Origin of the sequence: Janthinobacterium algoris (genome assembly GCF_051380935.1) — a bacterium.
Classification (GTDB): Bacteria; Pseudomonadota; Gammaproteobacteria; order Burkholderiales; family Burkholderiaceae_D; genus Janthinobacterium.
Genome location: NZ_JBNYXZ010000016.1, coordinates 57,672 through 166,673, shown reverse-complemented (window position 1 = coordinate 166,673; position 109,002 = coordinate 57,672). Strand labels below are relative to the sequence as shown.

The following is a 109,002-nucleotide window of genomic DNA, read 5'->3' as shown; positions in this document are numbered from 1 at the left end:
CCAGCTTTACTGCTTCTTCTCGAAGCTCTGGCGTGTATGTTGTTGAGCGTTTCATATGTTCTCCAGTTGGTGAAGTTTGCCAAACAAGAGTGTCCGAAAAAGTCAGGGTACCTCAATCGACGATGGAACCTTAATCACCGCAACTGAGCTTTGCCTTCGGACCGGCACCGCTGAAGCTCACTTACTCAAGTTGGTACGTGAACGAAAAATCTTCACGATGCCGCACTGGGTTGAGGGTGTCTTTGGCGAGGACTATTACCCTGCTTTTTTCGCTGAATCGCACTATGACTGGGCTTCTCTTACCACTGTCTCAGAAGCGTTGCTTGGCATTGATGGAATTCGTAAATTTCGCTTTTTTACGACCGGACACCCAGACTTGGACAACCAGACGCCGTTAAAAATTCTAGCGACTACAGCGCGACACGGTGGCGCCGTAACGCGCGAACAGGTGCTTGAACGTGTGCTACTGGCTGTAAAGGAATTCCGAAGGCGGACACCTAAACTGAGGTTAAAGCTATGACACTGCATGACGAAGCTCACTCTAATTACACGTTCGTTATGCGAGCCTGGCGGCATCTGCTGCTATTAGTTGCCACCCTCTTGCCGCCGGTCAGTCATGCTTACACCGCCATTGCGCAGGTTGACGGGACACCACACGGTACGCTTTACGCGGCGTGGGGTTACCAAACTCAAACAGAAGCGGACCTGGCCGCCGTAAAAGGATGTAGAGCCGCAGCAAAACAACGCGGCCTCACTAAAAAGGCGGCAGCGTGCGCCGTAATGCATAGGCAAAAAGGGTTCGGGGGCGGAGCGATAGTATGCGGCGCGGCGGGCTGTAATCTCAGCACAGGCCTCGATACGCAACAAGATGCCGTGGACCGGGCATTTCGCCAATGCGAGCAACAAAAAATGGGGAATTGTCAGACCACGGACATCATTAGTTGGTGGGACGAGGCTGGATATAGCCAGCGCAATGAGGCAAAACGGGAGCCGAAACCGCAGTGCGGTCCGCCACCAGGGCGAACAGTTCGGTCTACCTACCAGTGCAATAACGGCGACTGCGTTCGTACGTTTGAAAACGGCTGCACGCAGAGGTTTCAAGCGCCGTATTGTCACGACCCCAGCAGTGGCAGATGGGACTGGAAACCAGAGGGGTGCTAGCCCTGTGTGCACAGCAGTCACCCCATTTGAATCAGGCTTTCACCTGTGAATCCAGATACAACCTTTATACCTGCCCGCAAGGGGCTTCGCTCGTCCACACTTAGGGAAAGAATGAAAACTCTACAAAAAATTTCAGTAACAGCCGCTATGCTTATTATTGGCGGATGCGGCGGTGGAGGTTCCAATAGCAATGCGGGCCCGTCCACGCCACCGGCAACGGTGGCGCCGCCAGTAACGGCGACGCCTACGACCATAACCAATATTTTGACCGGCACCGCTGCACCGGGCGTGGCTACCCAGACTATTCTAGGCACCGCGTATGTAGGCGCTTCCGTGACCGCGTATAGCGTGCAGGCTGATGGCAGCTCTGGTGCGGCGTTAGGTGCCCCGGCCACTGCGGATGTCAACGGCCAGTTCGTTATCACAGCAACTGCCGCACCGCTGGGTCCGGTACGCCTCGTGGCAGTCGGCGGAACAGTAGCCCGCGCTGCAGACAACACTATTCAACCCGGTGGTTCGCTGGAGCTGATAACGCCGTTCGTGACAACTGAGTACAACAACTTCAAAATTAGCCCGCTAACCGATATCGCGGCTAACGCGATGACATCGAGCGCACGGGGCGGCGCGACATTGGCCAACGCATTCGTCGAGGGTATGCAGCGCCTGCTCGAACTAGATGTTGCAAACGTCGTTTTCCTGCAGGACAAGTCGGTATACCTGAATGTGTTGAAAGGGGCGGTCAAGAGCGACACGACATATTACGGTGCCCAATCATTGCAAGGCCAAGAACTGTTGAATGGGCTGGAGTACCTCGGCGTGATGCTGGACTTGCCTGCCCTGGCGGTGGTCAAGGCTGTCGGCGCCGCAGCTCAGAGTAGCTACGCGTTGGCCAATGTAGATGGTACGGGCATGCCCATCAGTGTCGGGACATGGGCGAACAGCACATTTAGCCCCGGCGCGACAGCGACCCTGAAGTCGCTACGGGACGCGAAAACGCCTGATGCGCAAAAAGTAGCGGGGCCTGCAGGCACTAGCGTCGCCCCTCGCCTTAACGAGTACGTGAGTCGCTACCTGGTTATGGACTTCACTATGGATACTGCGTGCCGTAGCAATGCATCGCTGTATTTCACTAGCCGCTATCCCTTCTACCAGGTTGATGCTCAAGGCAAAATGTTCGCGGCTGATTGCAGCGCGGCAGCGCAGCGCATTGCTGAACTCAAGGCGCGGGTCGCAACGAACAATAGCACTCGAATGAAGTAACAGGTCAGGCACGATGCGGCTGCCATCCCGGCGGAGCGATATTTAGAAGCGGCTCTGGCGCCGACGCACAGTAAAAACCGAATCAAAGGAGAGCTGTGAAGCCGCTGGTATTTCTCGATTTCGACGATGTCATTGCTATCCACCCTGACTACACGTCAGCAGTGGTCCTGGCAGCGCTCAGGTCCGGCAAACCGCATCTGGCCACAGAGCTTTGGGAAAACGTATTTCATCGAGAACTGAGGGCTAACCTAGCGCGGCTGCACCACGAGTTCGAACCTCGTTACGTAATCAGTTCATCGTGGTCGACCTATATGTCACGCGACGAAATTCAGGACGTACTCATTCGCGGGGGCCTAGGTTTCGTTGCTGCTTCTTTACATTCACGCTGGCGGAGCGCAACCGAAGTGGGCTCATTTCGTGTTACAGATATCGTGGCTTGGTTGAGGGCAAACGGCTCCCCGAGACCTTTCGCGTACGTCATCCTCGACGATTTTTCGAGTGGCCGCACTCTGGTCGGCTCGGTCCTGGAGCAGCACACCGTGCTCTGCGATGAATGGGTTGGGTTCGTAGGAGTTCAATTGGACCGCGCCAGAGCAATTCTCCTAGCACAACGGACGTCGTAACCGATAGAGGTTTAGGCTAGCTTTTGACTGCAAATCCTCCCTATATCTGCGAGCACCCCGGACGCCAGCGCGTCCTTACTGTGTCATCAATGCCCATATCTTTGGCAGTCATGAACCCTGTACTCTATCTCGATTTTGACGGCATTTTACATCCAGCAGATGTCCGCGTTACGCCTGAAGAACCTCTGCACCCGAGGGTGTATGTGCGTGGCAAGCCAACCGATGAACCTCTTTTTCGGTACGTTTCGCTGCTCGAGCTCCTTTTGTACCCACACCCTGATTTGCGGATTGTGCTAGCGACATCCTGGGTACGTGCATTCGGGTATGAGAACGCGTTAAAGCGGTTATCGCCCGCACTTCAAGAGCGCGTCATTGGTGCCGCTACATTTCCAGCGCCAACTCGATTTGGCACCATATCTTTCGATGCGGAGGAACGGGGACTCAATCGCTGGATAGCATTAGATGACGACCAGCGCGGATGGCCAGAAGACCGCCGGCACCAATTGGTTGCGCCAACCAACCCATACCTGGCGCTCGTTGAACCTGGTGTCACCGCAACGCTGGCGATAATGCTCGAGGCCCTGTGCGCCGGAGTTCCCCTTGATGCGGTAACAAACGTCGCGAGGTCAACTTCGACGGTAGCCCATCTTTTTGCTCTGCCCAATTTCACAGAGGCGGAGGTCCTCCGCGCACTTGAAGAAGATGCCAGAGTCGAGGAGATACTCCGACAGGCGCGAGTGAGGCGTGACAAGGTTATCTAGCCGTCCGGTAGCGCGGCCTTGTTCTCCTGCCACAGCAGTTCGAGCTGTTCGCCGGGCGGCAACAGCCGCAGCTCCAAGTGAATTCCGAAAAATGCAGGACGCGTTTATGAATTGAAAGCGAGAAATAAAATGACAACGTTGGAACAGAAGAGCAAGTTGCTATCCCGCTGGCTGCGGCACCGCCCAGACGCTATTGGCCTAGAAATTGATAAACGGGGATGGGTTGACGTTGCTGAGTTGCTCTTGAAATCAGCGGGTGCCGGCGTCGCGCTCACTCATGACGAGCTGATGCAAATAGTGGTCGAAAACGATAAGCAGCGATTTTCGTTGAGTGAGGACCGGACGCGTATCCGCGCGGCACAAGGGCACTCTGTCGATGTTGACCTGAAGCTTCCGGTGAAAACCCCGCCTCCGGTGCTATTTCACGGTACTGTGCAAAAGTTTATCGCATCGATTCGCCGGCAAGGTCTGCTGCCAGGAACGCGGCGAGACGTACATCTGTCTGCGACGAAACAAACCGCAGCGGAGGTGGGTGCGCGACGGGGTACCGCTGTTGTACTCACTGTCGAGACATACCCATTGCTCCACGATGGCTATCAATTCAGATGTGCTGAGAACGGCGTGTGGTTGATTCCGAACGTCCCTCCTAAGTACCTTAGGTTTCCAGATAAATGAATTCACGGGCGACTCTCAAAGCCTCCGTCGCGCCGTGATGCTCTTACACACCGACGGGCGAGTGGCTTTCGTCTCGTGACGCAATAGGGCCGCGAACGACGGACGTAGGTGGCGGGCTGGACCCAGCGGTGGAATAGCTTGCAAAGCTCGCACGGCACGTGCGATGCCTCCGCTAATCTGGCGGGAAAGCATCATATTAAAAAAGTAACTGGCGTCGAAGAGCGTTGCCGGTATGGGCTTATTCAATAAAGCAATATAAAATCAATCCGTTATAAGGCTGAAAACAATGTCGCCCGGCAATCGAACAACACCTTGAGACCAATATGCGACAAACCAACCGCAATTATCTTTTCCATGACGGCGACCTCAGTTCCACGCTTGACGACGCTCGGGCCGCAGCTACCGAGGCGGTATCGCTGCTCCCTCGCGACCAATTCCTGTCGACATCGATTGATACCCTGGTCGAACACCTAACTGCTCAGCACCACATCGAGCCATTGCAGCTCCTCGAAGAACACACGACAATGGACCAGCAGGAGGCGCGCGTTGACGTTACGGGTCGTTTCGACTACGCGACCAGGGACTCTGGGCGAACATTTGCAGCAGGTCATGAGCTCACGTTCTACATCCCGTACACGGGTGATGTGAGACTGTGGCACCTGAAAGCAAATATGTTTTTCAGCGTTGTATCCGTCGGCACCATTGACCCACGAAGCTCCTCGCTTATCATTCAGCTCGCGAACACGAGCAACACTGATGCGGCGCGGTATAAGCAAGCGTTCGACTCTGAGATAACTCGAATTCGGCAAATAATCCAAGCGCAAGGTGGCATGCTCTCGGCATACCACAACGAGCTTCCAACGCTAGTTCGTGGAGCTATCGACCGGCGCAGAGCCGAGTTGGAAAAACTTAACGTTCTCGCATCGGTTTTCAATATACCGATGGTGAAGAAATCGGGGATGCCTGAATTTCGCCCAATCGAGGTAGCTCGAAGGATTGCGCGCCCGCTGCCGCGGCCTGCCGCAACTGGTTTCAAACCGGAACCGGCCATTAATACCGAAATGTTCGAGGACGTTCTCAGCATCATCCGCCATGCCGGCGCATCGTTTGAGGGCGCGCCGCAGACGTACAAGTCCTTGGGCGAAGAGGGACTTCGAGACAATGTGCTCTCCCATCTAAATGCACTGTTTGAGGGGCGAGCGACTGGCGAAACATTCCGGAAGTACGGAAAAACCGATATCCGTATCGAGGAAGAGTCCAGAGCAGCGTTCGTCGGCGAGTGCAAGCTTTGGGGCGGAGAGAAGATTCTCCTGGAGGCCCTGAACCAGCTACTCGATTATGTTACTTGGCGGGATTGCAAGTCAGCTCTGGTAATTTTCAATAAAGATGTTGCAGGTTTCTCGGAAATTCAGGGCACGGTAGCGCGCGCTTTACCGACACACCCTAATTTCCTTCGAGCGAAGGAGACCGGCCGCATCGGCGAGTGGCGCTACGTATTCAAATCCGCGGAAGACCCGGTGCGCGAGGTTACCGTACATGTTTTCATGTTCAATCTCTACCTCAAACCAGAGCGGTCGGCAAAAAAGCGTTAAAAAATTTTCATCGTGTCTGGTACTTGAGGTAGTAGATAATTTCCCGTCGTGGCCCGCATGTGTATTGGCACGTGACAACGTGACAAAATTTTGATTGGAAATAAATGAATGCAATTGGTATTCGTGTGTCGCCGCGCGCGGTAACGTACGTAATCTATGACGGGGCGACACGCGAAATCGTCTCCGTCGACGCTATCGGAGTGCCGAAGGCGCTCACGGCTCCGGAAGCTCTGAAGTACATCCGCAACACAATCCTCGACGTTATTCGTGAATACGACGTCGAGAAGGCGGGCATCCGTATTACAGAGAGCAACGCGCAGCGGCCATCGCACGAGCGAATTCAGTTGGAAGGAGTAATTCAAGAGGCGTTCGCAAGTAGCACGGTATCCGACTACTACTGCGGGCAAATCGCGGCAATCTCCTCCCGTCTCGGCATCCCACGAACCGATTTCAAAAAGTACATAAGCAACGAGATGGAGTTCAAAGCGGTGGCCAACTGGGCGACCCACGGACCAGAAGAGAAAGAGGCGATATTGACTGCAATTGGAGCGTTGAATGCTTAAGCCATACAACAGAGCAGAACTTGCATTCGAGACCATCCGAGAGATTGGCGCGGAGGGGAAGAACTCTACGGTGTTTCTTGCAAAAGACCACCAACTCAACGCCGAATTGGTCATCAAGCGAATCGCCAAGTTAACAATGCCTGACCAAGCGTTGTACTTCCAGGAGGCGAGCATCCTTTACCAAAGTGAACACGCCAACGTCGTGCCTGTCCACTACGCTTGCGAGGACAAAGACTACATCTATATCGCAATGCCGTATTTCGAGAAAGGCTCCCTCAAGGCTCTATTGAACAATCGCTTCCTCACGGTTCGAGAAATTGTGCGCCTTTCGGTTCAGTTCCTGAGCGGACTGCACAACATCCACACCAAAGGGCTGATTCACTTTGATATCAAGCCGGATAACATACTTCTGTCAAAACGTGGCGAGGCGTTGGTATCTGACTTCGGTCTGGCGCAACAAATGACGCCAGAGGGCGTCGCAAGACAAGACATCTCGTACCAGAAAATTACGCCGCCGGAGCGACTCGCACGCAAGGCCGATTTCACCGTCGCTCATGACATCTACCAAGTGGGTGCTACACTCTATCGAATGTGTGTCGGAGAAAAGGCTTTCCATGAGCAATGGGACGCGTTCTTCCCAGGCGGCGTGCCTCGGGGTGACTTGTTCGTCGCAGCCGTTACAAACGGTACTTTCCCCGACCGAAAAAGGTTTCCAGAACAGATTCCGCAACGTCTACGGACTATCGTCGTAAAGTGCCTGGCGCCGGCCGAGGACGACCGGTACGGCTCAGTGCTTGAGATTACCAACGCTCTTTCGGAAATCGACGGCCCCGAACTAGACTGGAGATATGACGTTCAGCCTGATGGAACCAGAACCTGGCTCAAGGTGTCTGACGGCCTGGAATGCATACTGACTGTTGACCCCAAGGGTGATTCGATTGCAGAAAAACAAAACAAAAATGGCGTGTACAATAATATTAGGGCTAATTGTGTGAAAAACGCCACTTCCAAGTCAATTTGAGACTTCATAAAAAGCAATTAAATGGACGCAATCAAAAATTCCCGCGGCGAATACCGCACTCGCGAGACGCTAGCAGCTGCCCCGAAGCAGAAGCCGGTGGCCCCTAGTGCTGCCCGCAGCGTTGAGGATGCTGTTCAGTGCTTCAACTTTGGCACGTCCAACGGTTACACCAACTGGAATTGGCCGCATCCTGCTAACGGACCGGTCAAACCCTAGACTCTTATGTTGTCGAAATTCCTAAACGGCCCCGCTTCTTGTGGGGCCGTTTGCATCCTAGAGTCATTGGCGTCGTTGCTCGGCAGTGGCTCCCCAACGGCATATCGGAGCGACGACGGAGGCACTGCGGACCGAAGGGAATCAAGCTTTCGGCGAAGCTTTGGCCCTGACTAAAGCGCACTGATGTCACAAACCCGAAAACATGACGATGTCGAACGAACCGTACCGTAGAGAGAGAACCTTGCACACTGCGATTCATGATGAGGTCGCAGCAACGGCAGCGGCCGACGGAAAAGTCGACGAGATACTACGGGCCGCGCGCCAGGAGACCTGTCCTCTCTATCGCAACAGAGCAGTCTATCTACGACGGTGATGATTTCATGGAGCAAATGCGACGAGCCGCAGTGATGACCATTGCGGAGCACCGTCGTGGTAACCTGAACAAGTATACTAGGGGGTGACAGCAATTCTGACCAAATATTCTGAAGGTTCGGGCGCACCCAGGAACGCACCGCAAGCCAGAGCGCGTAAAACGGCGTGCTATGCGAAAGCGAGAAGCTTTGGGAGCTAGCACATCTGGCCGTGCACACTGAATAAGTACATTTGACGTAGAAACACCAACCGGCTTACCCACTTACATGTTTAGACTGAAAATGTACACCGCCAAGAACGGCGATGCCTTCCTTGTTGACGCCGGCGGTACATACCTCCTCATTGATGCTGGCTTCGCGAGTACTTACCAAAACTTCATTGCTACGGACTTGGCGCAGCTTGCAAAGGGTGGAGGTCGGCTTGCCCTTGTCGTCTGCACGCACATCGACGCCGACCACATCGGCGGCCTTCTGGAGTTCTTCTCGCACAACGGCACTCCCGCCAAACGAGGCATTGAGGTCGACGCCGTCTGGCACAACAGCCTACGGTCGTTGCCTGCCCCGGCCGCAGAGCCTGACGGCTTTCATGACCGCATGGTTCTCGAAGCCATTCGGCGCCGTGGCTTTCAGAGGGCCCCGACATCTTCGCCCAACCCCATAAGCGCTCGACAAGGTAGTTCACTCGCCAAGCTCCTTCGAGAGCATGGCTACACCTGGAACTCGGGGAACGGCTCGACCTGCATCAGTGAAGGTGACGTACTTTCTTTGCCAAATGATGTGACTATCTGCGTTATCGGGCCCACGACCGCCCGTCTCGAAGAACTGCGCAACCTGTGGCTGAAAGAGCTCCGAAAACTTGATTACAAGGGTTCATCTCAGCCCAGCGACCTCACTGACGATGCCTATGAGATGTGGTGCGCCAGCGTGCCGCCCCCTTCCTTTCCTCAGGCCACGCCCATAGCAACCAACGCAAGTCGACGACTCGCAGAAGTCTACACGCCAGACACCTCCGCCTCTAACGGCAGCTCCATCACGTGCATCATCTCCACGAAAAACAAGCAAGTTCTCTTCCTTGGAGATGCTTGGGCTGAAGACGTCGTAGCAAAGCTGCGGTCGCTTCACGCGCCGACCAAGCCCATCATCTTCGACGCCATTAAGGTCTCACACCATGGGAGCTTCCACAACACAAGCGTGGACCTTCTATCGGTTGCAGACTCGCCCTGCTTCCTTATCTCATCCGATGGGACCCGCCATGGCCATCCAGACTTTGAGGTACTAGCCGAAATCGTGGACCGACCAGCGCCATTCAAGAGGCACCTTTTTTTCAATTACGAAACTGCTGCGTCGAGGCAGCTTAAATCACATACATCGAAGACCGGCGCAGCCTTCAGCGTCCATGTAGCTGAGAACGACTGGATTCAACTGGGGGAGAGCAACTATGACTGAAGAGGAAATCAAGCAGGCCACGTGCCAAGTGGTTGGCAAGGACTCGGGAACCGGGTGGCTTATCACGGCGGACCTCATCCTCACGGCATACCACTGCGTCGAAACCGCAATACATGCTGGCGAACCCGTCATTGTTCGGTTTGGAATTGGCTCTTCCGCATTTGAGCATACGGTAGCCGTTGGGCCACATGACAAAGACCTCGATATTTGCCTGCTGCAACTATCTACCCCGCTCAGTGTCGAACCCATACCCATTGACACCGATGGCCTACGTCCCGGCGAGAAGTGGTTCGCATTCGGCTACCCGGCAGCAAAACTTCAGCTGGGCCACGTCGTCGGAGGTGTGATTCAGCAAGTGTTGCCCGAGCGGGTGCATGGAGTAGACCTGGACCTGTCTGTAGAGCCAGGAATGCATCTTTCGGACTACCACGGGCTCTCCGGCTCCGCGTTCATGGTCGGTGCCGCCTGCAAAGGTCTGCTGCGACTCAACATAGACAGTGCCATCGGAGCCTTGAGCTTCTCGAAGCTGAAGCCATTCTTGCAGGCGAATGGCGTGTTACCCGAGGAGCTAACTGACAACGAAGACCTGGGACCAATCGGAACGCGGCCAGCCTTTGATGCACTCTTCGAATCTATCATCGTCAACAAGCGCGGTGGATATGTCTTTATCGATGGCTCGCACGGTGTCGGCAAGTCTATGTATTGCCAACAGTTCAAGCCCGAGTTACCAGAGCTGGATAGGCTCGGCGTGTACCATTTTACTGAGCGCGCCCGTGGCTCAACTCCAGCGCACCAGGCCCAACCAGAGGTTTTCTTCGATTGGGCAAACTCACTGCTCTCCATTAGGGCAACGGGTAAGCCAGCCAGACTGATGGAGCTTTCGTACAGCGAGCTCATTGGGAAAACCGACGAGGTATTCCAATCTTTGGCGAAGCGCAGTGTGAAGGCGGGAAAGGTGGGCGTGCTCTTTATCGACGGCATAAATGAGGCAGCAGCTGCAAGCGAAGAGACCCTAAAACGATTCGTTAATCTGCTGCCGCAAAAGGTGCCTGACGGCCTGGTGGTGGTCATCACCGGCGTCGGGATAGATTCGATTGCCAGCAGCCTAGGGACAATTCTCCAAGGTGCGGAGCGCTTGACCCTCCCCAACCTGGACCGCGACACTCAATACGGGATTTGTGTCGAGTTTCTTGACAAGGACAAGGCCACTACGGAAATCGTGGGAGCCCTTTGCGACCGAGCGTTGGGACACCCGCTCTACCTTATGTACCTGGCTGATTTAGTTAACAGCGGAGCCACCCAGGGTGACATTGCTGAGCTACCTGTGTTCAGCGGCTCCATTCAGGACTATTACGAGACCATCTGGGTCAAGTTACTGCCCAACGCAGAAGTCATTAATTTACTTGGCATTATTGCGCGTCTGCGTTGGGGCATCCCGGCCAATAATTTGACAGGCATACTGACCTCTGCCGAATCGGGAGTGTTCCCTTCCACGCTCGTGCGCGTTCGGCATTTGCTTGCCAATCCCGAGAACACTGCGATTTATCATCCGTCATTCTCAGAGTTCATCGTTCACAAGACGGCAACCATCAGCGAATGGGTGCACGCGCGTCTCGAAGGCTTCTGCGGCGTAAGAGAAAGCGGCGACTATGGAACTCTAAACAAGGTCTACCACGGGCTGAGGGGCGGCCGAGAGTCTCTTTTGCGGGCCATCCAAGGCTGTCAGCAGGCGTGGGTTGACGACTCTGTGTTACTCGGCGCAGAGCCAGAGGTCCTGCTCGCGGATATTGAAGAGACCCTTGCTGCGACTGCCAGTGTAGGGACAGCAACCGACATCATTCGCCTGCTTCTTCTCTCCCAGCGGCTCACCTTTCGGTACAACACACTCTTCGTGCAGTCAGCCGAGCTCGTGGCTCTGGCGCTCATCTCACTCGGAAAAACTGATAGCGCCCTTCGGCACGTCGTCCGCAACGGTCGCCTCGTCGTCTCGGCGGATGAAGCTTTCGCCGTGGCAAATGCCTTGACGCAGCAGGGCAGCCCTGAGCATGCTATAGAAGTGTTGGGCCTCGTCCAACGTGAGCTAAATACAGTTTTTGAGAAGATTTTCTCGGATGGTAGCAGTATCCAAGAATTCCTCGGGACAGTTAACTCTCGACTGCACGCTTACTCGCTTGAGCATGCCGCAGGTGGCAGTCCACCGTTTAGCAGATTTGTTCGAACTATCGTTGAAGGCTTCTTGCGCCGCGAGGATGGTAATTTCTCGCCTGACGAGGGCGACGATGTACTTCGCGCGCTGAACGGCGAGATGATGGGAGCGATGCTTTGTCTTAAAGGCACATACCGACCTTTCCTAGATTTCGATTTGCCGGCCGACGTAGATTTACGCCACCAACTGCTTATCTTTCTGCAGACCCTTGGACACGCCGTAATGCATTCAGAGCAGTATGGAATCCCGCTCAAGCGCACAATGGTTGACCTCGTACTCTCGGACGTTGAACGAGCTATCGGAGCGCCGCTGCTCCAGGAGGACCGACGGTTCGTATTCATAGATGCCCTGATTGAAGCGGGCGCGGCTCCAGGCCTCGTCGAGACGTACTCCCTAGGTGTAGATATAGGCGACGGAACACTGCACTTCTACGAGAAGAATCGAGCCGAGCCTGACGGAGACCTCTTCGAACGTGCGATGCTAAGCCTTCGAGCATCCTGGTTCCTTGAGAACGGATATACCGCGCCTTCCGTGCAAATTCCGACTACCGGTGATTGGGCAGCGTCGCTTGAGGTCATCGCACGAGCCGTAGCATGGTGCGACGGAAAGGGCAGGAGGGCCAATGCGGCAAAAGACCCAGCTGGTTTGCAAGCCGTATGGTCATTCTTGGCCGATGCACTTCTGCCTTGTTTCGCGTTCAAGCTTGAATCGCGTATCCACTGGGAGTCAAGTTACCTCATTCCCGAAACCCTGGTTCCTCAGCTGTACCGACGTCTCACCAAGCTGGTGCTTGACTGTTTCCCGACGAAAGCAGTGGTCTTGCTCGACGCAATGGAGAGCGGATTCGGCGTACAGCTTGGTCTGTACAACGAAGGATTTCGGAAGGCGCTCCAGGAAGTGCTGCGTCTCTTCATCGAACACGACTCCGAAGGACCGAACGCAAATCAGGTCTTCTCGCTAGTATTGCTCTGGCGGGACTACGTCGCGGCGAACGTGGAGAACAGGTTTGAGCTCGTCCCAGAGCTTCTGCAGATTGTCCCATTGTTGGCCAGGCTGAAAGCGCCAGAGGAAGCGCTTAGAACCTATAAATCAGTGCTATCGTTCTCGATGGGGCCAAGCTGGTACAAAGAAGACCAGTTGTCCATGATGACCGGCACATTGGAGACGCTACCCGCAACGTCGCCCGTTCAAGCTTCATCGCTTGCCCAAATCGCGGGCCTATTGGAACGTGCCACGGGCGAGATGACGTTTCAACGATTTATCCGTGCCGACAAGGGCAATTTCATAGGACAACTCTGCCGTCGCTCGCTTTTCTTGGATGCGGTTAGATACTTCCAACATCAGAGTTGTGGCACCCTCGATGAGTTGTTCGCGCAGGCGACGAGTGGGAACCTCGACCGGGTTTCAACCCTTGTTGGTATGCGGTTTCCGGGAGCAGCGCTCGAGGAGCAGGGCGCTCTACTCTCGCTACTACACCACACTCGTGAACAGGCGAACTGGCAGTTGCGTTGGGCACTACTCGAAGTGTACCAACATGGCGACGAACGACACCTGACCGACTGGGGACGGGAGTACGCAGCCATCATCTCAGAGCTGGTCAATAATCCTGGCGACCTGGTGCAGGTAAAGGCTCGGGTCCATTCAATTGCCAACTCGCTGAACACTGAACGAGCTTGGTTGCTGTTAAGGACCCTCGTCTCAAGCTTGCCGCCCGACCTTCGCCCTGACTTCGCTCGTCTCTTGGGTGAGGTGAGGTCCAAACTCGATGAGAACCAAATTAAACAGTTGACATCGAGTTTCGGTCTCCGCTATGAGCAAGATGACGGCGACAAGACGCAAAGACTTGGCGCTGACAACAAGAAGCCGACCGATGGCATGACCGAGGAGGATGCCGAGGATGACCGCTTCTTCCTCCCTGGGACGTTTGGCAAAAGGTCAGCAGTAAGTGACGCCCAGAATAAAATTGAGAGCGCGCGCCAACAGCTGAGCCGACGTAACTTCTCGGCGGCAACTCAAAAGTGCATCGAGGCACTACAGACGCTGCAAGCGGCAGGATGGCCGGTTTGGTCAGACAATCATTCCGGCAGCGACGCCGACCGGCTCATCAACGCCCAAGTCGAGGACGCCGATGAACTCGCCAGGCTGTATGGCCCACTGGCTCTCGAGGAGCGCCATACGCAACGCTGGGCGATTGCATCTCACCTTATATCTCTGGTTGGAAAAAAGGTTTCTGCGGCCAAGCAGGCGGAACTGCTAGCGGTAGCCATTGACCACGTCAGGCAAATAGTTGGTGACGCCTCACCGGCGCCGTTCGCATACATCGGTAATTCTGCGGCTAGTGATGCGTCTGAGGCCCTACTTGAACTCTTGCTTTGGACACTAGACCATCCGGCTTGGGAACGCCGTGACGGCGGCGCGGCTATGGTCTTGTGGGTTGCCCGTACGAACGGAGATTCGCTATCAAAGCTCGCCCGTCTTGCTGTCTCGATGGACAGGCGTAACAGGGCAGATATCGCTTCTGCAACGCTGGACATTCTCTCCCGTGAAGACCCGGTGCAGTTATGGCAATCCATTGAGCCGCACCTTGAGAGTGCTCAAGTTCTCGAGCGGTGTCGGCATGTAGGCCGGTTTGCGACGTTCATGCGAATCGCTGAGCGCGCGAGCAAGCGTGGTGTCGATTCGGCAGTGATTGCCTTCAAGACGCTACAAGAACGCTTCCCAGAGGACTGTCCCATCTCCACTCCTGCTGCTGACAAAGAGCCGCCAAGTTTTGTACCGCCGTCGCTGCGCAACCTTTGGCGAGATTTATCCCAACTAAATGTTTTTACAGACGACTGCCTTCAAGCGTTCGCCGCTCAGATGGCCGACTCCTGTTTGCCGCTGACAGTTGAGATGGCCTGCTCGTTGGAATCGCTTGTCGCAAAGGGTGGGCGAGAAGACCCGAATCTTCCAACCGGCCGTTGGGCATCAACCGTTCGCCATGCGCTCAACACCGCGCTATTTCAGCCCATGCCTGGCAGCAAACTCAGAAGGGCCGAAGCCGCGCTCAGGGCCTACAACCCAGAGAGTCTTCTGGAACCCGAGAACGGAAGGAACCTGCTGACAAGCCTCGTGGCGTGCATTGAAAGCGGCAAAGAACGAAACTACCTCCCGTCATATGAAGGCTTGGTCTTCCTGGATTTTCAATGCCTCCTTGAAATTGAACAACGTACCGTTCGCGTAGAACTCACATCGCACCTCGCGCCTCCTGGGCAGCCACAACCAGTACGCCCCACTCCACCTACCTTCAAGGCTACCGCGCTACCCCATCCAGGACCCGATGAGCCCATCGCTGTCTGTGGCAGAGTTCTGCCAACCATTGCCTACTTCGGTTCCCTAAGTCCGGCTATTCCAACGCCGCGATTTCTTCAGCTCGTGGGGGCCCAGGCGTCGAACACCGTGCGGTATCATTGGAGGGATGGGAGTACGCTTACCGGTTCAGCTTCAAGTCGCCGACATGAGAGTACTTTACTCGCGATTGAGCGGGAGGCACTTGCACTGCCCGAAGGCTGGCAAATGCGATGGATTCTGCGGGTCAATGGTGAACCCCGAGCAATACTTCACAATTTTTAGAGAACACCTACATGATATTTACACGTATGGATACACCCTCTACTAGGGCCGAGTTTGAGGAGCGCCTGAACTATGCGCGCGAGCACCTGAACAACGGAATTATGCAATTTGCCAAGGGCCTGCGAGGCCCAGATAGTCTGCTCAAGGTGCGATACCTTCCAAACGGTCGAATTGACTTTCTCAGTGTCGACGAGATGGCACGGCTGACCGCAAACCAGACCTATCAGATGCGCAATATGGACTTCGGCGAAATGCTCTTGGACGACAAGGGGCGATAAGCAGCTGACGTTACCATCTGCTTGCTATGCCGCAGCACACAAACGGCAGCTACGGCTAAACAGCTATGCGGTAAATGCCTGGAAATGTTGCTCAGAGAGTGGTTGCCCATTTGCCCTCATCCACCTCTCGTTAACTTCAACTTCGTAAGGTCGGTCCGCTCCCGGTCCACCTTCGGCATCGGCGTGTCCAGAAACTCCTTGGTAAGGTTCCTGGAATTGGCGTTGTAGGCCCATCGTGCAAACTGCTCAAGCAAGCGGTGTTGCTCAGCCTTCAGGCGCTGGTTCTCGCCCGTCAACCGTTCGACCTGTTCCAACGCCATCTTCAGCTCAGGGGCCATGTTGACATCAGCATTTTCGGCAGGGCCGCCGCCAACCGCCCTTTTTCGAGTAACGAATGCGAGGTGGATACGCTCGTAGCGGTGCAGGGCCTGGCGGGTGTATCGCCGGCGAGTACGCTTCTCAATGGCGTCAATGAACATCTCCCAAGTCAGCTTGCCACTCCAGCCATCTAGTACGCCCACTATGGCTTCTATAGCTTCCTCATCGATGTTCTTCTCTCGGGTTCGTGTCATCGGCTAACCTCCTGTATGCCAAGAATTGTATGCTTGGGCTGTTCTTCATAACCGAGACGAGCCGCCACCGCATGGTCAAGCCGGGAAGGGACGTTTGCAGGACTCAGCCGGATGACAGCGCCGCTTGGCACTGATGGATTCTCGAGAATCTCCATGAGCGAGGACAGTCGTTCCATCTGTGCGCGATGGTGTTCGACCCACTCCGACGCCCCGAAATCGCCTTCCTCTTCAGCCTTTTCTGCCATTTGAAGAAGTCGAGTGGCCTCTGCGAACGCCAAGCGAGTCCTTCCTTCTTTCTCAACCTCTCCTTTGATGCAAACTTGTTCGCCGCAATTGATGCAATCGCGATGCATCTGGCACGGCGCCATGACATAGTCGTGGATGCAGTAGCCGAACTCAGTAGTGTGGGCGGTCGGTACCTTGAGGCGTGCGAATTGGTCCCGCGGAATCAAGTTCTTGCGTGACGCTGCCGCTAAGGGACCGAACATGCGCGTATCGTCACCAACGGCTTCCCGGACTCGTGCAAGCAAGGAATCATTTGATTCATGGTCGTAGACCTCGTTCTGCCGAATGTCCTTACGTCCGGACCATTTTGCGATGTCGAGCTGGCTTAGTCCGCCAGCTTGCGCCAAAGTGTTCAGGTAGTGCCTGAATTGGTGAGTAGTGACGTGAATAGAGCTGCCGTCATCTTCGGTGAACCCGGCTCGGTCAAAAATAGACTTTTGGTCGTCCCGAGCACCCAATCGATTCCAGATTAGGCCTTGCCCGACCGGCTCGATGATGCACCTGAACGACGACTTCTGAACCTCAATGCCATTTCGAAGAATTACAAAGAGAGCCTCGCTATATCGAAGGCCAATTCCGTCGACCATCACAGGAAATCCCCTTGGAAGCCATTTCAGAACAGCAGCTTCAAGGTCTGCGAATCGCACAGCCACGTTTTTTCGGAAAGGGCCAGCCACGGCAATGTTTTTCTTACACCATTCGCGAGCTACCTTAATGTCGACTGCCTCACCGTAAAGAATATCGGCTACTTCACGTAAAGTGAGCCACTCCTTAGCTCGCAGGTGATGCAGTTCGGCAGAAAGATAGATTCTTGTAGGATTTTGCTCGTACCACCGCGCCACCGTGCGGGCCTCATCGGTCAAGCGTCGAATGCGTTCTATTGCTTCCTGAACAATTCCCGACATCGAAGAAACGACCCATTTCACCATCGGGTCAGCCCCCTTGGCAGGCCACCAGCGAAGTCCAAAGTGCTCTCCATTTTCTCCGTTCGGCTGCCGAACCTCACATTTTTCCGGCAGCAGAAGAAGCTCATTGATACGGTCAGGTGCCGAACACAGGATGGCACAGGCAGACGAAACCAAGATATCGCCAGGTTCCGTGGCGAGGCGATAGACTTTAGGTAAAGCACCCAAAGCGGCCTCGCTGGGGAGTTTCGCTGTCCGCCGGTCGTCAAACACCTTCCCGACCCGAACACCTTCAACTGGCCGTGGAATGGGGTTGTGCCAGATTGTGCGAATACTTGTCAAATGGTTCACACAAAGAAACTCCGAAACAAGTTCCAGCTGTCCGCCAGCCCGATATGCCGTTGCAGGAGCAAGTCGGTCCTTAAGCATCTGTGCCGCTCGGTTAAGTATGTGAGAGTCAACTCTAACAGGGTCCGCCGTACCGGCTTCAAGCAAGGCAGCTTCCAGTACTCGTAATGCGACCAGGCGCCCTGAGACATTGTCAGTCGGTCGAAAAGCATGCTGGTTCCGCATGTAGCCTTTGGCGAATGATAGGTACGGTTCCTGCATTGGCACAAAGTTCTTCTTTGTCGAAGTTTCGAGATTGCTGAACACCATTCGAATCGCGTGGTACTTGGCTTTAAGCTCGATGGTCTCGCTAACGTCCCACTTGTTTGCATCGAAATCCAAGTCTTTGCCGAACACCGTAAGACGGCACCGGCAAAACTCGATGAACCCCTCCAGATTTGCCTGCGCATTGAGCTCGGCCCTAGGGACAAATACGACAATCTCACTCATAGGGATGGCCCTTGTTCGGCTCGCACTTCGTTACAAAGCTGAACTACCTGTGCCACAGCATAGATAGTGCGGTCGTTGACCTTTGCTATTCGGGCGTCCGTTGTCGAAAGAAGGCGCTCACGGTCTACGAGCAAATACTCCAAAACTTGCTCATGCGGACCGTCCAGCCACGGCTCAAAACTGCTGCAGGTATAGCAGGCAACTGGTTTCATAAACCCGCAAAAACCATGTTTCCCACAGCTGGACATGCCGTCAAATGACTTAATGATGGATGGCGCGCGAATGATGCTGGACGGGTCCTCGGCCCGGGTTGCCTCGGAAATGCCGGCAATGAGCTTCCCCGCAAAAGCTTGTGCAAGAGGCGCCAAGGACATCGCGAGGGTCTTGTTGATGCGCTCGACGATGGCCGGAGTCGAACTGACATAGACGCCGACGTTCTGGGTGTCCGAGTGGTCAAGGAGTTCGGCAATCACTAGCTCACCGTGGCCTTCCTCGGCTGCACGTGTCCCGATAGTCTGCCTGAAGCGCTTAGGGGTAATATTCATGAAGTCACCCGTCCGTTCGGATACGACGTGAAGGCGATTCAAGGTCTTGCCAAGAATGTAGCCAATGTGCTGAGCAGTGGGGTGGTAGGCATACCCTTCAACATTTTTTTCGGCTTGTTCCTTGGGGAACAGTGGCGCTTTCTCGACGTCTGGGAGCACCCCGCGGAATCGCTCGCGCACAGTGGCGGCGTATTCGATAATCAGCCGGCCGATTTCCGGCACGAGCACCCGCTCTTTGAACGCCCCTCGGGCGTCACTATCTCTAGTCTTTGCGCGCGGCATCCGGACAACAAAAGACTCCAAGCCCTCGGAATCTATCATTTTACTAACATCGGAAACTTTCAAGGCGGCATATTGGGTGGCCCGTTGGCCTAATGTCATAACCAGCCAAGCCAACACATACTCTGAAAGTTCTACCTCTTTACGAGCGAAGGCCTCATTTAGCGCGTGCTGAAGCGCTTCAAGTTCAATATCGGTGAACGGCCCGGTGTACGGGTCCCTGGTAGCAGTTGCCACACCCTTGCGATTTCCCTTCAATGTAAGCTGCTTCAAAAGGATGACCGCATCGGCCGAGACTCCTCCGTAGCCTAATGCGCCCCATTTTCGGACAAGACCCGACAGTACACCGACATACCATTCCTTCTCTTTTCCGAGGGACGCCTTGTAGTTCAGTATATCTGCAGCTGTAACCTCGAAAACAAGCACACCCGTCTGGTCAAATTTGAAATGAAAGAATTCCCGACTTTGATAGTAAAGATTTTTCAGGTGCGACAGGGACGAGTTTTCTGCATACCAAACGAGAGTCGCCTTCAGGGCAGTCTTGATGTCATGGACGACAGCGAAGGGCGCGAAATCAGCATAGAATTTGCGCGTCGCTTCGCGCAGTTCCCAGAAATCGGAAGTCGGCTCGAAAACGGCATGGCCACGTGTTTTGGCGGTAAGCGGTAAGGTGCCAAAGTAGTTCGCCTGCGGCGACCTAAGTACCATAAGTTGACTCATTTTGTTCTTTTCACCATTTTTTCTTGCATTTCAAGCGATGCTTTGCGTGCCCTATGTTCAGTCGCACGGCGGTTATAAGTCTCGGCTGTTTTAGATGTTGGCTTCCACCCCATCAAGCGTGACCGCATTTTCTGTTCGTTCTCAGGGGCGGTACCGGAATCGTCCATGGCTATGGAGAAGTTATCATTCCAAGTGTGGCGTAGCACATGCGGCATCACGTCGTCCGGGAGGTCCGGACAGCGCTCTCGTAGTGCTTCGAAAATCTTGTTCAACGCTCGAATGCCCAAGGGGCGCCCACCGTTGGCGACAAAGAGAAACGGATGCTTCTTGGCAAGCGGAAATTTTCGGCGGAAATTGATGATGTAGTCCTGAGTCCGCTTAGCCAGGTCGCCATTGAAGGGCAGTACGCGGTCCAACGTCTTGGCGTTAGGCTGAATCACCCTAGGGTCGTGCTTATCGTCAGCACGACGGACGACCACAACCTCGTTGCTTCGAAAATTGATGAGCCGGATATCGACGCCAAGCAACTCACCGCGACGCAAGCCTAAGCCAAGAAGCCACCGGACTATTAACTCATTTCGGGCCCTCGCATGAGCCCCCTTCCACGGATTCTCCGGCGATTCCGGGCCAATTACTTGCCAAACCCGCTCTTGCGCTTCTTGGGTGAGAGACGTTCGCTTACCTAGACCATTTCGCCCCTTGTCGCCCGGGACGCGAGCCAGGATGGCGTCAATCACGAGACTCTTCACTTCTGTCAATGCAGCAAACATTGGATGTTGTGGTGAAAGGTTGAGCAATCTCCTCTCTGTAAGCCACTTGAGGTACTGAGCGATATAGCGGAGCCGCATACCTGCACTACCAACCTCAGTCTCCGAGGCCGAAACTGAACGAGTTCGATAACCCAGTAAGGAGACTGTAGTGGAGGAACTGGATTTATATGGGATAGTCGCGCGAAGGACTTGGGCTTCGAGGTCGTCGAGAGAGGACCGACAACGCCGCGCCAAATCCTCCACCTCGCCCAATTGCAGAAGCCTCCCTTGGGAAAGCCGCTCGTCGAGCGAGATGCCTTGCAGCTCACAAAACAGAAACAGGACCTTCAGTGCGCGAAGGACTTGCTCGATTGTTGAACTAGCCAGGTTTCGTGACCGTAGCTCGCAGAGCGTGAAGACCGTAGCATCAAACAGCGGCTGACCGGAATCAGTATCGAGCAGCATCGGCAAACGTTCGCCGTCCTGGCAGACGACAGTCTTTACAGCGTACTTTGCACACATTTTTATTTACACTTCCGAAAGTTCTCCCCTTTCGAAATATTACACTATGGCAATTAAAGTGGAAATAAGAAAAAAGGCCCGCAGTCTCTCGGCTGCAGGCCTTTTGTTTACGAATTAAGAAAAGTGCCCATTAAAATGGAATATCGTCGTCCATATCCGAGAAGTTCGGTGCTGGCTTCGGTGCCGGGCGTGGCGCCGGTGCCGGGGCTGGACGCGGGGCTGGCGCTTGGCGCGGGGCCGGGGCGTCGTAACCACCACCGCCGCCGACACTGTAGCTGTCATCGCCACCGCCGACGTCGCCGCCCATGCCGGAGCGACCGCCCAGCATTTGCATCTGTTCCGCGATGATGTCGGTTGCGTACTTCTCGACGCCGTCCTTGTCCGTGTATTTACGGGTTTGCAAACGGCCTTCGACGTAGACGGATGAGCCTTTTTTCAGGTATTGGCCGACGATTTCCGCCAGACGGCCGAAGAACGAGATACGGTGCCACTCTGTCAATTCTTTTTGTTCGCCCGTGTTGCGGTCCTTCGATTTGTACGAAGTGGCCACGGCGATGTTGGCGATCGCGTCGCCGCTAGGCATGTAGCGGATTTCCGGGTCACGGCCCAGATTGCCGACGATGATGACTTTGTTGACTGATGCCATGAATAACTCCTGATGAACTGCAGCGGGAGTCGGTGTCCCGCGCGTTAGTTTAGTGTACTAAACGAGGATTATAAGCGACCACGCGGCGCAAAGCACCCGCTTTCTAACGGACGCCAGCAGCCGTGCGGCAGCACGTTTTTTTCACGGCAAGGGAAAACAAGAAACTTGAATACTGGTATTATATACAGTGTTTAAACTTCTGCACGCATCTGTATCAAACTTTGTCGGGGCACGTTCGCCTGGCGGCGCAATCCGCCCATGGACGCCTCAGGCATGCAGAACAAAACCCGGCTATAGTAACAGGTTGACCCGTTGTGGCTCCTCATCTGCCCCCAGGCACAATGCGCCAGCCGCACCACTCACTGAAAGCAAGGCAATCACATGGAACAGATCCGCATTCGCGGTGCTCGCACGCATAACCTCAAGAATATCAATCTCGATTTGCCGCGCAATAAGCTGATCGTGATTACCGGCTTGTCCGGCTCCGGCAAGTCTTCGCTGGCCTTCGACACCTTGTACGCGGAAGGCCAGCGCCGCTATGTCGAGTCGCTGTCGGCCTATGCGCGCCAGTTCCTGCAATTGATGGAAAAGCCGGACGTCGACCTGATCGAGGGCCTATCCCCCGCCATCTCCATCGAACAGAAGGCAACGTCGCACAACCCACGTTCGACAGTGGGTACCGTGACGGAAATCCACGATTATTTGCGCCTGCTGTACGCGCGCGTGGGCACGCCCTACTGCCCCGACCACCCGGAAAATGCGCTGGCCGCCCAGTCCGTCTCGCAAATGGTTGACGCCGTGCTGGCCATGCCGGAAGACACCAAGCTGATGATACTCGCGCCCGTCGTCGCGAACCGCAAGGGCGAACATGTCGACCTGTTCGAGCAAATGCAAGCACAGGGCTTCGTGCGTTTTCGCGTACAGAGCGGCACGCATGCGGCCAAAATCTATGAAGTCGATGACCTGCCGAAATTAAAAAAGACGGAAAAACACACAATCGACGTCGTCATCGACCGCGTCAAGGTGAACCAGGAAATCAAGCAGCGCCTGGCGGAAAGTTTCGAGACAGCCCTGCGCCTGGCCGACGGCCGCGCCATTGCCTACGAAATGGATACCGCCCAGGAACACGTGTATTCGAATAAATTCGCCTGCAATGTGTGTGGCTACTCCCTGCAGGAACTGGAACCGCGTTTGTTCTCGTTCAACAACCCCATGGGCGCCTGTCCGGAATGCGACGGCCTGGGACACATCGAATTCTTTGACCCGAAACGCATCGTCGCGTTCCCGAATCTGTCGCTCGCGTCGGGCGCCGTCAAGGGCTGGGACCGCCGCAACCAGTTTTACTTCCAGATGCTGTCGAACCTGGCCGCCTACTATGAGTTCGACCTGGACATGCCGTTCGAGCAGCTGGACTTGAATTCGCAGCAGGCCGTGCTGTACGGTTCCGGCAAACAAGTGATTCCGTTTAGCTATGTGAACGAACGGGGCCGTACCGTCATCAAGGAACACACGTTCGAAGGCGTGGTCAACAATCTGCAGCGCCGCTACCGCGAAACGGATTCGATGGCCGTCAAGGAAGAACTGGCCAAGTTCATCAATGAAAAATGCTGCCCGTCATGCAATGGCGCACGCCTGCGCGTGGAAGCGCGCTTCGTCAAGGTCGGCACCGGCAAGCAGCAGCGCGCCATCTATGAAGTAGCAGGAAAACCGCTGCGCGAGACCCTGGAATTCTTTGAAAAACTGAAACTGACGGGCGCCAAGAAAGAGATCGCCGACCGCGTCGTCAAAGAAATTATTTCGCGCCTGAAATTCCTCAACAACGTGGGCCTCGATTACCTGTCGCTGGACCGCAGCGCCGACACGCTCTCCGGCGGCGAAGCTCAACGCATCCGCCTGGCATCGCAAATCGGCTCCGGTTTGACGGGCGTCATGTATGTGCTCGATGAACCGTCGATCGGCTTGCATCAGCGCGATAATGACCGTTTGATCGAAACGTTGAAACACTTGCGCGACATCGGCAACAGCGTGCTGGTAGTCGAGCATGACGAAGACGCCATCCGCACGGCCGACTACATCGTCGACATGGGCATCGGCGCGGGCGTGCACGGCGGCGAAATCATCGCCGAAGGCACCCTGCAAGACATTCTCAAGAACAAGAAATCGCTGACGGCGCAGTATCTGAACGGCAAGCTGAAAATCGCCGTGCCAGCCAAGCGTCACGCCAGTAATCCGGAAAAACAGCTGGTCATTACTGGCGCGACGGGCAACAACCTGAAAAAAGTCTCGCTGAGCTTGCCGGTGGGCTTGATGACGTGCGTCACGGGCGTGTCCGGCTCGGGCAAATCGTCGCTGGTCAACGATACCTTATATCCTGCCCTGTCGCGCCATTTGTACGGTTCGCAGACGGAACCGGCGCCGCACGAATCGATCAGCGGGCTGGAACATTTCGACAAGGTCATTTCCGTCGACCAGGCCCCCATCGGCCGCACGCCACGTTCCAATCCGGCCACCTATACGGGCTTGTTTACGCCGATCCGCGATTTGTTCTCCACCGTGCCAACAGCCAAGGAACGGGGCTACAGCGCCGGGCGCTTCTCGTTCAACGTGAAGGGTGGGCGCTGCGAAGCGTGCCAGGGCGATGGCGTGATCAAGGTCGAAATGCATTTCTTGCCCGACGTCTACGTGCCATGTGATGTGTGCCACGGCAAGCGTTACAACCGCGAAACCCTGGAAGTGCACTACAAGGGCAAGAACATCACGGAAGTGCTGGGCATGACGGTAGAAGAGGCGCATGAATTCTTCAAGCCCGTGCCCTTGATCGCGCGCAAGCTGCAAACCCTGCTCGACGTGGGCCTGGGCTACATCAAGCTGGGCCAGAGCGCCACCACCTTGTCCGGCGGCGAGGCGCAGCGCGTCAAATTGTCGCTGGAACTGTCCAAGCGCGACACGGGCCGCACCCTGTACATCCTCGACGAACCGACGACAGGCTTGCACTTCCACGACATCGATTTGCTGATGAAAGTGATCCACCGCCTGCGCGACCAGGGCAACACCCTCGTCATCATCGAGCACAACCTGGACGTCATCAAGACCGCCGACTGGATCGTCGACCTGGGCCCCGAAGGGGGCGCCGGCGGCGGTCAGATCATCGCCACAGGCACGCCAGAAGACGTGGCCCTGAATCCGGCCAGCGTGACAGGTAAATACCTGGGGCCGCTGCTGAAGCAATAACGACGGTAGCGCAATAAAAAACGGCGCGGATTGCTCATGCAATCCGCGCCGTTTCTCTTTTTGCTAGCACCCCAGTCATTGCCGGCGTGTCATTTATCGCACGCCAGTCTTCGCCGACGTGTTTCTCCCCCACTACTAAACTTTACGCACTCAGCCGCTTTTCCAGCGCAGCCTTGTTATCTGCCAATTCTTGCGGCAGATGATACGCGAGTTTTTCAAACAACTCCGTATGCAATTTCAATTCTTCCAGCCACGCGGCCTTGTCGATCGAGGTGATGGTATTGAACTGTTCTTGCGTGAATGGCAAGCCATCCCAGTTCAGGTCACCATACTCCGGCGTCGTGCCAAACAGGTTTTCCACGCCGCCCGCCTTGCCTTCGATACGCTCCAGCATCCATTTGAGCACGCGCATATTGTCGCCAAAGCCAGGCCAGACGAACTTGCCAGCCTCGTCCGTGCGGAACCAGTTGACGCAATAGATCTTTGGCAGAGCAGCCGGGTTGACTTTGCCCACCTTGACGCCCATGTACAGCCAATGCTGGAAGTAATCGCTCATGTTATAGCCGATAAACGGCAACATGGCAAATGGATCGCGGCGCACGACGCCCATCTGGCCCACGGCCGCAGCCGTCGTTTCCGAGCCCATGGTGGCGGCCATGTAGACGCCTTCGACCCAGTTGCGCGCTTCCGTTACCAGCGGCACGGTGGTCGAACGGCGGCCACCGAAGATGAAGGCCGAAATCGGTACGCCTGCCGGATCGTCCCAGGCGGCGTCGATCACCGGGTTTTGCGTAGCAGCAACAGTGAAGCGCGCATTCGGGTGCGCCGCCTTGGTGCCGGACGCCGGCGTCCAGTCCTTGCCCTGCCAGTCGATCAGGTGGCTTGGTGCTTCTTTCGTCAAACCTTCCCACCAGACATCGCCATCGTCCGTCAGCGCCACGTTGGTGAAGATCGTGTTGTCGCGCATGGACGCCATGCAGTTGTAGTTGGTTTTTTCGTTGGTGCCCGGCGCCACGCCAAAATAACCCGCTTCCGGGTTGATGGCATACAAACGGCCATCGGCACCCGGCTTGATCCAGGCGATATCGTCGCCGATGGTGGTCACTTTCCAGCCGTTGAAACTTGCCGGCGGGATCAGCATGGCGAAGTTGGTCTTACCGCAAGCCGATGGGAACGCTGCCGCCACGTAATGCTTCTTGCCTTCCGGCGATTCCACACCGAGGATCAGCATGTGTTCGGCCAGCCAGCCCGGGTTGTTGTCGGATGCTTGCGCTTCCTGGTAGCCCATGTTCGAAGCGATGCGCAGGGCGAAACATTTCTTGCCCAGCAAGGCGTTGCCGCCGTAGCCCGAACCGAAAGACCAGATTTCGCGCGTTTCCGGGAAATGCACGATGTACTTGGTGCTGTTGCACGGCCATTTCACGTCTTGCTGACCCGTCGCCAGCGGTGCGCCGACGCTGTGCACGCACGGCACGAAGGCGCCATCGGTGCCCAGCACGTCATACACGGCACGGCCCATGCGGGTCATGATCTTCATGTTAACGGCGACATACGGCGAATCAGACAGTTCCACGCCGATGTGCGCGATGGGCGAACCCAGCGGACCCATCGAGAATGGCACGACGTACATGGTGCGGCCGCGCATGCAGCCATCGAACAGGCCGTTCAGGGTGTGGCGCATCTCGCCGGGCTCGGTCCAGTTATTCGTCGGGCCAGCCGCTTCTTTCGTTGCCGAGCAGATATACGTACGGTCTTCGACGCGGGCCACGTCGCTCGGGTCGGAGCAGGCCAGGTAGGAATTCGGGCGCTTTTCCGCGTTCAGCTTTTTCATGGTGCCGCTGGCAACCATCGCGGCACACAGGCGCTCGTACTCTTCTTGCGAGCCATCGCACCAGTAGATGCGGTCCGGCTTGGTCAGCGCGGCAATGTCGGCCACCCAGTTGATCAGTTTCTGTTGTTTAATATAAGCTGGGACGTTGAGTGCGGCGACGCCACCCATGACGGGCTGATTCATATTACCTCCAATACCAATAAAAGAAATTCTGGTCGTTCCGGCAAGACAGGCAGCATCGTTGAGAGGTGGCTGCGGCTCACTGCGGGCGGCGTGCTCACGCGGGCAGGGCTCTGGTGTCGTTTACCTGGATCATGCACCCAGGTAGCGGGAACAGTTTGCGCTATAGCTATAATCAGGAAGCTTCAAAAGTGCCGGCGATTGTACACCCGAGTAACGGCTATTCTCGCAAAAATGTAGGAGAATAGCTTGACTAATGTAGTAGGCTATTCAGCATTGTCCGTATCCTGTTATTTCCCTACCAAATCCTTACTCAAATCGGCCATCCACCATGAAAATTGCCATACTCGATGACTATCAGGATGCCGTGCGCGGCCTCGATTGTTTCCCATTGCTCGATGGCCACGAGGTCAAGGTGTTCAGCAATACGGCGCGGGGCCTGGGCCAGCTGGCGATTCGCCTGGCGCCGTTCGACGCGCTGGTGCTGATCCGCGAACGCAGCAGTTTCAACCGCGCCTTGCTGTCGAAACTGCCGAATCTGAAACTGATTTCGCAAACGGGCAAGGTCAGCGGACACATCGACGTGCCGGCCGCAACCGAGTTGGGTATCGCCATAGCGGAAGGCATCGGCTCGCCCACGGCGCCGGCCGAACTGACGTGGGCGCTGATCATGGCGGCGCAGCGCAAGATCGTGCCGTACGCGCAACATTTGCAGGAAGGGCTATGGCAGACGTCGTCGCTGGAAGCGGCGCGCAATACGCTGGGCACGGTGCTCAAGGGACGCACCCTGGCGATCTGGGGCTACGGCAAGATCGGCCAGCTGGTCGCCAGCTATGGCCGCGCCTTCGGCATGACCATTCTCGTGTGGGGCAGCGAAGCGAGCCGCGCCGCGGCCGTGGCGGCCGGCGATACGGCGGCGGCATCGCGTGCAGCCTTCTTTGAACAGGCCGACGTATTGACCTTGCACCTGCGCCTATCCGACGCCACGCGCGGCCTGGTAACAAACGAAGACCTGGCGAGCATGAAACCGACCAGCCTGTTCGTCAACACCAGCCGCGCCGAACTGGTGGCCGATGGCGCGCTGGAAGCGGCGCTGCCGCTGGGATGCCCGGGTGCCGCCGCGCTGGACGTGTTTACGGACGAGCCGCTGCCTCCAGGCACGCCATTGCTGCTGCTGCCGAACGTGCTGGCCACGCCACACCTGGGCTACGTCGAGCGTGACAGCTATGAACTGTATTTCCGCTACGCCTTGCAAAACATCGTCGATTTTGCGCAGAATCAATGCACGCGCCTGCTCAATCCCGCAGTGCTGACGCATGCGCGGCAAATGCCTCAGGAGCGCTGAAAGCCCTTGATGAGGTCCGGCTCACCCGTGATGCGTATGGCGGGCGCTGGCAGCACGTGCCGGCCGCGCCACAGGCCGGCCCAGCCAGGCGGCCAGGCGATGTCCGGCCCCTCGTACGGCGCCACGCCGGCGCGCACGGCGACCACCGGCACGGGCGGCATGTCAGCCAAGGGCTCGCCTGGGGTGCGCGGCATGTCCAGGCTGTACATGTAATTAGGTAATAGAGCGTCGCATACGCGGCCAAACCAATCGCTATGGTCGTCGTCGCGCCCCAGCGCCTGCGCCAGGCCCTGCGGGTCGAAACGGGCCAGAGCATCGATCAGTTCGCCGGTAGCGGCGCCGGGCTTATCGCCCCAGCCCATCACGGGGTTGACGTTGTAATCGGCGCCCGAGCCGTACCAGCCTTCGCGCCAGGGCCGCTGCATCCAGTCGCGCGGCCCCGTAAACAAATGCCAACGCCAGTGCAGGCCCGACGGTTTCGGCCAGGAATACAGATACAGTTTTTGATAACCGGCCTGGTGCAGCTCACGCACCATGGACATCAGGCGCGCGTGCGGCATGCGGTCGGGCGGCGCGCGGCGAAACAGGATCGCTTCGCCATCGGCAAACTGCACATCGTCGGTCGACAGGTTCAGGTCCAGGGTCCGCGCTTCGCTGCCGAAACGGGCGGCGATCCAGCCCGTCAGCAGATTCACGGACGTGATCACGCCATAGCCGCGGTGGCGGTGAAAAATGACAGTGCCGGGAGCGAGCGCTTTCATACGGAGTGGGGGCGGTAGGCAAACAAAGAAACCAGTGTACTCACAGATGGGCAAATTTTCCAGATGCGGCGCAAACGCAGGCGGCAAGCACGCTGCCCCATCTGCAGCGCCCATTCACGCAACGCTGCCAATCCACGCTATCATGCGCGTCATTCTCCACTGACATCGTGACCACATCATGACTTTGCGCATACTCGCCACTGGCGGCACTTTCGACAAACACTACAACGAATTGAACGGTACTCTGGGCTTTTCCGACAGTCATTTGCCGGCAGCGATAGCCCGCGCGCGCATGACGGCACCCGTGGCCCTGGAGCAACTGCCACTGCTGGACTCGCTCGACATGCAGGATGCGGACCGCCAGCGCGTGCTGGCCTCGTGCCGCGCGGCACAGGAAAAAGCCATCGTCATCATCCACGGCACCGACACCATGCGCGAAACGGCGCAAGTGCTGGGCGCGGCGAACCTGCAGCAAACGGTCATCCTGACAGGCGCCATGATTCCCTACGAAATCGACAATTCCGATGCCCTGTTCAACCTGGGCTTTGCCTGCGGCGTGGCGCAAACCTTGCCAGCCGGCGTGTATGTGGCCATGAATGGCCAGATCTTCGCCTGGGACAATGTGCAAAAGAACCGCGCCGCCGGCGTGTTCCAGCCCTTGTAAGCCGATGGCAGGACAGGACACAAAAGCAGACCGGCAAACGCTCTGACTGACACTCTGTCACAATTCGACAAGCCCGTTTCAACGGGCTTTTTTTACGTTTTTTCACCTTACATAAATTCAGCAATACAACAGTTTTCATCGAATTATTGTAGGTAAAACATCAAATTGCCAATACAATAATTTTATGTTGTAAAAAAACACCATCTATCATTTTTAAAAACATCGATATTATTAAATATAAAACTTCAATTTAACAATTGAGTTAAATATTCTTCTGTATCCATAATTTATTGCCAAATCCGACACGGTTGGTATGCATTTTTTCTTGCTGAGACGACATAATGTTTGCCTCGACAAGTCATAAGTGCATTTATAACAATATTGCGCTAAGTAGTCTTCCACTTCCTATTGACGTGGTTTCGCCTACCGTACACGAGCATCCTGGTCATCTATCCGATGGCTTGATACGTGCTCGTCTACCGCTTGTCGTTATTAAAACTACTACGGAGTAATTGTTACAATGGCATTTAAAGAAAAAATTGGCGTGCGCAGCGTACGCCTGGCCCTGACCGTCCTGGCAGGTAGCGTGTTGTTCTCTGGCCAATCCATGGCGGACGAAGCAATTCAAAAAGTTGAAATTACCGGTTCGAGTATCAAGCGTATCGCCGTCGAAGGCGCACTGCCTGTGCAGCGCCTGACGCAAGAAGCGATCGCCAAGACGGGTGCCACCACGGTCGCCGACCTGCTCCAGGCACTGCCTGCCATGCAAGGCTTTACCGTCGGTGCCGCCGCAGCTGGCACCAATTCGGGCGGCCGCACCAGCGCGTCGATCCACGATATCGGCGAAGAATACACCCTGGTCCTGTTGAATGGCCGCCGCATCGCGCCACAAGGCTCGGGTACTTCCGTCAACCTGAACGCCATTCCGATGAGCGCCGTTGAACGCGTTGAAGTGCTGACGGACGGCGCCTCGGCCCTGTACGGTTCGGACGCCATCGCCGGCGTGATTAACTTCATTCTGAAGAAGAACCAGCAAGGCGGCTCCCTGGAAGCCACTTACGGCGGTCCGGAAGACAAGGGCGGCAATGCCTGGAACACCAACGTGACCTATGGCTTCGGCGACATTGACGAAGACCGTTTCAACGTACTGGTATCGTACCGCCATGACGAGCAATCGAATTTGCGCGCTACCGACCGCACATTCGCCCGTTCGTCGCGTATTCCAGTCAGCTATAACGGCAAACAATACGTCTACGACAAGACCGCCACAGGCACGGCACCGGCCAACGCCACCGTGTCCGTCAAAGGCAAAGACGATTACCTCTTCAATCCATACTTGGCGAAGAATAAGAATTGTGGCGCCGTGACCAATGCCCCACTGGCAGCCAATCAGCTGGCTTGCGGCTTCGATGGCGGTTCGACGGTTGAAATCGTGCCTGAATCGAAGCGCGACAGCCTGTTCACCCGCGCCAGCTACAAACTCAACGATTCGCTGAATGCATTTGCCGAAGTCGCCTATTCGCGCTATGACCTGACCGCGCGCATCTCGGCCAATCCGGTGCAAATCCCGATCGCTGTTAACGGTGCGCAGTACAACGAGTTTGTCTTGCCTTACCTGACACCAGAGCAAGTCAAGGACATCACCTCCGTGACGGCCAACTATCGCATGAGCGACTGGGGTAACCGCACCACCAACACCATCACCGAGACCAAGCACTTCGTCGTCGGCGTCGAAGGCGAAATTGGCGCGTGGAACATCGATGCGGGCCTGACCTGGTCGCAAAACGCGATTGAAGAGCGCTACGTCGGCGGCTATGCAAAAACGGCCGATATGAAGGCCCTGCTGAAAAATCCGGCATTCAACCCGTTCCTGCAGGCCGGCACACCAACGCCGCAAATGCAAGCGCTGATCAACAATTCGCAATTCAACGGCTCGATCCGCACGGCATCGACCACCATGCGCGGCATTGATGCGCACGGTTCCCGTGAACTGTTCACCTTGCCAGGCGGCAAAGCCAACATCGGTGTCGGCGCCGACTACCGCGAGTACAACTACGGCCAGACGCCAGACGCAGGCGCAAACACCAGCACCATCTACGGCTTCAATACCTCGCCACGTTACGACTTGAGCCGTTCAACCTACGGCGTCTTCGCCGAATTGCTGGCGCCGATCACCAAAACGGTGGAAGTCAGCCTAGCTGGCCGCTATGACTCCGTATCGGCAATCGACAATGGCGTCATCAACAAGACCATCGGCAAAGACGCCAATGCCAATACCTACAAGGTCACGGCACGCTGGCAGCCGATACAGCAAGTACTGCTGCGCGGCTCCTACGGCACGGGCTTCAAGGCTCCGGACATGCTGAGCATTGGTCAGCCGCTGGTCAACAACGGCTTTACCGGCGCTAACTGGAATTGCCCATTCCCAGGCGATGCGCTGTGCCGTGCGCCTAACAGCCAGTACAATAAAATGGCTGGCGGTAACGAAAACCTGAAGCCGGAAAAATCGAAACAGTTCACCGTCGGTTTCCGTATCGAACCTAGCTCGGCCTTCTCGTTCGGCGCCGATCTGTGGGATGTGAAAATCACTGACGCGGTTTCGGCCGTGAGCGAAGCGCAAGCGTTCAACAACCCAGGCATGTACCGCGACCTGTTCGGCATTTACATCGAACCGACGACAACCAAGCCCTATTATGCGTTCAAGTCGCTGTCGATGAACATCGGCCAGACGCACAACCGCGGTATCGACTGGGACATGACGGCACGTAAGAAGTTTGATATTGGTAACTTCACGGCTAACCTGAGCGGCACCCATATGCTCAAGGCCGACTACACCGTACCAGGCACCAAGGATCAGTGGACCAACAACATGAACTACTACGGCATTTCCGATGCCGTGACGTTCCGTAACCTGATGAAGCTCAACATGAGCCTGGAATCGGGCAAGCTGACCAACACGGTCGTCGTGAGCTACCGTAATGGCTACACCGATGCTTCGGCCGAAGTGGTCAACCTGGCCACCAGCAAAAAGGAAAATATCCGTCTGCACGTGCCTTCGTACACGACGGTTGACTTCCAGGGCCGCTATGCGTACAGCAAAGCGGTGACCTTGCGCGCAGGTATCAAAAACCTGTTCGACCGTGAACCGCCGCTGTCGCTGCGCAGCTCGCGTGGTCACCAAGTTGGTTACGATCCACGCTATGCAGATCCAATGATGCGTTCGTTCTACTTCACGGCCCAGTACAAGTTCTAAGTTGACCTCGTCAACTTAGGCTGAGCCGACCAGGGGCCTTGTAAACGCAAGGCCCTTTTTTTCGTCCAAAGTTCGCCATGCCAAGCGAGGAACGAAAAAAAAGGAGCCGCAGCTCCTTTTCCGTACCTGTACGACTGCTTTTATGCAGTCGCTTCGCCGCCCAAGGCTTCGACCACATCGGCCATCAGCTTGCTCAGCTCGCCCGTCATCAGCATCACGTCGCCGTCGAAACGTTCGTCGTCGTTCTTCGTGCTCGATTCCGTTTCCTTGATCACGTCCAGCGGCTTGACGCTCTTGATGGCCAGGGACTCCGTCAGCACGAACGATATCTTGTCATTCCACGTCATGGCCAGGCGCGTGCACTGCTTGCCGGCCGCGATGTGGCGGCGCACATCGTCCGCTTCCAGGGTATGGCGCACGTAGCGCACGGTGGCCTTGCTTTCGCCCGTGGCGCGCAATTCCGTATCCATGTCGACCGTGAAGCCGGCAGGCGCATCGTCCGCTTGCAGCCATTCCGTCATCACCGCCACCGGCGAGCGCTGCACGCGCAGACTTTCCAGCGGCAGTTTATCGACGGCCTTCAACAGCAGCTTGATGACTTCATCGGCTTTTGCCGGGCTGGCGGCATCGACCACCAGCCAGCCATTGACGGGGTCGATCCACGTCCAGACGTTGCTGCGGATGCTGAAGGCGCGCGGCAGCAGCTCGTCGGCTACGCGCTCTTTCAATTCTTTCATGGCTTTCTTGCCAGGCGCAAAGCCTTGCGCTTCTTCCATCTCGGCAGCGCGGGCCTTGGCCACCTGGTTGATGACGGTCGCTGGCAACAGTTTCTTTTCCGTGCCCAGCAAGATCAGCATTTGCTTGTTGACCACGTGGACCAGACCGCCATTCGGGCGTGGCGTATCCCAGCCCTGGCGCATCAGATCCATGCTGGTCGCCGGCGTAAATTTGTTCGAGGACAAGGCCTCTTCCAGTTGTTCTGGCGTATAAGCCCATGGTGCGGGCAGGCGGTAAATCTGAAGATTCTTGAACCACATAATTTTTGTCTTCCGTTTGTTTCAGTAGTGCCAGGGGAACGCCATTCTACACTTTCGACACGGGAATGCCGTCAAAAGCGCGGACTGGCGCGATGCTTGTTATGCATGGGGAATGCCGCTACAGGGCGGGGAACAGCTCCGCCTGGGCTGGCGCCTGCCGCGTCACGCCGGCCGGATCGGACAAGGTCGAGATGCGCACGCCCAGCAGGCGGATTTTCTTTTCAAACGGCACGCGCCGCAGGCAATCGCGGCTGGCGCGCAGGATGGCGGCGGCGTCCGCCGTGGCGCTGGGCAGGGTGATGTCGCGCGTGACGGTGCTGAAATCCTCGAAGCGCAGCTTGATGCCCACCGTGCGCCCCGCCAGCGACTGTTTATCCAGGTCGCCCGCCACGCGCGTGCACAGGCTTTCCAGCTTTTCCGACAGGGTGGCGCGGTCACGCACCACCTGCAAGTCGCGCTCGAACGTCGTTTCGCGGCTGACGGACTTGGTTTCCCTGCTCGTCTGCACGGGCCGCTCATCGATGCCCAGCGCCGCCTGGCGCAGCCAGCCCGTGTACAGGTCGCCGAACTGCGTGCGCAACATGGCCAGGTCGGCTTGCGCCAGCTCGCCAATGCTGACAATGCCCAAGGCTTCCAGCTTGGCCGTGGCTTTCGGGCCGATGCCGTTGATCTTTTTTGCCGGCAAGGGCCACACGCGCGTTTCAATATCCTCGGGCGACAAAATGGTCAATCCGTCGGGTTTTTCCAGATCAGAACAGATTTTCGCCAGCAATTTGTTGGGCGCCAGGCCGATCGAGCACGACAGGCCCGTCGCTTCGAACACGGCCGCCTTCAGGCGCGCCGCCATGGCCGGCGCCTGCTCGCCGTATTCGGTCAGGTCGACATAAATTTCATCGATGCCCACGTTCTGGATGATGGGGCACAACTGGGCCACGGCTTGCTTGAAGCGGGCCGAATACTCGCGGTAAGCCTCGAAATCGGCCGGCAGCAGGATGCTGTCCGGCGCCAGCTTGGCCGCCTTCATGATGCCCATGGCGGAAAACACGCCAAACTTACGCGCCGCATAGGTCGACGTGGTGACGACGCCGCGCCCCACGTAGTCGCGCATGCGCGCAAATTGCCGGGTGCCATCTTCCTGCAGCACGGGCTGCTGCAGCCGGCCGCCGCCAATGACGACGGCTTCGCCGCGCAATTGCGGATATTTCAACAGTTCCACGGAGGCGAAGAAGGCGTCCATGTCCAGGTGGGCAATCCAGCGGCGCGCTTCAGGCAATATTGGGGCAGATAGGGTCAAAGGGGCACCTCGCGGCGGATTGGCTTGCCTTTATTGCGGCAAGATACTGTGCATGCATACAGTATTACCCGAAATGGCCCCGGATGCAAGATGAAACGAACGCGGCGCGACGGCGGCGATCAGCGGTTGCTTTTCTCAATGGCAAGATTACAATCTTGGCACAACTATTAAAAGGAGTCGTCTTGTCTATCACCCATCACGCTTCGCGCCGCCGGTCCGTCTGGTCATCCATCCTGCCGGCCCTGCTGCTATCCACGCTGGCGCCATCTGCGCTGGCCGACACTACCACCACCGTTGCCGCCACCGTCGCCACGTCCACCGCGCCGGTTGCCGGCAAGACAGCCTGGCAGGAAACGCGCCACGGCACGGTCGTCACGGACGACTACCGCTGGCTGCAAAAGAAAACCGATCCTGCCGTGATCGATTACCTGAATGCGGAAAACGCCTACACGGCCGCCGTCACGGCCCCGATCCAGCCGCTGGCCGACAAGGTGACTGCGGAAGTCAAGGGCCGCATGCAGGAAGTGGACCTGTCCGTGCCTGCGCGCCAAGGTAATTTTTACTATTACACGCGCACGGAAGCGGGCAAGCAATACCCGCTTCATTGCCGCCGTCCTGTCGGCGCCAGCGGTGCCTACGATGCGCAAGCGGTCGAAGAAATCCTGCTGGACCAGAATCAATTGGCCGAAGGCCACAAATTCTTTGCCGTGCGCGCGTTTTCCATCAGCCCGAATGAACAATTGCTGGCCTACACCACCGACACGACGGGTTTCCGCCAGTACGAGCTGCATGTCAAGGATTTGAAGACGGGCAAGTTGCTGGGCGACAGCATGCCACGCGTGACCTCGCTGGCCTGGGCGGCGGACAATGCCACCCTGATGCTGGCCCAGGAAGATGCCACCACCAAGCGCTCGGACCGCTTGTTCCGCCTGGCCCTGGGCGGCGCGCCGCAACAGGTCTACCACGAGCCGGTGGAACAGTTCGCCATCCATGTGGACCGCACGCATGACAAGCAGTTCTTCGTGCTGACCTCGGGCAGCACGGATACCACCGAAGTGCTGCTGTTGCCAACGAACAAGCCGCAAGGCAGTTTCCAGAGCGTGCTGAAACGCGAAAAAGGCCACCGCTACGTCGTCGAACACCGCGACGGCCAGCTGTATATTCTCACCAACAAGGAGGCGAAGAATTTCCGCGTCGTCAGCGCGCCGCTGTCTGCGCCGCAGCTGAAACACTGGAAGCCCGTCGTGCCGCACAACAAGGACGCCGTGATCCAGTCCATCGACGTCTTCCAGGGCTACCTGGTGGTGATGGAAAAGGCACGCGCCCTGAACCGCGCGCGCATCTACGATTTCGCGCATAAAAACTGGAAGACGGTGCAATTCGACGACCCCGTCTACCTGGCCACGTCGGTCGGCACGCCGGAGTTTTCCGCCACACAATTTCGCATGTCATACCAGTCGCCTGTCACGCCGCCCACGGTGATTGACGTCAGCATGGAGGATGGCAAGCGCACGGTGCTGAAACAGCAGGAAATCGTCGGCGGCTTTGACGGCAGCCGCTACACCACGCAGCGCTTGTGGGTGAAGGCGCGCGATGGCGTGCAAGTGCCGCTGTGGGTCGTATACAAGAAGGGCGTCAAGCTCGACGGTTCCGCACCGCTGCTGCTGTACTCGTATGGCTCGTATGGCATTTCCACGGAAGCCACTTTTTCCATCAGCCGCATCAGCCTGCTGGAGCGGGGCGTCATCTATGCGCAAGCGCATATCCGCGGCGGGACGGACATGGGCGAAGCCTGGCATGAAGACGGCATGCTGATGAAGAAGAAAAACACCTTCCATGACTTCATCGACAGCGCCGATTACCTGGTGCGCGAAAAATGGACCAGCCCGAACCGCCTGATCATCCAGGGCGGCAGCGCGGGCGGCCTCTTGATGGGTGCCGTCATCAACATGCGCCCCGACCTGTTCCACGCCGTGCACGCGGCCGTGCCGTTTGTCGACGTGATGAATACCATGATGGATGCCAGCCTGCCCCTGACGACGGGCGAATACCTGGAATGGGGCGATCCTAACCAGAAAGCGGCCTACGACTACATGCTCAGCTATTCGCCCTACGACAACATTGCGCGCAAGAACTATCCCGCCATGCTGGTGACGACGGGCCTCAACGACAGCCAGGTCATGTACTGGGAACCGGCCAAGTATGTGGCCAAGCTGCGCGCGTATAAAACGGACAGCAATCCGCTGCTGCTGAAAACGAATATGGGCGCCGGCCATGGCGGCGCTTCGGGCCGCTACAACGCCATCGCCGAGAACGCGTTTAATATGGCGTGGATGCTGTCCCAATGGAATATCACGGAATAATGTGAAAAAGCGCTTGCACAAGGATTTCCATCGTCCTATAATAGCGCCTCTTCCAGACGTGGTGACAAACGTCGGGATAGTTTTCTGAGACAAGCAACGGGTGCTTAGCTCAGTTGGTAGAGCGGCGCCCTTACAAGGCGTAGGTCGGGAGTTCGAGCCTCTCAGCACCCACCAAATCAGAAAACTGTCCAGTGCTTCATGGATCAGCAATACAGATCATACGAGCTTGGAGTGGTAGTTCAGTTGGTTAGAATACCGGCCTGTCACGTCGGGGGTCGCGGGTTCGAGTCCCGTCCGCTCCGCCAATAAAAGAAAAGCCCTTTGGTTCTCAGAACCGAAGGGCTTTTCCCATTTCAGAAGCAAAAAACACCTCAGTACTCCTCCCCTTGAACATTTTTGCGCTTTTCAGCAAAAAAACTGCTTTTAGCCCTCAAGAATAGTTGCACAAGCGGGAAAGCGCCCCCTATAATAGTGCCTCTTCCAGACGTGGTGACAAACGTCGGGATAGTTTTCTGGGTATGCGGGTGCTTAGCTCAGTTGGTAGAGCGGCGCCCTTACAAGGCGTAGGTCGGGAGTTCGAGCCTCTCAGCACCCACCACCAATACAGAAAATTGTCCAGTGCTTCATGGATCAGCAACACAGATCATACGAGCTTGGAGTGGTAGTTCAGTTGGTTAGAATACCGGCCTGTCACGTCGGGGGTCGCGGGTTCGAGTCCCGTCCGCTCCGCCAATAAAAGAAAAGCCCTTTGGTTCCCAGAACCGAAGGGCTTTTCCCATTTCAGGCCCGAAAAATGCACTAGAATCAGCGCTCCTCCTGACTCTGCAGCTCCTGCCTGATGCGCCTGCCCCACAGTCTTTCCCCTTACCTCGCCCTGCGCCTGCGCCTGGCCCATCATGCTTTGCTGCAATTTGCCGCCAGCCTGGCCAGCTCCATGGAAATTCTCGTGTTCCTGGCCGGCCCCGTCTTGCTGGGTCTACTCAGCGTCATCGCCCTGCCCGGCTTTCTCGCCGTGAGCCTGCCCTGGCCCGCCGCCCTGGGCGTGCTGAGCGCGCAAGCCCTGCTGACCTGCCTGCCCGCCTGGCTGCTGCGCAAGCGGCTGCTGCCGGCCCCCATCGCCGCCTGGCTACGCCAGCTGCCCTTGCCGACGCGCTTGCGCTGGCAAGCCGATGTAGCCGTGGCCGGCTTGCTGATGCTGCCGCTGGGCCTCGCTTATGCCGTCTCGGCCGCCATCTGGCTGGTGCAGTCGCCGCCCTGGCTGCGCCCGATTGTCGCGCCTGGCATCGCCGCCACCATCGCCGCCTGGCTGCTGGCCTGGCTGCTGACGACGCTCATCGTGACGCAGCGCCTGCGCGCGCCACGCCCCGCACAAAGGGCGCGCCCGCCAACGATGAGCGCCTATGTGCCGCAACGGCCGCGCTGGCGCACCGTGTTCCTGTGGCGCCAGCTGTTCTGGCTGCCGTTCTGGCGTAACGACAATGTGATTGGCATCCAGCAAAGCGTGCTGCTGGCCACTGCTGGCGCCAGTATGCTGGCCTGGCTGCTGCGTGCGCCCCTGGTGCCCGCACCGCTGCTCGGTTTACTGGCCAGCGCCAGCCTGATCATTGTGACGGACCGCGGCGACAAGGCCGTGCGCGAGCAGATCGCCGTGCTGCGCCCTTCGCTGAACGCCTGGCCCCTGGCCAGCACTGCCTTGACACGCCTGGCCTGCGCCGCGAGCCTGCTGCCACCGTTTGCCGTGCTGCTGGCAGGCGCTGTCTTACTGTACAACATCCACCCCGCCTCCTTGCAGCAGCGCGTCACCAGCGTGTATGCCCTCACCGCCAGCGCGGCCCTGCTGGCCATCGTCGGCTTGCCCCGCCTCAAGGCGCGCGGGCGCGTCGTCCTCGTCGTCTTGTCCATCCTTGCCGTGAGCGCTATCGGAAGCGAATTATGGAATTGAATATCCCCTCTCCTGTCCTGCAGATCCAGCACCTCGATTTTCACTTTGCCACGCACAGCGTCTTCCGGGGCTGCAATCTGCAATTCGGCCCCGGCATCACCTGGCTGCGCGGCGCGAACGGGGCCGGCAAGACGACCTTGCTGAAACTGGCGGGTGGCGCCCTGCTGCCCGCGCGCGGCGCCATCCGTCTGGATGACGTCGACAGCGGCTGCATGCCGCTGGCGTACCGCGCACTGGCCTTCTATTGCGACGGCGACGCGCCCGCCCTGCCCTGGCTGCAGGTGCATGAATGGCTCGACTTGCACCTGGCACTGTACCCGGGCAGCGACCAATCCCTGCTGAACGACGAGCTGAAGGCGTTTGCCATGACGTCCACCTTGCAGCAAAGCATCACCGCCCTCTCGCTGGGCCAGCACAAAAAACTGCAACTGGCGCTGGCCCTGGCCTTGCCCGTGCGCCTGCTGCTGATCGATGAACCATTCAATGGCCTCGACGCGGCCGCCATGGCGCATCTGCGCGCGCGCCTGGCCGACCCGCTTCGCCTGGCGCGCCAATGCATCGTGCTGACCAGCCACCTGGCGCCGGACGTACCGCTGGCGGCGACGGTGGAAATATAGACAGAAAATACAGATTTGCAGTTCAACCAAGAAACGCTTACGATGCCGTGTTGCAAAAACCGGCGATCCCGGTGCAGCCACAACAACAAAATGGCGCGGTTATGCACCGCGCCTGGCTTATTCTTGGAGAAATTATGTTGAACACCCACCGCAACGCCCTTGCCATCCTGTGCGCCGCCTTCGCCACCTGTGCCACCTCGGCCATCGCCGCCGGCCCCACGGGCACGCCCGCCGACTATGGCAGCAGCGTCCCCCATACCGCCGCCCAGCGCAGCATCGACCTGCAGCCCGAGACGCGGCACATCAACGTCACGCGCGGCGAAGCCGTCACCATCGCGCGCGCCGGCCAGCGTTTTACGTGGCACGTGCAAACCTTCAACAACAAGACTGTCTTCGCCCTGAGCGAGATCGCGCCCAAGGACATGCCCGTCGATGGCGTCGCCGTGTATGTGGCCGCCAATCCCCAGTACGCGGGCAGCTGAGTTTCCTCTACGCATAAAAAAACCGGAACAGCCTCGCGGCCGTTCCGGTTTTTTTTGATACAGCGCAATGATCAAGCCGTCAGTGCTTCCTTGACAGCGGACTCTTCGACCACTTCCTCGTCATCCGAGCGGATCAGGTGGTCAAAGGCGGACAGGGCTGCCTTGGCACCTTCGCCGGTGGCGATGATGATCTGCTTGTACGGCACCGTGGTGACGTCGCCGGCTGCAAACACGCCGGGGATCGAAGTCTGGCCGCGGGCATCGACTTCGATTTCACCGTGGCGCGACAACGCTACCGTGCCTTTCAGCCACTCCGTGTTCGGCACCAGGCCGATTTGCACGAAGACGCCTTCCAGCTCGACCTTGTTCGACTCGCCGCTAATGCGGTCCGTGTAGCGCAGGCCATTGACGATCTTGCCATCGCCGTGGATCTCGGTGGTTTGCGCCGAGGTGATCACGGTCACGTTAGGCAGGCTGTGCAGCTTGCGTTGCAGCACTGCATCGGCGCGCAGTTCCGCGCCGAACTCGATCAGGGTCACGTGTTTCACCAGGCCGGCCAGGTCGATCGCCGCTTCCACACCCGAGTTGCCGCCGCCGATCACGGCCACGCGCTTGCCCTTGAACAAAGGACCATCGCAGTGCGGGCAGTACGCCACGCCGTGGTTGCGGTATTCCTTCTCGCCCGGCACATTGATTTCGCGCCAGCGGGCACCGGTGGCCAGGATGACGGTCTTGGCTTTCAAGATGGCGCCATTCGCCGTTTCAATCTCGACCAGCTTGCCCGGCGTCAACTTCGTGGCGCGCTGGGTGTTCATGATGTCGACTTCGTATTCCTTGACGTGCTGTTCCAGCGCCATGGCAAACTTCGGACCATCCGTTTCTTTGATGGAAATGAAATTCTCGATGGCCAGGGTATCGAGTACCTGGCCGCCAAAACGCTCGGCCAGCACGCCCGTCTTGATGCCTTTGCGGGCCGCGTAGATGGCCGCTGCCGCACCGGCAGGGCCGCCGCCGACGATCAATACATCAAAGACGTCTTTCTTGTTCAGCGCTTCCGCCTGACGTGCGCCGGCGTTGGTGTCGAGCTTGGCGAGGATTTCCTCGACATTCGTGCGTCCCTGGCCAAAATGCTGGCCATTCAGGAACATCATCGGCACGGCCATGATCTGGCGCGCTTCCACTTCTTTCGGGAACACGCCGCCATCGATGGTGGTGACCTTGATGCGCGGGTTGATCACGGCCATGGCATTCAATGCCTGCACCACTTCCGGGCAGTTATGGCAGGAGAGCGAAATAAACGTTTCAAACTCGTAGTCGCCGTCGAGGTTGCGGATCTGTTCGATCACGGCGTCGTCGAACTTGATGGTGTGGCCGCCCACTTGCAGCAGCGCCAGCACCAGCGAAGTAAATTCATGGCCCAGCGGGATGCCGGCGAAACGCACGCCGATATCGGTGCCTGGGCGGTTGATACTGAACGATGGCTTGCGCTCGGCGCCATCATTGCGCTTGACCAGAGTGATCTTGTCGCTCAACAGGACGATTTCCTGGAGCAATTCTTCCATTTCACGGGCCTTGGCGCTGTCATCGAGACTGGCGACGATCTCAATAGGCTGCACTACTTTTTCCAAATAGGTTTTCAACTGCGCTTTGAGATTTGCGTCCAACATGATTTTTTCCTTTGACAAATATTTAGGCGAATGCCGGGCCGGACACCCGGTCCGGCATCGCGGTAACTACTTGTTTGCTGCTAGATATTGCAAGGTTTCAAGACTTAAATCTTGCCAACCAGGTCCAGCGATGGGGTCAGGGTTGCTGCGCCTTCCGTCCATTTGGCTGGGCAAACTTCGCCTGGGTGAGCGGCAACGTATTGGGCTGCCTTGACTTTGCGCAACAGTTCCGATGCGTCACGGCCGATGCCGTTGTCATGCACTTCCAGCACTTTGATGAAGCCGTCTGGATTGATGACGAAGGTACCGCGCAGTGCCATGCCTTCTTCTTCGATCATGACTTCGAAATTGCGCGACAGGGTACCGGTTGGGTCGCCGATCAGGGCGTATTGCACTTTCTTGATCGCGTCCGAGGTGTCATGCCATGCTTTGTGCGCGAAATGCGAGTCGGTCGAGATGCCGTAGACGTCGACGCCCAACTTCTGGAATTCAGCGTGGTGATCGGCCAGGTCTTCCAGTTCGGTTGGGCAAACGAAGGTGAAGTCGGCTGGGTAGAACACGAATACCGACCACTTGCCTTTCAGCGACGCTTCTGTCAGGTCGACGAATTTGCCATTGTGGAACGCGGTTGCCTTGAATGGTTTAACTTGGGTATTGATGAGCGACATAATCATTTCCTCTCGTGTGGTGAATCAGTAAGACCCTAGTGTAAGGGGTTTTAATCCATATGCAAAATTGATTGTAACAATAGTTTCAATTGGTTTTAGCTATCGAAACGCTATGGGAACACCATCATAGGCAGTTCTTGCAGGATTGAATAGCGGCAGCGGTGGGGATTCGTGCTGCCGCCGGGTGCTTAGTTCTTCAGTTCTTCCGGTACCTTGCCGCCGTTTTCCGCCAGCTTGATCATCACCTGGCGATGCAGCCAGATATTCATGCTGGCCGAATCATTGGTATCGCCCGTGAAGTGCAGCTCTTGTGCCAGTTCCTTGCGCGCGGCCAGGCTGCTGTCAAGCTGAAGCAGTTTCATCAGGTCGACGATGGATGTGCGCCAATTGAGTGTTTCCGCGTTCTTGCTGGCCAGGTCGACCAGCACCACTTCCACGTCCACCACCGGCACGGCAACCGCTGGTGCAGGTGCTGCCGCCGATGCTGCTGCAGGTGCTGTCGTAGCGGCGGCTGGCGTGGCTGCCGGAGCGGCGTCGGAAGCATGGTGGAAGATTTTGTTGTAGATATTGCTGAAAATGCCCATGAGGTCACCTCAAGTTGAGTGAATGGAAGAAGATTTGCCTGCGCGCCCGGTTCATAACGCGAACCGGTGACAGCTGGAGCCGGGCGCAGGCGCCAGCCCGTCGAGTATAAGCCTGTTCAGGCCGGGAGCCCTGTCCCGCAGGGCCAGTGGACATCTGGTGGCAGAGTATGCCTGTTTCAAGGGTGCAAGGGCCGCCGGGCGTGCAGCAGCGCATCGAACGCTTCGATGGCCAGCGGCGGCGCAAACAAATCGCCTTGTGCAAAATCGCAGCCGATCTCCAGCAACCGCGCGCGCTGCTCTTCGGTCTCCACCCCTTCGGCGATGACCCGCAAGCCCAACTTGTGGGCCATGGTGACGATGGCTTCGCACAGCACCAGTTCGCTGGCGCCGGGCGCCAGCTTGCGCACCAGCACGCCGTCGAGTTTCAGGTAATCGATGCCGCATTGCTGCAATTGCGTCAGCGAGGCCTGGCCGCTACCGAAGTCGTCCAGGGCGATCTGCAAGCCCGCCTCGCGCAAATGCTGCAGCCGCTGCGCCATGCCGTTGCCGGCGCTGGCACCGTGTCCCAGCAGCGCATCTTCGCGCATGTCGAGCACGATGGCCGAGGCCGGCACATCGAACGCCATCAGTTGGCGCAGCCAGGTGCCGGGCGCCTCCACTTCGCGCTGCAATTCCAGCGGCGACTGGTTCAGACACAGCTGCAGTCCCGGCAAGCCGATGGCCTGGCCCTGCGCGCGCCAGTGCAGCAATTGCGCGGCCGCCGTGCGCAGCACCCAGTCGCCGATCTCCACGATCAAACCGCTGCTTTCGGCCAGCGCCAGGAAATCGGGCGGGCACACGATGCCCCGCTGCGGATGATGCCAGCGCAGCAAGGCTTCCACTTTAACAATATTGCCACTACGCAGTTCGACAATGGGCTGATAATGCAGCTGCATCTGCTGTTCGCGCAGGGCCGTGCGCAAGTCCGCCCCCATGCGCATGCGGTTGACGGCCGCCACTTGCATCGCCGGCGTAAAGTAGCTGTAGCGGTTGCGCCCCGCCCCTTTCGAGACATACATGGCCTGGTCCGCATGCTTGAGCAAGTCCTCGATAGTGCCCGCGTCGTCCGGATACAGGGTGATGCCGATCGAAGCCGAGACGAATGCCTGTTCCTGTCCCAGCAAAAACGGCGCCAGCAAGCCGTCGAGTATCTGCCGCGCGATGCGGTCGACTTGCTGCAGATCATCAAGGTCGGACAGAATCACCGTGAATTCATCGCCGCCCAGGCGCGCCACCGTGTCCGTCTCGCGCACGCCGACGCGGATGCGCCGCGCCGCTTCGATCAGCAAAATATCACCCTGGTGGTGGCCCAGGGTGTCGTTGACTTCCTTGAAATGGTCGAGGTCGATGAACAGGATGGCCACGCGGCTCGTATCGCGGCGGCCCTGGGCCAGCGCCTGGCGCAGGCGCTCGTGGAACATGCGCCGGTTCGGCAATTGCGTCAAGGTATCGAAATTGGCTTGCTGCCAGATTAGCGCTTCCGTTTGCCGCTTGTCCGTCACGTCTTCCAGCATGCACAGGTGGTGTGGCCCGCCGTGGCGCGCCGTGGCAATGGCCGTCACCGATGCATCGACCCAGACCACGCCGCCATCGGGACGCACGATGCGCTTGGCGTGGCGGAAGCCCTGCATACGCCGCGCCAGCAGCTGCGCCACCTGCTCTTGCTCGCCGGCCACGTCGTCGGGATGGCTGATCTCCATCCAGCTCGACCGCTTCATGTGTTCCAGGCTGCGCCCGCTGATGGCCAGGTAGCGCGGATTAATGTCGAGAAATTGTCCGCTCACGGTATCGATCAGGGCGATGCCCATGGGCGCTTCCTCGAACATGGTGCGAAAGCGCAACTCCCCCTGGCGGATGGTTTCCTCGGTGCGGTGGCGCTCGCGCGCCAGATTGCTGAAGTGAAAGGCCGCCGACACGGCCAGCAGGCTGCCCGCCACGCCCAGCGACAGGTACAGCCAGCCCAGGTCGGCGCCTGGCACGGGGCGATACAAAAAGTCCTTGTAGGCGCCGCTGTCCGTGGCATTGGGCGGCAACACGCCCATGGCGACATACGTGTCGGCGATATGCTGCCAGCGCTGGGGATTCATGTAGCCGAGCTCCACCAGCACGGGCTGCAGCAGCAATTCCATCTGCTGCGCCTCGTACAGCAGATGCGCGCGGTCGTGGCGCTGGCTGTATTTGACGTGGATCAGACGCGCCATTTCCTCGCGGTGCGCCATCGCGTATTGCCAGCCGCGCAGGCTGGCCGCACGGAACGCTTTGACGCGCTCGGGATGGCGACGCAGCTCGTGCTCGCTGGTAAACAGGTTGTCGCCGTAGAAATCGATACCGGCCGTGCGCGGCGTAAATTGATAGTAGGAAAAACCCGCCCGGTCCAGGTAGTCCGGTTCGTTGGTGGAATACGCGGCAATCGCATCGACCTTGCCGTCGATCAAATCCTCGACCCGGTAGCTGGGCGGCAAGTGACGCAGCTGCTGCGGCGCGACGCCCATTTTCTGCAGGAACAGCGACACTTCATCGGAAGCGGTCGCCACGTCGGACGCACCTATCATCACGGCCGCCCCCGCCAGCTTGCGCACATCGGGCGCGCCGCCATGCCGGCGCATCAGCAGCACGTTGGGCGAATGCTGGAACACCACGGCCAGCACCACCAGGGGCTTGCCAGCCATGCGGCTGAGCAACAAGCTGCTGTTGCCGACGCCATACTCGGCCTGACCCGCCAGCACGGCGGCCTCGGCACGCGACACGCCGCTGCCTTCGACCAGCTTGACCTCCAGCCCCGCCTCGCGGTAGTAACCTTGCTCGATGGCCGCGTAATAGCCGGCAAACTGGAATTGATGCGTGAAATTGAGCTGCAGGGAGATGGATTCCAGCGCCCGGACGGGCGTTGCCAGGCACAGCAGCAGGAAGAAAAGGCAGCGCCAACCGTACACAAGCCTGCCGGCAGGCGGCAAGAAGGAGCGGAAAGCGTCGGCTGCTTTCATCGGCATGGCAGGACACCACAGGAAACTGCCGAGCTGGCAGGGGTAAGGCTATTGTAGCCGCCCCTTTTGCCGATGGATGATTATTTCTGTGAAGTCAATAACGATGATGTTTTTGGCAAACAGTTTCACCATTATTTGCGCTAGAACACGACGCCAGCCACCAGAATGACGTTGGCATACGGACTGCACTCACCCGTGCGCACGATGGCGCGCGCGCCCTTCGACAGTTGCTTGAACTCGTCGTGCGTCACCTGGCGCGCATCGGGTAAATCCAGCGCCACCACCTGCGCCGCCATGACCGGGTTGTGCTGCGGTAACTCGCTGGCGAACAAATGGTATTCCACCTGCATTTCGCTCAGCACGGTGTTCACGGTATCGATGAAGCCGGGAATGCCGCGCGTCAAGGCCAGGTCGATCAGGGGCACGCCCGGTTGCGACGGCAAGCCCGCATCGCCGATGACGAGCATATCGCCATGCCCCAGCGAAGCAATCATGTGCGACAGCGCAATATTGAGCAGCGGTGATTTTTTCATAGGTTCAGAACAGCTCGTGCAAGTGGGGGATCGAGGTTTGCGCGCCAGGCTTGGTAACGCTCCAGGCGGCTGCGCGCTGGCCTTGTTGAATCGCTTCGGCCTCGTCCATGCCGGACGCCAGGCCCGCCACAAAACCGCCGATAAAGGTATCGCCGGCGGCCGTCGTATCGACGGCTTTCACCACTTCGGCCGGGAAATCATAATCGCCGCCATACAGCGCCGCGTGCACGCCCTTGGAGCCGAGGGTGATGATGACGTTATCGCTGCCCAGCTTTTGCAGCGCAGCCGCCAGCACCTTGACGTCCACGCCTTCCGGGCTGACGCCGGCCAGCATGGCCGCTTCGATTTCATTCGGAATCAGGTAGTCAACCAGTTCCAGCACGCCGTCCGGCAAGCTGGCGGCCGGGGCCGGGTTCAACACCACGGTCTTGCCCAGGGAACGGGCCAATTTGATGGCGTGCACGACGGTGGCCATCGGCGTTTCCAGCTGCAGCACGACAATATCGGCCTGTTCAATTAACCCTTGCGCCGCGTCAATGTGCGCGGGGCTGAGCAGATCGTTGGCGCCGCCGGCAATCACGATGCTGTTCTGGCCATTCTCGTCGACGAGGATGGAGGCGATGCCGGACGCGACACCGGGCAAGGTGGTGATGTGGCTATCGATGATGCCGTCGCCCACCAGCGCCGCGCGCAGGGTCGTGCCGAACGCATCATCGCCCACGCAAGCGACCATGGCCACTTGCTGGCCACCGGCGGCCACTTTGCCGCTGAGGCGCGCGCAAGCGACGGCCTGGTTGGCGCCCTTGCCGCCAGGAATGGTGCGAAAAGCGCCGCCCGTCAGGGTTTCGCCGGGGAGGGGCATGCGCGGCACGCGCAAGACCAGGTCCATATTGATGCTGCCGATAACCACGATCATGATGTCATTCCCATCAGTTCAGTTGCAGGTGAAGAAGTCGGTGCGGAAGAAGTTACAGTGGCAGGCACGCTGGAGCCGCGCACGTGCAGTTCGGGCGCGATGCTGCGCTGCTGGCGCGGCAAGGCCGGGTCGGCGATGCGCGCCAGCAGGCAGGCGGCCGTGATGTGGCCCAGCTCGCGCGTGTTTTGCGCCACGCTGCTCAAGGCCGGATGCACGAAGCTGGCCAGGTCGATATCGTCGAAGCCGACGACGGCCAGCTCGCCCGGCACGGCAATGCCGCGCTCGGCGGCGGCGCGCAGGGCGCCAAATGCCATCAAGTCATTGCAGCAGAACAAGGCGTCGGGGCGCTGGCCTTGCGGCAGCGCCAGCAAGTCCAGCGCCGCCGCATAGCCGCCCGCGCTCGTAAAATCGCTATGGCGGCACAGTGCGTCGGCCAGGACCACGCCCGCGTCCGCCATGGCGCCGCGCGCGCCGTCGACGCGCTCGTTGGAAATGCTCACTTCGCGGGGGCCGGCGATGCAAGCGAGGCGCCGGCGTCCCAGCCCCAGTAAATGGCGCGCGGCCAAAGATCCCCCGGCGCGGTTGTCGACAGCCACGGCATCGATGGACAGGTCGCTGGGCGCGCGGTCGAGCAGCACGGCCGGCACCTTCATCTTGCGCAGCAATTCGCCATCGCTGTCGGCCAGCGCGGATAAAATCAAGCCGTCGCAGCGCTTGGTCAAGAGCACGTTCAGGTAGTCGCGCTGCTTGACGGGGTCATCATCGGAATTGCACAGGATCACGCTGTAGCCGGCAGCGTAGCAGCTGTCCTCGATGCCGCGCGCCACTTCCGAAAAATACGGGTTCGTATTATTTGGGATGATCAGGCCGATGGTACCCGTGCTGCGGCTGCGCAAGGAACGCGCCAGCGCGCTAGGCACGTAATGCAATTGCTCCGCCGCCGCCAGCACGGCGCGGCGCGCCTCGTCGCTGACGGGGCGGGTATTGTTGAGGACGTGCGAGACAGTGGTAAACGACACCCCTGCCGCCTGCGCCACTTGTTTGATGGTTGCCATGGTCGCGCGGTTTCCTTCCCTTACGAACGCTCGCCGCGGCGGCGGTAAGTGTCGAGCACCACGGCGGCGACGATCACCAGGCCCGTGACAATGCGTTTCACGGGTTCGGACACGCCCACTTGCGCCAGGCCCGCTTCCAGCACGGAAATGATCAGCACGCCGATAAACGTGCTGATGACGGAACCGCGCCCGCCCATCAGGCTGGTGCCGCCGATCACGACGGCGGCGATCACTTGCAATTCCATGCCCACGCCGCCATTCGGGTCGGCCGCTTCCAGGCGCGAGACCTGGAACAGGGCGCCCACGCCGGCGAGGAAACCCATCAAGGCAAACACCAGCACTTTTGACGGTTTCGTGTTGATGCCGGACAAACGCACGGCTTCTTCATTCGTGCCGATACCGATCCAGTGGCGTCCCAGCACCGTGCGCGTGAGCACCAGGTGGCCGATCACAACAATGGCGATGGCGGCGATGAAGGCGGGCGACAGGCCAAAGGCGATCGGTGAGCTGATGCCGTCAACGGCGCTGCCGATGTATTCCGTGCGCGAATTGGTCACTTGATAGGCGAGGCCCCGGGCCATTTCCAGCACGCCCAGCGAAACGATGAATGAGGGAATGCGCCAGCCGACGGAAATCAGGCCCGTGGTGGCGCCGCACAGCGCGGCGACGAACATGCCCAGCAGGGCCGCGCTCCACACGGGCCAGCCCCAGTGCACGACAGCCAGCGATAGCACGGAGGCGGCCAGCGCCATCACGGAGCCGACCGACAGGTCGATGCCGCCGATGATCAGCACGAAGGTCATGCCGACAGCCATTACCACCAAAGTCGGGATGTTGTTCGACAGGGTGCTGAGCGTGGCGAGCGTAAAGAAGTTTTCGCTGGCAAACGAGAACAGCACGCACATGGCCAGCAGGGCGCCGATCAGGCCCGCATAGTTTTTCAGGTCGGCCAGGCTGCGCTGCAGATACGAAGGTGAGGAGTGGGTGGTCATGGGAATCTTTCCGGCGGATCAGGCCGCAGCTGGAGTGGAAGTTGGGGTCAAATAGCCGGAGAAGGCGGCCGACAGCAGCACGTCCTGGCTCCAGGCACCGCGCTCGAAGGTCTCGACGATGCTGCCCGCGCTCATCACGGCGATGCGGTCACAGATCAGCATCAGCTCGCGCAAGTCGCTCGACACGATGAGCAAGCCCTTGCCCTGGCGCGCCTGTTCGGCCAGCACCTGATAAATATCAAACTTGGCGCCGATATCGATGCCGCGCGTGGGCTCGTCGAACAGCATCACGGGGCAGTCCCGGTACAGCCAGCGGGCGATCACCACTTTTTGCTGGTTGCCGCCAGAGAGTTCCGCCACCGTTTGCGCGCTGTTGCGCGAGCGGATGCCCAGGCGCTGGATATAATCGTCGGCCACCGTCGCTTCGGCCGCATCGTTGAGCCAGCCAAGGCCAGCGTGGCTGACGGTATCAAGCGAGGCCAGGGTGGTGTTGACGGCGATGGACTGGCGCAGCAACAAGCCTTGTCCCTTGCGGTCTTCCGTGATCATGGCGATGCCGGCCTGGACAGCCGCCTGCGGCGAGGTCAAGGCGGCGGGCGTTGTGCTGTCACCGAGGAAAACTTCGCCGGCATCGGCGCGGTCGGCGCCGAAAATCAGGCGCAGCAATTCCGTGCGGCCCGATCCGATCAGGCCGGCAATGCCGAGGATTTCGCCGGCGCGCAAGTCGAACGAGGTGGGCTTGACCACCTTGCCGCGCGCCAGGCCGCGCACGCGCAGCAGCGGCGCGCCGATGGTGCGCCCGCTCAAGTCCACCGCATCGTCGGCCGAGCGGCCCACCATCAGGCTGACCAGGTCGGCGGCGGAGTGTCCCGCGATATCGTCATCGCACACCAGTTGCCCATCGCGCAGCACGGCGATGCGGTCAGCCACGCGCTTGAGTTCTTCCAGGCGGTGCGAAATATAGATGATGCACACGCCTTCGGCCTTCAGGCGCTCGATTTGCAGGAACAGCAATTCCACTTCGCGGTGCGTCAGCATGGCCGTCGGCTCGTCAAGCACCAGCAGGCGACAGGAACCGATCAGGTTGCGCGCGATTTCGATCATTTGCTGGTGGCCGATGCCCAGCTCGCCCACGAGTGTCCACGGGTCGAGTCCGCCCAGGCCGACTTTCTCCATCTGTTCGCGCGCATCGCGTTCGAGGCGCGGTCGGTCGATGAAGCCGAAACGCTGCGGCAAATTCTTGAGGTACAGGTTTTCCGCGATCGACAGGGTGGGAATCAAATTGAGTTCCTGCATCACCATGCGGATGCCCAGCGCCTCGGCGGCAGCGCGCGAGGCAGGCTGATAGGGCTTGCCATCGAGCAGCATCGTGCCCGTGGTGGCTTGCTCCAGGCCGCAGATGATCTTCGACAGGGTGCTCTTGCCCGCGCCGTTCTCTCCCGTCAGCGCCAGCACCTGGCCAGGGGCGAAGCGCAAGCCCACGCCGCCCAGCACGGGGCCGACATAGGACTTGCCGATGTTGTCCAGGGTCAATAGAGGGGTGGCGGCCGGTGGCGCCGGGGGAATGTCGGTAGGCATGATAAAACTCCGCGGTAGTGGCGGCGGGGCCGGCACCGCCTACTCGTGAGTACGCAGGCGCCGGCCCCGGCGGGATCAAACGATCAGGCGATCAGGACTGGGCGCCCTTGGCGACCAGTTCGACCTTGGTTTCGATGACGCCACCAAGCTCAGCCTGTTTCTTCTTTTGCGCCAGGGCTTTGAGCACGGTCTCGATGCCGAACACGGCTTGCTGCGAACCGAACTGGTCGGCGGTAGCCAGCACGCGGCCATCGGCCAGCATCGGCTTGATGGCGTTGATGTTGTCGTAGCCGACGACCAGCACTTTGCCCGTCTTGCCGGCCGCCTTGATGGCGGAAATGGCGCCGATGGCCATGTTGTCGTTACCGCACAGCAAAGCTTTGATATTCGGGTTGGCGTTCAGCATGGCGGCCGCCACCGTGTTGGCAGGGGCGATTTCCCACTGGCCCGACTGCACGCTGACGACCTTGGCGCCGGCCGCATTCATGGCGTCCTGGAAACCCAGGGTGCGCTGCTGCGCATTGTAGGTGGTGGAGACGCCTTCGAGGATGCCGACCGGATCGCCCTTCTTGATTTGCTTGGCCAGGTAGTCGCCGACCACCTTGGCGCCCTTGCGGTTGTCCGGACCGACGAACGGCACGGTGATGCCCTTCTCTTTCAGGGCGCCCTCGTCGAGCTTGTTGTCGATATTGACGACGATGATGCCCGCGTCGATGGCTTTCTTCAGCACCGGCACCAGCGCTTTCGAATCGGCCGGCGCGATCACCAGCGCGTTGACGCGCGAGACGATCATTTGCTCGACCAATTTGATCTGGCTCGACGTATCCGTTTCATCCTTGATGCCGTTCGACAGCAAGTCGTACTTGGCGGCATTCGCCTTCTGATGCGCCTTGGCGCCGTTTTCCATGGTCAGGAAAAATTCATTGGCGAGCGACTTCATCACCAGCGCCACCTTCGGCTTGGCAGGTGTCTGCGCCATGGCCGGCAAGGCGGGCAAGGCACACACCAGGACAGCGGCGGCAATCATTTTCAGGCGAATACGGGATGTCATGAGCGTCTCCAGAGTTGTTGGTCAAGCACGTGTAGAGCATGCTTTTATGAAATTTCATTGCGCGCAAACGTTTGCGCGATGCGAATAGTGCCTCAATGCGCTATATCAGTGCAAGCAAAACTGTATGTGCGGTGCAGCAAAAAAGGAATGCCCAGAGGAGAACAGGCAGGCCGATGCGATCAGCCTGCCTGGGGGAAATGGACGGAAATCAGGGGGTTGTTGCGGGACGGGCGCTGGCCCACTGCACGGCCAGCACGCTGGCCAGCACCAGCAGCAAGCCCAGCATCGACCAGCCCGTCATGGCCTGGCCCAGCAAGGCCCAGCCCAGCACGACAGCCATCAGGGGACTGAGCAAGCCCAGCGACGAGACGGCAACGGGCGACAGGCGGGCGATGCCACGGAACCATAGGGCATACGCCAGCAAGGCGCCGGCCAGGCACAGGTAGGCATAGGCCAGGACTTGCTGCAGGGATAGCGCTGGCAAGGGTGCGTCTGCCAGCCAGGCGACGGGCGCCAGCATCAGGCCGCCGAGCAGCAATTGCCAGCCCGTCAGCGCCAGCACGGGCAAGTCCGGCCTCCAGCGCCGCGTCAGGTAAGTGCCAGCCGCCATGCAGGCCGTGCCGCCCAGTGCTGCGGCGATGCCGATGGGTTCCCACACCGTGCGCGGCGACAACAACAGGACGCCCATGCCGGCCACGCCCAGCACGCTGGCCAGCAGCGCAAGGCGGGCCGGACGGCGCCCTTCCACGCCCCAGGCCAGGCCCATCACCAACAGCGGCTGGATGGCCCCCACCACGGCCGCCAGGCCGCCCGGTAAGCGGTAGGCGGCCACGAACAGCAGCGCCTGGAACACGCCGATATTTAATGCAGACAAGATCAGCACGCGGCTCCAGTCGCGCCGCGCGGGCAGGCGCCGCATCAGGAGCAGCAACAGCAAGCCTGCCGGCAGCACGCGGATCAAGGCCGCCGTGAAGGGGCGATCGGGCGGCAGCAATTCGGACGTGACGATATACGTGGAACCCCAGATCAGGGGCGCCAGCGCCGTGAGCAAAATATCGCCCCAGGCGGGGCGGGCAGCGGAGGCGGACATATACTATCTCGACGTTAAGATAAAAGCCCAGTGTGATCGCAGATTATCTTGATGTCAAGATAAACCAGTCGCTGCGCCGCTGCCTGACGGGCGTAAAAAAGCCCGGCATGACCGGGCTGCGGGGACTGTGCCAGGCGGCAAGCTGCGCCGCCTGGATCGCCGCTTAGTCGCGCATGCGCCGCAGGGTCGTCACCCGCATGCCGCCCATGCTGATCTGCGCCGTGCTGCCATCGTCACTGACGATAATGTCCATGGCCGCATCACCCGCACCTTCCGGCGCGATCGTCACGGTATTGCCTTTGGTGGTGAAGGTGGCCTTGGTCGAGGTCCCGTTATTGATCACGCTGTCACTTGTAAATTCCAGGACATTGCCCATCGCCGCCTGCCATTTCCCCACCGCCGGGTGGCCGCCAAAGCGGAACACGCTCTTCAGCTTGTCCAGCATGCCCGCGCCCTGCACGGCCGGTGCTTTGCCTATCACACCGGTCATGGCCGCCTGGCTCATCTGCGCTTCGTCGATGACTTGCCACTGCTTGTCGACCAGCGACAGCGGCAACCGCACTTCCAGGTCGCCGTCCGGCAAGCGTTGCAGAATCAGCGCGCGGTCCGCCGACTTGGCGAACCACGCCGCCTCATCGGTCAACGCCAGCGTGGCCTTGGCCATCGCCACTTGCTGTGTGCCCAGGTCGCGCACCTGATCGTAGCCGCTGACCTTGGCCACTTTCACGCCCTTGGCCACGCATAGCTTGTCGCCGCGCAAGGCGGCCTTGCCCGGTGCGGCCAGCGCGTAGACAAATTGCGATTGCGCAAGCCAGCCACCACTGCCTTGTTCGACGGGAGCGGCGTACAGCCCGCCACGCACGAGGATATCGAGCCATTGCCGAGTCGAACTGTCGTACGAGGCCACGCGAATTTCTTCCTTCTGGTACGGCAAATTGGTGAGGCATAGCAACTTGTCGCGCGCCGTCTCGTCGGTCGCCAGGTGGGCATTGATGGCGCGGCTGAAACTGCTGGCCGAGGCCGCCTCTGGCGCCAGCAGCCACGCCAGGGCGCCACCGGCCACGATGACCACCGCCAGCGCGCCGCCGGCCAGGATGAGGTGGCGCCGTTGCACGCCGGCCCCGACCGGCCTGACCGGCGCCGTTGCTGGTGCTGTCGCGGCAGCCAGGGCCTTGCCGCATTCATCGCAAAAGCGCGCGCCGGGGACATAGGCGGTGCCGCATTTGGTGCAAAAGTGAGCCATGGTATGCCTTACTTGAGTTGATGCGCGCATTCGCCGCAGAACGCATCGTCGGATGCGACAGGTGCCTTGCAGCTCGGGCATTGCAGGCTGTCAGCCGGTGCAGCGGCTGGCGCTGCCGGGGCGGCTGGAGCGGCTGGTGCCGTCGCCTGCTCGGCCAGGGCACGCGCACGTTCACGCGCTTCCTCGGCTTTCTTCTTGACCACGGCCAGGCCGTCGTTCAGGCTCGCTTCGGAGGCGCTGAAATCGACATTGCGCGTGGCGTTCAGGTAAATGATGCACACGCCCTTGGTAAAGATCAGGCCCGGCACCACGGCCGCGGCCGCCATCAGCAAGCCGCCGCCCAGGCCGGCAGCGATGATATACCCGGAACCGCCGTTCAGACCCGAAGTCAGGGAAAACATGTTCATCTGGTTGCCCAGGCCCAGGATGCCGGCCGACATGCCCGTGGTCAGCGACACGCCCGTGCCCAGCACGCCAAAGATCAGCAGCGCGGCAAACGAGGTGATCAGGAACAGCAGCACTTCCAGCAAGATCACCGAGACCAGCTTGGTGCGCACGATCAGGTTCAGGCGGGCAATGATCTGGAACACGCTGGCGCCCGACCAGGCGGCAGGGCCGGCCAGCGGCAGCATCACGTAGAACAGCGCAAACACCAGCACGCCCAGCACGATGGCCGACAGCGGGAAGACCACCGCGTACAGCACGGGGCCGAGCACGGGGATCTTGCAGACGAACAAGATGATGGCGATGGCGATCATGGCCGCCAGCACGATCAAAAATTCCAGGAAGACGACCGCGATCAGGCGGTGGCTGGTGTACAGCGAGACGAGCACGGCATCAACCAGGCTCAGGCCAGGCTGGCCCTGCACATCGCGCATCAGCAAGATGCCCACGGCGTTGGAGCCGTAAAACATCACCAGGAAAGCCATCAGGCCGCCCAGGAAGGCCAGCACGACACTGCTCATGCTGCCGGCGAGCATCGTCAGCACGCCACCGACGAGCACGGCGCCGATGAAGGTCAGGGCCAGCAGGGCAATCGCGCGAAAATTCTTGATGGCGTCGGTCGCTTCGATCAGCGATCCCACGGCGGAGGAAAAGGGAAACGGTTTATGTGCTTCTGTGGAAATGGTCATGTCTAGCCTGGAAGGGGTCAATCGGGATGGGACGGCCTGCCTGGCCGCCCCGTGGTATTGCTATCTATGTTAGTAGGCACGCGCCAGTTGCAGCTCGCTCGCAGGCGCCTGGCGCTGGACGATCTGCAGCTTGACGTCCTGTCCACCGACACGCTTGCTATTCAGGTACAAGGCGGTACGCACGGGGTAAATACCCTGCGGCACGCCTTCGGGCATGGGAATCGAGAAGCCGCCCTTGTAGGCGCCGCTGCCGTTGTTGCTGCTGACCACTTTGCGCACAGTTTTGATCAGCTCACCATTTGGCTTGTACAGGCTCAATTCTTCTTCCACCAGCGGATTCGGATCGCGCGTGCCGGCCGCCACTTCAATATACGAATTGGTCTGCGCCTTCTGGCCCGGACGCACGGAGGACGGCGTAAAGCCTGTCTCATATTTCACCAGGGTCGACTGCTCGGGCAGCTTGCCCTTGTTGGCCACCTTGTAATCGGTCTGCACCTGCTGCGCCGTCTTGACTTGCTGGCTTTGATAATTCAAGGCCACGCAGGCGAGCGCACCCAGGCTGGCGCCCAAGGCCGCGCCGCGCACGGTATTGTTGCCACCGCCCAGCAAGCCGCCGACGACGGCGCCGATGCCGGCCAGCATGGCCGTATTGCATTCACCGCTGGCCGCTTCCGTGCCTGCGGTGGTGGTGCCGGTGGCGCCTGGGCCGCCCGGCGCGGCGCAACCGGCCAGCATCGAGGACACGACCAGCAACGCCACCATGGGCTTGGCAATTTGTTTCAAGTTTTTCACGTTATTCTCCGGGAGGAACAAAATATTGAGGGGCAAGCAGCGCGGCTTACTCGATCTGGATTTGCGACAGCGCCTTGTCTTGCGCTTCTTTCGCCTTGCGCTTGATGTCAAGCGCATAGCGGTTGCCCGTGTCCATGCGCAACACGGCATTCGCGTTGGCAATGGCACAGTCGTATTTGCGCTGGCTCATGCAGTGACTCGCTTCCGACAGGCTTTCCGTGATCACGCTTTCCAGGCCGGTAGTCTGTTTGACAGGCGCCGGTGGCGGCACGGCTTTGACGGGCTTGGCTGGTTTTTCCACGACGGGTGCCGGTGCCGGCTCGGGGGCCGGAGCAGGTGCCGGTGCAGGTGCAGCCGCCGGCACTGGCGCGGGTTCGTCTGCAGCCGCGGCAGGTGTCGCGGTAAAATCGACCGTCGTGGCGCCATCGAGCGCAGGGTCGCTGATGGCCAGCGGCTGCTCGGCGGCAGGCGCAGGGTCCTCCAACGCGGGCAAGGCTGGAGCGGGTTCGGATGCCGGTGTAGCAGGCTTGCCTGACAAGAAATAGTAAGCGCCCGCACCGCCCAGCAGCACCACGGCGGCGACGGCGGCGGCGATCAGTTTCATGCGATTGCCGCCCGTTTGGCTGTCAACTGGCAGGTCGGGAACGCTGTCTGTCACTGGTGCGGGAGTGGCTTCTGGTTCCGGCGCAGGCACGGGATCGACATGGCGCTTTTCCAGCACCGGCGGTGGTGGCGGCGCGACCGGCTGCGGGATGGAGACGAGAATGGGAATAGGAATGGGTTCCTGGACAACTTCCGCGACCACTTCTACCACTGGCGCGGGCTCAGGAACGAACACACGCACTGGTTCAGGAATCGGCTCAAGAATCGGCTCCGGCGACGCCACTGGCGCCACGGCAAAGCTGAACGCGCACTTGGGGCAGAATTTGGCATCGGCCTTGCAATCGTGGCCGCACTGGCCACAGGATTTGCCTGGCACCGTGGTGGCAACGGTCGTGGCAACGGCAAACGTCGTGCCGCAGGAAGAACAGAATTTTGCGCCCGGTTTATTCTCGGCCTGGCAGGAAAGGCATTTCAATTGGCATCTCTTTTCATATCAACGCTGACGCCGTACGCCTGTATCGCTTGCCAGAATGGCAGCATTGTTGCCGTACGGCTAAATATTCAACGAGTATATTTTCAAACACCAAGTTGCCACAAGGGAAAATTGCCTTTTGCTCTATTCAATTTTTAAATATTGCTAAAAATCCTGCCGCCAAGGAGGTGCCGCGCCCCATCTTGGTGCGCAGAGAGCAAAAAACCCGGCAACGCAGTACGCGTTGCCGGGTTTTCAGGCTATGCCCAAGGGCCGAAGGCAGCTTACTTGCGTCCGCCCCGTGCCGGCGTGGCATGGCCGCCCTTGGCGGGCGGCTTGCTGCCCCGGCCCATCGGCACGGCGGCCGGCTTGGCACGGGTCTTGATGGTCGACAAGATCGATGGACGCACTGTCGATTCGACAGCCGTGACTTTCGGCGCCGCTGCCGTACCGCCCAGGGCGATGCGGTTCTTGCCCGGCGTGACCTTGAACTTGTCCGGCGTGCCGGCGCCATGCGTCTGGCGGCTGCGTTCGCCTGCGGCCAGGCCGCCCGACTCCGACGAGGTCCAGGCGGGTATCAAATGCTTGTCGCCATTGCCGATCAAGTCGCCACGGCCCATGTTGACCAGCGCTTCGCGCAGGATGGGCCAGTTGGCCGGATCCTGGTAGCGCAGGAAAGCCTTGTGCGTGCGGCGGATCTTGCCGCTGCGCGCCGTTTCCACCACTTCCGAATCTGCCGTCACCTTGCGCAAAGGATTCTTGCGCGTGTGATACATCGTCGTGGCCATGGCCATCGGCGTGGGCATGAAGGTTTGCACCTGGTCAAGCTTGAAATTGTTTTTCTTCAGCCACAGGGCCAGGTTCAGCATGTCCAGGTCCGTCGTGCCCGGATGGGCGGCGATGAAGTACGGGATCAAATACTGCTTCTTGCCCGCTTCCAGCGAGAAACGGTCAAACATTTCCTTGAACTCGTCATACGCGCCGATGCCGGGCTTCATCATCTTCGACAAAGTGCCCTCTTCCGTGTGCTCGGGCGCGATCTTCAGCAAACCGCCGACGTGATGCGTCACCAGTTCCTTCACGTACTCGGGCGAACGCACGGCCAGGTCGTAGCGCAAGCCCGAGCTGATCAGCACTTTCTTGATGCCGGGAATGGCGCGCGCCTTGCGGTACAGGGAAATGAGCTTGCTGTGGTCCGTGCCCAGATTCACGCAGATGGACGGGTACACGCACGACAGGCGGCGGCACGACACTTCGATTTCTTTTTCCTTGCAAGCCAGGCGGTACATATTCGCCGTGGGGCCACCCATATCCGAAATGGTGCCCGTAAAGCCTTTGGTTTTATCGCGGATATGCTCAATCTCGCGCAAGATCGACGGTTCCGAACGGCTCTGGATGATGCGCCCTTCATGCTCGGTGATCGAGCAAAAGGTGCAGCCGCCGAAGCAGCCGCGCATGATGTTGACGGAGAAGCGGATCATTTCCCAGGCCGGGATGTGCGCCTTGCCATAGCTCGGGTGCGGCGCGCGCGCATAATTCATGTCGTACACGCCATCCATCTCGTCCATGGCCAGCGGCAGCGGAGGCGGATTGAGCCACACGTCGCGTTCGCCGTGCGCCTGCACCATGGCGCGCGCATTGCCGGGATTCGATTCCAGGTGGAACACGCGCGAGGCGTGCGCATACATCACCGGGTCATCCTTGACGACGTCGTAGGCGGGCAGGCGTACGACGGTCTTGTCGTGCTTTTCCTTGGCCATGGCCAGGCGCTCTTCGCGGCTCATGATGCGGATCGGCTTGATGACTTCGGCCGATTTCGAGGCATTTTCCGTGGCGCAGGCGGTCTTGTCTTCCTGCACCATCTCGTACGGGCTGTAGTGCGGGTCGACCTTGCCGGGCACGTCGACGCGGGTGGAATTGTGCACGCCCCAGTCGTCGCCGGGCAACCAGCCGGACGGCACCATGAAGGCCGTACCGCGCAAGTCGCGGATATCCTTGATCGCTTCGCCGGCGGCGAGGCGGTGCGTCAGGTCGACCAGCGCCCGTTCGGCATTGCCAAAGATCAACAAATCAGCCTTGGAATCGGGCAGGACGGAACGGCGGACCTTGTCCGACCAGTAATCGTAATGGGCGATGCGGCGCAGGGACGCCTCGATGCTGCCGATCACCACCGGCACGTCGGGATACGCTTCGCGCGCGCGCTGGGCGTAGACGGTCACGGCGCGGTCCGGGCGTTTATTCGGTTCGGCATTCGCCGTGTAGGCGTCGTCGGAGCGGATCTTGCGGTCGGCCGTGTACTGGTTGACCATGGAATCCATGTTGCCGGCCGTAATGCCGTAGTACAGGCGCGGCTTGCCGAGGATGCGGAAGGCGTCGGCCGACAGCCAGTCCGGCTGGCTGATGATGCCGACGCGGTAGCCTTGCGCTTCGAGCAGGCGACCCACCAGGGCCATGCCGAAACTCGGATGGTCGATGTAGGCGTCGCCCGTGACGAGGATGACGTCGCACTGGTCCCAGCCCAGCGCATCCATCTCGGCACGCGACATCGGCAGGAAAGGCGCCACGGCAGCGCGGGCAGACCGCTTGGGAACGGTCGCAAATAAATTGGTAGGGGAGCTCATAGGGTACGAATTGTACCGGAATTGGCCATTTCCAACCTGACGGCCGGCTTTTTACTGTTGGATTTTCGTATAAAAAACGTTTATTTTTCAATCACTTGGGGAAATGTGGCCCTTTCCCGCAGGAACGGGCCCGGCATTTCCCATGTCTTGCTCAAATACCCATATTAGCTAAAATCTCACCTAGTTCTCGCAGCGCAGGCTCCAGTTTCGGATGCTTGACGGCGAACTTGGCCGACAATTCCTGGCTGCGCTCGGCCAATCCATACGTGGTCGACTCTTCGTCCTGTTCCTGCGCGGCGCGCTTTTCCATCAACAACTTGATGTCGACATCAAGTTTTTGCAGCAAACCATGCAGTTCTTCATCGACGGGGCCGCTGGTTGCGAGTGTCGAATGCAGCTGTTGCAGCGATTCCTTGAGTTTGCTATCCATATCTTTTCCTGTCAGTCAGTAAATTGCGTGTCCAGGTACAGCTGTTCCACCTTGCTCCTGGCCCACGGGGTCTTACGCAAAAACTTCAGGCTCGACTTGATGCTGGGATCGCTGATAAAGCAATTGATATCGATGTGCTTGGCCAAGCCGTCCCAACCGTAATGGGCGTGCAGGCGCGTCACGATACCCTCCAGGGTAATGCCATTCAAATCTTGCTGACTCATATACTCTTTCAACTGCCTTCTTATTTACATCTTCATTGACATCTTACTCAATTCTACGCCGCCGGCACGGAAAGCTTGCGTGCGCCATGTCAACGCAGCGCAAGCTTCAGATGAGGACGGCCTACTTGGCATTCAAGCCGCGGCGTTCCAGCAGCGGTTCCACGGTGGCATCGCGGCCGCGGAAGTCGCGGAACAGTTGCAGCGCATCGACGCTGCCGCCACGCGACAGCAATTTGCTGCGGAACCAATCGCCATTCTTGCGCGTCAGGCCGCCGTTTTCCTTGAACCAGTTGACCGATTCCGCATCCAGCTTTTCCGACCACAGGTAGGCGTAGTACGCTGCCGAATAGCCACCCGAGAAGCTGTGCGAGAAGTAGCTGGTGCGGTAGCGCGGCGGCACGGGTGCGTAGTCGACGCCCGCATCCTTCAACGATGCCGCTTCAAAGGCCAGCACGTCGGTCGGGATCTGGCTCGGCGCCAGCTGGTGCCAGCGCTGGTCCAGCAGGGCCGCCGACAGGTATTCGGTGGTCATGAAACCCTGGTTGAATTTCTTCGCCGCCGTGACTTTATCGAGCAATTCCTGCGGCATGGCCGCGCCGCTCTGGTAGTGCTTGGCATAGTTTTGCAGCACTTCCGGCCAGACGGCCCACATTTCATTGACTTGCGATGGATACTCGACGAAGTCGCTCGGCACGCTGGTGCCGGCAAAGCGCGGGTATTTCACGTTCGAAAACATGCCGTGCAGCGCATGACCGAATTCGTGGAACATGGTCGTCACTTCATCGAACGTCAGCAAGGTCGGCTGACCGGCGGGCGGCTTGGGAATATTCAATTGGTTGGCGACGACGGGATGCGTGCCCATCAACGACGATTGCGACACATATTCATTCATCCACGCGCCACCATGCTTGTTGCCGCGCGCATAGAAGTCGGCGATGAACAGGGCCAGCGGCTTGCCGTTGGCGTCGAGCACGTCGTAGACGCGCACGTCCGGGTTGTACACCGGTAGATCAGTACGCTGCTTGAAGCTGATGCCATACAGTTTATTGGCGGCAAAGAAGACGCCGTTGTTCAACACGCTGTTGAGTTCCAGGTACGGTTTCAACTCGTTTTCATCGAAATTGAAACGTTGCTTGCGCAGCTTGTCCGTGTAAATGGCCCAGTCGGCGGCCGCCACCTGGAAACCGCCCTTTTCCGCATCGACCACTTGCTGCAAGTCGGCCGCTTCGCGGCGCGCATTGGCGACGGCAGGTTTCGCCAGTTCCGACAGCAAGGTGTTGACGGCCGTGGTCGTCTTGGCCGTCTGGTCTTCCAGCGAATACGCGGCGTAGTTGGCGTAGCCGAGCAGGCTGGCCCGTTCAGCGCGCAGTTTTGCCAGCTTCAGCACGATGGCGCGGTTGTCGAACTCGCCGCCCTGGCTACCCCGATTCAGCGACGCATCCATCAAACGCTGGCGTGTCTTGCGATCCGTCAATACGGCCAGCGGTGGCTGGCCACTGGTGTTGACCAGGGCGATGAGGAACTTGCCATTCAAGCCGCGCTCCTTGGCGGCGGCGGCGGCCGTGTCGATATCGCTATCCGTCATGCCGGCCAGCTCGGCGCGCGTATCGACGACGATGCTCTTGGCATTCGTTTCCTTCAGCACGTTTTGCGCGAAGGCCGTTTCCAGGCCCGCCTGCTCGGCGTTGTAGGCTTTCAATTTTTCCTTGTCCGCATCGGACAGCTTGGCGCCGGCGCGCACGAAATCTGTGTGATAGCGTTCCAGCAAGCGCAAGGATTCGGCATCCAGGCCCAGCTTGTCGCGCTTGGCGTACAGGGTGTCGATGCGGGTAAACAGTTTCGGATTCAGGGTGATCGCATCGCCATGCGCGGCCAGTTTCGGCGACACGTCCACTTCCACCGCTTCGAGCACGCTATTCGTGTTGGTCGAGGTCATGTTGCTGAAGATGCTATTCACGCGGTGCAACAGCTGCCCCGTGCGCTCGAGGGCCACGATGGTGTTTTCAAACGTGGGCGCCTGGCGGTTGCTGGCAATCGCATTGACTTCGGCCAACTGGCGTTTCATGCCTTCGGCAAACGCCGGCGCGTAGTGCGCATCCTTGATCAGGCCGAACTGCGGCATCTGGAACGGCAGCGGACTCACTTTGAGCAGGGGGTTCTGGGCGCTGACGGCGGCGGCAGGCGCGGATTTTGCCGTGGCGGCAGCCATGGCGGACGGAGCGGCGTGGGCCAGCATGACGCTGGCGGCGATGACGAGCAGTTGTGGACGGATCATGACATCTTTCAGGAAGCGCGGGAAGAACCGCGATCGCGTCGCGGGCCAGTGGCAGATCATAGCAGCCTGTCACACAGGCGTCATCCAACATGGGCGATCCTGTGGTGCATCGCGCCAAATGCACGGTTTACCACGGTTTGTCATCAAAATCTCCAAATAAAAATGGCCACCAATTGCTTGGCGGCCATTCTCATGCACCCGGCTTTGACGCCGGAATCACACCACTTACTTGCCGTTCAAGCCACGACGTTCCAGCAGCGGCTCGATCTTCGCATCGCGGCCACGGAAGTTGCGGTAGATGTCGAGCGCATCGGCGCTGCCGCCGCGCGACAGCAACTTGGCTCTGAACCAGTCGCCGTTCTTGCGCGTCAGGCCGCCGTTTTCCTTGAACCACTCGACCGTGTCGGCATCAAGCTTTTCCGACCACAGATACGCGTAGTAGCCGGCCGAATAACCGCCCGCGAACGCGTGCGAGAAGTAGGTGGTGCGGTAGCGCGGCGGCGCCGGCACGAAATCGACGCCCGCGTCCGTCAAGGCGGCTTTCTCAAACGCGAGCACATCGGTGGGGATCTGTGCCGGGGTCAACTGGTGCCAGCGCTGGTCCAGCAGGGCCGATGCCAGGTATTCCGTGGTTTTATAGCCCTGGTTGAAATTGTCGGCCGCCGTCACTTTCGCCAGCAACTCAGCCGGGATGGCCGCGCCCGTCTGATAGTGCTTGGCATAGTTTTGCAGCACTTCCGGCCACAGCGCCCACATTTCATTGACTTGCGACGGGTATTCGACGAAGTCGCGCGGCACGCTGGTGCCGGCGAAGCGCGGGTATTTCACGTTCGAAAACATGCCGTGCAGCGCATGGCCGAATTCGTGGAACATGGTGTTGACTTCGTCAAACGTCATCAGGGTCGGCTGGCCCGCTTCCGGCTTTGGAATGTTGAGGTTATTCGCAATCACCGGCTTGCGGTTCAGCAAGCTCGATTGGCCCACATAGGCGTTCGCCCAGGCACCACCGCGCTTGTTGCTGCGCGCATAAGGGTCCAGGGTAAAGATGGCCAGCTGCGTGCCGTCTTCGTTGAAAACGTCGTACACCAGCATGTCGGACGTGTAGACGGGCAAGTCGGTGCGCTGCTTGAAGCTCAAACCGTACAGTTTGCCAGCGGCAAAGAACACGCCCTTGGTCAGCACGCTGTGCATTTCAAAGTACGGTTTTAATTGAGTCTCGTCGAAGTTGTAGCGTTCGGCGCGCACTTTGTCGCTATAGAAAGCCCAGTCGGCGGCGCCCACCTTGAAGCCGCCTTTTCCTGCATCGATGACCTTCTGGATATCGTCCGCTTCACGGCGCGCATTGACGACGGCCGGCTTCGCCAATTCGCCCAGCAGGGCGTTCACGGCGGTGGTGTCGTGCGCCGTCTGGTCTTCCAGCGAGTAGGCCGCGTAATTCGGGTAGCCCATCAGCGCGGCACGTTCGGCACGCAGTTTTGCCAGTTCCAGCACTTCCTGGGTATTGTCGAACTCGCCGCCACGGCTGCCGCGCGCTTGCGAAGCGGCCATGATGCGTTCGCGCACGGCGCGGTTGGTCAGCAGCGACAGCGGCGCCTGGCCCGTCGTGTTGACGAGGGCGATCACATACTTGCCATCCAGGCCGCGCTTCTTGGCCAGGCCGGCGGCCACTTCGATGGCGGCCGGCGACAGGCCGTCGAGCTCTTCGCGCGTATCGACGACGACGGCCGAAGCGTTCAATTCTTTCAGCACGTTCTGCGCGAACTTGGTCGACAGGGCCGCCAACTGGCCGTTGTAGGCGCGCAGCTTTTCTTTATCGGCCGCCGACAACTTGGCGCCCGCGCGCACGAAGTCCGTGTGATAGCGTTCCAGCAAGCGTTTCGATTCGGCATCGAGGCCCAGCTTGTCGCGCTTGGCGTACAGGGTATCGATGCGCTTGAACAATTTGTCGTTGAGCATGATCGCGTCGCTGTGGGCCGCCATCTTCGGCGCCAGATCGCGTTCCAGGCCCTGGATCGTGTCATTCGTGTTGGAGCCGGACATCACGGAAAAGACGGTGCGCACGCGGCTCAGCAACTGGCCCGAGCGCTCCATGGCGACGATGGTGTTGTCGAATGTGGCCCCTTTCGGGTTATTGGCAATCGCATTGATTTCCGCCAGGTTGGCGGCCATGCCGGCCGCAAAGGCGGGCGCGTAGTCGGCGTCCTGCACCTTGTCGAACGGTGGATAGTTGAATGGCAGAATGCTCGCTTGAGCAAACGGGTTTGAAACGGGCAAGGCGGCCGCCGCGGTAGCGGCAGTGGTTGGCGCGGTGGTGGCGGTAGCGGCAAAAGCGGCTGGCGCCAGCATCAGGCTGGCGGCGATGACGAGCATTGTTGGACGGGTCATGTCTTCTTTCAAGAAACGCAAGAGAGCCGCGATTATGTCGCGGGCCAGCCTGAAATAATAACAGCCTGACACACTTGCGTCACCAGCAAAACCGACCGTAGCGGGTCGGCGGGTAATGAATGGTTTTCATGCCCTTCGCACCACGATGCCGATTTAGTAATGCGGCGGACGCTCGTTGACCAGTCCGCCATTTGCCTGCTGCGTCCCGTCGCGCACGTGCTCGCCCAGCTTGTGCAGCATCGCTTCCAACTGGTCGATGCGCTTGCCCTGCTGGTACACCATCTGGTTCAGCGACTCGACCAGGTCTTCCTGCTGCACCAGCTTGATTTCGATATCGACGAAACGTACTTCCATCTGTTCTGCATTGTCCATGGTGCTCTCGGTGATTCCTGACTGAAAGCGGCATTCTACCGCCGCAGCGGCGTGAGCCAGGACAAACTCCCTCCATTCGCTGCCGGACGGGGCCCGATTTCTGTTTATTCTGCACACATGGGCTCAAGCCGCTTGACGAATGAGAACAAACGATTACAATGAACACACCTGCGGCTCCTGAGCCATCCCTGATCGATACGCGCAAGACGGCTGAATATCGCCGCTGGGAAGATTGCCTGCACGACGTGGCGGCCGCCGCCATCGATGCGCGCATCAAGCATTTGCAGCATGGAAAAAAGGGCGATTGGCGGCCAGTAGGCGAGGGCGTCTGCGAGCTGCGCTTTCTACAGACGGGGCCCGGCTGGCGCGTGTATTTTCACGAAACGAATCTGGGTACCCTGATCTTGCTGCTGCTGGGCGGCGACAAGTCCAGCCAGCGGCGCGACATCAAGCAGGCGCAAGCAATCCTCAGGAACTTGAAAGCCCGGCAGGCAGGCATCAGGAAAGCGGCAGCAGCCCCATGACAGGAGCACGAAAGAAATGAACCAACACCCCGACCATGACACCTTCGACCTCGACGACCTGGAAGCATTAGGCCTGAGCAAATTTGATCCGACGCAACACCTGACCAGCAAAGCCGCCGTGGCCGCCTACATGAGTGAAATCGCCGCCACCGGCAACGCCGAGCTATTCCAGTCGGCCATGAACGACGTGGTGCGCGCCTATGGCATGGGCAAGGTGGCGGCCAAGGCCGACATCACGCGCGAAGGCGCGTATAAAGCCTTGCGCGAAGGCAGCAAGCCGCGCTTCGAAACCATTGTAAAGATGCTCGATGCGCTGGGTATGCAACTGGCCATCGTGCCGAAAACCACGCCAGACGGCGCCGTGGAAGCGTGAACGCCGCTTAAGCCTTCGGCGCGGCCAACAGCGCCTTCATGCGCGCCAGCCGTTCCTTGGGCGAAATCACTTCTGCCTCCGTCGGCACGGCATCGCCCACGTCGAGTTCCATTTCCTTGATGAAGCGTGACGGGTCGCAATGGACTTGCTCGCCGGCGCGCTTGCGCTTCTTGCACCAGGTGATATGCAAGGTGCGCTGGGCGCGCGTGATGCCCACATACATCAGCCGGCGCTCTTCCTGGATGCGCGCGGCGATGGTTTCGGCAGGCGCGTCGGGGTCACCCTTGTGCGGCAAAATCCCCTCTTCCACGCCCACCAGAAACACGTGCGGGAACTCCAGCCCTTTCGAGGCGTGCAGGGTGGACATGCGCACGGCGTCCTGTTCTTCGTCCTTGCCTTCCAGCATGGTCATCAGGGCCACCATCTGCGTCAGTTCCAGCACGTTCTTTTCTTCGCCATCGCGGTCCTTGCCACCCCGGCCCCGTTCCTTCAGCCAGTTGACGAATTCCAGCACGTTCTGCCACTTGCTTTGCGCTTGCCGTTCCTCGAAGGCATCGTACAGATACGATTCGTAGTGGATTTCCTTCATCATGTCATCCAGCACTTCGGCTGCGTTGTCGCCGCTGCCGGCCGCACCCGGACGGCTGGCGCGCGATTCGAGGTCATTGATGAAGTTGCAGAAGTCGCGTAGCGGCCCCAACTGGCGGTCCGTCAGCTTGGCCTCGATGCCGCCCTTGAACACAGCCTGGAACAGCGAACACTGCCACTGACCCGAGAACGCGCCCAGCACTTCCAGGGTCGACTGCCCCACGCCGCGGCGCGGCGTCGTGACGGCGCGGATGAAGGCAGGATCGTCGTCCTCGTTGGCCAGCAGGCGCAGATAGCTGATGATGTCCTTGATTTCGGCCTTGTCAAAGAAGCTCTGGCCGCCCGAAATCGTGTACGGGATGCGTTCCTTGCGCAAGCACTGCTCGATGATGCGCGCCTGGTGGTTGCCCCGGTACAAAATCGCGTAATCGGAAAATTTGTTCTTGCGTTCGAAATGGTCGGCCGAAATCATGATGGCCACCTGTTCCGCCTCCTGCTCGTCCGTCTGCATGCCCAGCACCTTGATCGGTTCGCCCAAGCCATGTTCCGACCACAGCGACTTTTCAAACAGCTTCGGGTTGTTGCCGATGACGGCGTTGGCCGCATTGAGCACACGCATGGTGGAGCGGTAATTCTGCTCGAGCTTGATTACGCGCAAATCGGGGAAATCCGTTTCCAGCGTCTTCAGATTTTCCACCGTGGCGCCGCGCCAGGCATAAATCGCCTGGTCGTCGTCGCCCACGGCTGTAAACATCGGCTTCTTGCCGATGCCCGTCACCATCAGTTTCACCAGTTCGTACTGGCACGTGTTCGTATCCTGGTATTCGTCGACCAGCAGATAGCGCAGGCGGCGCTGCCACTTGTCGCGCACGGGGCCGTTGTTGCGGAACAATTCCACGGGCAGGCGGATCAGATCGTCGAAATCGACGGCCTGGTAGGCGGACAGGGTCGCCACATAGCTGCGGTAGATGCGCGCCGCGTTTGCTTCGTCTTCATCCTTGGCTTGCGCCAGCGCCATGTCCGGATCGATCAAGCCGTTTTTCCACAAGGACATGGCGTTCTGGATGCCACGAATGACCTGTTTATCGGTGGTAATGGCAAGGTCTTGCACCAGCGAAAAACAATCGTCGCTGTCCATGATGGAAAAGCGGTCTTTCAAGCCCACGCCATTGGCTTCCTGGCGCAGGATTTTCACGCCCAGCGAGTGGAAGGTCGACACCGTCAGCTGCTTGGCCTGGCGTGGTTGCTTCAAGAGTTTGGCGATGCGTTCCTGCATTTCCAGCGCCGCCTTGTTGGTGAAGGTCAGCGCGGCGATGGTGCGCGGGTCATAGCCCCGGTCTTCGATCAGATGGGCGATCTTTTGCGTGATCACGCGCGTCTTGCCCGAACCGGCGCCCGCCAGCACCAGGCAGGGGCCGTCGAGGTAGGTAACCGCTTCGCTTTGGGGCGCATTCAGACCGAACTGTGGTGCTTTGGACATCAGGGGTATTTTCGCAGGGAACAGCAGCCCATTGTAACAGCGTGGCGCCCGCCATTTGCACGGCAAGATCTGCATGAAAAACAGGCAATGACATCGATATCCCGCCCTGTGCCGCCATCTCGGCCCATGCAATGCGTGCGGCGATGTCAGCGCTGGAGTACCATTCCGCCTATATCGCCCGTGCGCGCCCACTTACCGAATGACAGTCCCATGAAATTTGAACACCTGATTGAAATCAACGATCCTTTGAACCCGCTGATCGACACCCTGAGCCTGGAACAAGTCTGGCGCGGCCTGGTCTTGCGCGCCGAGTCGCCCAAGCTGTTCGTGCCGCACCTGGACGAGTGCCAGATCAGCCAGCGCAGCGATGCCGGTTTCGCGCGCAGCCTGCGCTATGGCGAGCTGGTCATCAACGACAGGGTGGTGCTGGTGCCGCAACTGCAGGTGCGCTACGAAGTGCCGGCGCAACAGGATATCAGCGCCTCCTCGCTGGTGATGACCATTGAGATGCCCGACGAGGCCAGCCTGTGGGTGCGCTTCCAGTACGACGACGGCCACGACGCGGCCACCGATGCGGCCAACGCCCTGTACGACGACTTCCGCCGCTCCGCCTACAAGGAGTCCGACATCGACACCGTGCGCATCATGCGCGAGTTGGCGCTTGAAGGACGGCTGGATGCGGGCTTGCTAAATTAAGCGCTTGCGCTAAATTCGCGCGCTGCGGCCCCATAGCTGATCGGGCCTAAACTGCAAGCCCGCCTGCTCTGCGCTCAGCACTTCGCGGATGGCGTGCAAGTCCACGCGCGTATCGCGCCGCAAGGGCACGTCCAGGCGCGCGCCGCGCGGGCCGATCAGCGACTGCACGTGGGGCGTGCTGGCATTCAAGCCCTTGCGCGTGACGACGCCGATTTCTCCATTTAACAGTTTGACGAAGGTGCCGACCGGGTAGATGCCCAGCTCGCGCACCAGCAGGGACGCCAGCGGCGCATCCAGGGTGGCCTTGTCGGCCATCAACATTTCGCGCAAGGCCACGTTCGGCAGCAAGGGTTGGCGATAGCTGCGCTTCGACACGCGCGCGCAATAGCGGTCGGCCAGCATGATCAGGCGGGCGCCGATGCCGATCGCCTCGCCTTGCGTGCCCAGCGGATAGCCGCTGCCATCGATATTTTCATGGTGCTGCAACACGGCCTGCAACCAGACGGCGTCCGTGACGCCGGCCGCGCGCAGCAAGTCGACACCGGCTTGCGGATGGGCGCGCAAATAGGCACGCTCCTGGGCGTCCAGCGGACCGGCCTTGTGCTGGAAATCCGCATGGCGTTCCAGCATGCCCACATTCATGCTCAGCGCGGCCAGCACCACGCTGCGGATCACGCCATCATCGAGTTTCAGGGCGCGCGCCAGCAGAGCCGTGATGACGGCCGTGTCGACGCTGTGGCGCACGGCAAAGTCGCCCGCGCCCTGGTTGTGCAGGATGCAGGCCAGCGCCACGTCCGCATCCAGTGCAACCGCCTCTTCCACCAGTTGCGCCAGCGCCGCCAGCGACAAGTGGCTGCCCGCCTGCCTGGCGGCAATCGCCGGCAAGACCAGCGCCAGGCCCGCCGTGACGAGGTTCAGCATGCGCAGGGCCGATGGCGCTTCCGTGGCCGTGCGCGGCACGTCAGCACTGGTATCGGCGATGACGCCGCGCGCCAGCAGCAATGCGATCTGGTTCTCGCTGCTGATGACATGGCCCAGCCTGGCCAGCAAGCCGCCCGTCTCGCCGTGCACGTCCCAGGGCAGGGCTACGCCCAGGGCGAGTTCTCCCGCGTAAATGCGCCGAATTTTCACATCGTCTCCGTCATCGCTAGCCGCTCCCCTTTTTACCATCAGGGCGTCGTGGGCATGAACCATTTGAAATGTTTTTTGCTTTTAATCAATATTCCAATGTGGTAACGATGATCGCGCAATCATGTGCGCTTGTCTACAAAATTATATAAAGCATAAAGTTGCATCAGACGCCAGGCGAGCAATCGGCGCAGCCGGGCGCGTGTTCCGGGTCTTTTTCCAGATGCAGCGCCAACTCGCGCAAGGCCGTGCGCACACCTTCCTCAATGACGGGGTGGTAAAACGGCATGTCGAGCATGGCCGGTACCGTCAACTGGGCCTGGCATGCCCAGGCCAGCAAATGGCTCAAGTGTTCCGCCCGAGGGCCGATCAGCTCGGCGCCGAGAAAGCGCTTGCTGCCAAATTCCGCATACACGCGCAGCAAGCCCTGGTTTTGCAACATCACGCGGCTGCGGCCCTGGTTGCCGAATGACACGGCGCCGACGGCAAAGCGGCCCGCGTGGCTCACGCACAATTGCTGGTAGGTGGCGCCCAGGGTGGCGATCTGCGGTTCCGTGAAGGCGATGCTCAACGGCGTGCGGCGCAAGCCCGGTTTGACGTCAGGAAAGCGCGCCGCGTTGTCGCCCGCGATGCGGCCCTCGTCGGCTGCTTCGGGCAGCAGCGGCAAGGCGTTGTCGGCGTCGCCCGCGATGAAGATGGCGCTCTTGCCGCACTGCATGGTGCGCGGGTCATGCAGGGGGATGCCGTGGCGGTTGAGTTCGATTTGCGCCGTTTCCAGGCCGATGTGATCCACATTCGGACGGCGGCCAATGGCGGCCAGCACATACTCAAACTGCTCGGTTTTTTCCTCGCCTGCGCCATTGCGGCTGGTCAGCGCGATACCGCTGCCGTCTGGCGTTGTTGCCACGTGCGCCACGCTGGTCTGGAAGCGGATATCGAGTTCGCGCGCCAGCACGGCAGCCGCCTCCCGCAGCACCAGCGGGTCCGTCAGTTGCGCGACTTTGTTGCCGCGCGCAAACAGGGTCACGCGCACGCCCAGGCGAGCCAGCGCCTGGCCCAGCTCCAGGCCGATCACGCCGCTGCCGACCACGGCCACTGAGCTTGGCAAGTCCGTCCACTCGAACACGGCGTCGCTCGTGATGACCCTGTCGCCGCCCGCCTGCCACTCGGGCGGCACGATGGGCGTGGAACCGGTGGCGATCACCACGCTGGTGGCCTCGACAAGCGTATGTTCGTCTACCTGCAATTTGCCGGGCGCGATGAAGCGCGCATGGCCGCGCAGTTTTTCTTCGTCGGGGATGGCGTTGACGCCGTCGAGCACGAAGCCGACAAATCGGTCGCGCTCGCTGCGCACCCTGGTCATCACTTGTCGGCCGTCGATGCGCACGGGGCCCGGATGCACGCCAAACCCCGGCGCGGCAGCCACGGCATGGGCCGCCTCGGCGGCCGCGATCAAGAGTTTGCTGGGCATGCAGCCCACGCGCGCGCACGTTGTGCCGTACGGCCCGCTTTCGATCATCAGCACGCGCTTGCCCTGCATGCGCGCCGCCTTGTGCGCCGTCATGCCGGCCGTACCGCTGCCAATTACGGCCACATCCACCTTTATCGTCTTCATCGTGCTATCCATCCACTAAGGTTGCTCACAGCGTTCGATACTACCCGTTTAGCGAAAATAAGGTTTTACATTGCAGCAATATATGCATTAGTATAACTAATCATTTTCAAAATATATAAGCTGAGCTAATGGGATCACTCGATTATCGCGCACTGGCTGTGCTGGACGCCGTCGCCAGCCATGGCAGTTTCGACAAGGCCGCCCTGGCCCTGGGCATCACCCAGTCGGCCGTCTCGCAGCGCATCAAGGCGCTGGAAGACGCTAGCGGGCGCCTGCTGATTATCCGTGGCCAGCCAGCCGTGCCGACGGGACTGGGCCAGCGCCTGATCGTGCATCACCGCAACGTCAAGCTGATGGAAGCCTCGCTCGACATCGACCTGGGCAACAGCGTCAGCATGCCGGAAATCGCCATCGCCATCGATGCCGACAGCCTGGCCACCTGGTTCCCCGACACCTTGGCCGCCCTGCTGGCGCCACCGCGCTGCCAGCTCGACGTGCGCCTGGCCGACAGCGACAGCGCCTTGCAGATGGTGCGCGACGGCACGGTGTTTGGCTGCGTGGCGGCCGAATCCGGCACAGCGCTGGACGCGGCGGCGGCCACTAGCGTCACGCCGCTGGGCACCTTGCGCTATGTCTGCGTGGCCACGCCCATGTTTGCGGGCCACTGGTTCGGCGATGGTTTTATTACCGAGGCGGTGCAACTGGCGCCGGCCGTGGTGGGCCAGCACGGCTTGCTGGCGCGTTTCCTCGCGGAACAATTGAGCATGCGTGAACCGTTTCCACACCACACCTTACCGGTGGAAACGGCGCGCCGCGCCTGCGTCCTGGATGGCCTGGCCTACGGCCTGATACCGCAGCGCTTGGCCGCGCCAGCGCTGGCAACGGAGCGCCTCGTGGATCTGCTGCCGGGCAGCACCCTGGACGTACCGCTGAGCTGGCATGCCTGGACCCTGGACACGCCGTTTACCAAGCTGCTGTCGGAGCAGATCGTCAAGTCGGCGCGCGCGTATCTGAACTAATTCAGTGACTTAATTTAAATATCCAGCGGGTCCACTTCCAGCGACCATTTCACGCGCGTCTTCATGGCGCGCAACTCAGTCAGCCATTCCTTCAGGAACGCCTGCAAGGCGGGCCGCGAGGGGGATTCCAGCAGCAGCTGGGCGCGGTCCACATTGTAGACGCGCGTCATGCTCATGGGAATCGGGTCATTGATGGTCACCTGCGGGTGTTCCATACACTCTTTCGCCGCTTGCAGGAATTCGATGGCCGTGGCCAGCTCGGGCGCCTCGGCGCGCAGCAGGGCCTGGAACAGATACGGCGGCAGCGCCGCCTGGGCCCGCTCTTCCAGCAAGGTCGTGGCGAAATGGTCGTAATCGTGGTTGACGACGGCGTCGTACAGCGGATGGCGCGCATAACGCGTCTGGATCAGCACTTCGGAAACGCTGCCGCCCTCCGTCTGCGCGGCTCGCCCCGCCCGGCCCGCCACCTGCATCAACTGGGCGAACAGCCGTTCGCTGGCCCGGTAATCCTGGGAAAACAGGGCCGTGTCCGGGTTTAAAATACCCACCAGGGTCAGCTTTTTGAAATCGTGGCCCTTGGCCACCATTTGCGTACCGATCAAAATGTCCACCTCGCCCCGGTGCACGGTGTCAAACGCTTCCTGCGCGCTGCCCTTCTTGCGCGTGGAATCGGCATCGATGCGCAAAATGCGCGCCTCGGGAAACAGTTGCTGCAAGCCCTCTTCCACGCGCTGCGTGCCGCGTCCCAGCGGTTGCAGATCGACGTTGCCGCAGGTAGGGCAATGGCGGGGAATGCGCAATTCCAGGCTGCAATGGTGGCAGCGTAAGCGGTGTTCGGGCTTGTGCAGCACCATGAACGAGGTGCAGCGCGTGCAATTGCTGATCCAGCCGCACGATTCGCAGCAGATCACGGGGGAATAGCCGCGCCGGTTCAAGAACAGCAGCGACTGCTCGCCGCGCTCCATGCGCAGTTTTAATGCGGCTACCAGATGCGAAGTCAGGCCATCTTTCGGCTTGTCGCGCTCCATGTCCAAAATCTTGACGCGCGGCAACACCGCGTTCTTGACGGCCCGTTCGCGCAATTCCAGCTTGCGGTAGCGCCCCGTCTGCGCATGCTGCCAGCTTTCCAGCGAAGGCGTGGCCGAACCCAGCACGATGGGAATCTGCAATTGCCAGGCGCGCCATACGGCCAGGTCGCGCGCCGAATAGCGCAAGCCTTCCTGCTGCTTGTAGGAAGGATCGTGTTCCTCGTCGATGACGATCAGCTTGAGCTGCGGCAAGGATGCCAGGATGGCCAGTCGCGTGCCGAGCACAATGCGCGCCTGGCCCTGGTGGGCGGCCAGCCAGTGCAGCATGCGCTCGCCTTCGGACAGGCTGCTGTGCAAGGTGGCCAGCATGACGCCCGGAAAGCGTGCGCGGATATTGCCTTCCAGCTGGGGCGTGAGGTTGATTTCCGGCACCAGGATCAGGATTTGCGCCGCCTCGTCGCGTGCAAGCACCTGGGCGCACGCTTGCAGATACACTTCCGTCTTGCCGCTGCCCGTCACGCCGTACAGCAGGGTCGGCTTGAAACCCCGGGCGCCGCCGATGGCGTCGGCTGCCTCTTGCTGGGCGGCATTGAGTGCCGGCATGTTCAGCGGCGTGCCATCGTGCGCATCGGCCAGCTTGGCCAGCTTCTTGATGGCGCGGTCCAGCGCCACGGTGGTGAGCACGCGCAAATTCTTCGGCAAACCCGGCAGGGCCACTTCGCCCAGCGGACGCTGGTAGTAATCGGCGGCAAAGGCGGCCAGCGCCAGCCACTGTTCCGATAATGGCGCCAGCTGGCTGCGCACGGCCAGCACGTCCTTCAATTTCCCGGCGGGCACGTCGGTGCTGTCGGACACGCCGACGATCAGCCCCATCACTTCACGCCGGCCGAATGGTACCAGCGCCAGCTGTCCCACTTGCGGCAGTGACACGGCAACCTCCACGCCGGCGTCCGCACCGGCGTCTAACGCCGTGTTCCAGCGGTAGTCGAACAGGGCGTTCAAGGGCGTGTCGAGCGCGATTTTCAGGATGCACGACGTCAAAATGCACTGCGACATGGGGGTGGCCTATCTCAATAAAAAAGCGCGCCTGGGGTGGATGGCGCGGCGGGATGTCAGGCATCAAGCCAGCGGGCCATGATACTTGTTTCGTCCATCAAACACCTAACGGCGGACGCGACCGCGTGGCATGCTGCCTGAAGAAAATTCTGTGGATAACTTTGTGGACAAAGCAAAATTAACTTTCAGAAAAATGTAGATAGAAGATTTTGATCGCCGTCAAGAGGGACACGCAAGAAAAATTAACTATTTAAAATCAATGACTTAAAAATTGATCCCCGGGAGGCGATAAATCCGTCGGGCATTTCCGCCGCTGTGCATAACTGAACCATTTCTCATTTTTTTGTACAGAAATAAGCACCGTTTTGATGCACTCAATCCGGGAAAATGCCTGCCGCATGAGGCAAAGTTGACAATTGCCGGGCAAGCGTTCGTTTTTGCCTGCCGGGCGGCGAAACATTGTGCAATGATCATGCGCTGCAACATACACCTCAGGTGAAACCTGAACATCTGCGCTAAGTATCGGTTAACAAATTACTTTTCAATTTTATCCACAGAATCTGTTGATAACTTTGTGGACAATGAAGGAATAAGGCTGGCAAACGAAACAATAACCTTATCAATTGCAATAAAGTCCGCCGGACAATGCATTTTTTATTCCTTAATAATCAATCACTTGCAGATCTTCCCCGGGCATGGCTTTTCGACTGCCTATTATTTCCGCAGCAAAAAAAATTGTGCATAAGTCGGTATTTCTTGCTAGGGCGCAGCAAAGAAAAAGGCAGGCTTCCGTTGGAAAGCCTGCCTTGTGCGCCCCTGAGCCACGGAAAGCGGTGCGTGCTTACTGGCCGCTGCGCATGGCGCGGCTCATGCTGTGCACGGCTTCCACCATGGCCGCCACCGACTCTGGCGGCGTGAACTGGGAAATGCCATGGCCCAGGTTGAATACGTGGCCCGTGCCTGCCGACGGCGCGCCGAAGGCATGCAAGACCTTGGCCACTTCGGCGCGGATCTGCTCGGGGCTGGCGAACAGGATGGCGGGGTCGAGATTGCCCTGCAAGCCCACTTTATGTCCCACTAACTGGCGCGCGCGCGTCAGGTTGACGGTCCAGTCCAGGCCCACGGCATCGGCGCCGATATCGGCGATCTGCTCGATCCACTGGCCGCCGCCCTTGGTAAACACGATGGCGGGGATTTTCACGCCATCCTTGTCGCGTTTCAGCTGCGCCACCACTTGCTGCATGTAGGCCAGCGAAAATTCCTGGTAGGCGCCATCGGCCAGCGCACCGCCCCAGGAATCGAAAATCATCACGGCTTGCGCGCCGGCATCGATTTGCGCATTCAGATACTGCGCCACGGAAGTGGCGTTGATGGCCAGGATGTGGTGCATCAGGTCAGGGCGGTTGTACAGCATCTTCTTGATGGTATGGAACTCTTTCGAGCCGCCGCCTTCCACCATGTAGCACGCCAGGGTCCACGGGCTGCCGGAAAAACCGATCAGCGGCACGCGGCCATTGAGTTCCGTGCGGATTTGCGTGACAGCCTTGAAAACGTAGTCGAGCGATTCCAGGTCCGGCACTTGCAAGGCCATCACATCTTGCTCCGTGCGCAGCGGACGCTCGAACTTCGGCCCTTCGCCATCGGCGAAATACAGACCCAGGCCCATGGCGTCAGGCACCGTCAGGATGTCGGAAAACAGGATGGCGGCGTCGAGCGGGAAGCGCTCCAGGGGCTGCAAGGTCACTTCCGTGGCGTAATCGGGATTCTTTGCCAGGCCCAGGAAGGAGCCGGCCCGCTCGCGCGTGGCGCGGTATTCGGGCAGGTAGCGGCCCGCCTGGCGCATCAGCCAGACGGGAGTGTGCTCGGTCGGCTGGCGCAACAAGGCGCGCAGGAAAGTATCATTCTGGAGCGGAGCAAATTGTGGCATGGAAGGCAATCGAGCTTGGAGAAGCGGTATTATCGCATCCAATCGTTGCCATTTCATTGATTCCAGTGCTGCTTTGCCGCATTTGCCCCGCACAGCGATGACTTTCGTTGTGGCAGCCCTTCCATTATGATGATGCACGCCGCCGCGCTGCCTGACGCCGCCTGGAGGCCCCTCTTCCCACCACGACACGGAGCCCGCATGACCTCGACCGCATCCAGCACCCCTTATGGCATTTGGCCATCGCCGATCAGCGCGGCCATCGTCGCCGCCGGCGCCTCGCCGCTGACGCAGCTGGCCCTGGGCGGTGCGGATGGGACCGATGTGCTCTGGCTGGCCGGACGCGCCAGCGAGGCGGGCCGCAATACCCTGCTGCGCCAGCGCGGCGCGCGTGTCGATGAACTGACGCCGGCGCCGTTCAATGTGCGCACCCGCGTGCATGAATACGGCGGCGGCGCGTATGCCGTCGATGGCGATACCGTGTATTTTTCGCATTTCGCCGACAATTGCCTGTACCGCGTGGCCGGCGACGGTGCGCCCGAAGCGTTCACCACGGGCGGCAGCACGCGCCATGCGGATTTTGTTGTCGATACGGCCCGTTCCCGCCTGATCGCCGTGCGCGAGCAGCATCCCGCAGAAGGCCACGCGCAGCCGGACAACTGCCTGGCGGCCGTCAGCTTCGACGGGGGCGAAACGGTGCTGGCACGCGGCCACGATTTTTATGCCGCGCCGCGTTTGTCGCCGGACGGCAGCCAGCTGGCCTGGATCAGCTGGGACCACCCGCGCCTGCCGTGGCAAGGCACGGAACTGTGGCTGGCCGACGTGCACGCGGATGGCAGCCTGGGGTCGCCGCGCCTGATCGCCGGCGGTGCGCGCGAGTCGATTTGCCAGCCGGAGTGGTCGCCGAACGGCTTGCTGCACTTCGTCTCCGACAGCAGCGGCTGGTGGAATCTGTACCGCCTGCATGGCGCCGACATCGAGGCGCTGTGCCCGATGGAAGCGGAATTTGCCACGCCGCACTGGACTTTCGGCGGCAGCATGTACGGTTTTCTTTCCGACGACGAGATCGTCTGCACGTATATCCAGGCCGGTATCAGCTACCTGGCGCAATTGAACGTGGCGGCGGCCAAGCTGGAGCCGATTCCCCACCCATACCAGGAAATCCGCGAATTGCGCGTGGGGCGCGGCTTCGTCGCGCTCTTGGGCGGCAGCCCCACCATCGCACTGGAACTGGCGCGCATCGATTTATCGAACCATGAGCTGGAAGTGCTGGCGCAGTCGATAGCACACTTGCCCGCGCTTGCTTACCTGTCAGTGCCGCGCAGCTTGAGCTTTCCTAGTAGCAATGGCCGCACGGCCTACGCCTTCTTTTATGCGCCCACCAATGGCGACGTGCAGGCGCCCGCAGGAACCTTGCCGCCCGTCATCGTCATCAGCCACGGCGGCCCCACCAGCATGGCCAGCAATACCTTGAAACTGGCGACGCAGTACTGGACCAGCCGCGGCATCGGTGTGCTCGACGTCAACTATGGCGGCAGCAGCGGTTTCGGCCGCGAATACCGCGACGCGCTGCGCGGGCAATGGGGTATCGTCGACGTGGAAGACTGCATCGCCGGCGCGCGCTACCTGGCGACCAACGGCCTGGCCGACCCGGAACGCCTGATCATCCGCGGCGGCAGCGCCGGTGGCCTGACAACCCTGTGCGCCCTGACCTTCCACGACGTCTTCAAGGCCGGCGCCAGCTATTACGGCGTGTCCGACCTGAAAGGCCTGGACCTCGATTCGCACAAGTTCGAATCGCACTACAACGACTACCTGATCGCCTCGCAGCCGCAAGCCGAAGCGCTGTACCGCGCGCGCTCGCCCATCCACCACACGGATAAACTGTCGCGCCCGATGATCTTCTTCCAGGGCCTCGATGACAAAGTCGTGCCGCCGCAGCAGTCGCAGCTGATGGTCGACGCCCTGCAGGCACGCGGCGTGCCGGTCGCGTACGTACCGCTCGAAGGCGAAGGCCACGGCTTCCGCAAGGCGGAAAGCATCGTGCGCACGCTGGAGGCGGAACTGTATTTCTACCAGCGCGTGTTCGGCCTGCCCGTGGCGGCCGGCGAGCCTCCCGTGCATATCGCCAATTTGCCCGCATGACAGACCAGCATTCAGACCCGCATTCAGACCAACTCATGCTGGACGAGTTCGCCGCCCTGGAGCAGCACGAACAGATGATCCTGGCCTTGCTGGCCATCGCGGGCGAACCGGTCGGCAAGCATGCCGTGTATGAACACTTGCAGCGCGCCAATGTCGTCGAGCCGGACGGCACGCCGTTTGCCCTGCTCACCGTCACGGGCATGCTGCAACATTTGACACGGCACGCGCTGGCGTCCGAAGTGGTGGGACGGGGCTTTGCCTGCGAAGCCAGACTGCGCTGGCCCGCCATGCGCGCCGCCATCGAGCACCTGGTGTTTCGTGACCTGTGCCAGGCCATCGAGCTGATCAACCCCGTGCGCCGCAACTGGGATGGTTATGTGGAATTGCGCAGCTACCGGCAAGGCGTGGCGCGCCTGCGCATCGCCCTCTTGCGCAATGACGAGGTGCGCCACGTGGCTGCCATCCTGGCCGCTTGCATGGCGTGCTATGAAGCGCAGCAGCTGCATCCGCTGATCGAGATTTTCGGCCGGCCGTTCGAACCGGAGATGCTGTCTTTTGTCATGCCGCAACTGCAGGATGACATTCTGGCCGTGCTGCTGGGCAATGCCCCGCGCGAGCCGGCCACGGCGCACGCCATCCGCACCTACGCGCGCGCCCACCATGCGCGCCAGGCTGCCGCTGGCGACCATATCGGCGCCGCCCTGCCGTTGGCATTGGCCGAAGACGCCCTGCTGTGCGGCGAACTCGACGCGGCCGCGCGTTACCTGGCGGGCCAGCAGGGGCCGCAGGCGCTGTTTGTCGACAGCAGCATCGCCCTCTTGCGCGGCGAACATGCGCACGCATTGGCGGGCTTTGAAACAGCCTTGAAAGGCTTGCGCAAGGAAGCGGGCAAGCGCAAGCTGTGCTTTACGGGCATCGGCGGCCACCTGTACGTGCTGGCCCTGCTGCGCGGCAATGACGCCAAGCTGCTGAAAAACGCGGAGACCTATCTCGATATCGCGCTGCACGCGCAGCCGAACCACGACAGCATCGTCTACCAGCAACTCAACACCTTGCGCCTGGTGCGCGCCGGCGTGCAACTGGCGGAAAGCATCCCCACGCGCAGCTGGGAAACGGGACTGCAGGCGCAGCTATTCCAGGCCTTGCTGTACTACTGGCTGGCGCTACCGCAATTGAGCGAACGCAAGGATCAACTGCGATCGCTGGTGCAGCAAGCCGACGCCGCCGGCTACGATTTGATCGCCGCGCAAGCGGCCGGCTTGCTGGGCTTGATGGGCGAGCCGCAGCAGGAGCGCTATGCGACGGTCAAGCGGGCGCAACAAGGCTTGACGGACATGGCGCCGTGGTTCGAGCGCCAGGAAGCGTGGCAGCGCCAGCTGAGCGCCCTCATCAACCTGCAACAGAGCGCGCCCGCCGAAGCGGCGGGCAGCGTCTCGCGCCTGGTATGGCTGGTGGCATTCGACCCGCGCTTCGGCTTGACGGCCGTGGAAGTGCGCGAGCAGAAGCGCGATGCGCGCGGCGGCTGGAGCAAGGGCCGCGCCATGGGCTTGAAACGCCTGGCCGAAGAGGCGGGCGACATCGATTTCCTCACGCCGCAAGACGCGCGCGCAGCCGGCAGCCTCGCGCCCTTCAAACAGTACTATTCATCGGCACCCCGCTATGAAATCGAGCTCGACAAGGCCGCCATCTTGCTGGTGGGCCACCCGCTCGTCTTCTGGCTCGACCATCCCGAGACGCGCGTGGAACTGATCGCCGGCGCGCCCGAACTCCTGATCAAATCGCACGAGGGGCAGCTGTGGCTGGGCATGCAGCCGCCCCTGCCCGACAGCGGCAGCAATGTGGTGGTGCAGCGCGAGACGCCGACGCGCTTGCGCGTGGTGCACATCCTTGACGAGCACCGGCGCATCGGCGCCATCGTGGGCCTGGGCCTATCCGTGCCCCTGCATGCGGAAAAACAGGTGATGCAAGCGATCGGCGCCATCTCCTCGATGGTCACCGTGCAATCGGACATCGGCGGCGCCGGGGACGCGGAAGCGGTCACGGCCGACCACCGCCTGCATGTGCACCTGCTGCCTTACCAGCAGGGCTTGAAAATGCAGATTTTAGTGCGCCCCTTGCTCGACAATGGCGCCTATTACGCGCCCGGCAGCGGCGCCGAAAGCGTATTTGCCGACGTGGCGGGCCGGGCCGTGCAGGCGCGGCGCGACCTGAACGCGGAACGCGAAGCACAGCGCCAGCTCATCGGTCGTTGCCTGGTGCTGGAAGAGGCGGAAGAGGAACATGGCGAGTGGCTGCTGGGCCAGCCTGCGCTGGGCCTGCAATTGTTGGTCGAGTTGCAAGCGCTGGACGCGGCCGCTATCGGCTCCGGTATTGTGCTGGCCTGGCCCGAAGGCGAAACCATGCGCGTGTCAAAACGCATCGACAGCGGCCAGATGCGCTTGAATATCAAGAGCGAAAAAGACTGGTTTGCCGCCAGTGGCGAAGTGCAGATCGATGAAGACAAGGTGATGGATTTGCGCGCCTTGCTCGATTTGATGCAAAACAATAAAAGCCGCTTCGTGGCCCTGGGCGACAACCAATTCCTGGCCCTCAGCGACGAATTGCACCGGCGCCTGTCAGAGCTGGCCGCGTATGGCGAGGTGCATGCCGATGGCGTGCATATCCACCCGCTGGCCGCCTTCGCGCTGGAAGAGCTGGCCAACGACGCGGGCGGCGTGAAGGCCGACAAATTGTGGCGCGAACACTTGCTGCGCCTGCGCGCCCTCGACGATTTTACGCCGCAGTTGCCTAGCACCTTGCAGGCGGACTTGCGCGACTACCAGCTGGCTGGCTACCAGTGGCTGGCGCGCTTGGCGCACTGGGGCGTGGGCGCCTGCCTGGCCGACGACATGGGACTCGGCAAGACTTTACAGGCGCTGGCCCTGATCCTGGCGCGCGCGCCGAACGGCCCCACGCTGGTCGTCGCCCCGACGTCCGTGTGCATGAACTGGATCAGCGAAGCGCAGCGCTTCGCGCCCACCCTGAACGTGAAACTGTTCGGCAGCGGCGACCGGGCCGACATGCTGGAAACATTGCAGCCGTTCGACGTGGTGGTGGCCAGCTACGGTTTGCTGCAGCAGGAAGCGACCCTGTTTGCCGGCGTGCGCTGGCATACCATCGTGCTCGACGAAGCGCAAGCCATCAAGAATGGCGCCACCAAGCGCTCGCAAGCCGTGATGGCCTTGCAAGGCGATTTCCGCATGGTGGCCAGCGGCACCCCGCTGGAAAACCACCTGGGCGAATTGTGGAATCTGTTCCGCTTCATCAACCCCGGTTTGCTGGGCACCCTCGACCAGTTCAACCTGCGCTTCGCGGGGCCGATTGAGAAAGATCAGGACAAGCGCGCGGCGGCCGGCGCGCGCTTGCGGCTGCGTCGCTTGATAGCGCCCTTCATCTTGCGCCGCACGAAGACGCAAGTGCTGTCGGAATTGCCGTCACGCACGGAAATCGTGCTGGAAGTGGAACTGTCGCCGCAGGAAACGGCGCTGTACGAATCCTTGCGCCGCGAAGCGCTGGAAAAGCTGGCCATGGTGGAAGGGCCGGCGTCGAAAAAAGCCATCCAGATCCTGGCGGAAATCATGAAGCTGCGCCGTGCCTGCTGCAATCCGCAGCTGGTGGCACCGGAGCTGGGCCTGGCCAGCAGCAAGCTGGCAGCCTTCGCGCAGTTGCTGTCGGGCTTGCTGGAAAACCGCCACAAGGTGCTCGTCTTCAGCCAGTTCGTCGACCATTTGACCCTGATCCGCCAGCATCTGGAGCAGCATGGCGTCAGCTACCAGTATCTCGACGGCAGTACGCCCATGCAGGAGCGCAAGCGCCGGGTGGATGCCTTCCAGGCGGGAGAAGGCGATGTTTTCCTGATCAGCCTGAAGGCGGGCGGCATGGGCATCAATTTGACGGCAGCCGATTACGTGATCCACATGGATCCGTGGTGGAATCCGGCCGTGGAAGACCAGGCCTCCGACCGCGCCCACCGCATGGGGCAATTGCGCCCCGTCACCATTTACCGGCTGGTGGCGAAACACACGATCGAGGAGGGCATCGTCGAATTGCACCAGCATAAGCGCGACCTGGCCGACAGCTTGCTGGAAGGCAGCGACGCGGCTGCGCGCATGTCGGCCAATGACATGCTGGGCATGCTGCAAGAAGGGTTGAAGCAATGAGATTGAAAAAATGAACGGGGAAACGGCGTTCCATGCGATGATCGTTTTTCCGTTCTTTTTTCTTGCCCCATGACCGACTTTATCGCCACCAGCGCCGGCCAGCGCGCCACCTTTTTGTGCGGCAAATCCTGGACCGCCTACGTCAGCACTTTCATCATTGCCGTGCTGCTATTTTTTGCCGCCCTGCCGCTGGCCTTCAAGTACAACGCGCGCGCTGCCTTCGTGGTGCTGATCGGCTCAGCCCTGATCGTCGCCTACCGCCTGCTGACGATACGCAGCTATCAGCTGTATTACGACGAAGCGGGCGTCTGGCTGGCATCCGGCATCTTGCCGTGGAAAAAGAAACTCATGGGCGTCAAATGGCGCGACATGGATGAAGCCGTCTATGAAACCAATTTCTGGAGCTGGTTGTTCCAGTCCTACACGGTGCGCGTCAGCCAGCGCTACACGCAAGACATCGAAATCCACGCCACCGGCATGGCGCGCGGCAAGGATGCCGTAGCGACCCTGAATGCACGCCATCAAGAGATGCTACAAGGCAGCGCCATCGTCGTCTAGCGGACTGGCAGACGGGCAAAAAACTGCGCAAGCGTGGCAATTAATGCTAATCTTTGGCCGCTCTGGCAAGCAAAGCCAACCTTTCAATAGTTGTTTGTTACTTATATTATCAGTTTATTATTTTTAGATTAGAACAAACAACAAAATATTCAAGAGATAAACTATGCTAATAAAAAACAAAATTGCGCTCGCCGCATTGATGCTGGCCTTTACCCTGACACCGGCCAGCGCCGCCAAGAAGCCGCAGAAGAACGGCAAGGCCAGTACCAGCAGCAAGAAAAAAACCGTCGCCAACAAAGTGGCTGTCGTCAGTGCCGCCACCGCAGCCACGGTCGCCGCGGTCGCCAGCGAGAACAGCAGCGACCGTTCCATGAATAATCTGAGCGGCCAATTCCTCACGGCCCTGTGGCGCCTGGACCCGGAAAGCGCGATTTCGGTCGGCAAGTACGATGGCGCCGCTAACCTGAGCATCCCCGACGCGGCCAGCCGCCAGAAGCAACTGGCCTTCATCGAAGAATGGCTGGGCAAGTTCGGCAAGCTGAATGCCAGCAAAATGTCGGACAAGCAACGCACCGACCTGGCCTTGCTGACGAATAAACTGCAATCGGACCGCTGGTATCTGACCACTTTCCGCGAATTCGAATGGAACCCTGCCCAGTACAACGTGGCCGGGTCCATCGACTTCATCCTGAACACGGAGTACGCGGCGCAGCCGCAGCGCCTGCGCACCTTGCTCAAGCGCATCGCCACCGTGCCGCAATACTATGCGGCAGCGCGTGCCAGCATCGTCAACCCCACACGCGAACACACGCAGCTGGCCATCGCCCAGAGCGCTGGCGTGCTCAGCGTACTTGACGACCTGAACAAGACGGCACAGGGTTCCATCCTGACGCCCGCGGAAAAGCAGCTGTACAACGCGCGCATCGCCGCGGCCCGCACGGCCGTGCAAGGCTATGCTGCCTGGCTGACGGAACAGGATGCCACGCTGGCGCAGAACGGCAATGCGCGCTCTTTCCGCATCGGCAAGGACTTGTACGAGCAGAAATTTGCTTACGATATCCAGGCCAGCGTGAGCGCCGAGCAGATGTACCAGAAAGCCCTGGCCGCGCGCGAAAAGTTGCTCGAACACATGGATAGCCTGTCCGACGAACTGTGGGTGAAAACCATGGGCGCCACGGCCAAGCCGGCGGATCGCACGGCGAAGATCGGCATGGTAATCGACAAGCTATCCAGCAAGCATGTGGCCGCCGCCGATTTCGTGCCGGAAATCCGCCGCCAGATCCCGGAATTGCAGGACTGGGTGACCAGCCACAACCTGCTGACGATGGACCCGAAAAAGCCGCTGGTCGTGCGTGAAACGCCCGCTTACCAGCGCGGCGTGGCCGGCGCCAGCATCGAAGCGCCCGGCCCCTACCGTCCGCAGGACCGTACCTATTACAACGTGACGCCGCTCGATGGCGAAACGCCGGAACAGGCGGAAAGCAGCTTGCGCGAATACAACCACTGGATCTTGCAGATCCTGAACATCCACGAAGCCATCCCCGGCCATTACACGCAGCTGGTGTACGCCAACAAGTCGCCCTCGCTGGTCAAGTCCATCTTTGGCAACGGCGCCATGATCGAAGGCTGGGCCGTGTATGGCGAGCGCATGATGCTGGAATCGGGCTATGGCAATAACGCGCCGGAAATGTGGCTGATGTATTCGAAGTGGAATTTGCGCAGCGTCACCAACACCATCCTCGACTACAGTGTGCACGTGCTGGGCATGACGCAAGAGCAGGCGCTCGACCTGCTGACGCGCCAGGCCTTCCAGACCAAGCGTGAAGCGACGGAAAAATGGCGCCGCGTGCAGTTGAGCTCGGTGCAACTGACCAGCTATTTCAGCGGTTACAGCGAAATCATGGACTTGCGCGAACAGCGCAAGCAAGCGTTGGGCAACAAATTCGTGCTGAAGGATTTCCATGAGCAATTCCTCAGCTACGGCAGCGCGCCCGTGAAAGTCATCAAGGAGTTGATGAATTAAGCGGCGCTCGCCATCCGCTTGCAAAGGGCGCTGCGGCGCCCTTTTTGCATCCGTTTGCGCCACCGCAAACGACCCTGCCTGATACGTTCTACGCTGACGTGAAGGCAGGTGCAGCTCTCCTCACTGGCAATTGCCGATTTTTCTGCTAGGCTGGTAATCAGGAGCGTCCATGCATATGCCCATCCACTTCGATACCCTTGACTACGCCAAACGTCTCGCGTCAGCGGGCGTTCCCACCACGCAAGCCGAAGCGCATGCCTCGGCCCTGGGCGATGTGCTGGGCACGGCCGTGGTCGTCCATGGAGAGTTGGCGGTGCTAGAGCATAACGTGCTCGGGGAAATCAAGCTCGTTGAGCAAAAAATCGATGCCCGCCTGGAACGCATGGACTTACGCCATGGCGCGGACATGAAGCATGTCTACTGGATGATGAGCACCCTGATCCTGCTGAACCTGGGCATTTTGAGCAAGCTGATGCTGCAGTAAGCACCCACTGACGTTTTCACATGAAAAAAGCCGCTGCTCCTGGCGGAGGACAGCGGCTTTTGCGTGGCAGCGTCTGGAACGCGTCTAGGACGCTTCTTCCGGCGCCTGAGTGGCCCTGACGAAGATGGGCGCCACCAGCAGGCCCAGCTCGAACAGCAGGCACATGGGAATGGCCAGCGAGAACTGGCTGACCACGTCCGGCGGCGTAACGATGGCGGCAATCACGAAGGCGCCGACGATGATGTAGGGACGCACTTCCTTGAGTTTCGCGATAGTAACCAAGCCCATGCGCACGAGGATCACCACCACCACGGGCACCTCGAACGTGGCGCCAAAGGCAAGGCACATCGACATGACGAAATCGAGGTAGTTTTCGATATCGGGCATGACGGCGATCGACGATGGCGAAAAGTCGCTGATGAAGTGGAACACGCGGCCAAACACAAAGAAATAGCAGAAGGCCACGCCGGCGATGAACAGCAGGGAAGACGAGATGACCAGCGGCGCGATCAGGCGCTTTTCATGCGTGTACAGGCCGGGCGCGATAAAGGCCCACATCTGGTACAGGACCCAGGGCAAGGCGACGATGAAGGCGATCATCAGCGTCACTTTCATCGGCACCAGAAACGGTGAAATGACGCCGGTGGCGATCATTTTCGAGCCGGTCGGCAGCGAGGCGATCATCGGTGCGGCAATAAAATCATAGATCTGCGAGGGGCCGGGCCAATAGAACAGCACGGCGCAGACGACGGCGATGCCGATCGAGGCCTTGACCAGGCGGTTGCGCAGCTCGACCAGATGCGAGATAAAGGTTTCTTCCACCGGGGATTTGCTACTCATGAGTAAAAGGAGGAGGAACTGGCGCGCGGACGGAAACGCGCCACGCGAGCGGCCGCCGACTGCACGTGCTGCTTGCCGCCATGGCGCTGCTTGTACCAGCCAGGGATGGCGGCATTGCGCACCAGCTTCTTGCGGCGAAATTCGCGCGCTTTGCGGGCCAGGTCTTCGTTGGTGGCGCGCAGCATGGCTTCATGGGCATCGTGGTACCCATCATACGAGCTGGAATCGCCACGCCAGGCGTTTTCCACCTCGGCCAGGTTGCCGGAGATGGAGTTTTCCACGCCATGCATGGACTTCTCCACGCTTTGCTTGACTAAATGAGCTGCATCCTGCACGTCTTTCTGCAGGTTTTTCAGCTCTTCCAGCTCAATTTCGCGCGAGACTTCGGATTTCACCTGATTCAGGTAGCGTTGCGCGCGGCCATACAGGGTGCCGGCCATGCGTGCTACTCTCGGCAACTTTTCAGGGCCAATGACTATCAACGCAACCACGCCGATGATGGCGATTTTAGAGAGACCGAGATCGATCATAAGCTGACAAGGGCTGTTACCGGACGAGGCAAGCGCCCCGCCACGCTATCAGAACTTGCTTTTCTCTTTCGTCTCGACGTCGATGGTGCTTTTGTCGGCCACTTGCGATGGCGCAGCAGGAGGGGTATTGGCTGCCGGGGCGTCATCTTCGCCCTTGACGCCATCCTTGAAGCCTTTGACGGCCTTGCCGATATCACCGCCGATATTGCCCAGTTTCTTGGTGCCGAAGACCAGCATCACAATGACCAGAACGATCACCCAGTGCCAAATACTCAATGAACCCATCACATTCTCCTTGCGGGACGGTGCCCGAATAGCGTCAACTAATGCCGGTAGTATACACGCGAACCCGGCGCGCGGCGAAATCAGTGCTGGCCGCGCCAGGGACGGGGACCGCCGTACACATGCATGTGCAGGTGATACACCTCTTGCCCGCCGTTCGGGCCACTGTTGATCATGGTCTTGAAGCCGCCGGCAGGCGTGCCATCGGCCTCATACATGACGGCGCAGCCGAACTCGGCTGCAAGCTTCGGCGCCAGGCGCAGCAACTTGCCCAGCATTTCTGCATGGCTATCGTCGCAGTCGGACAGGCTGGCCACGTGGCGCTTCGGAATCAGCAGCAAATGCACGGGGGCGGCCGGGTTGATGTCCTTGAAGGCCAACAAGTCGTCGTCTTCATATACGATGGAAGAAGGAATTTGTTTTGCAGCAATCTTGCAAAAAATACAGTTATCCACGCACGCTCCAGTAGGTCAATGTTTGTCTGTTTCGCCGGCGTCGCGCAGTTCATCCTTGCGTGCCGCCTTTTCTTCGAGGCCCGACAAGCCTTCACGGCGCGCCAGCTCGTCGAGCACCTGCTGCGGCGTCAGGTCGAACTGCGCCAGCATCACCAGCGAGTGAAACCACAGGTCGGCGCACTCGTACAGGACCTTCGACGGGTCGTTGTCGCGCCGCGCATCCTTGGCGGCCATCACCGTTTCCGTGGCTTCTTCGCCGATTTTTTTCAGGATGGCGTCATCGCCCTTGGCAAACAGGCGCGCGACATAGGACGTGGCGGGGTCGCCGCCGTTGGCCGGCTTGCGCGATTCGATCACGGCGGCCAGGCGCTTCAAGGTTTCACTCATTTGGTCTTGCTTTCCGCGTAAATCGTGTCAGGGTCTTTCAGGACGGGGTCGGTGATCTGCCATTCTCCCGTTTTTTCATCGCCGTCGAATTTCTGGAAGAAACACGAGTGGCGGCCCGTATGGCAGGCGATGCCGCCGGCTTGCTCGATTTTCAGCAAGACCACGTCTTCATCGCAATCGAGGCGGATTTCCAGCACCTTTTGCGTATGGCCGGACTCTTCCCCCTTGTGCCAAAGTTTCTTGCGCGAACGGCTCCAGTACACGGCTTCACCCAACTCCACCGTGCGCGCCAGCGCGTCACGGTTCATCCAGGCAAACATCAGCACGTCATTGCTGCCCGCTTCCTGCGCGATCACGGGCACCAGGCCGTGCTCGTCCCATTTGACCTTTTTCAGCCACTTGGCATTGCTTGCTACGATCGTTACGTTTTGCATGTTCTGTATCCTGGGTACTATTTTGTTTACGCCAGGCGCATGGGGATGCCCTGCTGCGCCATGAAACGCTTGGCTTCCTGCACCGTGTGCTGGCCATAGTGGAAGATGCTGGCAGCCAGCACGGCGTCCGCGCGGCCCACCTTGATGCCGTCGACCAAGTCTTGCAAGCCGCCCACGCCGCCCGAAGCGATCACGGGAATGCTGACGGCATCGGACACGCCGCGCGTCAAGCCCAGGTCAAAGCCCACCTTGGTGCCATCGCGGTCCATGCTGGTGAGCAAGATTTCGCCCGCGCCCAGGCTTTCCATTTTACGCGCCCATGCGAACGCGTCCAGACCGGTGGCAGTGCGTCCGCCATGGGTAAACACTTCCCACTTGCCGGGCGACACCTGCTTGGCATCGATGGCCACGACGATGCATTGCGAGCCGTGCTTTTGGGATGCCTCGTACACCAGTTGCGGGTTCGTCACGGCCGAGGTGTTGATGCTGACCTTGTCGGCGCCCGCGTTGAGCAGGCGGCGCACGTCTTCCACCACGCGCACGCCGCCGCCCACGGTCAGCGGAATGAACACTTGCGACGCCACGGCTTCGATGATGTCGAAGATCAGGCCGCGGTTGTCGCTGGACGCGGTAATGTCGAGGAAAGTGATTTCATCGGCACCCTGCTCGTCATAACGACGGGCAATTTCCACCGGGTCGCCGGCGTCGCGCAATTGCGTGAAGTTGACACCTTTGACGACGCGGCCATTGGTCACGTCGAGGCAGGGGATGATACGTTTTGCAAGCATGATGGTATCCAGATTGTCGCCAGGCCAGGCATGCACGCGCACGCCCCGGCCGGGCTGGCTTAAACGGCGGCGTCGGTCAATTCATCGGCGCGTTCCTGCGCTTGCGCCAGGTCGATCGTGCCTTCATAGATGGAACGGCCGCAGATCACGCCTTCGATGCCTTCGGCCTGGACCGCGCACAACGCTTCCACGTCGCCGATATTGTGCAGGCCACCCGAAGCGATGACGGGGATTTTGACCGCTTGCGCCAGCTTGACGGTGGCTTCGATATTGATGCCGCCCATCATGCCGTCGCGGCCGATATCCGTATAGATAATCGATTCGACGCCATAGGCTTCGAATTTTTTCGCCAAGTCGATCACTTCGTGGCCCGACATCTTGCTCCACCCATCCGTTGCCACTTTGCCATCCTTGGCATCGAGGCCGACGATGATGTGACCCGGGAAGGCGCCGCAGGCGTCGTGCAGGAAGCCGGGGCTTTTCACGGCCGCCGTGCCGATGATGACGTAGGTGATGCCCGCGTCGAGGTAGCGCTCGATGGTATCGAGGTCGCGGATGCCGCCGCCCAGCTGCACGGGAATTTCCTCGATGTCGTTTTCCACGGCGAAATCCTGCACGGCCTTGAGGATGGCTTTCACGGCGCCTTCGTTTTTCGGCTTGCCGGCAAAGGCGCCGTTCAGGTCGACCAGGTGCAGCCGGCGCGCGCCTTGCATCAGCCAATGGCGGGCCATCTCGGCCGGGTCTTCGGAAAATACGGTGGCAAGTTCCATATCGCCTTGTTTCAGGCGTACGCAGTGACCGTCTTTCAGGTCGATGGCGGGAATAAGCAGCATGGTCAGTGTGGTATCAGAGTGAGTGAGAAGCGAAGCCGGAAAGGCCACGAAGGTACATCAAAAGGTACGTCAGGGTTGCCAGTGAACGAAGTTCTGGTACAGCTGCAAGCCAGCGGCAGCACTTTTTTCAGGATGAAACTGTGTCGCGAAAATATTATCACGCGCGACGGCGCACGCGAACGGCGCACCATAGACAGTCTCGCCCACCGTGTGCGCCGCCTCTTGAGGTTGAGCAAAATAGCTGTGCACAAAGTAAAAATACGCGTTGTCGTCTATGCCATCCCACATCGCATGGGACGCCGTTTGCCGTACTTGGTTCCAGCCCATTTGCGGCACCTTGAAGCGCGAGCCGTCTTCCTGCACCTGGCCGTCGAGCTGGAAACGCACGACTTTGCCTGGCAGCAAGCCCAAGCCGGCCGCATCGCCCTCTTCGCTGCCATCAAACAGCATTTGCTCGCCGATGCACACGCCCAGCACGGGCTTGCTGTCGGCCGCGCGCAGCAGCGCTTCGAGCACGCCCGATTCGCGCAGACTGCGCATGCAGTCGGGCATGGCGCCCTGGCCCGGCAAGACGATGCGGTCGGCGCTGTCGATGTCGGCAGCTACGCCGGAAATGCGCACATCGGCGTCAGGCGCCACGGCACGCAGGGCCTGCGCCACCGAGCGCAGGTTGCCCATGCCGTAATCCACCACCACAATTTTATTCATGTTTGATCTCGGAATCTACAGTGGTTCGCGGGCGCTTACAGGCTGCCCTTGGTCGATGGAATGATGCCGGCCGCGCGCTCGTCGAGCTCGGCAGCCATGCGCAGCGCGCGGCCAAAGGCCTTGAACACGGTTTCGCACTGATGGTGGGCATTCGTGCCGCGCAAGTTATCGATATGCAAGGTCACGCCCGCATGGTTGACGAAGCCGCGGAAAAATTCCAGGGTCAGGTCGACGTCGAAGCCGGCGATCATGGCGCGCGTAAACGGGATGTGGTATTCGATGCCCGGGCGGCCCGAAAAATCGAGCACCACGCGCGACAGCGCCTCGTCCAGCGGCACATACGCGTGGCCGTAGCGGCGGATGCCCTTCTTGTCGCCGATGGCCTTGGCCACGGCCATGCCCAAGGTGATGCCCACGTCTTCCACCGTATGGTGGTTATCGATATGCACGTCGCCCGTCGCTTCGATATCCAGGTCGATCAAGCCGTGGCGGGCGATCTGGTCCAGCATATGGTCGAGGAAGGGCACGCCGGTATTGAGTTTTTGCTGGCCGGTGCCGTCCAGGTTGAGGGCGACGCGAACTTGCGTCTCATTGGTGTTGCGCGTGATTTCTGCGGTGCGGTTCATGGGAGGCTCTGGCGATAGGCTAAACGAGGGATGCCTTGAAGGCATCGTAAAAAAGGGAATTCTCTTCCGGGGTGCTGACGCTGATGCGCAGGCAATTGACCAGCGCAGCATGCATTTTACTCATATTTTTAATTAAAACCCTGCGGGCAAGCAGTTTTGCGCAAACATCGTCGGCATCAGCCACACGAATCAGAAGAAAATTTGCCTTCGAGGGAAACACCGTCACGCCGGGCAGCGCCGCCAGGCGCAGTGCCAGATCGTCGCGCGCACTGTTGAGCAGGTCCGCCTGGGCATTGAGCACGTCGAGGTGCTCGAGCGCGAATTCGGCCGCCGCCTGCGTCAGCACATTGACGTTGTACGGCGGGCGCACTTTTTCAAACTGCGCCAGCAAGGCCGGCGCGGCCGACATGTAGCCGAGGCGAATGCCGGCCAGGCCCAGTTTTGACACGGTGCGCATCACCACCAGATTCTCGAATTCGGGCAGGCGGCCCATGAAGCTGCGCTGCGCGAACGGCTCATACGCTTCGTCGACGACGGCGATGCCCGTGTCGCCGAGTGCAGCCAGGATGCGCTCGATATCGGCGCTGGCAAACAGGTTGCCCGTCGGGTTGTTCGGGTAGGCGAGCAATACCAGCGCCGGGCGGTGCTGTTCTATCGCCGCCAGCATGGCCGGCATGTCCAGGCTGAAGTCGGCCTGCAGGGGCACGCCGACGAAATCCATACCGGCAAACTGCGCCGAACGGGCATACATGACGAAGGCCGGCACGGGGGCCAGCAGCACGGCGCGCTGTCCCTGCTCCTGGTGGGCGCAAGCCATGGCCAGGATGGAGATCAGTTCATCGGAACCGTTGCCCAGCATGACGGCGTAACCGTCTGGCACGCCCAGCTTGGCGCAGATGGCCGCCTGCAAGCTGGCGTAGGACGGCGGATAGCGGTTCAGCGCCACGCCGGCCAGGCGCGCGCCCAGTTCCTCGCGCAAATGCTGCGGCAGCGGATACGGGTTTTCCATCGCATCGAGTTTGATGTAACCGCTGGCATCGGCTACCTGGTAGCTTTTGACGGCCCGCACATCGGACCGCACGGTGTTGCTGATTAACTGATCGAGGAAAGACATGCTGCAAACACTCCTGATGGAATTAAATGGAGACTAAATGACGACGTCTTCCGGCACGGCGACGCTGCGCGCCTTGCGGGCCGGCGCTTTTTTCACGGCGGGCGGCTTTTTCGCCGTTGCCGGCTTCTTGGCTGCCGCCGGTTTCTTCACGGCCGCCTTGGCGGCCTTCGCCGCGGGAGCGGCCGGTGCGGCCAGTTCCTGCGCCAGTGCCGCCAGGCGCTGTTCGATGATGGCGCAATAATCGGGATTGAGTTCGAAACCGACGAAATCACGTCCGCAGCGCTTGGCCGCCAGCGCCGTGGTGCCGCTGCCCATGAACAGGTCGAGCACCACGCCGCCGGGCGGACACGAAGCCTTGAGCATGCGCTCGATGATTTCTAATGGCTTTTGCGTCGGGTGGTCGGCCCGTTCCGGGTGTTCCTTGTGCAGGCGCGACACGCTCCACAAGTCTTTCGGGTTGTAGCCCACTTCCAGCCATTTCGCGCCGATGAAGATCGAGCGCGAACGGGCTTTCTTGGTGGCCGCGTCGTAGGCGATGCGCACCGCATCAAGGTCGAAGTAGTAATCCTTGCGCTTGACGAAGAAGCCGATGGTGTCGTGCACCGATGAAAAGCTGCGCACGCTGCCGCCCATGGACGGCACGCGGCGGTCCCAGATGATTTCATTCATCATCGCCATGCGCTGCTTCAGCATGACGAAGATCTCCGGCGAATAGCGCCAGGTGAGAAAAATATACAGGCTGCCGTTGGCTTTCAGCTTGGGCAGCGCCGCATCGATCCACGCTTCCGTCCAGCGCAGGTAGTCGGCCACGGACTGCTGGTCCGAGGCATTGCCGTAATCCTTGCCCAGGTTGTACGGCGGATCGGTCAGAATCAGGTCCACGGAGCCATCGGGAATGCGCGCCAGCCCCGCCAGCGCATCCTCGCAATAGACCCGGTTGACCCAGTCCGGCCGCTCCGCCATATTTGTCATGGCTGCGGCTTCAAACGCAGTTCGGCGCTGCGCGCGTGGGCTTGCAAGCCTTCGCCATACGCCAGGGTGGCGGCGACGCGGCCCAAAGTTTGCGCGCCCGCTTCGCTGACGTGAATGATGGACGAGCGCTTCTGGAAGTCGTATACGCCCAGCGGCGACGAAAAGCGCGCCGTGCGCGAGGTCGGCAGCACGTGATTGGGACCACAGCAATAGTCGCCCAGCGATTCGGACGAAAAGCGGCCCAGGAACATGGCGCCCGCGTGGCGTATCTGTTCGGCCCAGTGCTGCGGGTTTTCCGCCGAGATTTCCAGGTGTTCGGCCGCGATGGCATTGGCGATTTCACACGCTTCTTGCATGCTGCGCACCTTGATCAGCGCGCCCCTGTCCTGCAGCGACGTGCTGATGGTGGCCTGGCGCGGCATCGTCGGCAGCAGCTTGGCGATGCTCGCTTCGACTTGCGCGATGTAGCCGGCGTCGGGGCACAGCAGGATCGCCTGCGCCAGTTCGTCGTGCTCGGCCTGCGAAAACAGGTCCATCGCCACCCAGTCCGGGTCCGTCGTGCCGTCGCACAGGACCAGGATTTCGGATGGTCCCGCGATCATGTCGATGCCGACGATGCCGAACACGCGGCGCTTGGCGGCAGCCACATAGGCGTTGCCGGGGCCGACGATTTTGTCGACGGCGGCAATCGTCTGCGTGCCGTAAGCCAGCGCGCCGACCGCTTGCGCACCGCCGATGGTGATCACGCGCGTCACGCCGGCAATCGCGGCGGCGGCCAGCACCATCTGGTTTTTCACGCCATCGGGCGTCGGCACCACCATGATGATTTCGCCCACGCCCGCCACGTGTGCGGGAAGGGCGTTCATCAGCACGGAAGACGGATAGGCTGCCTTGCCGCCCGGGACGTAGATGCCGACCCGGTCCAGCGGCGTGATCTTCTGCCCCAGTACCGTGCCATCGGGTTCGGTGTAGCTAAAACCGCGCAATTCTTCGCGCTGGCGTTCGTGGAAGGCGCGGATGCGCTGCGCGGCGATCTGCAGCGCCTCGCGCTGGGCCGACGGCAAGCCGTTCAGGGCCGCCTGCAATTCGGCTTGCGAAATATCGAAGGCCGCCATTTCCGCCGCGCCGCCATGCGGGATGCGGTCGAAACGGTTGGTGTATTCGAGTACGGCGGCGTCGCCGCGCGTTTTCACGTCGGCCAGGATTTTCGCCACCGACGTTTCAATCGCCGCATCGGTGTCCGCCTCGAACGCCAGCAGCGTATCGAGCGATTGTTGGAAACCATCCTGGCTTGAATCGAGCTTGCGTATCTGTATCGGCATAATCGGCTTTCTGCTACTGAGAGTGTCTAGGCTTGCGAAGCAGTTTGCGAGGCACGTTCAAAGGCCTCGATAATCGGCTGCAAGCGCTCGCGCTTGAGCTTGAGCGCAGCCTGGTTGACCACCAGGCGCGACGAGATTTCCATGATGTGCTCGACCTCGACGAGGTTGTTCGCGCGCAAAGTGCTGCCCGTGCTGACCAGGTCGACGATGGCGTCGGACAGGCCGACCAGAGGCGCCAGCTCCATCGAGCCATACAGCTTGATCAGGTCGACGTGCACGCCCTTGGCGGCGAAATGCTCGCGCGCCGTGTGCACGAATTTGGTGGCCACGCGCAGGCGCGCACCCTGCTGCACGGCCTTCTCGTAGTCAAAACCGGCCTGCACCGCCACCGACATGCGGCAGGCGGCGATATTCAGGTCGATCGGCTGGTACAGGCCTTCGCCGCCATGTTCCAGCAAAACATCCTTGCCCGCCACGCCGAAATCGGCCGCGCCGTACTGCACGTAGGTCGGCACATCGCTGGCGCGCACGATGATGACGCGCACGTTCGGATCGTTGGTGGCCAAAATCAGCTTGCGCGAGGTCTCCGGGTTTTCCAGCACCTTGATGCCGGCCGCTTCCAGCAGCGGCATGGTGTCCTCAAAAATGCGGCCTTTTGAGAGCGCCAGGATCAGCTGGGAGCTGTCACCGTTATTCGATCCGTTCATGCTGATTCCTTTTCTTGTTTTTACTTGATGCGCACGATATTCGCGCCGACTGCCGACAATTTGACTTCCATGCGGTCGTAGCCACGGTCAAGGTGATAGATGCGGTCGATCAAGGTTTCGCCGTCGGCCGCCAGGGCGGCGATCACCAGCGAGGCCGAGGCGCGCAGGTCGGTCGCCATTACGGGCGCGCCACGCAGCTGCTTGACGCCGGCGATGATGGCCGTATTGCCCTCGATGGTGATGTCGGCGCCCAGGCGGTTCATTTCCTGCACGTGCATGAAACGGTTCTCGAAGATCGTCTCAGTGACGCGGCTGGCGCCATTGGCGATGGTATTGACGGCCATGAACTGCGCCTGCATGTCGGTCGGGAAGCCCGGGTATTCCGTGGTGCGGAAGCTGACGGGGTTCGGACGGGCCGACATCTCGGCGCGGATCCAGTCGGCACCAAAAGTCATCGTCAGGCCCATGGCGCGCAGCTTGTCGAGCGCCGCGTCGAGAATGTCGGTGCGCACATTGCGCAGGGTGATGTCGCCGCCGGTGGCTGCCACGGCGCACAGGAAGGTGCCCGTTTCGATGCGGTCGGCGATCACCGCGTGCGAGGCGCCATGCAAGGCGTCGACGCCCTGAATCACCAGGCGGCTGGTGCCAATGCCATCGATCTTCGCGCCCATGGCCACCAGCAGGTGCGCCAGGTCGGTTACTTCCGGTTCGCAGGCGGCGTTTTCCAGGATGGTCTCGCCTTCGGCCAGGGTCGCTGCCATCAGCAGGTTCTCGGTGCCGGTGACGGTGATCATGTCGGTGACGATGCGCGCGCCTTTCAGCTTGGCGCACTTGGCGTAGATGTAGCCCGCTTCAATGCGGATCTCGGCGCCCAGCGCTTCCAGGCCCTTGATGTGCTGGTCGACCGGACGCGAACCGATGGCACAGCCACCCGGCAGCGAGACCTTGGCTTCGCCGAAGCGCGCCAGCATGGGGCCCAGCACCAGGATCGAGGCGCGCATGGTTTTCACCAGTTCATACGGCGCTTCCAGGGTATCGATGGCGCTGCCGTTCAAGACCACGCGGTCGCCGTCCTGCTGCACTTTCAGGCCCGTCTGGCCCAGCAGTTTCAACATGGTGGCCACGTCGTGCAGGTGCGGCACGTTGGTCAGGTCCAGGTCGCCCGCGGTCAACAGGCCGGCGCACAGGATGGGCAAGGCAGCGTTTTTCGCGCCGGAGATGGCGATGTCGCCGTTCAGGCGGTTGCCGCCGTTGATGAGGAGCTTGTCCATGTGCTTATCCTTGGAATTCTTCAGGTGTCAGGGTTTTCATCGACAGCGCGTGGATTTCCTCGCGCATGCGGTCGCCCAGCGCCGCGTAGACGATCTGGTGGCGGGCGATCAAACGCTTGCCGGCAAACGCGGGCGAAACGATCACGGCCTGGAAGTGCTGGCCATCGCCCTCCACTTCGAGGTGCGTGCATTCGAGGCCGGCCGACAGGTAGCCGTGGATCAGTTCTGGAGTGGTGGTCACGATAAGTCCTTGATATTGAATAATGTAGTGATGTGATGTGCCGCAATTAGTGTCGTAACTAGTGACGCAAACGATAGCCGCTTTGCAGCAGGCGGATCGATGCCAGCGCCAGGATCACGAGGAAGCCAGCGACGATGGAAAGACTGAGCCAGGGGCTGACATCGGACACGCCGAAGAAGCCGTAACGGAAGCCGTCGATCATGTAAAAGAAGGGGTTCAGGTGCGACACCGTCTGCCAGAACGGCGGCAGCGAGTGGATCGAATAGAACACGCCCGACAAAAAGGTGGCCGGCATGATCAGGAAGTTCTGGAAGGCCGCCAGCTGGTCGAATTTTTCGGCCCAGATGCCGGCGATCAGACCCATGGTGCCCAGCATAGCGGCGCCCAGGAAGGCAAAGATGACGATCCACAGGGGCGCGACGAACGACAGGTCGGCGAACCAGCAGGTAATGGCAAACACGCCAAAGCCCACGGCCAGGCCGCGCGCGACGGAAGCGAGTACATACGCCGAGAAGATTTCCCAGTGTGACAGGGGCGTCAACAGCACGAACACCAGGTTGCCCGTGATCTTGGACTGGATCAGCGAGGACGAGGAATTGGCAAACGCGTTTTGCAGCACGCTCATCATCACCAGGCCGGGAATCAAAAAGGCCGTGTAGCTGACGCCGGGGCTCGGCTCCACGCGGCCGTCGAGCACATGGCCGAACACCAGCAGGTACAGCATCGACGTGAGCACGGGCGCGGCCACGGTTTGCGTCGCCACCTTCCAGAAGCGCAGCGTCTCTTTGTAGACGAGGGTGCGAAATCCTGTCGAAATCATACGGTACCTTTATCCATGATCTGCAAGAAGATATCTTCCAGGTCGGCTTGTTGCAATTGCATTTCGTCGATCTCGACGCCCGCTACACGCAGGCGGGCAAGGATTTTCTCGACTTCGCTGTATTCGTTGACGCGCAGGCTGAACTTGTTGGGCGCCTGCTGTTCTTCCGGGTGCAGCACCAGGTGCTGCAGGTCGGCCGGCAGGCTGCCGTATTTGAGGTGCACTTGCAGCTGCGAACCGGCGATGCGGCGGATCAGGGCCGACATGGTATCGAGCGCCACCACCTTGCCCGTCTTGAGCATGGCCACGCGCTGGCACATGGCTTGCGCCTCTTCCAGGTAGTGGGTGGTCAGCACGACCGTGTGACCACCTTCGCGGTTCAGGCGCGAAATGAACTTCCACAGGGTCTGGCGCAGTTCCACGTCAACGCCGGCGGTCGGCTCATCGAGCACGATGACGGGCGGCTTGTGCACCAGCGCCTGGGCGACGAGCACGCGGCGCTTCATGCCGCCGGACAGGGCGCGCATATTCGTGTCGGCCTTGCCGGTCAGGTCGAGGTTTTCCATGACCTCGTCGATCCACTTATCGTTGTTCGGCAGGCCGAAATAGCCGGACTGCAGACGCAGGGTTTCGCGCACGGTGAAAAACGGGTCAAACACCAGCTCCTGCGGCACCACGCCCAGGTTGCGGCGCGCGTTGCGGAAGTCCTTGACCACATCGTGACCGTGGATCTTGACAGTGCCCGCGTCGGGACGTATCAGGCCGGCGATGATGGAAATGAGGGTCGTCTTGCCGGCGCCATTGGGGCCGAGCAGGCCGAAAAACTCGCCTTCCTCGATGGCCAGCGACACGCCGCCCAACGCCTTGAGCGATTTATAGCTCTTTTCTACATTCGTGATTTGAATTGCGGTCATGTGCTTGTTTCAAGTGTAATGCGTCTGGTGTGGTGCGCCAGTTGCCGGGGACATCCAGGCCGGCAGGCCGGTGCAGGGTGCCGCCTTCAGACGAGGATGGCGCAACAGTCAATTATAGTTGGAAAATTCGTGGAACACTTGGAGATCAATCCGGCGGCGCTGCTGGCCTGCCGGCTTGAAAGCTACTGCTGATGCGGGGAGTGGGACAGGATCAATGATGATGCAGGTCGGACGGGCTGCGTTCGGCGTGGCCGCCGGCGCTGCCGCAGTCGTCGGCGCTCAAAGTGCTCGAGACGAGCGAGCAGACGCCATATAGCTTGGTGAGGTTTTTCAGGTTATTCGGCAGGTTTTTCAGCTCCAGCACGGCGCCGGCATCCTGCGCGGCGCGCTGCCACGTCAGCATGACGGAAACGGCGGCCGAATCGACGGCCTTGACGTTGCGCAAGTCGAACTTGGTCTGACCCGAGCGAATGGCGTCCAGACCCTGCTCCAATGCCACAGTGGCATTGTGCACGGTCAGGGAAGTCAGGGACTGCAAAGTGTCGAGAGAGTCGGGCATGGCGTCGGGCTGCGCTGGTCTGGAGCTGATTCAGGAGCTATATGATAGCCGATTATTTGGCTTTGACAGCGGGACGGCTGGCCAGGGCCTTGTTTTTTGCCTGCAAGGTCTTGATCAGGCCATCGATGCCACCCTTGCTGATCTCGCTGGCGAAGCTGCTTTTATACGTTTCCACCAGCCACGCGCCGAGCACGTTGATGTCATAGATCTTCCAGCCGGACGGGGTTTTCGCCACGCGGTAGTTCAGGGGCACGGGTTCGCCGCGCGCCACGTTGACCTGCGAGCGCACTTCCACTTCCGTATCGCCAGGATCGGCGCGCATCGGCTTGAATTCCACAGTTTCGTTCTTGATCTGCGACAGGGCGCCCGAATACGTGTAGATCAGCAAGGTGCGAAATTCCGCGGACAGCTGCTTTTGCTGGTCCGGCGTGGCGTCGCGCCAGAAGCGGCCGGCGGCCAGGGCAGTCATGCGCTGGAAATCCACGTACGGCAAGACCTTGCTTTCCACCAACTCGGTGACGCGCTTGATATCGCCGGCCTGGATGGCCTTGTCGTTCTTGGCCGTGTCGATCACGTCCTGGCTGATGCGTTTGACCAATACGTCCGGCGCTTCCATAGCGGGGGCGGCCTGGGCGGCGGTGGCAAAGGCGATGGTCGCCATCGCCAGCAGTTGTTTCATCAATTTCATGGTTCTACCTTTCATGATGTTGCTATGCACCGGCTGGCGTTGATCGCAGCCGTGGTGTTTCTGTACCAGAGTTTACTCCTGCGGCCTGGCCTCGGAGGCAACGGTATTGCTACCAGATGTTACGAGGTCCTCGGGCGCCAGCACGGCGGCGACCGCGGCCGCAGGCGCGTCGCTGGCCGGTGGCGGTTTTGCCTCGTACTCCGGCTCATAATCGCTGGTGTCGTTTTTTGGCACTTTGCGGTCGCGGCGGTCCGTATCGCCATCGAAAACCTTGCTTTCGCGCGCCTGCAGGAAGCCGTCGCGGATGAATTCATAACGGTCCAGCGCAGCCGCTTCCATCAGGTTGGTCGCGTCGAGCAGCGCGGCGCGCTTGTCGACCACGCGCGTCACCGTGCCGATATTGCGCACCGAGGCAGGATCCTTGTAGCGCCATGGGTCGCCCGTGATATCGAGCGGCAGGGCCACCGTGTCGCGCACGGTCGATGGGCCCAGCAGCGGCAGCATCACGTACGGACCAGGTTGGACGCCATACCAGCCCAGGGTCTGGCCAAAGTCTTCACTGTGCTTGGGAATGCCCGCCTGCGAGGCGATGTCGATCAGCCCGAGGAGGCCGAAGGTCGAGTTCATGCTGACACGCACGACGTCTTGCAAGCCAGCTTCACCCTTGCCTTGCAGCAAGTTGTTCACGGCGCTCCACACATCGGACAAGTTGCCGAAGAAGTTGCCGACGCCCGTTTGCACGAATGACGGCGTGACCTTCTTGTAGGCGGTGGCGACCGGTTTCAGGGCCACCTGGTCAACGGTGTCGTTGAACTTGAACATGGCGCGGTTGTACCCTTCCAGCGGGTCGCGCGGATTGGTGCCGGTGGCGCAAGCGCTCACGCTGGCGGCGATGGCCAGGGCCAGGCTGATACGTACCAGACTGCCTTGGGATTTCTTGGTCGACTCGCTCATTTGCTATCCTTTCCTTCCGCTGCCTTGCTGTAGATGAACTGATTGATCAGGTCTTCCAGCACTGTGGCCGATTGAGTACGGGCGATCTTGTCGCCCTCTGCCAGGTTAGCCAGATCGCCGCCTGCTTCCAGGCCGATATATTGCTCACCCAGCAAACCGGCCGTCAAAATCTTGGCCGAGCTGTCTTTCGGAAATTTGTAACCATCTTCGATGTCGAGTTTCACCAGCGCCTGGTAAGTCTTGTCGTCAAACCGGATCTCCGCCACGCGCCCCACCACCACGCCAGCACCCTTGACGGGCGCCTGCGGCTTGAGGCCGCCAATATTGTCGAACTTGGCACTAATGGTATACGTCTTGCTGAAAGACAGCGAGCTCATATTGCCGGCCTTGAGCGCCAAAAACATCAATGCCGCCACACCCAGCAAGACGAACAAGCCGACCCAGACATCCAAAGATTTACGTTGCATAAACAATCCTAAATAATTTTTACTTGCTGCCGCCTGCGCAACATCTTGCCCAGGCCCGCTGTTTGTCGCTGATCGTCAATTACTTGCTAAACATCAACGCCGTCATCATGAAATCGAGCCACCACACCATCAACGATGAAATCACCACCGTGCGCGTAGTAGCGCCGGAGACGTCTTCCGGCGTCGGCTGTGCCTGGTAACCCTGGAACAGCGCGATGAACGTCACCGCAATGCCGAAGACCATACTTTTAACGTAGGTACCGTTGGCGATATCTTTCCAGACATTCACACCGCCCTGCATCTGCGACCAGAACGAGCCTTCATCGACGCCGATCAGCACCACGCCCACCAGATAGCTGCCGATAACGCCGACCGCCGTGAAGATGCCACCCAGGATCGGCATGGCGATCACGCCGGCCCAGAAACGGGGCGCCAGCACGCGCTGGATCGGATTGACGGCCATCATTTCCATGGCCGACAACTGCTCGCCCGCCTTCATCAGGCCGATTTCCGCCGTCAGCGAGGTACCGGCGCGGCCGGCGAACAGCAGCGCCGTGACGACCGGACCCAGTTCACGCATCAAAGACAGCGCCACCAACTGCCCCAGCGACTGCGTCGCGCCAAAGGTGCTCAGTGTGTAATAGCCTTGCAAACCCAACACCATGCCGACGAACAGGCCGGACACGGCGATGATCACCACCGAACGGCTGCCGAGATAAAACAGTTGCTCGATTACCAGGCCCGGACGGCGCCACAGGCCGCCCGACGAGGCGATGATGATAAAGAACGAACGTACGGCAAAGCCGAGCTCTTGTACTGACAGCCGCAACCATGCACCGATCGCTGCCAGGAAACGCGCGATCATCGGCTCGCTCCCGCGTGCAGGCCCAGGTCGTCGGCCAGCGACTTGCCCGGATAGTGGAACGGCACGGGGCCATCGGCCTCGGCATTGACGAACTGCTTGACATACGGATGCGTCGACACGGCCATCTCGGCCGGCGTGCCGTGCGCCACGATCTTGCCCGATGACAGAAAATAGACATAATCGGCGATGGCGAAACACTCCTTCACGTCGTGCGATACCAAGATAGACGTGGAACCCAGCGCATCGTTCAAATTGCGGATCAAATTGGCCGTCACGCCCATGGAAATCGGGTCCAGGCCGGCGAACGGCTCGTCGTACATGATCAGTTCAGGGTCGAGCGCGATGGCACGCGCCAGCGCGACGCGGCGGCCCATGCCGCCCGAGATCTCGGCTGGCTTCAATTGTGCCGCATTGCGCAGCCCCACGGCGTTCAGCTTCATCAGCACCAGGGTGCGGATCAGCTCTTCATTCAGGTCCGTGTGTTCGCGCAGGGGAAACGCCACGTTTTCGAACGCCGTCAAGTCGGTAAACAGGGCGCCGTGCTGGAACAGCATGCCCATCTTGCGACGCAATTGATACAACTCGTCGGTCTTGAGCGTATGCACGATCTGGCCGTCGATATTCACGGAGCCGGAACTGGGGCGCAGCTGCCCGCCGATCAGGCGCAATACGGTCGTCTTGCCACTGCCGGAGCCACCCATGACGGCCACAACTTTTCCACGTGGGAAATCCATTTGAAGGCCCGATAAAATCGAACGTTCTCCATAGGCAAAGTGTAAATCACGGATCTCAACAAGATTTGGCACGACGAAACTCACTATTTTAATGGCGTATTGTAGTGCAGAAACGCCAACCTCTGCTGAGACACCCCTTGGGACAGCCCCGTAAAGGGAAGAATACAACACTAATGAATCGAAAGTCAGATATTGTAGTGGAAATTTGACCTGCGCATCGAGTCCCCATCCGATGGCGTTCACGGCTGTCTACTTGATAAGTAAAATAACAAAGGCCACGTCGCAATCCGCGCCGTGGCCCTGTCAAAAAACGAACAATTGCTCGTTAATTAGCGTGGCAGCAGGGAGGTTCCCATCAGGAACTCATCGACGGCGCGCGCGCACTGGCGCCCTTCGCGGATGGCCCAGACCACCAGCGACTGACCACGGCGCATATCGCCGGCGGCAAACACCTTCGCCACCGAAGTCTGGTAGCAGCCAGCGCCCTCCGTTGTCGCCTTGACATTGCCGCGTGCATCCGTATCGACACCGAACGCTTCCAACACTTGTTGTACAGGTGAAACAAAACCCATGGCCAGGAAGACCAGGTCGGCCTTCATCTCGAATTCCGAGTTCGGCACTTCGCTCATCTTGCCGTCTTTCCATTCCACGCGGCAAGCGATCAGCTTTTCCACCTTGCCACCCTTGCCTTCGAAACGCTTGGTCGCCACGGCCCAGTCGCGCTCGCAGCCTTCCTCGTGCGAGGACGAGGTGCGCAGCTTGGTCGGCCAGTATGGCCACACCAACGGCTTGTTTTCCTGTTCCGGCGGCTGCGGCATCAGTTCGAACTGGGCCACCGAAGCGGCGCCATGACGGTTCGAGGTGCCGACGCAGTCGGACCCCGTGTCGCCGCCGCCGATCACCACCACGTGCTTGCCCGTCGCCTTGATCTGGTCCTTGAGCTTATCGCCCGCGTTGACCTTGTTTTGCAGCGGCAGGAAATCCATGGCGAAGTGCACGCCTTTCAACTCGCGGCCCGGCACGGGCAAGTCGCGCGGCTGCTCGGCGCCGCCGGCCATGATGACGGCGTCAAATTCTTTTTCCAGGTCTTCCGGGAAAATGGTTTCCTTGGCCCAGTTGTTGACGTGGGCAGGGAAATCCTTGCCGACCAGTACGCTGGTGCGGAAGACCACGCCTTCGGCTTCCATCTGTTTCACGCGCAAATCGATGTGCGACTTTTCCATCTTGAAGTCAGGGATGCCATAACGCAACAAACCACCGACCCGGTCGCTCTTTTCAAACACGGTGACGGCATGGCCGGCGCGCGCCAGCTGCTGCGCCGCCGCCAGGCCGGCAGGGCCGGAACCGACGATGGCCACTTTCTTGCCCGTGCTGAAAGGGGCCGGCTGCGGCGTAACCCAGCCGTGTTCCCAGCCCATGTCGATGATTTTATGTTCGATCGACTTGATGCCGACCGGATCTTCGTGGATGCCCAGGGTACAGGCCGATTCGCACGGCGCCGGGCAGATGCGGCCCGTAAATTCCGGAAAGTTATTCGTTGAATGCAAGATGTCGAGCGCTTCGCGGTAGGCGCCGCGGTACACCAGATCATTCCAGTCGGGAATGATGTTATTCACGGGACAACCCGTGGTGCAGAAGGGAATGCCGCAATCCATGCAGCGCGCGCCCTGCACGGTGGCTTGCGCGTCGGACAGGTGCAGCACGAATTCCTTGTAGTTCTTCAGGCGCGCGGCAGGCTCCAGATAGTGTTCGTCCTGGCGCTTGAATTCCATGAAGCCGGTAATTTTACCCACGATGTTTCCTTTTATATTTGCTGGCGGGGAGCGGCTGGGCCGCTCCCTGGTCATTCATTGGCAATGAGCTTAGCTGGCTCAGGCGGCGACGGCTTGTACTTCCATGGCGGCATCGGCAGCCATCTCAATCAGCGCGCGCTTGTATTCGTTCGGGAAAACTTTCACGAACTTGCCGCGCGCCGCGGCCCAGTCGTCCAGCAAGACGCGGGCGCGCGTGCTGCCCGTGTGCTTGAAGTGACGCTCGATCAGGCGCTTGAGGATGACTTCGTCGGCTTCCGGCACACCGTCGCGGTGCTGGGAATGCCAAGCATCGCGGTCGAGATGCTGTTCCGCTGCGCACACGACCTTGTCCAGGCTGACCATGGCCGTGTTGCACTTGCTGGCAAAATCGCCGGCCGGGTCATACACATAGGCGATCCCGCCCGACATGCCGGCTGCGAAGTTACGTCCCGTATTGCCCAACACCACCACCGTGCCACCCGTCATGTATTCGCAGCCATGGTCGCCCAGGCCCTCGACCACCGTGGTAGCGCCCGAGTTGCGTACGGCAAAGCGTTCACCGGCCACGCCATTGAAGAAGGCTTCGCCGGCAATCGCGCCGTACAGCACCGTGTTGCCGATGATGATGTTGTCCACGGCCCAGCCGCGAAATTCCGTATTCGGCCGCACGATGATGCGCCCGCCCGACAAGCCCTTGCCCACGTAATCGTTGCCCTCGCCCACCAGGTCGATCGTGATGCCGTGCGCCAGGAAGGCGCAGGCCGACTGGCCGGCCGTGCCTTGCAATTGAATGTGGATGGTGTCGTCCGGCAAGCCGGCGTGGCCATACTTTTTTGCCACTTCGCCGGACAGCATGGTGCCCACCGTGCGGTTCAAGTTACGCACGGGCGAAATGAAGGAGACGCGCTCGCCCTTTTCCAGCGCCGCACGCGCTTGCGCGATCAGCTTGTGGTCCAATGCTTTCTCCAGCGCATGATCCTGGAATTCCACATGGCGGCAGGCTAGTCCATCCGGCGTTTCCGGCTTGTAGAAGATGGCCGAGAAGTCCAGGCCCTGCGCCTTCCAGTGCGAAATCGCCTTCGATTTGTCCAGCAAGTCGACGCGGCCGATCAGTTCATCGTAGGTGCGGATGCCCAGCTGCGCCATCAATTGACGGGCTTCCTCGGCAACGAAGAAGAAGTAATTGACGACATACTCGGGCTTGCCGGAGAACTTGGCGCGCAGCACCGGATCTTGCGTGGCCACGCCCACGGGGCAGGTGTTCAGATGGCATTTGCGCATCATGATGCAGCCTTCGACCACCAGCGGCGCCGTGGCGAAACCGATCTCATCGGCACCCAGCAGGGCGGCGATAACCACGTCGCGGCCCGTCTTCATCTGGCCATCGGCTTGCACGCGGATGCGGCTGCGCAAGCCATTCAAGACCAGCGTTTGTTGCGTTTCGGCCAGACCCAGCTCCCACGGCGTACCCGCATGTTTCACGGACGACAATGGGGAGGCGCCCGTGCCGCCATCATGGCCGGCGACGACCACGTGGTCGGCTTTCGCCTTGGTAACGCCGGCGGCCACCGTGCCGATGCCCACTTCCGACACCAGTTTCACGGAAATCGAGGCGCGCGGATTGGCGTTCTTCAAGTCATGGATCAGCTGCGCCAGATCTTCGATCGAATAGATGTCGTGGTGCGGCGGCGGCGAAATCAGGCCCACCCCCGGCACGGAAAAGCGCAGGCTGGCGATGTATTCGGACACTTTATGGCCCGGCAACTGGCCGCCTTCGCCCGGTTTCGCGCCCTGCGCCATCTTGATCTGGATCTGGTCGGCCGAATTGAGGTAGGCCGCCGTGACGCCGAAACGTCCCGACGCCACCTGCTTGATGCGCGAGCGCATGGAATCGCCTTCCTGCAGCGGAATATCGACGACGATCTGCTCGGCGCCCACGATGGAAGCCATGGTGTCGCCCTGGCGGATCGGGATGCCCTTCAATTCCTGCGTGTAACGGTTCGGATCTTCGCCGCCCTCGCCCGTGTTCGACTTGCCACCGATGCGGTTCATGGCGACCGCCAAGGTGGCGTGCGCTTCCGTGCTGATTGAGCCCAGCGACATCGCGCCCGTGGCGAAACGCTTGACGATTTCCTTGGCAGGTTCCACTTCGTCGAGCGGTATTGCCTTGGTCGGGTCGAGCTTGAATTCGAACAGGCCGCGCAGGGTCAGGTGGCGACGGCTCTGGTCGTTGATGATTTGCGCGTACTCTTTATAGCTGGAGAAATTGTTGCTGCGCGTGGAGTGCTGCAGTTTCGCTATCGCGT

88 protein-coding genes and 4 tRNA genes (1 of these 92 cut by a window edge) are annotated in these 109,002 nt (G+C 60.0%); 31 read left to right on the top strand and 61 right to left on the bottom strand.

Annotated features, from left to right (window positions below; all coding sequences use genetic code 11):
* Positions 1–1,272: 1,272 nt before the first annotated feature.
* The 10 genes from ACQ4W7_RS22175 (at position 1,273) to avs1c (ending at position 15,785) form a co-directional block, all read left to right on the top strand.
* Positions 1,273–2,421: a hypothetical protein gene (locus tag ACQ4W7_RS22175; protein WP_436533269.1), complete on the top strand. Its 1,149-nt coding sequence runs from the start codon at positions 1,273–1,275 to the stop codon at positions 2,419–2,421.
* A 95-nt stretch (positions 2,422–2,516) separates the two neighbouring features.
* Positions 2,517–3,044, top strand: coding sequence for an HAD domain-containing protein (locus tag ACQ4W7_RS22170; protein WP_436533267.1), 528 nt, complete (start codon positions 2,517–2,519; stop codon positions 3,042–3,044).
* 110 nt (positions 3,045–3,154) lie between these two features.
* A complete protein-coding gene (locus ACQ4W7_RS22165; RefSeq protein WP_436533265.1) occupies positions 3,155–3,805 on the top strand; it encodes an HAD domain-containing protein in 651 nt (216 codons plus the stop codon).
* Positions 3,806–3,934: 129 nt separating this feature from the next.
* The gene (locus tag ACQ4W7_RS22160) at positions 3,935–4,480 is read left to right on the top strand and encodes an RNA 2'-phosphotransferase (RefSeq protein ID WP_436533263.1); all 546 of its coding nucleotides are present in this window, start codon (positions 3,935–3,937) and stop codon (positions 4,478–4,480) included.
* A 323-nt stretch (positions 4,481–4,803) separates the two neighbouring features.
* Entirely contained in the window at positions 4,804–6,072 is a 1,269-nt protein-coding gene (locus ACQ4W7_RS22155; protein WP_436533261.1) for a hypothetical protein, read from the top strand.
* A 104-nt stretch (positions 6,073–6,176) separates the two neighbouring features.
* Positions 6,177–6,635, top strand: a complete 459-nt coding sequence (locus tag ACQ4W7_RS22150) for a hypothetical protein (protein WP_436533259.1) — start codon at positions 6,177–6,179, stop codon at positions 6,633–6,635.
* Positions 6,628–7,656, top strand: a complete 1,029-nt coding sequence (locus tag ACQ4W7_RS22145; RefSeq protein ID WP_436533257.1) for a serine/threonine-protein kinase — start codon at positions 6,628–6,630, stop codon at positions 7,654–7,656. The genes ACQ4W7_RS22150 and ACQ4W7_RS22145 overlap by 8 nt, the downstream gene beginning before the upstream one ends.
* A gap of 854 nt (positions 7,657–8,510) precedes the next feature.
* Positions 8,511–9,689: an AVAST type 1 anti-phage system MBL fold metallo-hydrolase Avs1a gene (gene avs1a, locus ACQ4W7_RS22140; protein WP_436533255.1), complete on the top strand. Its 1,179-nt coding sequence runs from the start codon at positions 8,511–8,513 to the stop codon at positions 9,687–9,689.
* Entirely contained in the window at positions 9,682–15,507 is a 5,826-nt protein-coding gene (gene avs1b / locus ACQ4W7_RS22135) for an AVAST type 1 anti-phage system protease Avs1b (protein WP_436533253.1), read from the top strand. Before avs1a ends, avs1b begins: the two co-directional genes overlap by 8 nt.
* Positions 15,508–15,533: 26 nt before the next feature.
* Positions 15,534–15,785, top strand: coding sequence for an AVAST type 1 anti-phage system protein Avs1c (avs1c, locus tag ACQ4W7_RS22130; protein ID WP_436533251.1), 252 nt, complete (start codon positions 15,534–15,536; stop codon positions 15,783–15,785).
* A gap of 116 nt (positions 15,786–15,901) precedes the next feature.
* Here avs1c and ACQ4W7_RS22125 read toward each other — a convergent pair whose 3' ends face one another.
* The 5 genes from ACQ4W7_RS22125 to ssb form a co-directional block, all read right to left on the bottom strand.
* Positions 15,902–16,357 (bottom strand): hypothetical protein, encoded by a 456-nt coding sequence (locus ACQ4W7_RS22125; protein ID WP_436533249.1) that lies wholly within the window; start codon positions 16,355–16,357, stop codon positions 15,902–15,904.
* Entirely contained in the window at positions 16,354–18,384 is a 2,031-nt protein-coding gene (locus tag ACQ4W7_RS22120) for an integrase (RefSeq protein ID WP_436533247.1), read from the bottom strand. The genes ACQ4W7_RS22125 and ACQ4W7_RS22120 overlap by 4 nt, the downstream gene beginning before the upstream one ends.
* Positions 18,381–19,928, bottom strand: coding sequence for a site-specific integrase (locus tag ACQ4W7_RS22115; protein ID WP_436533245.1), 1,548 nt, complete (start codon positions 19,926–19,928; stop codon positions 18,381–18,383). The genes ACQ4W7_RS22120 and ACQ4W7_RS22115 overlap by 4 nt, the downstream gene beginning before the upstream one ends.
* On the bottom strand, positions 19,925–21,142 hold the full coding sequence (locus ACQ4W7_RS22110) for a tyrosine-type recombinase/integrase (protein ID WP_436533243.1): 1,218 nt from the start codon (positions 21,140–21,142) through the stop codon (positions 19,925–19,927). The genes ACQ4W7_RS22115 and ACQ4W7_RS22110 overlap by 4 nt, the downstream gene beginning before the upstream one ends.
* 187 nt (positions 21,143–21,329) lie before the next feature.
* Entirely contained in the window at positions 21,330–21,845 is a 516-nt protein-coding gene (ssb, locus tag ACQ4W7_RS22105; protein WP_436533241.1) for a single-stranded DNA-binding protein, read from the bottom strand.
* Positions 21,846–22,226: 381 nt separating this feature from the next.
* On the opposite strand from ssb, the gene uvrA reads away from it, so the two are divergent.
* Entirely contained in the window at positions 22,227–25,076 is a 2,850-nt protein-coding gene (gene uvrA, locus ACQ4W7_RS22100) for an excinuclease ABC subunit UvrA (protein WP_426073912.1), read from the top strand.
* A gap of 142 nt (positions 25,077–25,218) precedes the next feature.
* On the opposite strand, the gene ACQ4W7_RS22095 is transcribed toward uvrA, so the two are convergent.
* Entirely contained in the window at positions 25,219–27,090 is a 1,872-nt protein-coding gene (locus ACQ4W7_RS22095) for a phosphoenolpyruvate carboxykinase (GTP) (RefSeq protein WP_426073913.1), read from the bottom strand.
* 328 nt (positions 27,091–27,418) lie between these two features.
* Between ACQ4W7_RS22095 and ACQ4W7_RS22090 the strand changes: the two genes are divergently transcribed.
* Entirely contained in the window at positions 27,419–28,432 is a 1,014-nt protein-coding gene (locus ACQ4W7_RS22090) for a D-2-hydroxyacid dehydrogenase family protein (protein WP_426073914.1), read from the top strand.
* Here the strand turns inward: ACQ4W7_RS22090 and ACQ4W7_RS22085 are convergent.
* A complete protein-coding gene (locus tag ACQ4W7_RS22085; protein ID WP_426073915.1) occupies positions 28,420–29,193 on the bottom strand; it encodes an L-asparaginase in 774 nt (257 codons plus the stop codon). The genes ACQ4W7_RS22090 and ACQ4W7_RS22085 overlap by 13 nt on opposite strands.
* A gap of 178 nt (positions 29,194–29,371) precedes the next feature.
* On the opposite strand from ACQ4W7_RS22085, the gene ACQ4W7_RS22080 reads away from it, so the two are divergent.
* Together ACQ4W7_RS22080 and ACQ4W7_RS22075 are read left to right on the top strand one after the other, a co-directional pair.
* Positions 29,372–29,857, top strand: coding sequence for an asparaginase domain-containing protein (locus ACQ4W7_RS22080; RefSeq protein ID WP_034781194.1), 486 nt, complete (start codon positions 29,372–29,374; stop codon positions 29,855–29,857).
* Positions 29,858–30,377: 520 nt separating this feature from the next.
* Positions 30,378–33,110 (top strand): TonB-dependent receptor, encoded by a 2,733-nt coding sequence (locus ACQ4W7_RS22075; RefSeq protein ID WP_436533238.1) that lies wholly within the window; start codon positions 30,378–30,380, stop codon positions 33,108–33,110.
* Positions 33,111–33,250: 140 nt separating this feature from the next.
* Here the strand turns inward: ACQ4W7_RS22075 and ACQ4W7_RS22070 are convergent, their stop codons facing one another.
* Together ACQ4W7_RS22070 and dinB are read right to left on the bottom strand one after the other, a co-directional pair.
* Positions 33,251–34,147 carry a recombination-associated protein RdgC gene (locus ACQ4W7_RS22070; protein WP_100874868.1) on the bottom strand — a complete coding sequence of 299 codons (897 nt, stop codon included), beginning with the start codon at positions 34,145–34,147 and terminating at the stop codon, positions 33,251–33,253.
* A gap of 118 nt (positions 34,148–34,265) precedes the next feature.
* Positions 34,266–35,420 carry a DNA polymerase IV gene (gene dinB, locus ACQ4W7_RS22065; protein ID WP_436533279.1) on the bottom strand — a complete coding sequence of 385 codons (1,155 nt, stop codon included), beginning with the start codon at positions 35,418–35,420 and terminating at the stop codon, positions 34,266–34,268.
* A gap of 203 nt (positions 35,421–35,623) precedes the next feature.
* On the opposite strand from dinB, the gene ACQ4W7_RS22060 reads away from it, so the two are divergent.
* From ACQ4W7_RS22060 to ACQ4W7_RS22025, 8 genes are all read left to right on the top strand, one after another.
* Positions 35,624–37,804, top strand: a complete 2,181-nt coding sequence (locus ACQ4W7_RS22060) for a S9 family peptidase (protein WP_436533236.1) — start codon at positions 35,624–35,626, stop codon at positions 37,802–37,804.
* Positions 37,805–37,902: 98 nt separating this feature from the next.
* Positions 37,903–37,978: transfer RNA gene (locus tag ACQ4W7_RS22055), tRNA-Val, on the top strand.
* Between the two features lie 54 nt (positions 37,979–38,032).
* A tRNA-Asp gene (locus ACQ4W7_RS22050) sits at positions 38,033–38,109 on the top strand.
* Between the two features lie 217 nt (positions 38,110–38,326).
* Positions 38,327–38,402 (top strand) — tRNA-Val (locus ACQ4W7_RS22045).
* 57 nt (positions 38,403–38,459) lie between these two features.
* Positions 38,460–38,536, top strand: a tRNA-Asp gene (locus tag ACQ4W7_RS22040).
* Between the two features lie 106 nt (positions 38,537–38,642).
* On the top strand, positions 38,643–39,746 hold the full coding sequence (locus tag ACQ4W7_RS22035; RefSeq protein WP_436533234.1) for a hypothetical protein: 1,104 nt from the start codon (positions 38,643–38,645) through the stop codon (positions 39,744–39,746).
* Complete coding sequence (locus ACQ4W7_RS22030; RefSeq protein ID WP_436533232.1) at positions 39,737–40,363, top strand: ABC transporter ATP-binding protein; 627 nt, start codon at positions 39,737–39,739, stop codon at positions 40,361–40,363. Before ACQ4W7_RS22035 ends, ACQ4W7_RS22030 begins: the two co-directional genes overlap by 10 nt.
* A gap of 134 nt (positions 40,364–40,497) precedes the next feature.
* The gene (locus ACQ4W7_RS22025) at positions 40,498–40,845 is read left to right on the top strand and encodes a CzcE family metal-binding protein (protein ID WP_436533230.1); all 348 of its coding nucleotides are present in this window, start codon (positions 40,498–40,500) and stop codon (positions 40,843–40,845) included.
* A gap of 71 nt (positions 40,846–40,916) precedes the next feature.
* Here the strand turns inward: ACQ4W7_RS22025 and ahpF are convergent, their stop codons facing one another.
* From ahpF to ACQ4W7_RS21920, 21 genes are all read right to left on the bottom strand, one after another.
* The gene (gene ahpF, locus ACQ4W7_RS22020; protein ID WP_426073922.1) at positions 40,917–42,512 is read right to left on the bottom strand and encodes an alkyl hydroperoxide reductase subunit F; all 1,596 of its coding nucleotides are present in this window, start codon (positions 42,510–42,512) and stop codon (positions 40,917–40,919) included.
* A gap of 104 nt (positions 42,513–42,616) precedes the next feature.
* Positions 42,617–43,180 carry an alkyl hydroperoxide reductase subunit C gene (ahpC, locus tag ACQ4W7_RS22015; RefSeq protein WP_034780873.1) on the bottom strand — a complete coding sequence of 188 codons (564 nt, stop codon included), beginning with the start codon at positions 43,178–43,180 and terminating at the stop codon, positions 42,617–42,619.
* 188 nt (positions 43,181–43,368) lie between these two features.
* Positions 43,369–43,764 carry a DUF3597 domain-containing protein gene (locus ACQ4W7_RS22010; RefSeq protein WP_436533227.1) on the bottom strand — a complete coding sequence of 132 codons (396 nt, stop codon included), beginning with the start codon at positions 43,762–43,764 and terminating at the stop codon, positions 43,369–43,371.
* A 176-nt stretch (positions 43,765–43,940) separates the two neighbouring features.
* The gene (locus tag ACQ4W7_RS22005; protein ID WP_436533225.1) at positions 43,941–46,793 is read right to left on the bottom strand and encodes an EAL domain-containing protein; all 2,853 of its coding nucleotides are present in this window, start codon (positions 46,791–46,793) and stop codon (positions 43,941–43,943) included.
* Positions 46,794–46,927: 134 nt separating this feature from the next.
* Positions 46,928–47,320, bottom strand: coding sequence for a D-ribose pyranase (rbsD, locus tag ACQ4W7_RS22000; protein ID WP_436533223.1), 393 nt, complete (start codon positions 47,318–47,320; stop codon positions 46,928–46,930).
* Positions 47,321–47,324: 4 nt separating this feature from the next.
* Positions 47,325–48,236, bottom strand: coding sequence for a ribokinase (gene rbsK, locus ACQ4W7_RS21995; protein WP_426073926.1), 912 nt, complete (start codon positions 48,234–48,236; stop codon positions 47,325–47,327).
* Positions 48,233–49,291 (bottom strand): LacI family DNA-binding transcriptional regulator, encoded by a 1,059-nt coding sequence (locus ACQ4W7_RS21990; protein ID WP_426073927.1) that lies wholly within the window; start codon positions 49,289–49,291, stop codon positions 48,233–48,235. The genes rbsK and ACQ4W7_RS21990 overlap by 4 nt, the downstream gene beginning before the upstream one ends.
* A gap of 20 nt (positions 49,292–49,311) precedes the next feature.
* Positions 49,312–50,283: an ABC transporter permease gene (locus ACQ4W7_RS21985; RefSeq protein WP_426073928.1), complete on the bottom strand. Its 972-nt coding sequence runs from the start codon at positions 50,281–50,283 to the stop codon at positions 49,312–49,314.
* 18 nt (positions 50,284–50,301) lie between these two features.
* Positions 50,302–51,861, bottom strand: a complete 1,560-nt coding sequence (locus ACQ4W7_RS21980) for a sugar ABC transporter ATP-binding protein (protein ID WP_436533220.1) — start codon at positions 51,859–51,861, stop codon at positions 50,302–50,304.
* 91 nt (positions 51,862–51,952) lie between these two features.
* Complete coding sequence (locus ACQ4W7_RS21975; protein WP_436533218.1) at positions 51,953–52,912, bottom strand: sugar ABC transporter substrate-binding protein; 960 nt, start codon at positions 52,910–52,912, stop codon at positions 51,953–51,955.
* A gap of 208 nt (positions 52,913–53,120) precedes the next feature.
* Entirely contained in the window at positions 53,121–54,002 is an 882-nt protein-coding gene (locus ACQ4W7_RS21970; RefSeq protein WP_436533216.1) for an EamA family transporter, read from the bottom strand.
* A 163-nt stretch (positions 54,003–54,165) separates the two neighbouring features.
* Positions 54,166–55,245, bottom strand: coding sequence for a zinc ribbon domain-containing protein (locus ACQ4W7_RS21965; protein ID WP_436533214.1), 1,080 nt, complete (start codon positions 55,243–55,245; stop codon positions 54,166–54,168).
* Positions 55,246–55,253: 8 nt separating this feature from the next.
* On the bottom strand, positions 55,254–56,378 hold the full coding sequence (locus ACQ4W7_RS21960) for a hypothetical protein (protein ID WP_426073933.1): 1,125 nt from the start codon (positions 56,376–56,378) through the stop codon (positions 55,254–55,256).
* 69 nt (positions 56,379–56,447) lie between these two features.
* Positions 56,448–57,170, bottom strand: coding sequence for a hypothetical protein (locus ACQ4W7_RS21955; RefSeq protein ID WP_436533211.1), 723 nt, complete (start codon positions 57,168–57,170; stop codon positions 56,448–56,450).
* 46 nt (positions 57,171–57,216) lie between these two features.
* Entirely contained in the window at positions 57,217–58,248 is a 1,032-nt protein-coding gene (locus ACQ4W7_RS21950) for a zinc ribbon domain-containing protein (RefSeq protein WP_436533209.1), read from the bottom strand.
* Positions 58,249–58,529: 281 nt separating this feature from the next.
* Positions 58,530–60,791 (bottom strand): YgiQ family radical SAM protein, encoded by a 2,262-nt coding sequence (locus tag ACQ4W7_RS21945; protein ID WP_426074005.1) that lies wholly within the window; start codon positions 60,789–60,791, stop codon positions 58,530–58,532.
* Between the two features lie 226 nt (positions 60,792–61,017).
* Positions 61,018–61,296: a DUF4404 family protein gene (locus ACQ4W7_RS21940; protein WP_219887820.1), complete on the bottom strand. Its 279-nt coding sequence runs from the start codon at positions 61,294–61,296 to the stop codon at positions 61,018–61,020.
* Between the two features lie 11 nt (positions 61,297–61,307).
* Entirely contained in the window at positions 61,308–61,520 is a 213-nt protein-coding gene (locus ACQ4W7_RS21935; protein WP_071326083.1) for a VF530 family protein, read from the bottom strand.
* Positions 61,521–61,641: 121 nt separating this feature from the next.
* Positions 61,642–63,795, bottom strand: a complete 2,154-nt coding sequence (locus ACQ4W7_RS21930; RefSeq protein WP_426073937.1) for a M3 family metallopeptidase — start codon at positions 63,793–63,795, stop codon at positions 61,642–61,644.
* 225 nt (positions 63,796–64,020) lie between these two features.
* Positions 64,021–66,165, bottom strand: a complete 2,145-nt coding sequence (locus ACQ4W7_RS21925; protein WP_436533277.1) for a M3 family metallopeptidase — start codon at positions 66,163–66,165, stop codon at positions 64,021–64,023.
* 168 nt (positions 66,166–66,333) lie between these two features.
* Positions 66,334–66,552: a SlyX family protein gene (locus ACQ4W7_RS21920; RefSeq protein ID WP_436533207.1), complete on the bottom strand. Its 219-nt coding sequence runs from the start codon at positions 66,550–66,552 to the stop codon at positions 66,334–66,336.
* 158 nt (positions 66,553–66,710) lie between these two features.
* Between ACQ4W7_RS21920 and ACQ4W7_RS21915 the strand changes: the two genes are divergently transcribed.
* Together ACQ4W7_RS21915 and ACQ4W7_RS21910 are read left to right on the top strand one after the other, a co-directional pair.
* Positions 66,711–67,076, top strand: a complete 366-nt coding sequence (locus ACQ4W7_RS21915) for a type II toxin-antitoxin system RelE/ParE family toxin (RefSeq protein ID WP_426073939.1) — start codon at positions 66,711–66,713, stop codon at positions 67,074–67,076.
* Between the two features lie 16 nt (positions 67,077–67,092).
* On the top strand, positions 67,093–67,449 hold the full coding sequence (locus ACQ4W7_RS21910) for an addiction module antidote protein (RefSeq protein ID WP_436533204.1): 357 nt from the start codon (positions 67,093–67,095) through the stop codon (positions 67,447–67,449).
* Between the two features lie 7 nt (positions 67,450–67,456).
* Here ACQ4W7_RS21910 and ACQ4W7_RS21905 read toward each other — a convergent pair whose 3' ends face one another.
* The gene (locus ACQ4W7_RS21905) at positions 67,457–69,517 is read right to left on the bottom strand and encodes a UvrD-helicase domain-containing protein (RefSeq protein ID WP_051959209.1); all 2,061 of its coding nucleotides are present in this window, start codon (positions 69,515–69,517) and stop codon (positions 67,457–67,459) included.
* 210 nt (positions 69,518–69,727) lie between these two features.
* Between ACQ4W7_RS21905 and ACQ4W7_RS21900 the strand changes: the two genes are divergently transcribed.
* Positions 69,728–70,213 (top strand): SRPBCC family protein, encoded by a 486-nt coding sequence (locus ACQ4W7_RS21900; protein ID WP_436533202.1) that lies wholly within the window; start codon positions 69,728–69,730, stop codon positions 70,211–70,213.
* 9 nt (positions 70,214–70,222) lie between these two features.
* Here ACQ4W7_RS21900 and ACQ4W7_RS21895 read toward each other — a convergent pair whose 3' ends face one another.
* Positions 70,223–71,344 carry an HD-GYP domain-containing protein gene (locus ACQ4W7_RS21895; RefSeq protein ID WP_436533200.1) on the bottom strand — a complete coding sequence of 374 codons (1,122 nt, stop codon included), beginning with the start codon at positions 71,342–71,344 and terminating at the stop codon, positions 70,223–70,225.
* A gap of 163 nt (positions 71,345–71,507) precedes the next feature.
* Positions 71,508–72,956, bottom strand: coding sequence for a dihydrolipoyl dehydrogenase (locus ACQ4W7_RS21890; RefSeq protein ID WP_436533198.1), 1,449 nt, complete (start codon positions 72,954–72,956; stop codon positions 71,508–71,510).
* Between the two features lie 128 nt (positions 72,957–73,084).
* Here ACQ4W7_RS21890 and ACQ4W7_RS21885 point away from each other — a divergent pair, with 128 nt between their 5' ends.
* Positions 73,085–73,975 (top strand): ArgP/LysG family DNA-binding transcriptional regulator, encoded by an 891-nt coding sequence (locus tag ACQ4W7_RS21885; protein ID WP_436533196.1) that lies wholly within the window; start codon positions 73,085–73,087, stop codon positions 73,973–73,975.
* Between the two features lie 14 nt (positions 73,976–73,989).
* On the opposite strand, the gene ACQ4W7_RS21880 is transcribed toward ACQ4W7_RS21885, so the two are convergent.
* Together ACQ4W7_RS21880 and hemE are read right to left on the bottom strand one after the other, a co-directional pair.
* Positions 73,990–76,059: a primosomal protein N' gene (locus ACQ4W7_RS21880; protein ID WP_436533194.1), complete on the bottom strand. Its 2,070-nt coding sequence runs from the start codon at positions 76,057–76,059 to the stop codon at positions 73,990–73,992.
* A gap of 841 nt (positions 76,060–76,900) precedes the next feature.
* On the bottom strand, positions 76,901–77,986 hold the full coding sequence (gene hemE / locus ACQ4W7_RS21875) for a uroporphyrinogen decarboxylase (protein WP_436533192.1): 1,086 nt from the start codon (positions 77,984–77,986) through the stop codon (positions 76,901–76,903).
* 198 nt (positions 77,987–78,184) lie between these two features.
* On the opposite strand from hemE, the gene ACQ4W7_RS21870 reads away from it, so the two are divergent.
* The 5 genes from ACQ4W7_RS21870 (at position 78,185) to ACQ4W7_RS21850 (ending at position 87,392) form a co-directional block, all read left to right on the top strand.
* A complete protein-coding gene (locus ACQ4W7_RS21870; RefSeq protein ID WP_436533190.1) occupies positions 78,185–80,128 on the top strand; it encodes a dipeptidyl-peptidase 5 in 1,944 nt (647 codons plus the stop codon).
* A 35-nt stretch (positions 80,129–80,163) separates the two neighbouring features.
* Positions 80,164–84,327, top strand: a complete 4,164-nt coding sequence (locus ACQ4W7_RS21865) for a DEAD/DEAH box helicase (RefSeq protein ID WP_436533188.1) — start codon at positions 80,164–80,166, stop codon at positions 84,325–84,327.
* A 69-nt stretch (positions 84,328–84,396) separates the two neighbouring features.
* Positions 84,397–84,885, top strand: coding sequence for a hypothetical protein (locus ACQ4W7_RS21860; protein WP_426073949.1), 489 nt, complete (start codon positions 84,397–84,399; stop codon positions 84,883–84,885).
* Positions 84,886–85,048: 163 nt separating this feature from the next.
* Positions 85,049–86,908 carry a DUF885 domain-containing protein gene (locus ACQ4W7_RS21855; RefSeq protein WP_436533186.1) on the top strand — a complete coding sequence of 620 codons (1,860 nt, stop codon included), beginning with the start codon at positions 85,049–85,051 and terminating at the stop codon, positions 86,906–86,908.
* Positions 86,909–87,077: 169 nt separating this feature from the next.
* On the top strand, positions 87,078–87,392 hold the full coding sequence (locus tag ACQ4W7_RS21850; RefSeq protein WP_426073951.1) for a hypothetical protein: 315 nt from the start codon (positions 87,078–87,080) through the stop codon (positions 87,390–87,392).
* A gap of 84 nt (positions 87,393–87,476) precedes the next feature.
* On the opposite strand, the gene tatC is transcribed toward ACQ4W7_RS21850, so the two are convergent.
* The 26 genes from tatC to ACQ4W7_RS21720 all read right to left on the bottom strand — a co-directional run.
* Positions 87,477–88,232, bottom strand: coding sequence for a twin-arginine translocase subunit TatC (gene tatC / locus ACQ4W7_RS21845; protein ID WP_426073952.1), 756 nt, complete (start codon positions 88,230–88,232; stop codon positions 87,477–87,479).
* A complete protein-coding gene (tatB, locus tag ACQ4W7_RS21840) occupies positions 88,229–88,762 on the bottom strand; it encodes a Sec-independent protein translocase protein TatB (protein WP_436533183.1) in 534 nt (177 codons plus the stop codon). Before tatB ends, tatC begins: the two co-directional genes overlap by 4 nt.
* 48 nt (positions 88,763–88,810) lie before the next feature.
* Positions 88,811–89,047: a Sec-independent protein translocase subunit TatA gene (tatA, locus tag ACQ4W7_RS21835; RefSeq protein WP_034780931.1), complete on the bottom strand. Its 237-nt coding sequence runs from the start codon at positions 89,045–89,047 to the stop codon at positions 88,811–88,813.
* An 80-nt stretch (positions 89,048–89,127) separates the two neighbouring features.
* Positions 89,128–89,499: a histidine triad nucleotide-binding protein gene (locus ACQ4W7_RS21830; RefSeq protein WP_436533181.1), complete on the bottom strand. Its 372-nt coding sequence runs from the start codon at positions 89,497–89,499 to the stop codon at positions 89,128–89,130.
* A 15-nt stretch (positions 89,500–89,514) separates the two neighbouring features.
* Entirely contained in the window at positions 89,515–89,886 is a 372-nt protein-coding gene (locus tag ACQ4W7_RS21825; RefSeq protein WP_071326066.1) for a phosphoribosyl-ATP diphosphatase, read from the bottom strand.
* Positions 89,883–90,320: a phosphoribosyl-AMP cyclohydrolase gene (hisI, locus tag ACQ4W7_RS21820; RefSeq protein ID WP_436533179.1), complete on the bottom strand. Its 438-nt coding sequence runs from the start codon at positions 90,318–90,320 to the stop codon at positions 89,883–89,885. Before hisI ends, ACQ4W7_RS21825 begins: the two co-directional genes overlap by 4 nt.
* 26 nt (positions 90,321–90,346) lie before the next feature.
* The gene (hisF, locus tag ACQ4W7_RS21815) at positions 90,347–91,108 is read right to left on the bottom strand and encodes an imidazole glycerol phosphate synthase subunit HisF (RefSeq protein ID WP_426073956.1); all 762 of its coding nucleotides are present in this window, start codon (positions 91,106–91,108) and stop codon (positions 90,347–90,349) included.
* Between the two features lie 59 nt (positions 91,109–91,167).
* Positions 91,168–91,941, bottom strand: a complete 774-nt coding sequence (hisA, locus tag ACQ4W7_RS21810; protein WP_426073957.1) for a 1-(5-phosphoribosyl)-5-[(5-phosphoribosylamino)methylideneamino]imidazole-4-carboxamide isomerase — start codon at positions 91,939–91,941, stop codon at positions 91,168–91,170.
* Positions 91,942–92,010: 69 nt separating this feature from the next.
* The gene (hisH, locus tag ACQ4W7_RS21805; protein ID WP_426073958.1) at positions 92,011–92,649 is read right to left on the bottom strand and encodes an imidazole glycerol phosphate synthase subunit HisH; all 639 of its coding nucleotides are present in this window, start codon (positions 92,647–92,649) and stop codon (positions 92,011–92,013) included.
* 35 nt (positions 92,650–92,684) lie between these two features.
* On the bottom strand, positions 92,685–93,275 hold the full coding sequence (gene hisB, locus ACQ4W7_RS21800; protein WP_010402123.1) for an imidazoleglycerol-phosphate dehydratase HisB: 591 nt from the start codon (positions 93,273–93,275) through the stop codon (positions 92,685–92,687).
* A gap of 19 nt (positions 93,276–93,294) precedes the next feature.
* Complete coding sequence (gene hisC / locus ACQ4W7_RS21795; RefSeq protein ID WP_436533176.1) at positions 93,295–94,389, bottom strand: histidinol-phosphate transaminase; 1,095 nt, start codon at positions 94,387–94,389, stop codon at positions 93,295–93,297.
* A 33-nt stretch (positions 94,390–94,422) separates the two neighbouring features.
* Positions 94,423–95,361: a DNA-methyltransferase gene (locus ACQ4W7_RS21790; RefSeq protein WP_436533174.1), complete on the bottom strand. Its 939-nt coding sequence runs from the start codon at positions 95,359–95,361 to the stop codon at positions 94,423–94,425.
* Positions 95,358–96,683, bottom strand: a complete 1,326-nt coding sequence (gene hisD, locus ACQ4W7_RS21785) for a histidinol dehydrogenase (protein WP_426073961.1) — start codon at positions 96,681–96,683, stop codon at positions 95,358–95,360. The genes ACQ4W7_RS21790 and hisD overlap by 4 nt, the downstream gene beginning before the upstream one ends.
* 26 nt (positions 96,684–96,709) lie before the next feature.
* Positions 96,710–97,390, bottom strand: a complete 681-nt coding sequence (gene hisG / locus ACQ4W7_RS21780; protein WP_436533172.1) for an ATP phosphoribosyltransferase — start codon at positions 97,388–97,390, stop codon at positions 96,710–96,712.
* Positions 97,391–97,410: 20 nt separating this feature from the next.
* Positions 97,411–98,661 (bottom strand): UDP-N-acetylglucosamine 1-carboxyvinyltransferase, encoded by a 1,251-nt coding sequence (gene murA, locus ACQ4W7_RS21775; RefSeq protein ID WP_070257789.1) that lies wholly within the window; start codon positions 98,659–98,661, stop codon positions 97,411–97,413.
* Positions 98,662–98,665: 4 nt separating this feature from the next.
* Positions 98,666–98,902 (bottom strand): BolA family protein, encoded by a 237-nt coding sequence (locus ACQ4W7_RS21770; RefSeq protein WP_010402134.1) that lies wholly within the window; start codon positions 98,900–98,902, stop codon positions 98,666–98,668.
* Between the two features lie 58 nt (positions 98,903–98,960).
* The gene (locus ACQ4W7_RS21765; RefSeq protein WP_426073963.1) at positions 98,961–99,722 is read right to left on the bottom strand and encodes an ABC transporter permease; all 762 of its coding nucleotides are present in this window, start codon (positions 99,720–99,722) and stop codon (positions 98,961–98,963) included.
* Positions 99,719–100,636 carry an ABC transporter ATP-binding protein gene (locus tag ACQ4W7_RS21760; protein ID WP_426073964.1) on the bottom strand — a complete coding sequence of 306 codons (918 nt, stop codon included), beginning with the start codon at positions 100,634–100,636 and terminating at the stop codon, positions 99,719–99,721. Before ACQ4W7_RS21760 ends, ACQ4W7_RS21765 begins: the two co-directional genes overlap by 4 nt.
* 211 nt (positions 100,637–100,847) lie before the next feature.
* Complete coding sequence (locus tag ACQ4W7_RS21755; RefSeq protein ID WP_426073965.1) at positions 100,848–101,195, bottom strand: STAS domain-containing protein; 348 nt, start codon at positions 101,193–101,195, stop codon at positions 100,848–100,850.
* Between the two features lie 52 nt (positions 101,196–101,247).
* The gene (locus ACQ4W7_RS21750; RefSeq protein WP_426073966.1) at positions 101,248–101,883 is read right to left on the bottom strand and encodes an MlaC/ttg2D family ABC transporter substrate-binding protein; all 636 of its coding nucleotides are present in this window, start codon (positions 101,881–101,883) and stop codon (positions 101,248–101,250) included.
* Between the two features lie 72 nt (positions 101,884–101,955).
* Positions 101,956–102,837, bottom strand: a complete 882-nt coding sequence (locus ACQ4W7_RS21745) for an MlaA family lipoprotein (protein WP_436533168.1) — start codon at positions 102,835–102,837, stop codon at positions 101,956–101,958.
* On the bottom strand, positions 102,834–103,304 hold the full coding sequence (gene mlaD, locus ACQ4W7_RS21740; protein ID WP_070346035.1) for an outer membrane lipid asymmetry maintenance protein MlaD: 471 nt from the start codon (positions 103,302–103,304) through the stop codon (positions 102,834–102,836). Before mlaD ends, ACQ4W7_RS21745 begins: the two co-directional genes overlap by 4 nt.
* A 79-nt stretch (positions 103,305–103,383) precedes the next feature.
* Positions 103,384–104,169, bottom strand: coding sequence for a lipid asymmetry maintenance ABC transporter permease subunit MlaE (gene mlaE / locus ACQ4W7_RS21735; RefSeq protein WP_426073968.1), 786 nt, complete (start codon positions 104,167–104,169; stop codon positions 103,384–103,386).
* Entirely contained in the window at positions 104,166–104,975 is an 810-nt protein-coding gene (locus ACQ4W7_RS21730; protein ID WP_426073969.1) for an ABC transporter ATP-binding protein, read from the bottom strand. Before ACQ4W7_RS21730 ends, mlaE begins: the two co-directional genes overlap by 4 nt.
* A gap of 257 nt (positions 104,976–105,232) precedes the next feature.
* Complete coding sequence (locus ACQ4W7_RS21725) at positions 105,233–106,696, bottom strand: glutamate synthase subunit beta (protein WP_426073970.1); 1,464 nt, start codon at positions 106,694–106,696, stop codon at positions 105,233–105,235.
* Between the two features lie 78 nt (positions 106,697–106,774).
* On the bottom strand, positions 106,775–109,002 hold the final stretch of the coding sequence (locus tag ACQ4W7_RS21720) for a glutamate synthase-related protein (protein WP_436533165.1). The gene runs 2,473 nt beyond the window's last position; 2,228 of the gene's 4,701 nt are visible here — the last part of the coding sequence; the start codon falls outside the window, past its right edge; the stop codon is at positions 106,775–106,777.

What these genes read in the sequence shown, in the direction of transcription:
- ACQ4W7_RS21900 (WP_436533202.1), top strand. Translation starts at nt 69,728, where the DNA reads ATGAAATTTGAACACCTGATTGAAATCAACGATCCTTTGAACCCGCTG.
- ACQ4W7_RS21850 (WP_426073951.1), top strand. Translation starts at nt 87,078, where the DNA reads ATGCATATGCCCATCCACTTCGATACCCTTGACTACGCCAAACGTCTC.
- ACQ4W7_RS21970 (WP_436533216.1), bottom strand. Translation starts at nt 54,002, where the DNA reads ATGTCCGCCTCCGCTGCCCGCCCCGCCTGGGGCGATATTTTGCTCACG.
- ACQ4W7_RS21825 (WP_071326066.1), bottom strand. Translation starts at nt 89,886, where the DNA reads ATGAGTGAAACCTTGAAGCGCCTGGCCGCCGTGATCGAATCGCGCAAG.
- ssb (WP_436533241.1), bottom strand. Translation starts at nt 21,845, where the DNA reads ATGGCATCAGTCAACAAAGTCATCATCGTCGGCAATCTGGGCCGTGAC.
- uvrA (WP_426073912.1), top strand. Translation starts at nt 22,227, where the DNA reads ATGGAACAGATCCGCATTCGCGGTGCTCGCACGCATAACCTCAAGAAT.
- ACQ4W7_RS21750 (WP_426073966.1), bottom strand. Translation starts at nt 101,883, where the DNA reads ATGAAATTGATGAAACAACTGCTGGCGATGGCGACCATCGCCTTTGCC.
- ACQ4W7_RS22110 (WP_436533243.1), bottom strand. Translation starts at nt 21,142, where the DNA reads ATGCTGCTCGATACTGATTCCGGTCAGCCGCTGTTTGATGCTACGGTC.
- ACQ4W7_RS21990 (WP_426073927.1), bottom strand. Translation starts at nt 49,291, where the DNA reads ATGGCAACCATCAAACAAGTGGCGCAGGCGGCAGGGGTGTCGTTTACC.
- hisB (WP_010402123.1), bottom strand. Translation starts at nt 93,275, where the DNA reads ATGAACCGCACCGCAGAAATCACGCGCAACACCAATGAGACGCAAGTT.
- mlaD (WP_070346035.1), bottom strand. Translation starts at nt 103,304, where the DNA reads ATGCAACGTAAATCTTTGGATGTCTGGGTCGGCTTGTTCGTCTTGCTG.
- hisF (WP_426073956.1), bottom strand. Translation starts at nt 91,108, where the DNA reads ATGCTTGCAAAACGTATCATCCCCTGCCTCGACGTGACCAATGGCCGC.
- ACQ4W7_RS22070 (WP_100874868.1), bottom strand. Translation starts at nt 34,147, where the DNA reads ATGTGGTTCAAGAATCTTCAGATTTACCGCCTGCCCGCACCATGGGCT.
- ACQ4W7_RS22010 (WP_436533227.1), bottom strand. Translation starts at nt 43,764, where the DNA reads ATGGGCATTTTCAGCAATATCTACAACAAAATCTTCCACCATGCTTCC.
- ACQ4W7_RS22125 (WP_436533249.1), bottom strand. Translation starts at nt 16,357, where the DNA reads ATGACACGAACCCGAGAGAAGAACATCGATGAGGAAGCTATAGAAGCC.
- hisA (WP_426073957.1), bottom strand. Translation starts at nt 91,941, where the DNA reads ATGCTGCTTATTCCCGCCATCGACCTGAAAGACGGTCACTGCGTACGC.
- ACQ4W7_RS21885 (WP_436533196.1), top strand. Translation starts at nt 73,085, where the DNA reads ATGGGATCACTCGATTATCGCGCACTGGCTGTGCTGGACGCCGTCGCC.
- ACQ4W7_RS21980 (WP_436533220.1), bottom strand. Translation starts at nt 51,861, where the DNA reads ATGCCTACCGACATTCCCCCGGCGCCACCGGCCGCCACCCCTCTATTG.
- ACQ4W7_RS21880 (WP_436533194.1), bottom strand. Translation starts at nt 76,059, where the DNA reads ATGTCGCAGTGCATTTTGACGTCGTGCATCCTGAAAATCGCGCTCGAC.
- ACQ4W7_RS21860 (WP_426073949.1), top strand. Translation starts at nt 84,397, where the DNA reads ATGACCGACTTTATCGCCACCAGCGCCGGCCAGCGCGCCACCTTTTTG.
- ACQ4W7_RS21935 (WP_071326083.1), bottom strand. Translation starts at nt 61,520, where the DNA reads ATGAGTCAGCAAGATTTGAATGGCATTACCCTGGAGGGTATCGTGACG.
- hemE (WP_436533192.1), bottom strand. Translation starts at nt 77,986, where the DNA reads ATGCCACAATTTGCTCCGCTCCAGAATGATACTTTCCTGCGCGCCTTG.
- ACQ4W7_RS21915 (WP_426073939.1), top strand. Translation starts at nt 66,711, where the DNA reads ATGAACACACCTGCGGCTCCTGAGCCATCCCTGATCGATACGCGCAAG.
- ACQ4W7_RS21945 (WP_426074005.1), bottom strand. Translation starts at nt 60,791, where the DNA reads ATGTCGCGTGCCGAGATGGATGCGCTGGGCTGGGACCAGTGCGACGTC.
- ACQ4W7_RS22155 (WP_436533261.1), top strand. Translation starts at nt 4,804, where the DNA reads ATGCGACAAACCAACCGCAATTATCTTTTCCATGACGGCGACCTCAGT.
- ACQ4W7_RS21960 (WP_426073933.1), bottom strand. Translation starts at nt 56,378, where the DNA reads ATGACCATTTCCACAGAAGCACATAAACCGTTTCCCTTTTCCTCCGCC.
- ACQ4W7_RS21930 (WP_426073937.1), bottom strand. Translation starts at nt 63,795, where the DNA reads ATGATCCGTCCACAACTGCTCGTCATCGCCGCCAGCGTCATGCTGGCC.
- ACQ4W7_RS22035 (WP_436533234.1), top strand. Translation starts at nt 38,643, where the DNA reads ATGCGCCTGCCCCACAGTCTTTCCCCTTACCTCGCCCTGCGCCTGCGC.
- ACQ4W7_RS22150 (WP_436533259.1), top strand. Translation starts at nt 6,177, where the DNA reads ATGAATGCAATTGGTATTCGTGTGTCGCCGCGCGCGGTAACGTACGTA.
- ACQ4W7_RS22080 (WP_034781194.1), top strand. Translation starts at nt 29,372, where the DNA reads ATGACTTTGCGCATACTCGCCACTGGCGGCACTTTCGACAAACACTAC.
- ACQ4W7_RS21760 (WP_426073964.1), bottom strand. Translation starts at nt 100,636, where the DNA reads ATGACCGCAATTCAAATCACGAATGTAGAAAAGAGCTATAAATCGCTC.
- ACQ4W7_RS21905 (WP_051959209.1), bottom strand. Translation starts at nt 69,517, where the DNA reads ATGTCCAAAGCACCACAGTTCGGTCTGAATGCGCCCCAAAGCGAAGCG.
- ACQ4W7_RS21865 (WP_436533188.1), top strand. Translation starts at nt 80,164, where the DNA reads ATGCTGGACGAGTTCGCCGCCCTGGAGCAGCACGAACAGATGATCCTG.
- ahpC (WP_034780873.1), bottom strand. Translation starts at nt 43,180, where the DNA reads ATGTCGCTCATCAATACCCAAGTTAAACCATTCAAGGCAACCGCGTTC.
- ACQ4W7_RS22025 (WP_436533230.1), top strand. Translation starts at nt 40,498, where the DNA reads ATGTTGAACACCCACCGCAACGCCCTTGCCATCCTGTGCGCCGCCTTC.
- tatB (WP_436533183.1), bottom strand. Translation starts at nt 88,762, where the DNA reads ATGATCGATCTCGGTCTCTCTAAAATCGCCATCATCGGCGTGGTTGCG.
- ACQ4W7_RS22030 (WP_436533232.1), top strand. Translation starts at nt 39,737, where the DNA reads ATGGAATTGAATATCCCCTCTCCTGTCCTGCAGATCCAGCACCTCGAT.
- mlaE (WP_426073968.1), bottom strand. Translation starts at nt 104,169, where the DNA reads ATGATCGCGCGTTTCCTGGCAGCGATCGGTGCATGGTTGCGGCTGTCA.
- ACQ4W7_RS22165 (WP_436533265.1), top strand. Translation starts at nt 3,155, where the DNA reads ATGAACCCTGTACTCTATCTCGATTTTGACGGCATTTTACATCCAGCA.
- hisH (WP_426073958.1), bottom strand. Translation starts at nt 92,649, where the DNA reads ATGAATAAAATTGTGGTGGTGGATTACGGCATGGGCAACCTGCGCTCG.
- ACQ4W7_RS22095 (WP_426073913.1), bottom strand. Translation starts at nt 27,090, where the DNA reads ATGAATCAGCCCGTCATGGGTGGCGTCGCCGCACTCAACGTCCCAGCT.
- tatC (WP_426073952.1), bottom strand. Translation starts at nt 88,232, where the DNA reads ATGAGTAGCAAATCCCCGGTGGAAGAAACCTTTATCTCGCATCTGGTC.
- hisC (WP_436533176.1), bottom strand. Translation starts at nt 94,389, where the DNA reads ATGTCTTTCCTCGATCAGTTAATCAGCAACACCGTGCGGTCCGATGTG.
- tatA (WP_034780931.1), bottom strand. Translation starts at nt 89,047, where the DNA reads ATGGGTTCATTGAGTATTTGGCACTGGGTGATCGTTCTGGTCATTGTG.
- ACQ4W7_RS21965 (WP_436533214.1), bottom strand. Translation starts at nt 55,245, where the DNA reads ATGGCTCACTTTTGCACCAAATGCGGCACCGCCTATGTCCCCGGCGCG.
- ACQ4W7_RS22145 (WP_436533257.1), top strand. Translation starts at nt 6,628, where the DNA reads ATGCTTAAGCCATACAACAGAGCAGAACTTGCATTCGAGACCATCCGA.
- ACQ4W7_RS22175 (WP_436533269.1), top strand. Translation starts at nt 1,273, where the DNA reads ATGAAAACTCTACAAAAAATTTCAGTAACAGCCGCTATGCTTATTATT.
- ACQ4W7_RS21790 (WP_436533174.1), bottom strand. Translation starts at nt 95,361, where the DNA reads ATGACAAATATGGCGGAGCGGCCGGACTGGGTCAACCGGGTCTATTGC.
- ACQ4W7_RS22160 (WP_436533263.1), top strand. Translation starts at nt 3,935, where the DNA reads ATGACAACGTTGGAACAGAAGAGCAAGTTGCTATCCCGCTGGCTGCGG.
- avs1b (WP_436533253.1), top strand. Translation starts at nt 9,682, where the DNA reads ATGACTGAAGAGGAAATCAAGCAGGCCACGTGCCAAGTGGTTGGCAAG.
- ACQ4W7_RS21910 (WP_436533204.1), top strand. Translation starts at nt 67,093, where the DNA reads ATGAACCAACACCCCGACCATGACACCTTCGACCTCGACGACCTGGAA.
- ACQ4W7_RS21755 (WP_426073965.1), bottom strand. Translation starts at nt 101,195, where the DNA reads ATGCCCGACTCTCTCGACACTTTGCAGTCCCTGACTTCCCTGACCGTG.
- hisG (WP_436533172.1), bottom strand. Translation starts at nt 97,390, where the DNA reads ATGAACGGATCGAATAACGGTGACAGCTCCCAGCTGATCCTGGCGCTC.
- ACQ4W7_RS21920 (WP_436533207.1), bottom strand. Translation starts at nt 66,552, where the DNA reads ATGGACAATGCAGAACAGATGGAAGTACGTTTCGTCGATATCGAAATC.
- ACQ4W7_RS21940 (WP_219887820.1), bottom strand. Translation starts at nt 61,296, where the DNA reads ATGGATAGCAAACTCAAGGAATCGCTGCAACAGCTGCATTCGACACTC.
- rbsK (WP_426073926.1), bottom strand. Translation starts at nt 48,236, where the DNA reads ATGATCGTGGTTATCGGCAGCATCAATATGGACCTGGTCTTGCGCGTG.
- ACQ4W7_RS21975 (WP_436533218.1), bottom strand. Translation starts at nt 52,912, where the DNA reads ATGACATCCCGTATTCGCCTGAAAATGATTGCCGCCGCTGTCCTGGTG.
- ACQ4W7_RS22115 (WP_436533245.1), bottom strand. Translation starts at nt 19,928, where the DNA reads ATGAGTCAACTTATGGTACTTAGGTCGCCGCAGGCGAACTACTTTGGC.
- ACQ4W7_RS21765 (WP_426073963.1), bottom strand. Translation starts at nt 99,722, where the DNA reads ATGATTTCGACAGGATTTCGCACCCTCGTCTACAAAGAGACGCTGCGC.
- avs1c (WP_436533251.1), top strand. Translation starts at nt 15,534, where the DNA reads ATGGATACACCCTCTACTAGGGCCGAGTTTGAGGAGCGCCTGAACTAT.
- ACQ4W7_RS22005 (WP_436533225.1), bottom strand. Translation starts at nt 46,793, where the DNA reads ATGCCGATGAAAGCAGCCGACGCTTTCCGCTCCTTCTTGCCGCCTGCC.
- ACQ4W7_RS21890 (WP_436533198.1), bottom strand. Translation starts at nt 72,956, where the DNA reads ATGAAGACGATAAAGGTGGATGTGGCCGTAATTGGCAGCGGTACGGCC.
- ACQ4W7_RS22085 (WP_426073915.1), bottom strand. Translation starts at nt 29,193, where the DNA reads ATGAAAGCGCTCGCTCCCGGCACTGTCATTTTTCACCGCCACCGCGGC.
- hisD (WP_426073961.1), bottom strand. Translation starts at nt 96,683, where the DNA reads ATGCCGATACAGATACGCAAGCTCGATTCAAGCCAGGATGGTTTCCAA.
- murA (WP_070257789.1), bottom strand. Translation starts at nt 98,661, where the DNA reads ATGGACAAGCTCCTCATCAACGGCGGCAACCGCCTGAACGGCGACATC.
- ACQ4W7_RS22120 (WP_436533247.1), bottom strand. Translation starts at nt 18,384, where the DNA reads ATGAGTGAGATTGTCGTATTTGTCCCTAGGGCCGAGCTCAATGCGCAG.
- ahpF (WP_426073922.1), bottom strand. Translation starts at nt 42,512, where the DNA reads ATGTTGGACGCAAATCTCAAAGCGCAGTTGAAAACCTATTTGGAAAAA.
- rbsD (WP_436533223.1), bottom strand. Translation starts at nt 47,320, where the DNA reads ATGAAAAAATCACCGCTGCTCAATATTGCGCTGTCGCACATGATTGCT.
- ACQ4W7_RS21745 (WP_436533168.1), bottom strand. Translation starts at nt 102,837, where the DNA reads ATGAGCGAGTCGACCAAGAAATCCCAAGGCAGTCTGGTACGTATCAGC.
- ACQ4W7_RS22090 (WP_426073914.1), top strand. Translation starts at nt 27,419, where the DNA reads ATGAAAATTGCCATACTCGATGACTATCAGGATGCCGTGCGCGGCCTC.
- avs1a (WP_436533255.1), top strand. Translation starts at nt 8,511, where the DNA reads ATGTTTAGACTGAAAATGTACACCGCCAAGAACGGCGATGCCTTCCTT.
- hisI (WP_436533179.1), bottom strand. Translation starts at nt 90,320, where the DNA reads ATGCAAAACGTAACGATCGTAGCAAGCAATGCCAAGTGGCTGAAAAAG.
- ACQ4W7_RS21925 (WP_436533277.1), bottom strand. Translation starts at nt 66,165, where the DNA reads ATGCTCGTCATCGCCGCCAGCCTGATGCTGGCGCCAGCCGCTTTTGCC.
- ACQ4W7_RS22075 (WP_436533238.1), top strand. Translation starts at nt 30,378, where the DNA reads ATGGCATTTAAAGAAAAAATTGGCGTGCGCAGCGTACGCCTGGCCCTG.
- ACQ4W7_RS21870 (WP_436533190.1), top strand. Translation starts at nt 78,185, where the DNA reads ATGACCTCGACCGCATCCAGCACCCCTTATGGCATTTGGCCATCGCCG.
- ACQ4W7_RS21855 (WP_436533186.1), top strand. Translation starts at nt 85,049, where the DNA reads ATGCTAATAAAAAACAAAATTGCGCTCGCCGCATTGATGCTGGCCTTT.
- ACQ4W7_RS21985 (WP_426073928.1), bottom strand. Translation starts at nt 50,283, where the DNA reads ATGACCACCCACTCCTCACCTTCGTATCTGCAGCGCAGCCTGGCCGAC.